At 57.9% G+C, this 110,432-nt stretch carries 118 protein-coding genes and 2 tRNA genes (2 of these 120 cut by a window edge); 35 read left to right on the top strand and 85 right to left on the bottom strand.

Annotated features, from left to right (window positions below; genetic code table 11):
• The 32 genes from clpX to ACNSPV_RS09750 form a co-directional block, all read right to left on the bottom strand.
• On the bottom strand, window positions 1-213 hold the 5' portion of the coding sequence (gene clpX, locus ACNSPV_RS09905; protein WP_249238680.1) for an ATP-dependent Clp protease ATP-binding subunit ClpX. 1,113 nt of this gene lie to the left of the window's left edge; the window shows 213 of its 1,326 coding nt (coding positions 1-213); the start codon lies at window positions 211-213; the stop codon falls past the left edge of the window.
• 41 nt (window positions 214-254) lie between these two features.
• Window positions 255-854: an ATP-dependent Clp endopeptidase proteolytic subunit ClpP gene (clpP, locus tag ACNSPV_RS09900; RefSeq protein WP_249238679.1), complete on the bottom strand. Its 600-nt coding sequence runs from the start codon at window positions 852-854 to the stop codon at window positions 255-257.
• Between the two features lie 147 nt (window positions 855-1,001).
• The gene (gene tig, locus ACNSPV_RS09895) at window positions 1,002-2,318 is read right to left on the bottom strand and encodes a trigger factor (RefSeq protein ID WP_348583544.1); all 1,317 of its coding nucleotides are present in this window, start codon (window positions 2,316-2,318) and stop codon (window positions 1,002-1,004) included.
• A gap of 251 nt (window positions 2,319-2,569) precedes the next feature.
• Complete coding sequence (locus tag ACNSPV_RS09890) at window positions 2,570-3,253, bottom strand: metallophosphoesterase (protein ID WP_348583545.1); 684 nt, start codon at window positions 3,251-3,253, stop codon at window positions 2,570-2,572.
• A 35-nt stretch (window positions 3,254-3,288) separates the two neighbouring features.
• Window positions 3,289-4,749: a threonine synthase gene (gene thrC / locus ACNSPV_RS09885; RefSeq protein WP_348583546.1), complete on the bottom strand. Its 1,461-nt coding sequence runs from the start codon at window positions 4,747-4,749 to the stop codon at window positions 3,289-3,291.
• 99 nt (window positions 4,750-4,848) lie between these two features.
• Complete coding sequence (locus ACNSPV_RS09880; RefSeq protein WP_348583547.1) at window positions 4,849-5,211, bottom strand: YraN family protein; 363 nt, start codon at window positions 5,209-5,211, stop codon at window positions 4,849-4,851.
• Window positions 5,208-5,855 (bottom strand): ribonuclease HII, encoded by a 648-nt coding sequence (locus ACNSPV_RS09875; protein ID WP_348583548.1) that lies wholly within the window; start codon window positions 5,853-5,855, stop codon window positions 5,208-5,210. The genes ACNSPV_RS09880 and ACNSPV_RS09875 overlap by 4 nt, the downstream gene beginning before the upstream one ends.
• Complete coding sequence (gene ylqF, locus ACNSPV_RS09870; protein WP_348583549.1) at window positions 5,852-6,775, bottom strand: ribosome biogenesis GTPase YlqF; 924 nt, start codon at window positions 6,773-6,775, stop codon at window positions 5,852-5,854. Before ylqF ends, ACNSPV_RS09875 begins: the two co-directional genes overlap by 4 nt.
• A complete protein-coding gene (lepB, locus tag ACNSPV_RS09865) occupies window positions 6,772-7,320 on the bottom strand; it encodes a signal peptidase I (RefSeq protein WP_249238672.1) in 549 nt (182 codons plus the stop codon). The genes ylqF and lepB overlap by 4 nt, the downstream gene beginning before the upstream one ends.
• A 42-nt stretch (window positions 7,321-7,362) precedes the next feature.
• Window positions 7,363-7,494, bottom strand: coding sequence for a hypothetical protein (locus tag ACNSPV_RS09860; RefSeq protein WP_348583550.1), 132 nt, complete (start codon window positions 7,492-7,494; stop codon window positions 7,363-7,365).
• Window positions 7,491-7,832, bottom strand: coding sequence for a 50S ribosomal protein L19 (rplS, locus tag ACNSPV_RS09855; RefSeq protein ID WP_022257134.1), 342 nt, complete (start codon window positions 7,830-7,832; stop codon window positions 7,491-7,493). Before rplS ends, ACNSPV_RS09860 begins: the two co-directional genes overlap by 4 nt.
• 215 nt (window positions 7,833-8,047) lie before the next feature.
• On the bottom strand, window positions 8,048-8,692 hold the full coding sequence (locus ACNSPV_RS09850; RefSeq protein WP_348583551.1) for a TIGR03936 family radical SAM-associated protein: 645 nt from the start codon (window positions 8,690-8,692) through the stop codon (window positions 8,048-8,050).
• Window positions 8,667-10,529, bottom strand: coding sequence for a TIGR03960 family B12-binding radical SAM protein (locus ACNSPV_RS09845; RefSeq protein ID WP_348583552.1), 1,863 nt, complete (start codon window positions 10,527-10,529; stop codon window positions 8,667-8,669). Before ACNSPV_RS09845 ends, ACNSPV_RS09850 begins: the two co-directional genes overlap by 26 nt.
• Window positions 10,530-10,594: 65 nt before the next feature.
• Window positions 10,595-11,080 (bottom strand): peptidase, encoded by a 486-nt coding sequence (locus tag ACNSPV_RS09840; protein ID WP_348583553.1) that lies wholly within the window; start codon window positions 11,078-11,080, stop codon window positions 10,595-10,597.
• Entirely contained in the window at window positions 11,067-11,627 is a 561-nt protein-coding gene (locus ACNSPV_RS09835) for a M23 family metallopeptidase (protein WP_348583554.1), read from the bottom strand. The genes ACNSPV_RS09840 and ACNSPV_RS09835 overlap by 14 nt, the downstream gene beginning before the upstream one ends.
• Before the next feature lie 92 nt (window positions 11,628-11,719).
• Window positions 11,720-14,155 carry a polyphosphate kinase 1 gene (gene ppk1 / locus ACNSPV_RS09830; RefSeq protein ID WP_418268274.1) on the bottom strand — a complete coding sequence of 812 codons (2,436 nt, stop codon included), beginning with the start codon at window positions 14,153-14,155 and terminating at the stop codon, window positions 11,720-11,722.
• Window positions 14,156-14,185: 30 nt separating this feature from the next.
• Window positions 14,186-14,545: a ComEA family DNA-binding protein gene (locus ACNSPV_RS09825; RefSeq protein ID WP_348583555.1), complete on the bottom strand. Its 360-nt coding sequence runs from the start codon at window positions 14,543-14,545 to the stop codon at window positions 14,186-14,188.
• Window positions 14,546-14,611: 66 nt separating this feature from the next.
• Window positions 14,612-15,442 (bottom strand): HAD hydrolase family protein, encoded by an 831-nt coding sequence (locus tag ACNSPV_RS09820; RefSeq protein WP_348583556.1) that lies wholly within the window; start codon window positions 15,440-15,442, stop codon window positions 14,612-14,614.
• On the bottom strand, window positions 15,439-16,371 hold the full coding sequence (locus ACNSPV_RS09815; RefSeq protein WP_348583557.1) for an RluA family pseudouridine synthase: 933 nt from the start codon (window positions 16,369-16,371) through the stop codon (window positions 15,439-15,441). Before ACNSPV_RS09815 ends, ACNSPV_RS09820 begins: the two co-directional genes overlap by 4 nt.
• A gap of 3 nt (window positions 16,372-16,374) precedes the next feature.
• On the bottom strand, window positions 16,375-16,848 hold the full coding sequence (gene lspA / locus ACNSPV_RS09810) for a signal peptidase II (protein WP_348583558.1): 474 nt from the start codon (window positions 16,846-16,848) through the stop codon (window positions 16,375-16,377).
• Window positions 16,849-16,938: 90 nt separating this feature from the next.
• Window positions 16,939-19,734, bottom strand: a complete 2,796-nt coding sequence (gene ileS, locus ACNSPV_RS09805; RefSeq protein WP_097775650.1) for an isoleucine--tRNA ligase — start codon at window positions 19,732-19,734, stop codon at window positions 16,939-16,941.
• A 39-nt stretch (window positions 19,735-19,773) separates the two neighbouring features.
• On the bottom strand, window positions 19,774-20,601 hold the full coding sequence (locus ACNSPV_RS09800; protein ID WP_418268273.1) for a DivIVA domain-containing protein: 828 nt from the start codon (window positions 20,599-20,601) through the stop codon (window positions 19,774-19,776).
• A gap of 21 nt (window positions 20,602-20,622) precedes the next feature.
• Complete coding sequence (locus ACNSPV_RS09795; RefSeq protein ID WP_249238661.1) at window positions 20,623-21,450, bottom strand: RNA-binding protein; 828 nt, start codon at window positions 21,448-21,450, stop codon at window positions 20,623-20,625.
• On the bottom strand, window positions 21,434-21,901 hold the full coding sequence (locus ACNSPV_RS09790; RefSeq protein ID WP_348583560.1) for a cell division protein SepF: 468 nt from the start codon (window positions 21,899-21,901) through the stop codon (window positions 21,434-21,436). Before ACNSPV_RS09790 ends, ACNSPV_RS09795 begins: the two co-directional genes overlap by 17 nt.
• 110 nt (window positions 21,902-22,011) lie before the next feature.
• A complete protein-coding gene (locus ACNSPV_RS09785; RefSeq protein ID WP_348583561.1) occupies window positions 22,012-23,325 on the bottom strand; it encodes an HlyD family efflux transporter periplasmic adaptor subunit in 1,314 nt (437 codons plus the stop codon).
• Between the two features lie 5 nt (window positions 23,326-23,330).
• Complete coding sequence (gene miaA / locus ACNSPV_RS09780) at window positions 23,331-24,275, bottom strand: tRNA (adenosine(37)-N6)-dimethylallyltransferase MiaA (protein ID WP_348583562.1); 945 nt, start codon at window positions 24,273-24,275, stop codon at window positions 23,331-23,333.
• A complete protein-coding gene (mutL, locus tag ACNSPV_RS09775) occupies window positions 24,259-26,418 on the bottom strand; it encodes a DNA mismatch repair endonuclease MutL (RefSeq protein WP_348583563.1) in 2,160 nt (719 codons plus the stop codon). Before mutL ends, miaA begins: the two co-directional genes overlap by 17 nt.
• Before the next feature lie 35 nt (window positions 26,419-26,453).
• Complete coding sequence (gene mutS / locus ACNSPV_RS09770) at window positions 26,454-29,069, bottom strand: DNA mismatch repair protein MutS (RefSeq protein WP_348583564.1); 2,616 nt, start codon at window positions 29,067-29,069, stop codon at window positions 26,454-26,456.
• Between the two features lie 219 nt (window positions 29,070-29,288).
• A complete protein-coding gene (locus tag ACNSPV_RS09765) occupies window positions 29,289-29,696 on the bottom strand; it encodes a YlbF family regulator (RefSeq protein WP_348583565.1) in 408 nt (135 codons plus the stop codon).
• Between the two features lie 52 nt (window positions 29,697-29,748).
• Complete coding sequence (gene miaB / locus ACNSPV_RS09760) at window positions 29,749-31,128, bottom strand: tRNA (N6-isopentenyl adenosine(37)-C2)-methylthiotransferase MiaB (RefSeq protein WP_348583566.1); 1,380 nt, start codon at window positions 31,126-31,128, stop codon at window positions 29,749-29,751.
• A 134-nt stretch (window positions 31,129-31,262) separates the two neighbouring features.
• The gene (locus tag ACNSPV_RS09755; protein WP_249238654.1) at window positions 31,263-31,655 is read right to left on the bottom strand and encodes a Fur family transcriptional regulator; all 393 of its coding nucleotides are present in this window, start codon (window positions 31,653-31,655) and stop codon (window positions 31,263-31,265) included.
• A gap of 39 nt (window positions 31,656-31,694) precedes the next feature.
• A complete protein-coding gene (locus ACNSPV_RS09750; RefSeq protein WP_348583567.1) occupies window positions 31,695-32,969 on the bottom strand; it encodes a replication-associated recombination protein A in 1,275 nt (424 codons plus the stop codon).
• Window positions 32,970-33,147: 178 nt separating this feature from the next.
• Here ACNSPV_RS09750 and ACNSPV_RS09745 point away from each other — a divergent pair, with 178 nt between their 5' ends.
• From ACNSPV_RS09745 to ACNSPV_RS09735, 3 genes are all read left to right on the top strand, one after another.
• The gene (locus ACNSPV_RS09745; protein ID WP_348583568.1) at window positions 33,148-33,840 is read left to right on the top strand and encodes an endonuclease III; all 693 of its coding nucleotides are present in this window, start codon (window positions 33,148-33,150) and stop codon (window positions 33,838-33,840) included.
• A gap of 18 nt (window positions 33,841-33,858) precedes the next feature.
• Window positions 33,859-34,098 carry a GlsB/YeaQ/YmgE family stress response membrane protein gene (locus ACNSPV_RS09740; protein WP_249238651.1) on the top strand — a complete coding sequence of 80 codons (240 nt, stop codon included), beginning with the start codon at window positions 33,859-33,861 and terminating at the stop codon, window positions 34,096-34,098.
• Window positions 34,099-34,252: 154 nt separating this feature from the next.
• A tRNA-Thr gene (locus tag ACNSPV_RS09735) sits at window positions 34,253-34,328 on the top strand.
• Window positions 34,329-34,491: 163 nt separating this feature from the next.
• Here the strand turns inward: ACNSPV_RS09735 and ACNSPV_RS09730 are convergent.
• Window positions 34,492-34,573, bottom strand: a tRNA-Leu gene (locus tag ACNSPV_RS09730).
• Window positions 34,574-34,725: 152 nt separating this feature from the next.
• On the opposite strand from ACNSPV_RS09730, the gene spoIVB reads away from it, so the two are divergent.
• The 3 genes from spoIVB to ACNSPV_RS09715 all read left to right on the top strand — a co-directional run bounded on the left by spoIVB (window position 34,726) and on the right by ACNSPV_RS09715 (window position 37,868).
• A complete protein-coding gene (gene spoIVB / locus ACNSPV_RS09725) occupies window positions 34,726-35,955 on the top strand; it encodes a SpoIVB peptidase (RefSeq protein ID WP_348583569.1) in 1,230 nt (409 codons plus the stop codon).
• 134 nt (window positions 35,956-36,089) lie between these two features.
• Window positions 36,090-36,848, top strand: coding sequence for a sporulation transcription factor Spo0A (spo0A, locus tag ACNSPV_RS09720; RefSeq protein WP_249238640.1), 759 nt, complete (start codon window positions 36,090-36,092; stop codon window positions 36,846-36,848).
• 183 nt (window positions 36,849-37,031) lie between these two features.
• Window positions 37,032-37,868 carry a polysaccharide deacetylase family protein gene (locus tag ACNSPV_RS09715; protein WP_348583570.1) on the top strand — a complete coding sequence of 279 codons (837 nt, stop codon included), beginning with the start codon at window positions 37,032-37,034 and terminating at the stop codon, window positions 37,866-37,868.
• Between the two features lie 14 nt (window positions 37,869-37,882).
• Here the strand turns inward: ACNSPV_RS09715 and ACNSPV_RS09710 are convergent, their stop codons facing one another.
• The 7 genes from ACNSPV_RS09710 to ACNSPV_RS09680 all read right to left on the bottom strand — a co-directional run bounded on the left by ACNSPV_RS09710 (window position 37,883) and on the right by ACNSPV_RS09680 (window position 44,054).
• Window positions 37,883-38,728, bottom strand: a complete 846-nt coding sequence (locus ACNSPV_RS09710) for a MerR family transcriptional regulator (protein ID WP_348583571.1) — start codon at window positions 38,726-38,728, stop codon at window positions 37,883-37,885.
• 110 nt (window positions 38,729-38,838) lie between these two features.
• Window positions 38,839-40,242 carry an aminopeptidase gene (locus tag ACNSPV_RS09705; RefSeq protein ID WP_348583572.1) on the bottom strand — a complete coding sequence of 468 codons (1,404 nt, stop codon included), beginning with the start codon at window positions 40,240-40,242 and terminating at the stop codon, window positions 38,839-38,841.
• 15 nt (window positions 40,243-40,257) lie between these two features.
• Window positions 40,258-40,926 (bottom strand): lytic transglycosylase domain-containing protein, encoded by a 669-nt coding sequence (locus ACNSPV_RS09700; RefSeq protein ID WP_348583573.1) that lies wholly within the window; start codon window positions 40,924-40,926, stop codon window positions 40,258-40,260.
• Window positions 40,923-41,540 carry a dephospho-CoA kinase gene (gene coaE, locus ACNSPV_RS09695; RefSeq protein WP_348583574.1) on the bottom strand — a complete coding sequence of 206 codons (618 nt, stop codon included), beginning with the start codon at window positions 41,538-41,540 and terminating at the stop codon, window positions 40,923-40,925. Before coaE ends, ACNSPV_RS09700 begins: the two co-directional genes overlap by 4 nt.
• Entirely contained in the window at window positions 41,537-42,565 is a 1,029-nt protein-coding gene (locus tag ACNSPV_RS09690; protein WP_348583575.1) for an L-threonylcarbamoyladenylate synthase, read from the bottom strand. The genes coaE and ACNSPV_RS09690 overlap by 4 nt, the downstream gene beginning before the upstream one ends.
• Window positions 42,566-42,650: 85 nt before the next feature.
• A complete protein-coding gene (prfA, locus tag ACNSPV_RS09685) occupies window positions 42,651-43,742 on the bottom strand; it encodes a peptide chain release factor 1 (RefSeq protein WP_249238634.1) in 1,092 nt (363 codons plus the stop codon).
• A 123-nt stretch (window positions 43,743-43,865) separates the two neighbouring features.
• Window positions 43,866-44,054 (bottom strand): DUF951 domain-containing protein, encoded by a 189-nt coding sequence (locus ACNSPV_RS09680; RefSeq protein WP_339394797.1) that lies wholly within the window; start codon window positions 44,052-44,054, stop codon window positions 43,866-43,868.
• Window positions 44,055-44,282: 228 nt separating this feature from the next.
• Here ACNSPV_RS09680 and ACNSPV_RS09675 point away from each other — a divergent pair, with 228 nt between their 5' ends.
• Complete coding sequence (locus ACNSPV_RS09675) at window positions 44,283-45,218, top strand: S1 RNA-binding domain-containing protein (RefSeq protein ID WP_348583576.1); 936 nt, start codon at window positions 44,283-44,285, stop codon at window positions 45,216-45,218.
• Between the two features lie 50 nt (window positions 45,219-45,268).
• On the top strand, window positions 45,269-45,820 hold the full coding sequence (locus ACNSPV_RS09670; RefSeq protein WP_316543760.1) for a DUF4364 family protein: 552 nt from the start codon (window positions 45,269-45,271) through the stop codon (window positions 45,818-45,820).
• 272 nt (window positions 45,821-46,092) lie between these two features.
• Here ACNSPV_RS09670 and spoIVA read toward each other — a convergent pair whose 3' ends face one another.
• The 4 genes from spoIVA to ACNSPV_RS09650 all read right to left on the bottom strand — a co-directional run bounded on the left by spoIVA (window position 46,093) and on the right by ACNSPV_RS09650 (window position 50,535).
• On the bottom strand, window positions 46,093-47,583 hold the full coding sequence (gene spoIVA, locus ACNSPV_RS09665) for a stage IV sporulation protein A (RefSeq protein WP_348583577.1): 1,491 nt from the start codon (window positions 47,581-47,583) through the stop codon (window positions 46,093-46,095).
• Window positions 47,584-47,665: 82 nt separating this feature from the next.
• Window positions 47,666-48,124, bottom strand: a complete 459-nt coding sequence (locus tag ACNSPV_RS09660; RefSeq protein WP_348583578.1) for a hypothetical protein — start codon at window positions 48,122-48,124, stop codon at window positions 47,666-47,668.
• Window positions 48,125-48,316: 192 nt separating this feature from the next.
• Window positions 48,317-49,651, bottom strand: a complete 1,335-nt coding sequence (gene aspS / locus ACNSPV_RS09655; protein WP_348583579.1) for an aspartate--tRNA(Asn) ligase — start codon at window positions 49,649-49,651, stop codon at window positions 48,317-48,319.
• 260 nt (window positions 49,652-49,911) lie between these two features.
• Window positions 49,912-50,535 (bottom strand): sugar transferase, encoded by a 624-nt coding sequence (locus ACNSPV_RS09650; protein WP_249238628.1) that lies wholly within the window; start codon window positions 50,533-50,535, stop codon window positions 49,912-49,914.
• Between the two features lie 421 nt (window positions 50,536-50,956).
• Between ACNSPV_RS09650 and ACNSPV_RS09645 the strand changes: the two genes are divergently transcribed.
• Together ACNSPV_RS09645 and ACNSPV_RS09640 are read left to right on the top strand one after the other, a co-directional pair.
• Entirely contained in the window at window positions 50,957-52,972 is a 2,016-nt protein-coding gene (locus ACNSPV_RS09645) for a TIM-barrel domain-containing protein (protein ID WP_348583580.1), read from the top strand.
• Window positions 52,973-53,178: 206 nt separating this feature from the next.
• On the top strand, window positions 53,179-54,543 hold the full coding sequence (locus ACNSPV_RS09640; RefSeq protein ID WP_348583581.1) for an MATE family efflux transporter: 1,365 nt from the start codon (window positions 53,179-53,181) through the stop codon (window positions 54,541-54,543).
• Between the two features lie 41 nt (window positions 54,544-54,584).
• Here the strand turns inward: ACNSPV_RS09640 and ACNSPV_RS09635 are convergent, their stop codons facing one another.
• Window positions 54,585-55,133 carry a GNAT family N-acetyltransferase gene (locus ACNSPV_RS09635; RefSeq protein ID WP_348583582.1) on the bottom strand — a complete coding sequence of 183 codons (549 nt, stop codon included), beginning with the start codon at window positions 55,131-55,133 and terminating at the stop codon, window positions 54,585-54,587.
• A gap of 201 nt (window positions 55,134-55,334) precedes the next feature.
• Here ACNSPV_RS09635 and ACNSPV_RS09630 point away from each other — a divergent pair, with 201 nt between their 5' ends.
• Genes ACNSPV_RS09630 through ACNSPV_RS09620 form a run of 3 tightly spaced genes read left to right on the top strand, consistent with a single transcriptional unit; the run spans window position 55,335 to window position 57,487 of the window.
• A complete protein-coding gene (locus tag ACNSPV_RS09630) occupies window positions 55,335-56,090 on the top strand; it encodes a GntR family transcriptional regulator (protein WP_339394788.1) in 756 nt (251 codons plus the stop codon).
• 16 nt (window positions 56,091-56,106) lie between these two features.
• Entirely contained in the window at window positions 56,107-57,048 is a 942-nt protein-coding gene (gene pyrB, locus ACNSPV_RS09625) for an aspartate carbamoyltransferase (RefSeq protein WP_348583583.1), read from the top strand.
• 1 nt (window position 57,049) lies between these two features.
• A complete protein-coding gene (locus ACNSPV_RS09620; protein ID WP_339394786.1) occupies window positions 57,050-57,487 on the top strand; it encodes an aspartate carbamoyltransferase regulatory subunit in 438 nt (145 codons plus the stop codon).
• A gap of 453 nt (window positions 57,488-57,940) precedes the next feature.
• Here the strand turns inward: ACNSPV_RS09620 and ACNSPV_RS09615 are convergent, their stop codons facing one another.
• The 10 genes from ACNSPV_RS09615 to ACNSPV_RS09570 all read right to left on the bottom strand — a co-directional run bounded on the left by ACNSPV_RS09615 (window position 57,941) and on the right by ACNSPV_RS09570 (window position 66,165).
• The gene (locus tag ACNSPV_RS09615; protein WP_348583584.1) at window positions 57,941-59,227 is read right to left on the bottom strand and encodes a sensor histidine kinase; all 1,287 of its coding nucleotides are present in this window, start codon (window positions 59,225-59,227) and stop codon (window positions 57,941-57,943) included.
• On the bottom strand, window positions 59,220-59,942 hold the full coding sequence (locus tag ACNSPV_RS09610; RefSeq protein WP_348583585.1) for a LytTR family DNA-binding domain-containing protein: 723 nt from the start codon (window positions 59,940-59,942) through the stop codon (window positions 59,220-59,222). Before ACNSPV_RS09610 ends, ACNSPV_RS09615 begins: the two co-directional genes overlap by 8 nt.
• A gap of 219 nt (window positions 59,943-60,161) precedes the next feature.
• A complete protein-coding gene (locus tag ACNSPV_RS09605; RefSeq protein ID WP_348583586.1) occupies window positions 60,162-61,532 on the bottom strand; it encodes a sodium-dependent transporter in 1,371 nt (456 codons plus the stop codon).
• Window positions 61,514-61,846 (bottom strand): hypothetical protein, encoded by a 333-nt coding sequence (locus tag ACNSPV_RS09600; RefSeq protein WP_348583587.1) that lies wholly within the window; start codon window positions 61,844-61,846, stop codon window positions 61,514-61,516. Before ACNSPV_RS09600 ends, ACNSPV_RS09605 begins: the two co-directional genes overlap by 19 nt.
• 31 nt (window positions 61,847-61,877) lie before the next feature.
• Window positions 61,878-62,708, bottom strand: coding sequence for a pseudouridine synthase (locus ACNSPV_RS09595; RefSeq protein ID WP_348583588.1), 831 nt, complete (start codon window positions 62,706-62,708; stop codon window positions 61,878-61,880).
• A gap of 248 nt (window positions 62,709-62,956) precedes the next feature.
• The gene (ytfJ, locus tag ACNSPV_RS09590; protein WP_249238615.1) at window positions 62,957-63,361 is read right to left on the bottom strand and encodes a GerW family sporulation protein; all 405 of its coding nucleotides are present in this window, start codon (window positions 63,359-63,361) and stop codon (window positions 62,957-62,959) included.
• 118 nt (window positions 63,362-63,479) lie between these two features.
• Entirely contained in the window at window positions 63,480-64,214 is a 735-nt protein-coding gene (locus ACNSPV_RS09585) for a DUF2953 domain-containing protein (protein WP_348583589.1), read from the bottom strand.
• A 3-nt stretch (window positions 64,215-64,217) separates the two neighbouring features.
• Window positions 64,218-64,769: an SMC-Scp complex subunit ScpB gene (gene scpB, locus ACNSPV_RS09580; RefSeq protein WP_348583590.1), complete on the bottom strand. Its 552-nt coding sequence runs from the start codon at window positions 64,767-64,769 to the stop codon at window positions 64,218-64,220.
• Window positions 64,766-65,488 carry a segregation and condensation protein A gene (locus tag ACNSPV_RS09575; protein WP_249238612.1) on the bottom strand — a complete coding sequence of 241 codons (723 nt, stop codon included), beginning with the start codon at window positions 65,486-65,488 and terminating at the stop codon, window positions 64,766-64,768. The genes scpB and ACNSPV_RS09575 overlap by 4 nt, the downstream gene beginning before the upstream one ends.
• 2 nt (window positions 65,489-65,490) lie before the next feature.
• Window positions 65,491-66,165, bottom strand: a complete 675-nt coding sequence (locus ACNSPV_RS09570) for a site-2 protease family protein (RefSeq protein WP_249238611.1) — start codon at window positions 66,163-66,165, stop codon at window positions 65,491-65,493.
• 182 nt (window positions 66,166-66,347) lie between these two features.
• On the opposite strand from ACNSPV_RS09570, the gene rpmB reads away from it, so the two are divergent.
• The 5 genes from rpmB to ACNSPV_RS09545 all read left to right on the top strand — a co-directional run bounded on the left by rpmB (window position 66,348) and on the right by ACNSPV_RS09545 (window position 70,827).
• Window positions 66,348-66,536: a 50S ribosomal protein L28 gene (gene rpmB, locus ACNSPV_RS09565; RefSeq protein ID WP_080545321.1), complete on the top strand. Its 189-nt coding sequence runs from the start codon at window positions 66,348-66,350 to the stop codon at window positions 66,534-66,536.
• A 69-nt stretch (window positions 66,537-66,605) separates the two neighbouring features.
• On the top strand, window positions 66,606-66,782 hold the full coding sequence (locus tag ACNSPV_RS09560; RefSeq protein WP_348583591.1) for a DUF4250 domain-containing protein: 177 nt from the start codon (window positions 66,606-66,608) through the stop codon (window positions 66,780-66,782).
• Between the two features lie 98 nt (window positions 66,783-66,880).
• A complete protein-coding gene (locus ACNSPV_RS09555; RefSeq protein WP_348583592.1) occupies window positions 66,881-67,636 on the top strand; it encodes an esterase family protein in 756 nt (251 codons plus the stop codon).
• Between the two features lie 187 nt (window positions 67,637-67,823).
• A complete protein-coding gene (locus ACNSPV_RS09550; RefSeq protein WP_348583593.1) occupies window positions 67,824-68,213 on the top strand; it encodes a metal-sensing transcriptional repressor in 390 nt (129 codons plus the stop codon).
• 43 nt (window positions 68,214-68,256) lie between these two features.
• Window positions 68,257-70,827, top strand: a complete 2,571-nt coding sequence (locus ACNSPV_RS09545; RefSeq protein WP_348583594.1) for a heavy metal translocating P-type ATPase — start codon at window positions 68,257-68,259, stop codon at window positions 70,825-70,827.
• 43 nt (window positions 70,828-70,870) lie between these two features.
• Here ACNSPV_RS09545 and ACNSPV_RS09540 read toward each other — a convergent pair whose 3' ends face one another.
• Window positions 70,871-71,965 (bottom strand): hypothetical protein, encoded by a 1,095-nt coding sequence (locus ACNSPV_RS09540; protein WP_348583595.1) that lies wholly within the window; start codon window positions 71,963-71,965, stop codon window positions 70,871-70,873.
• Between the two features lie 72 nt (window positions 71,966-72,037).
• Here ACNSPV_RS09540 and ACNSPV_RS09535 point away from each other — a divergent pair, with 72 nt between their 5' ends.
• Both ACNSPV_RS09535 and ACNSPV_RS09530 read left to right on the top strand, forming a co-directional pair.
• Window positions 72,038-72,322, top strand: a complete 285-nt coding sequence (locus ACNSPV_RS09535) for a YabP/YqfC family sporulation protein (protein ID WP_348583596.1) — start codon at window positions 72,038-72,040, stop codon at window positions 72,320-72,322.
• Between the two features lie 11 nt (window positions 72,323-72,333).
• The gene (locus tag ACNSPV_RS09530; RefSeq protein ID WP_348583597.1) at window positions 72,334-73,476 is read left to right on the top strand and encodes a sporulation protein YqfD; all 1,143 of its coding nucleotides are present in this window, start codon (window positions 72,334-72,336) and stop codon (window positions 73,474-73,476) included.
• A 52-nt stretch (window positions 73,477-73,528) separates the two neighbouring features.
• Here ACNSPV_RS09530 and hslO read toward each other — a convergent pair whose 3' ends face one another.
• From hslO to ACNSPV_RS09470, 12 genes are all read right to left on the bottom strand, one after another.
• A complete protein-coding gene (gene hslO / locus ACNSPV_RS09525; protein WP_348583598.1) occupies window positions 73,529-74,422 on the bottom strand; it encodes an Hsp33 family molecular chaperone HslO in 894 nt (297 codons plus the stop codon).
• Window positions 74,423-74,425: 3 nt separating this feature from the next.
• Entirely contained in the window at window positions 74,426-75,175 is a 750-nt protein-coding gene (locus ACNSPV_RS09520; RefSeq protein ID WP_339394769.1) for a class I SAM-dependent methyltransferase, read from the bottom strand.
• 3 nt (window positions 75,176-75,178) lie between these two features.
• Entirely contained in the window at window positions 75,179-75,781 is a 603-nt protein-coding gene (yihA, locus tag ACNSPV_RS09515; protein WP_348583599.1) for a ribosome biogenesis GTP-binding protein YihA/YsxC, read from the bottom strand.
• Window positions 75,782-75,958: 177 nt separating this feature from the next.
• Entirely contained in the window at window positions 75,959-78,418 is a 2,460-nt protein-coding gene (lon, locus tag ACNSPV_RS09510; protein WP_348583600.1) for an endopeptidase La, read from the bottom strand.
• A gap of 138 nt (window positions 78,419-78,556) precedes the next feature.
• On the bottom strand, window positions 78,557-79,102 hold the full coding sequence (locus ACNSPV_RS09505) for a Gx transporter family protein (RefSeq protein WP_348583601.1): 546 nt from the start codon (window positions 79,100-79,102) through the stop codon (window positions 78,557-78,559).
• A gap of 13 nt (window positions 79,103-79,115) precedes the next feature.
• On the bottom strand, window positions 79,116-81,008 hold the full coding sequence (locus ACNSPV_RS09500; RefSeq protein ID WP_348583602.1) for an ABC-F family ATP-binding cassette domain-containing protein: 1,893 nt from the start codon (window positions 81,006-81,008) through the stop codon (window positions 79,116-79,118).
• 34 nt (window positions 81,009-81,042) lie between these two features.
• A complete protein-coding gene (locus tag ACNSPV_RS09495) occupies window positions 81,043-81,783 on the bottom strand; it encodes a YjjG family noncanonical pyrimidine nucleotidase (RefSeq protein WP_339394764.1) in 741 nt (246 codons plus the stop codon).
• Window positions 81,784-81,929: 146 nt separating this feature from the next.
• Complete coding sequence (locus tag ACNSPV_RS09490) at window positions 81,930-82,151, bottom strand: hypothetical protein (RefSeq protein ID WP_348583603.1); 222 nt, start codon at window positions 82,149-82,151, stop codon at window positions 81,930-81,932.
• A 55-nt stretch (window positions 82,152-82,206) separates the two neighbouring features.
• Window positions 82,207-84,063 carry an SGNH/GDSL hydrolase family protein gene (locus ACNSPV_RS09485; protein ID WP_348583604.1) on the bottom strand — a complete coding sequence of 619 codons (1,857 nt, stop codon included), beginning with the start codon at window positions 84,061-84,063 and terminating at the stop codon, window positions 82,207-82,209.
• A 121-nt stretch (window positions 84,064-84,184) separates the two neighbouring features.
• Complete coding sequence (locus tag ACNSPV_RS09480) at window positions 84,185-84,829, bottom strand: HAD-IA family hydrolase (RefSeq protein ID WP_348583605.1); 645 nt, start codon at window positions 84,827-84,829, stop codon at window positions 84,185-84,187.
• 152 nt (window positions 84,830-84,981) lie between these two features.
• Window positions 84,982-85,305 (bottom strand): hypothetical protein, encoded by a 324-nt coding sequence (locus ACNSPV_RS09475; protein WP_005940334.1) that lies wholly within the window; start codon window positions 85,303-85,305, stop codon window positions 84,982-84,984.
• Window positions 85,306-85,379: 74 nt separating this feature from the next.
• Window positions 85,380-85,697, bottom strand: a complete 318-nt coding sequence (locus ACNSPV_RS09470) for a YerC/YecD family TrpR-related protein (RefSeq protein WP_249238594.1) — start codon at window positions 85,695-85,697, stop codon at window positions 85,380-85,382.
• Window positions 85,698-86,378: 681 nt separating this feature from the next.
• On the opposite strand from ACNSPV_RS09470, the gene ACNSPV_RS09465 reads away from it, so the two are divergent.
• Window positions 86,379-88,106, top strand: coding sequence for a carbon starvation protein A (locus ACNSPV_RS09465; protein ID WP_348583606.1), 1,728 nt, complete (start codon window positions 86,379-86,381; stop codon window positions 88,104-88,106).
• 308 nt (window positions 88,107-88,414) lie between these two features.
• Here ACNSPV_RS09465 and ACNSPV_RS09460 read toward each other — a convergent pair whose 3' ends face one another.
• The 5 genes from ACNSPV_RS09460 to ACNSPV_RS09440 all read right to left on the bottom strand — a co-directional run bounded on the left by ACNSPV_RS09460 (window position 88,415) and on the right by ACNSPV_RS09440 (window position 93,568).
• Complete coding sequence (locus ACNSPV_RS09460; protein WP_348583607.1) at window positions 88,415-89,107, bottom strand: alpha/beta hydrolase; 693 nt, start codon at window positions 89,105-89,107, stop codon at window positions 88,415-88,417.
• 191 nt (window positions 89,108-89,298) lie between these two features.
• Window positions 89,299-90,222 carry a translation elongation factor Ts gene (tsf, locus tag ACNSPV_RS09455; protein ID WP_348583608.1) on the bottom strand — a complete coding sequence of 308 codons (924 nt, stop codon included), beginning with the start codon at window positions 90,220-90,222 and terminating at the stop codon, window positions 89,299-89,301.
• Window positions 90,223-90,270: 48 nt separating this feature from the next.
• Complete coding sequence (rpsB, locus tag ACNSPV_RS09450) at window positions 90,271-90,993, bottom strand: 30S ribosomal protein S2 (RefSeq protein WP_022257112.1); 723 nt, start codon at window positions 90,991-90,993, stop codon at window positions 90,271-90,273.
• Between the two features lie 202 nt (window positions 90,994-91,195).
• Window positions 91,196-93,133: an LTA synthase family protein gene (locus tag ACNSPV_RS09445; protein ID WP_348583609.1), complete on the bottom strand. Its 1,938-nt coding sequence runs from the start codon at window positions 93,131-93,133 to the stop codon at window positions 91,196-91,198.
• A 135-nt stretch (window positions 93,134-93,268) separates the two neighbouring features.
• Window positions 93,269-93,568: a PRC-barrel domain-containing protein gene (locus tag ACNSPV_RS09440; protein WP_348583610.1), complete on the bottom strand. Its 300-nt coding sequence runs from the start codon at window positions 93,566-93,568 to the stop codon at window positions 93,269-93,271.
• A 130-nt stretch (window positions 93,569-93,698) separates the two neighbouring features.
• Here ACNSPV_RS09440 and ACNSPV_RS09435 point away from each other — a divergent pair, with 130 nt between their 5' ends.
• Window positions 93,699-94,313 carry an HAD family phosphatase gene (locus ACNSPV_RS09435; RefSeq protein ID WP_339394754.1) on the top strand — a complete coding sequence of 205 codons (615 nt, stop codon included), beginning with the start codon at window positions 93,699-93,701 and terminating at the stop codon, window positions 94,311-94,313.
• 67 nt (window positions 94,314-94,380) lie between these two features.
• On the opposite strand, the gene ACNSPV_RS09430 is transcribed toward ACNSPV_RS09435, so the two are convergent.
• The 6 genes from ACNSPV_RS09430 to ACNSPV_RS09405 all read right to left on the bottom strand — a co-directional run bounded on the left by ACNSPV_RS09430 (window position 94,381) and on the right by ACNSPV_RS09405 (window position 98,950).
• Entirely contained in the window at window positions 94,381-94,539 is a 159-nt protein-coding gene (locus ACNSPV_RS09430) for a DUF1540 domain-containing protein (RefSeq protein ID WP_249238587.1), read from the bottom strand.
• A gap of 58 nt (window positions 94,540-94,597) precedes the next feature.
• Window positions 94,598-94,954 carry a nitrous oxide-stimulated promoter family protein gene (locus ACNSPV_RS09425; protein WP_348583611.1) on the bottom strand — a complete coding sequence of 119 codons (357 nt, stop codon included), beginning with the start codon at window positions 94,952-94,954 and terminating at the stop codon, window positions 94,598-94,600.
• Between the two features lie 331 nt (window positions 94,955-95,285).
• Window positions 95,286-95,702, bottom strand: a complete 417-nt coding sequence (locus ACNSPV_RS09420) for a flavodoxin (RefSeq protein WP_005940293.1) — start codon at window positions 95,700-95,702, stop codon at window positions 95,286-95,288.
• 152 nt (window positions 95,703-95,854) lie between these two features.
• Complete coding sequence (locus tag ACNSPV_RS09415) at window positions 95,855-96,625, bottom strand: heparan-alpha-glucosaminide N-acetyltransferase (protein WP_348583612.1); 771 nt, start codon at window positions 96,623-96,625, stop codon at window positions 95,855-95,857.
• A gap of 156 nt (window positions 96,626-96,781) precedes the next feature.
• The gene (locus tag ACNSPV_RS09410) at window positions 96,782-97,333 is read right to left on the bottom strand and encodes an NADH peroxidase (protein WP_005926148.1); all 552 of its coding nucleotides are present in this window, start codon (window positions 97,331-97,333) and stop codon (window positions 96,782-96,784) included.
• A 255-nt stretch (window positions 97,334-97,588) separates the two neighbouring features.
• Complete coding sequence (locus ACNSPV_RS09405; RefSeq protein WP_348583613.1) at window positions 97,589-98,950, bottom strand: uracil-xanthine permease family protein; 1,362 nt, start codon at window positions 98,948-98,950, stop codon at window positions 97,589-97,591.
• A gap of 392 nt (window positions 98,951-99,342) precedes the next feature.
• Between ACNSPV_RS09405 and ACNSPV_RS09400 the strand changes: the two genes are divergently transcribed.
• Both ACNSPV_RS09400 and ACNSPV_RS09395 read left to right on the top strand, forming a co-directional pair.
• Window positions 99,343-100,464 (top strand): cysteine desulfurase family protein, encoded by a 1,122-nt coding sequence (locus ACNSPV_RS09400; protein ID WP_348583614.1) that lies wholly within the window; start codon window positions 99,343-99,345, stop codon window positions 100,462-100,464.
• Between the two features lie 17 nt (window positions 100,465-100,481).
• On the top strand, window positions 100,482-101,351 hold the full coding sequence (locus ACNSPV_RS09395) for a tRNA 2-thiocytidine biosynthesis TtcA family protein (protein WP_348583615.1): 870 nt from the start codon (window positions 100,482-100,484) through the stop codon (window positions 101,349-101,351).
• A 319-nt stretch (window positions 101,352-101,670) separates the two neighbouring features.
• On the opposite strand, the gene ACNSPV_RS09390 is transcribed toward ACNSPV_RS09395, so the two are convergent.
• From ACNSPV_RS09390 to ACNSPV_RS09365, 6 genes are all read right to left on the bottom strand, one after another.
• Complete coding sequence (locus ACNSPV_RS09390; RefSeq protein WP_348583616.1) at window positions 101,671-102,744, bottom strand: tyrosine-type recombinase/integrase; 1,074 nt, start codon at window positions 102,742-102,744, stop codon at window positions 101,671-101,673.
• On the bottom strand, window positions 102,737-103,126 hold the full coding sequence (locus tag ACNSPV_RS09385) for a nucleotidyltransferase substrate binding protein (RefSeq protein ID WP_348583617.1): 390 nt from the start codon (window positions 103,124-103,126) through the stop codon (window positions 102,737-102,739). Before ACNSPV_RS09385 ends, ACNSPV_RS09390 begins: the two co-directional genes overlap by 8 nt.
• The gene (locus ACNSPV_RS09380; protein ID WP_348583618.1) at window positions 103,110-103,394 is read right to left on the bottom strand and encodes a nucleotidyltransferase domain-containing protein; all 285 of its coding nucleotides are present in this window, start codon (window positions 103,392-103,394) and stop codon (window positions 103,110-103,112) included. Before ACNSPV_RS09380 ends, ACNSPV_RS09385 begins: the two co-directional genes overlap by 17 nt.
• A gap of 203 nt (window positions 103,395-103,597) precedes the next feature.
• On the bottom strand, window positions 103,598-103,798 hold the full coding sequence (locus ACNSPV_RS09375; RefSeq protein WP_348583619.1) for a hypothetical protein: 201 nt from the start codon (window positions 103,796-103,798) through the stop codon (window positions 103,598-103,600).
• Window positions 103,799-103,900: 102 nt separating this feature from the next.
• A complete protein-coding gene (locus tag ACNSPV_RS09370) occupies window positions 103,901-104,371 on the bottom strand; it encodes a hypothetical protein (RefSeq protein ID WP_348583620.1) in 471 nt (156 codons plus the stop codon).
• Window positions 104,372-104,419: 48 nt separating this feature from the next.
• Entirely contained in the window at window positions 104,420-104,854 is a 435-nt protein-coding gene (locus ACNSPV_RS09365) for a helix-turn-helix transcriptional regulator (RefSeq protein ID WP_348583621.1), read from the bottom strand.
• A gap of 139 nt (window positions 104,855-104,993) precedes the next feature.
• Here ACNSPV_RS09365 and ACNSPV_RS09360 point away from each other — a divergent pair, with 139 nt between their 5' ends.
• The 11 genes from ACNSPV_RS09360 to ACNSPV_RS09310 form a co-directional block, all read left to right on the top strand.
• Entirely contained in the window at window positions 104,994-105,194 is a 201-nt protein-coding gene (locus ACNSPV_RS09360; protein ID WP_348583622.1) for a helix-turn-helix domain-containing protein, read from the top strand.
• Between the two features lies 1 nt (window position 105,195).
• The gene (locus tag ACNSPV_RS09355) at window positions 105,196-105,426 is read left to right on the top strand and encodes a DUF739 family protein (protein ID WP_348583623.1); all 231 of its coding nucleotides are present in this window, start codon (window positions 105,196-105,198) and stop codon (window positions 105,424-105,426) included.
• Window positions 105,423-106,109: a DUF6291 domain-containing protein gene (locus ACNSPV_RS09350; protein WP_348583624.1), complete on the top strand. Its 687-nt coding sequence runs from the start codon at window positions 105,423-105,425 to the stop codon at window positions 106,107-106,109. The genes ACNSPV_RS09355 and ACNSPV_RS09350 overlap by 4 nt, the downstream gene beginning before the upstream one ends.
• A gap of 1 nt (window position 106,110) precedes the next feature.
• Entirely contained in the window at window positions 106,111-106,707 is a 597-nt protein-coding gene (locus ACNSPV_RS09345; RefSeq protein ID WP_348583625.1) for a hypothetical protein, read from the top strand.
• Window positions 106,708-106,937: 230 nt separating this feature from the next.
• Window positions 106,938-107,141, top strand: coding sequence for a hypothetical protein (locus ACNSPV_RS09340; protein ID WP_348583626.1), 204 nt, complete (start codon window positions 106,938-106,940; stop codon window positions 107,139-107,141).
• The gene (locus tag ACNSPV_RS09335; protein WP_348583627.1) at window positions 107,138-107,320 is read left to right on the top strand and encodes a hypothetical protein; all 183 of its coding nucleotides are present in this window, start codon (window positions 107,138-107,140) and stop codon (window positions 107,318-107,320) included. Before ACNSPV_RS09340 ends, ACNSPV_RS09335 begins: the two co-directional genes overlap by 4 nt.
• 157 nt (window positions 107,321-107,477) lie before the next feature.
• Window positions 107,478-108,188 carry a hypothetical protein gene (locus ACNSPV_RS09330; RefSeq protein ID WP_348583628.1) on the top strand — a complete coding sequence of 237 codons (711 nt, stop codon included), beginning with the start codon at window positions 107,478-107,480 and terminating at the stop codon, window positions 108,186-108,188.
• 8 nt (window positions 108,189-108,196) lie between these two features.
• Window positions 108,197-109,033 carry a hypothetical protein gene (locus ACNSPV_RS09325; protein WP_348583629.1) on the top strand — a complete coding sequence of 279 codons (837 nt, stop codon included), beginning with the start codon at window positions 108,197-108,199 and terminating at the stop codon, window positions 109,031-109,033.
• A gap of 65 nt (window positions 109,034-109,098) precedes the next feature.
• Entirely contained in the window at window positions 109,099-109,332 is a 234-nt protein-coding gene (locus tag ACNSPV_RS09320; protein ID WP_348583630.1) for a hypothetical protein, read from the top strand.
• The gene (locus ACNSPV_RS09315) at window positions 109,319-109,699 is read left to right on the top strand and encodes a hypothetical protein (protein WP_348583631.1); all 381 of its coding nucleotides are present in this window, start codon (window positions 109,319-109,321) and stop codon (window positions 109,697-109,699) included. Before ACNSPV_RS09320 ends, ACNSPV_RS09315 begins: the two co-directional genes overlap by 14 nt.
• Window positions 109,700-109,722: 23 nt before the next feature.
• Window positions 109,723-110,432, top strand: partial view of a sigma-70 family RNA polymerase sigma factor gene (locus ACNSPV_RS09310; RefSeq protein ID WP_348583632.1) — the 5' portion only. The gene runs 244 nt beyond the window's last position; the window shows 710 of its 954 coding nt (coding positions 1-710); its start codon is at window positions 109,723-109,725; the stop codon falls past the right edge of the window.

Below are 110,432 nucleotides of genomic sequence, written 5' to 3'. Positions count from 1 at the left end.
GTGTGCGCGGTTTGCACCGCCCCGTGCCGGGCGTGCGCTTTTGGGCTGATCCGGCTTATCGGAAAGCAGATCGTGGCACAGGCCGATGCATTCGCTGCAGATGTTGACGCCGGGGCCGATGATCATGCGCTCCACTTCGTCCTGATGCTTTCCGCAGAAGCTGCAGACCAGATCCTTTTCATTTTTGTCTCTGCCGGAATTGTTATTTGCCATAGCTGTTTTTCCTTATCCTGGGTAAATTAAATGTCAGCGGCTCAGCGATGGGCAATGACCTCATCGATCAGGCCGTATTCTTTTGCCTGCTGTGCGGACATATAGTTATCGCGCTCGGTATCCAGCTGGATCTTTTCCAGCGGCTGACCCGTGTACTCGCTGAGCATCCGGTTCATCTTATCGCGGATATACACCATGTGTTCAGCGTGGATCTTGATATCAGTGGTCTGGCCGGACAGGCCGCCGCCCTGACCGCCTGCGATCAGCGGCTGATGGATCATGATCTCCGCATTGGGCAGTGCAAAGCGCTTGCCCTTGGTACCGCTTGCCAGCAGGAAAGCGCCCATGGAAGCAGCCATGCCCATGCAGATGGTGGAAACATCGCACTTGATATACTGCATGGTATCGTGGATGGCCATACCGGCGCTGATGGAACCGCCGGGGCTGTTGATATACAGGCTGATATCCTTATCCGGGTCCTGCCCTTCCAGATACAGCAGCTGTGCCACAACAAGGCTGGCCGTGGTATCGTTGACATCCTCACTCAGAACGATGATACGATCGTTCAGCAGACGGGAGAAAATATCGTAGGAACGCTCGCCGTGGGACGACTGCTCTACAACGTAAGGAACAAAACTCATAAAGTTCGCCTCCTGAAATGGAATATAGTATTTGCAAAATTGACCGATACGGTTTCCCTGCCGGTTCTGCCGTATCGGTCAATTTTTACAACCTTTGATTGAAACCGTGCAGCGCGCTGCCAGCTTCAAAGGAGTGCAGCCGACTGATTACTCAGCGTCTGCTGCCTTCTCTTCCTCAGCAGCCTTCTCCACGATGTTTGCGTGGCTCTTGATGAAGTCGATGGCCTTGTTGATGGCCAGATCCTTCTTCAGGTCGTCAACATTGACCAGCTCACGGACCTTGTCCTCTTCCATCTTATACTGGTCAGCGATGCGCTTGATCTCAGCGGAAACTTCCTCCTCGGAAGCCTCGATGTTCTCAGCAGCGGCAACAGCCTCCAGAGCCAGACGGATCTTGACCTGCTTCTCAGCCTGCGGCATGAAGGAAGCGCGGAACTGCTCCATAGTCTGGCCCATATACTTCAGGTAGTCCTCGAGACGCAGACCCTGCTGCTCCACGCGGAATGCAAAGTCGTTGACCATCTCGTCCATGCGCTCATCGTACATTGCCTGAGGGATCTCGCCCTCCATGCTGTCGATGACCTGATCGACCAGAGCATTCTCAACAGCCAGGTCGTCCTGCTTGTCCAGCTGCTCCTGATTGTTCTTGCGGATGGAAGCCTTGAACTCGTCCAGAGTGTCGTACTCGGAGCAGTCCTTTGCCAGCTCGTCATCCAGAGCAGGCAGCTCCTTGTACTTGACCTCGTGCAGCTTGATCTTGAACACAGCAGCCTTGCCAGCCAGCTCAGCAGCCTGATACTCGGTGGGGAAGGTGACGTTCACGTCGAACTCTTCGCCAGCGGAGTGGCCCACGATCTGATCCTCAAAGCCGGGGATGAAGCTGCCGCTGCCCAGAGTCAGGCTGTAGTGCTCAGCCTTGCCGCCCTCGAATGCGACGCCGTCCACAAAGCCCTCGAAGTCGATATCAGCGATATCGCCATTCTCAGCAGCACCCTCACGGGTCAGCTCACGGGCGTTGCGCTCCTGCACACGCTTCAGCTCTGCCTCAACAGCCTCGTCAGAGACAGTATGGACAGTCTTTTCCACCGTCAGACCGTTGTAGCTGCCGATCTTGACTTCGGGCTTGACAGCGACCTTGACGGTCAGGGTGACACCGTTGGTCTCGTCAGCAGAGTCAACAGTGACCTCCGGACGGCCGACCGGCTCCACGTTTGCTTCCTTGACAGCAGCCTCGAAAGCCTCGGGGAACAGCTCGTTGATGGCGTCGTAGGTAAAGACGTCGGCACCGTACATCTGCTCGATCAGCTTGCGGGGAGCCTTGCCCTTGCGGAAGCCGGGAACAGCGTACTTCTTGCCTTCCTTCTTGAAAACATCGGCAGTGGCCTTCTTAAAAGCCTCTGCATCGATGGAGAACTGCAGCTCTGCCATGCTCTTCTCGAGCTTTTCACACTTGATGAGATTCATTTGTTTTTCCTCCACTCAAAAAATCTATTGCTCGGGGCAGGAAATTTTTGCCCTTTGCAACCGCGCACTGCGTCCTGAATGAACTTGCTTTTGCAACATGCGGGGACGCGCGCGCTCAATTGGGTGCAACAATCGCGTCAAAACTTATTATAGCACGCTTTGGACACAATTGCCAGTCCAAATTGTGAATTTTTATCATTTCTGCCCTTGCTGCAGCTTCTGCCCGGTCAGAACGTCTCTGTCCCGGACGATCAGTTGATGCGGTATGGACAGAAACGCAGCCCATCCGCACTTACCAGCTTGTAGTGGATGCCGTCCACATCGCCCTGCACCGCATATCGGATCGCGTTGCCGTGCAGATGGCCATAAAAGCAGGTCCTGATGCCATATTCTTTTAAGGTGGCTACGATCTCCGGGGCACTGGTGCCGGTGTATACCGGCGGATAGTGCAGGAACACCAGCTTTTCCAGTCCCGGTTCGGCGGCATCCAGACTCATGCGCAGCCGTCCGATCTCGCGGTTCATCACCTTTTCATCATGGGCCTCGCCTACATCAAACAGCCAGCCCCGGGTGCCGCAGATGGCATAGCCCTCTACGCTGTAGGAATTGTTGTGCAGGATGTGCAGGGTGTCGAACCCCTCTGCTTTGAGGTAGGCGTTCATCTTATTGGCAGTGGACCACCAGTAATCGTGGTTGCCCTTCATGATGATCTTCTGTCCGGGCAGGCTCTGCAAAAATTCAAAGTCCCTGCGGGTATCGGTCAGGCGCATGGCCCAGCTGATATCTCCTGCCAGCACGATGGTGTCTTCCGGTTTGATGAGCTTCCGCCAGTTTTTTTCCAGACGCTCCACATAATCGTTCCAGCCGGGAAAAATATCCATCGGCTTGGAAGCGCCCAGAGAAAGATGGGGATCGCCAAGCACAAAAAGTGCCATGTTTTTACTCCTGTTCTAAAATGCAGCAGGATGTATTATTCCTGATAGCCCAGCGCAACTTCGGCGATCTGAGCAGGCTCGATCACAGTGCTGAAGCGCTCCGGCTTCTGGCGCAGCGCAGCAAGACTTGCCGGTGCGGTATGCGCGGTAGCTGCTTCCAGCTGCTGCATTGCTTCAAAATCATTTTCCGGTGCAGACTGTCCCAGAGCCGTCAGCACGCTGCGCGGGAACTTGAAGGGAGACGCAGTGGACAGCACCACCATGGGCACCCCTTCGCGCTTTTTCTGTGCAGCCACATGGAAGGCCACTGCGGTGTGCGTATCGCACAGGTAGTTGTCCTTCTCATAGCGGGCACGGATCTCCCCTGCCACTTCTTCCTCGCTGCTCCAGCCGCAGGAGAAGCTCTCCTGAATGGCGGCCAGCGTCTCCGGACGCACCGTGTAGCTGCCGGTCTCAGCCAGACTCTTCATCAGGCCCGCCACCTCGGCATCACTGCCGGTGACATGGTACAGCAAGCGTTCCAGATTGGAGGACACCAGAATGTCCATGCTGGGCGAGGTGGTCTTGAAGAACTCCCGCTTTGCGGTGTAGGTGCCGGTGGTGAGGAAATCGGTGAGGACGTTGTTCTCGTTGGAGGCGCAGACCAGCTTACCCACGGGCAGGCCCATGCGCTTTGCATAGTAGCCTGCCAGAATGTCACCGAAGTTGCCGGTGGGCACGCAGAAATCCACTTCATCGCCGAAGGCGATGCTGCCCGCCTTGAGCAGCTGGGCATAGGCGGCAAAGTAGTAGACGATCTGCGGGACCAGACGGCCCCAGTTGATGGAATTGGCGCTGGACAGGCGGATATCCCGTTTTGCCAGCTCGGCCGCGATGGCCTTATCGCCAAAGACCTTCTTCACACCGGTCTGGGCATCGTCAAAGTTGCCGCGCACCGCGTAGACTGCCACGTTGGCACCCTCCTGCGTTGCCATCTGCAGACGCTGGATCTCGCTGGTGCCGCCCGTGGGATAGAACACCGCGATCTCCACACCCGGGATATCATGGTAGCCGTCCAGAGCTGCCTTGCCGGTATCGCCGCTGGTCGCCACAAGGATCAGGGTCTTTTCCGTGCGGCCCAGATTCTTTTTGGCTTCCACCAGAAGCTTCGGCATCAGCTGCAGAGCGTAATCCTTGAATGCACAGGTAGGGCCATGCCACAGCTCCAGCGCATAGGTGTCCCCTTCCACCGGAGCAAGGTATCCGGCCTTGCCTCCGAAAGCATCGCCGTAGGTCTTGCGGGCCGCTTCCGTCAGAAAATCCTGCGAATAGTCGGTCAGATATTCCTTGATGACAGCAGCTGCCATAGCCGGGTAATCCAGCTCACACAGCGCCTTCACATCCACCTGCGGAAAGCTTTCAGGGACAAACAGACCGCCCTCGTTGGACAGGCCCTGTGCGATCGCTTCCGAGGAAGTCACTTTGCGGTTTTGGTCTCTGGTACTGAAAAACTGCATTGTTGTCGCTCCTTTTTCGCCGTGGAACGCTGAAAACACGTTCCTGCTGCTACGGCAGAGAAGATCCCTGCCCGTACATTTCCCACCGGGGTACTTGCTTTACGCAAGAAAAGCGCCCCTTATAATATGTACCATCCAGCGCCCGCTGTCAAGAGGGAACACTTCCGCCACATCAAATCGCACCGGTGCATCGCTCTGTCCGGTACACTGCAGATAGTGCTGTGCTGCAAGGATCAGCCGCTTCTGTTTGGCGGCATTCACCGCAGCAGCCGGGCGCGAAACGGCGTTGGAGCTGCGGGTCTTTACCTCGCAGATGACAATGGTCCCGTCCGGTTCCTGTACCACCACGTCCAGCTCCCCCATCCGGGTGTGGAAGTTGTGTGCCAGCAGCCTGCAGCCCTGCTTCTGATACCAGCGGGCCGCAGCGGCTTCTCCCCTGTGCCCCGTCTCAGCGCGGTTCACTTTCCGTTCTCCGGCCAGTAGCCCTGTTTTTTCAGGAAGCTGCGGCGGTAGAATGGCTGGATGCCGTACTGCGCAATGAGCTCATAGTGGAGCTTGGTCGGGTAGCCCTTGTGTTTTGCCAGCTGATACTGCGGGTACTGTCTGTCCAGTTCCAGCATATAGCGGTCACGACTGACCTTGGCAAGGACGGATGCCGCGCCGATGCTGGCACTGGTGGCGTCGCCCTTGACCACCGGCTGTGCCGGGATCTGCAAACCCGCCGGGGTGCGGTTGCCGTCCACCAGCACGAGGTTCGGCACGATGTCCAGCTCTTCCACGGCCTGCTTCATGCCGCCCATGGTGGCGTTGAGGATGTTTTCCCGGTCGATGATTTCCGGCCCCACAAAAATAATTTTGTAGGCCAGCGCCTTTGCAACGATCTCGTCAAACAGGGCTTCCCGTTTTTTCTCGGTGAGCTTTTTTGAGTCGTTGATGCCAAAGACCGGATTCTCCGGGTCCAGAATACAGGCCGCTACGCACACCGGGCCGCACAGAGGGCCGCGCCCGGCTTCGTCCACGCCCGCAAAGCAGCCATACTGACTGCGTACAGCGGCATCGTACTCATACAGCGGAGCCGAGATCTCCTCGTCGGAATGGCGCTTCATTCCTCTTCCTCCTCGGCAAAATCCGTCAGGTCATCCCGCTGCGGCGGGCGCTCCAGCGAAATGCGGCCCCACTTGCAGGCGCGGAATTCATCCACCAGCATAATGGCACAGCGCTCGGTGTTCACCTCGCCGCCGCGCACCAGCAGGCCGCGCTTGCGGCCGATGGCTTCCATCAGCTCATAGGGCGGCAGTGCCAGCGTTTCGGCGTCCAGCTTGTAGCGCTGGGCCACAAGGTCGGGATAGTTGCGGCGCACCTCATCCAGCAGGTTCATGGCCAGTTCTTCCACGTCCAGAATATCGTCCTTGATGGAGCCGATGAAGGCCAGATTGGATGCAATGGTCTTGGAATCAAACTTCTTCCACAGTACGCCGGGCATATCCAGCAGATCAAATTTGTCGGTGCTGACCCACTGCTTGCCCTTAGTCACACCCGGGCGGTCTGCCGCCTTGGCGCGGGCAGAGCCTGCAAAGGTGTTGATAAAGGTGGACTTGCCCACATTGGGGATGCCGCACAGCATCACCTGCGTCTTGGCACCGCCCATGCCGCGGTTCTGGCGGCGTTCCAGCAGGCCGGCCAGTTCTTTTTCGATCGCAGTCTTAACGGCATTAGCGCCGCCCTTCTGCTTGGCGCTGATCGCCACACAGCCGGCGTCTGCTGCACGGAAATACTTGATCCATTCTTCCGTTACAGCCGGGTCGGCCAGATCTGCCTTGTTCAGCGCATAGAGCTTCGGCTTGCGGGCCGTGATGCGCTCGATCTCCGGGTTCAGGCTGGAGAGCGGGATGCGGGCATCCAGCAGCACAAGGCTTGCATCCACATGCTGGATCTCCTGCTCCATCATGCGCAGGGTCTTGGTCATGTGGCCCGGGAACCACTGAATATTGTACTGGTTTGCAAAGCGGGTATCCATTTCGTTCATTTTACCACCCCAAAATCTGTAAAGGGCATAAAGCACACAAGCACCTTGCCCAGAATATCCCGTTCGTCGATGCAGCCGACATAGGTGGAGCGGCTGTCCAGCGACTGGTTGCGGTTGTCGCCCATCACGAACACCGTGCCCTCCGGCACTGTGTACGGGAACTGCACATCGTAGCCAAGATAGGTAGGCTCTGCAATGTAGTCCTCCTGCAAGACCTCACCGTTCACCGCCACGGTGCCGGTCGCATAATCGATGGAGACCGTATCGCCGCCTTTGGCGATGACACGCTTGACCAGCGGCTTGCCGTAGGAGGTATAGCTGTCCACAATGACCACATCACCGCGCTGAGGCTCGTAGCCCGCCCCCCACACGATGAGCTTGTCGCCGTTGACCAGCGTAGGCACCATGGAGCTGCCGTCCACCTGAATGATGCGGAAGAAAAACGAAAAGATCAGCACCAGCACCAGCGCTGCCGAGATCAAGGCCTCGTACCATTCCAGCAGATTCTGCCCGCGCACGGGCTTTGTCTGTTCCTGTTTTTCCATATCCGGTACACCTCACCTTCTGGTTTTACACTGCTGACCCGATTATACCGCAGCCGACAGGCTTTCTGCAAGCCAGATCACCTGCCGGCCGCACAGTTTTTTCAAATTTTTGATAAAGAAAAAAGGGACAACGAGGTTGTCCCTTTTCTCCCGTTTCAAATCGGGGATGATCAAATATCGCTCTTGACCTTGGCAGCCTTGCCGGTACGGCCACGCAGGTAGAACAGCTTTGCGCGGCGGACCTTGCCCTTGCGGACAACGGTGACCTTCTCAACGAAGGGGCTGTTGATGGGGAAGACACGCTCGATGCCGACACCGTAAGCAACGCGGCGAACGGTAAAGGTCTCAGCAACGCCGCCGTGCTTCTTTGCGATCACAGTGCCCTCAAAGGCCTGGATGCGCTCACGGTCGCCTTCCTTGATACGAACATCAACGCGGACGGTGTCGCCAACGTTGAACTGGGGCTTTTCAGCCTTGATGCTGCCTTCAGAAATAATCTTCAGTGCGTCCATTTTTGAATCCTCCATTTGTTTTTAGACGTTCATGCACGGCACCTTGCCGTCAGAGGACCGCCCGTTTAATGATATTGTCATTAACCCCGCTGTGGTCTCAGCGGACACTAACGCCTAAATAGGATATCACAAAACCTGCGTGAATGCAAGCGTTCTGACCAAAATAAATGCAAAAATTTTCTGTTTTGCCCAACAGACGGTCTTTCACGCTCCGATCAGACAAACAGCTGTTTGTCTGCCGTCAAAAACTTTTTGCGCAGGATGTTGGCGCTGACGGCAGGCAGACCGAATTTTTCTTCCAGAAAACCGGTGAGCAGCGAGGGGTTCAGGTTCAGTTCCTGTGCGGCCGGCATGCACAGATCAATGTGCAGGCTGTCCCCCTCCGTGGTGTACTCCACCTGCGGGATGTGATCCTTCAGCTCAATGATCTTGTTGCCTTTTTTGCCGTGCTTTTCCACCGGAGCGCTTTCCAGCGCATTGTACTGATCCAGCGCCGCAGCCGCTGCCGCCGGGTAGGTGATGCGATAGCATGCGTAGGCAATGAGGTCCGCCTTCATCTGCACCGGGCCAACATGCGTGATCACGATGCCTGCAGGCATGATGGCATTGAGGGCCGCTTTCCACTGCTCAAAATCCGGGGCTTCCGCTTCGGTCTTGACGTCCACGCACTCGCACTCGCTCTCCTGCCCCAGCGAAAGCGGGCAGGCAAAGGTCATATAGATGTGGGGATTGAAGCCCAGCGTATGCCACACCGGCAGGCCGCTGCGCTTGAGCACACGCTGCATCACCCGCTGCAGGTCCAGCAGGGAGATGTAGGAGGCCTCATTCTTTTTCTCAAACGAGATTCTGACTGTAATCAAAGCAGGGACCTCCTAACAGATGATTTGCGCCGCAGCCGTGGCAGGCACGGTTGCAGGGCTGGGTGGTCTGGGCAGCAAGCGCCTTTTTGTACTCCCGCACCAGATATTCGTGGGTGACGCCGTAATCCATGTGGGACCAGGGCGTTACCTCGTCCAGACCGATGGGACGCTGGCAGTAGAACGCCGGGTCGATGCCCAGATCTGCAAAGGTCTGCAGCCATGTGTCGTATTTGAAGCACTCTTCCCAGCCGTCAAAGTAGCAGCCGCGCTTGTAGGCTTCCACAATGACCGGGGCAAGGCGGCGGTCGCCCTTGGCAAACACGCCCTCCAGAAAGCTGGTGGTGCTGTCGTGATAGTTGACCTTGATCTTGCGGCTGCGCACGCTTTCCAGCAGATGCTTCTGCTTGGCCTGCAGGGTCTCGGCCGTGTCCATGGGCACAAACTCAAAGGGAGTATGGGGCTTGGGCACAAAGCAGGCACAGCTGATCGTCACCTGAACGCCCTTTCCCTTGCCGCGCTTGGGCAGAGAATAGTAAAGATCGACCACCTTCTGCGCCGTCTCTGCGATGCCCTCAATGTCCTCCATGGTCTCGGTGGGCAGGCCCATCATGAAGTAGAGCTTGACCGAAGTATAGCCCGCGTTGAATGCAATGGTGCAGGTCTTTTCGATCTCATCCCATGTGACATTCTTGTTGATGACGTTGCGCAGGCGCTGGGTGCCGGCTTCAGCGGCGAAGGTCAGGCCGCTCTTGCGCACCTTGGTGGTTTTTTCAATGAGGCTCTGGGAGAAGTTGTCCACACGCAGGCTCGGCAGCGACAGGCTGACATGCTCCTTGGGTGCCCATTCGTTCAGATCATCCAGCAGTTCTTCCAGCTGTCCGTGGTCAGAGGTGGACAGGCTGGAAAGGCTCAGCTCCTCATAGCCGGTGTTAGCGCACAGCTCCTGCGCCGCCCTGTTCAGAAGGCCCGCGTCACGCTGGCGCATGGGGCGGTACAGAAAGCCCGCCTGACAGAAGCGGCAGCCGCGCACACAGCCGCGCAGCACCTCGATGCTGGCGCGATCCTGAATGGCACCCACCATGGGCACCACGAAATTCGTGGGCGGGGCAAACTCGTTCAGGTCCTTGATGATGGCCTTGGTGATGCGCGCCGGGATGCCCGGCTCGTTGGGGGTGATGGCCTTGACCCGGCCATCCTCGTAATACTCCACATCGTAGAATGCTGGGATATAGACGCCGGGGATCTTTGCGATGCGCAGCAGCAGCTCCTTTTTGGAGACGCCGCCCTCTTTTTTGGCCTTTTCGATCTCGGCGCAGATGCCGGGCAGTTGGTTTTCGCCCTCGCCCAGCTGGATCACATCAAAAAAGTCCGCGATCGGCTCCGCATTGCAGGCACAGGGGCCGCCCGCCACGATCAGCGGCCAGCGTTCGTCACGGTCTTTGGAATAGAATGGGATGCCTGCCAGATCCAGCATGGCCAGAATGTTGGTATAGGACAGCTCGTACTGCAGGGTGAAGCCCACTGCATCAAAGGCGGTGAGCGGGTCCTTGCTCTCCATGGTGTAGAGCGGCAGGCCAAGGCGTTCCATTTCAGCCTTCATGTCCAGCCATGGCATGAAAGCGCGCTCACACCACCAGTTTTCACGGCGGTTGAGCAGCTCATAGAGAATCTTTTCGCCAAGGAAGGACATGCCTACCTCATAGGTGTCCGGAAAGCAGAACGCAAAGCGGACATCCACTTTTTCTTTGTCCTTATATACACTGCCGGGTTCTCCGCCGGTATAACGGCCGGGCTTCTGTACCCGTCCCAGCGCTTCTTTCAGTTTTGGATCAAACATCGAGTCCTCCAATAAACAGTCCATTTTTACACGTCATTTTATTGTACCCGAAATGAGCTGTTTTTTCAATCATTTCCCTTAAACTTTTTGCCTGCACGCCGCATTTCGCGCAGGCAGGACGCCAGCTGCGCCCCATCCAGCGGAGGAACGGGCAGCAGGTTGAATCCCCCGGTCAGCAGATTTGCCGCCCAGAAGGCACTGCCGCGGATGGTCAGTTCCTGTTCCAGCCGCAGCGCCCAGATGCCCGCCAGCATGAAATTGACCGCCGGGCCTGCAGCAGCCAGCCAGAAGAGCCGCCCCGGTGAAAGGCCCCGGGCCGGAGCGTCCATCCGCATACAAAAGCCGGTCATGGTCACCTCAATGACCGGAAAGCGGCGCAGCAGCGCACAATACACCAGAATGTGCCCGCACTCGTGCAGGAATGCCGCCAGCAGGCCCAGCCGCAGAAAGCCGCTGGCATCGAAGTACAGCAGAAAATACAGGGAACCGCACAGCAGCACCGGGTCCCGGAACACCAGAGGCCCCAGCCGCAGGGCATCAGGATGCTTCATGCGAAAGGCCCAGTGCATCTGCCGGGTCACAGGCTTTTCCCTGACGATACAGCTCAAAATGCAGATGTGCCCCGGTGGCCCGGCCGCTCTGCCCTGCTGTGCCGAGGGTCTGCCCTGCCTCTACGGCTTCGCCCGGACGGACATAGATATACTGCAGATGGGCATACACCGCCGCTGTTCCATCCGCAAGCAGAAGCTCCATGCAGCTGCCATAGCTGGCACTTCGCTTTGTGCGGAGCACGGTTCCGCCCTGCACCGCAAGGATGCCGGTGCCCTCGGCGCAGGCAAGGTCGATTCCCTTGTGAAATGCCCGTTTACCCGTAAAGGGGTCCTCCCGCCAGCCGTATCCGTCCGAAACGCGCCACTGTGTGGTTTCCAGCGGAAAGCAAAAGGCATCCTCTGTTTTCGACTGTGCCCGTGCCGGGAGCACCAGTCTGACGCAAAGCAGCGCTCCCAGCAGGACCGCCGCCCGGAAAAGGGCCAATTTCTTCCCATATTTTGCGTGTTTTATGCGCTGTCCTGCTCGTCCGCTCCGCTTCGTCTGCATACCGTTTCCCCTTTCCGCTGTAGTCCACTGTATGCAGGCGGCGGTTCAAAAAGACCCGGCAGGGCTTTTCCCTGCCGGGTCTTGCAGTGCTGTTATCTGCGGAATTTGAAGAGGTTCAGGAACTGCTTCAGGCGGCTCTTCTGCGCAGGCGTTTCGGAAACGGCCGGTTTTGCCGGTTTTGGCACAGAAGCAGGCCGGGGTGCCGGTTTTTTGCGGTTCACCATCTGTTCCAATTCGTCAAAGTGATCGTGTTCCTCCGGCTTCGGGGCCGCATCCAGATGGATGGGTGCCGACGGTTCGAGAGCCTTTTGCGGTTCTTGCTTCTGTACGGGGAACTCCACCGCCTTTGCCTCCGGTTCCGCTGCAGGCTGTTCTGCAGCGGGAGCTTCTGCAGTCAACGGTGCCGTCGGAGCCTCCACAGCCGCCGGTGCCGTTTTTTCACAGGCAGGAACTTTTCCAGTCCAGTCATCCCGAAGCAGCTCATACATATCCATCTGGCCGTTGATCAGTGCTTCGCCCTCGGCAGGCTTCACCTTCTGGTAGCTGCCATCCGGGCGCATCTCGCGGGCATTGACGTTATCCCGCAGCTGCAGCTGCAGAATATCGGTGAGCTTCTGCACCAGCACCGGGTCTTCCACCCGGACGCCTACCTCCACGCGGCACTCCGTGTTGCGGGTGAGGAAGTCGCCGGAAGCAATATAAACGCGGGTGTGCACTCCATCAAAGAAGCTGTAAATGCGGCCATGCTCCAGATAACGGCCCACAAGGCTGCGGATGTGCAGGTTTTCGGTCTTGCCGGGCACCTCTGCACGCACACAGCAGATGCCGCGCACGATCATGTCGATGCGCACACCGGCACAGCTGGCTTCCTGCAGCTTCAGGATGATGTCGCGGTCGCTGATGGAGTTGTTCTTCAGGATCATGGACGCCGGGCGGCCCATGCGGGCGGCAGCGATCAGGTGATCCATTTCTTCCAGAAGCACGCTCTTGAACCGCAGCGGTGCCACCAGCATCTTGCTGCTGTCCTCGGTCAGGCGCTGTACGGCAAGGTTCTGGAATACGTTGGATGCTTCCTCGCCAATGACGGGATCGGCCGTGATAAAGGAATAATCGGTGTACAGCTCACTGGTTTTTTCGTTGTAGTTGCCGGTGCCGATCTGGGTGATGTAGGAGTAGCCCTGTGCGCCCTTGCGGGTGATGAGGGTCAGCTTGGAGTGCACCTTGTAATCATCAAAGCCATAGATAACGGTGCAGCCTGCTCCTTCCAGCTGCTTGGACCAGTCAATGTTGTTCTGTTCATCAAAGCGGGCGCGCAGCTCCACCAGAGCCACCACTTCCTTGCCGTTTTCGGCCGCTTCCATCAGCGCCTGCACGATCTGGGATTCCCGCGCCATACGGTAGAGGGTCATCTTGATGGAAATGACCTCCGGGTCATGTGCCGCCTTTTTGAGCATGGCAATGAAGGGCCGGATAGACTGGTACGGGTAGCTGAGCAGCACATCATGCTTCTGCACCTCGGCGGCAAGATCGTACTGCGGCGGCGGCAGCATGGGCCGTGCCGCCGGGTAGAACAGCTCCGGATGTCCGTCTGCCTCGATCCTGCCGGTGAGCTTATAGAAGAAGCTCAGATCCAGCGGGCTTTTCTGCACGAACACCCGCTTATGGGTCAGCACAAGGCGGTTGCACAGCAGGCGTTCCACCTCCGGGGCAGATGCCGTTGTGATCTGCAAACGCACAGCCGCCAGCTTGCGGCGGCGCTTGAGCAGATCGGACATGATCTCACGGTAATCGATATCGTGATCCATCATGCCCTCTTTCACGTCGATGTCCGCATTGCGGGTCACGCGGAACAGGCACTTTTCCTGAATGGCATCCTTGCCAAAAATGCTGGCCGCAAAATGCAGCACCAGCTCCTCGGTGAGGGCAAACAGCGTCTCGCCATCTTTTTTTACAATGTGCATCCGTTCCATCTGGCTGGAAATGGGGATGATGCCCAGACTCTGCCCTGCAGGGTGCTTTTCCCTGAGCAGTACGCCCAGATAGATCTCCTGGTTGCGCAGGAACGGGAACGGATGGCGGTTATCCACGATCTGCGGGCTGAGGATGGGGAACAGCTCGGTCTGAAAATATTTTTTCCAGAAATGCTCTTCTTCCTTGGTCAGATGGTTAAAGTCCACCTTGCGATAACCGCATTCCGCCAGCGCTTCCAGCGCCTTTGCGTAGTATTTGTCGCATTCTTCCTGCAGCTGCGCCGTTTTGGGCATGATGGCAGTCAGCTGTTCCGCCGCGGACATGTTGGTCTTGTTTTCCCTCTTGACCTTTTTGCCCTGTTCCTGTTCCAGATTGGCGCGCTCCTGCAGAGAACCCACGCGCACCATGAAAAATTCGTCCAGATTCGAGCCATAGATCGCAAGAAACTTGACCCGTTCTGCAAGCGGAACATTTTTATCTTTGCCCAATGCAAGAACGCGCTGATTAAAATCCAGCCAGCTCAGTTCCCGGTTGATAAAAATGGTATCATCACTCATAGTATTCCCCTTTTCCAGCTGCCTTGCGGCTCAGCTCACGGTTGCCTGCCCTTTCCAGGAATCCACCACAGCCTGCGTCAGGCCCGGAACGCAGGCTGCATCCTCTACCCGTGCAAACGGGCCGTTCTGCTCCCGGTATTCCAGAATGGCTCTGGCCCGGCTTTCTCCTACGCCCGGCAGGGTGCACAGCGCAGAAAGCCCGGCTGTGTTCAGATCCACCAGTATGTGCTGTTCCAGCCCCGCTGTATCCGGCAGCGGCTGGACCGCAGTGTCCTGCAGCGGCACGGCAAAATAAAACGCCAGCGCTGCGCACAGGATCACTGCAGCCACCGAGAGGCAGATAAAAACTGCCTCCCGTTTTTGGGACTCCGGCAGATGTGTTTCTTTCATTGTACCTGACTTTCCCCCAAAAAGAAAGGCTTCTGCGAAAGAATATGCAGAAGCCTTGCACAAATTTTACGCTAAATTTTCAGCATCCCGTACCATACGGTACAGCACTTCCACCGCAGAGCCTGCCGCAGCATCGGTCAGGGTGACCTTCTGCGCAGCAAGACGCAGCTCTGGCGGAGCATCTGCCGCCGCCACGCTCTGGCTGGCATTGCGCACCAGCTCCAGCATGGACATGCCGCCCGACAGCACCAGAACATCCTCCGGATTGATGCCCACCGGCATACACACAGCATCCAGCATTTCGTGGCCGGAAACGGTTCTGGGCGTCAGGATCAGGGTATCTGCTGCGGCACGCTCGCCCAGCAGCACCGCTGTGCGATCCCCCAGCGATTTTTCCAGCAGCGAGATCATGGGCACGGCCTTGCTGTCCTGATACAGCAGCACCCGCAGCACTTCTTCTCCCTTGATATCCGCTGCATTCGCCAGCAGATAGGGGGTCCATTCCTGCCGCAGATGGCGTTCCAGCGCCTCACTCATGCGCAACACCCGGGTGGTGCCATCGGTCATCTGCAAAGCGACGCCCACGCCTGCCGCGTCCGGCAGGCGGGTAAACAGATCGGCGTCCTGCCCGGCAAAGCTGCACAGCGTCCGGCTGGTGCCATCGGCAAAATGGTAGGCCATCGCGCCGCCGCACACCAGCGCAGGGGCATTGAGCCGCACACTGCCCAGAATGGAACGCACTGCCCGGGGCGTGCGCTGCGAGAACACCGTAAAACGGCCGCCGCGGCGGACGAACAGCTGCAGCACGTCCCGCACAACCTGAGTCAGGTTTCCATCCGCTCCCAGCAGCAGGTGATCCAGATCACACAATACAAGCCTTTGGTCCAGCTGGTTCATAGGGTTCCCCTCCTGAGCGTTGCAAGAAAATGAGTGAAGTATTCCGGCAGCTCCGAATCAAAGCGCAGCTGTTCGCCGGTAATGGGGTGGATAAACCCCAGTGTTTTTGCGTGCAGGCACTGCCCGTGCAGGCTGGTGATGCAGTTGTGCGGGCCGTAGACCGGGTCGCCTGCCACCGGGTGCTGGATGGACGCCATGTGCACTCGGATCTGGTGGGTGCGGCCGGTCTTCAGGCGGCATTCCAGCATGGTGAAGTTGTTCAGCCGTTCCAGCACCTGATAACCGGTGTAGGCATATTTGGTGTGGGGCTCGCCGGCCGGGTAGACTGCCATTTTTTTGCGGTCGGTTTTGCTGCGGCCAAGATTGGACTCCACAAAGCCTTCATCTTGTGCAAAGCCGCCGTACACGATGGTGCGATACGCGCGCTCCACACTGTGCACCGCCATCTGCTGGGAAAGACCGATGTGGGTTGCATCGTCCTTTGCCACCACCAGCAAGCCGCTGGTGTCCTTATCGATGCGGTGCACGATGCCGGGGCGGATCTTGCCGCCGATGCCGGACAGGCTTCCCTTGCAGTGCCACAGCAGCGCATTCACCAGCGTGCCGTCCGGGTTGCCGGGAGCCGGGTGCACCACCATGCCCTTGGGCTTGTTGACCACCAGCAGATGCTCGTCCTCATAGACGATCTCCAGCGGGATATCCTGCGGCACAGCCTCGATGGGCTTGGCGTCCGGGATCTCCAGCAGAATGGTGTCGCCTGCCTTGAGCTTCAGGCTCTTGGCCACCTGCCTGCCGTTGCACAGCACATGGCCATCCGCCACGAGGGCCTGCAGGGCAGAACGGGAAAGGCCGGTATCCTCGCCGCTGAGAAAACGGTCGATGCGCTGGCCGGCCGTTTCCTGCTCCACCACAAATTCACGCTGCTCCATGGCTCACTGCTCCTTTGCGCCGCCGTGCAGCTCTTCCAGAAAGATCTCCAGCACCCAGAGACCCACACCCACGCACACGCAGATATCCGCAAAATTGAACACCGCAAACTGCATGAACAGCAGATTGATGTAGTCCACCACCACGCCGTTGAGCACACGGTCGATCAGGTTGCCGATACCGCCGGCAAGGATCAGCAGCAGTGCGGCCTGCTGCAGGTATCTGCCGCGGCTGCGGAAGAACAGCCCGTAGGCCACAAGGATCAGCGCTATGCTGGTAGCGATGATGAGGAACATCTGCTTGCCGCTGAGCAGGCTGAACGCCATGCCCGGGTTGAGCACGAACCGCAGCTCCACCACATGGGGGATCAGCGGCATGGCTCCCACCGGCTGCAGCACATTTGTGGCCCACAGCTTGATGGCCTGATCGATGCCAATGAGTGCCGCAGCCGCGAGCAGATTAAAAACAACATATGCCATAGGATACTCCCAAAATCATTCAGTATAAAAAACGGCGCTCCCCGGTATAAGGGAGCGCCGCCCTTTAAAACATTGTTTTATGCGGAACGCTTAGGCTTCCACAACGCTGGCGCAGCGTGCGCACAGGGTGGGATGTGCAGCATGGCTGCCGATGGAAGAAGAATACTTCCAGCAGCGCTCGCACTTTTCGCCGGTGGCATGTGCAGCAGCAACGCCCAGACCTTCAACAGCGCTTGCAGCGCCGCCTTCGCCCTTGACCAGCTCTACCTGAGAGACGATCATCAGGTCGGCCAGCTCGTCCATGGGGATGCTGTTCAGCAGATCATACACCGCGTCATTGCAGTACAGGGTGACGGCAGCCTCCAGAGAAGCACCGATGACCTTTTCGGCACGGGCCTGCTCCAGAACCTTCTTCACCTCGTCACGGACAGCGATCAGCTGAGCCCACTTTGCCTTGAAGGCCTCATCGGCGGCATACTGGCCAGCCTTGGGCATCTCCTCAAAGACAACGTACTTGTTCATGCCCTCGGTCTTGGGCATGAAGTCCCAGATCTCCTGGCTGGTGAAGCACAGGATGGGCGCAATGATCTTGTCCAGAGCCACCAGGATCTTGTACATGGTGGTCTGAGCAGCCTTGCGGCCTGCGCCGTTGGTGCAGTACAGACGGTCCTTGGTCACATCCAGATAGAAGTTGGACATTGCAACAACGCAGAAGTTGTATACTGCATGATAGACCTTGTTGAAGTCGTACACAGCGTAGCCTGCGCTGGTGTTGACCATCAGGTCATCCAGAGCAGCCAGTGCCCAGCGGTCGATCTCCTGCAGCTGGTCGTCAGCCACACAGTCGGTGTTGGGATCAAAGCCGTCCAGATTGCCCAGAATGAAGCGGGCGGTGTTGCGGATCTTGCGGTAAGCCTCGCTCAGCTGCTTGAAGATGTTCTTGCCGGCACGCACATCCACGGTGTAGTCGGAAGAAGCCACCCACAGGCGGATGATATCAGCGCCGTAGTCCTTGATGATCTCGCTGGGCTCCACGCCGTTGCCGGCGCTCTTGTGCATCTGCTTGCCCTGCTCGTCCACGACCCAGCCGTGGCACAGAACAGACTTATAGGGTGCGCAGCCCTTGCTTGCAACGCTGGTCAGCAGGCTGGACTGGAACCAGCCGCGGAACTGGTCGCCGCCCTCCATATACATATCGGCGGGGAAACGCAGTTCCGGACGCTCCTCCAGCACAGCGGCATGGGTGGAGCCGGAGTCGAACCAGACGTCCATGATGTCGGTGTCCTTGGTCCACTCGGAAGCACCGCACTTTTCGCACACTTCGCCTGCGGGGATGATCTGCTCGGCTTCGTACTTATACCATGCATCGGAGCCTTCCTTGCGGAACAGGTCGCTGACAGCCTTGATGGTGGCATCGGTGATGTGGTAGGTGCCGCACTTCTTGCAGTAGAATGCGGGAATGGGCACGCCCCAGGTGCGCTGGCGGCTGATGCACCAGTCGTTGCGGTCGCGCACCATGCCCTTCATACGGTCATGGCCCCAGTCCGGCATCCAGGTAACGGTGTCGATGGCCTTGTAGACGTCCTCACGGAACTTTGCGATGGAGCAGAACCACTGTTCCGTTGCACGGAAGATGATGGGGTGATGGCAGCGCCAGCAGTGCGGGTACTGATGCTTGATGTGCACCTGACCCATGACAGCGCCGGACTCGGTCAGGTCGGCCAGAATGGTCTTATTGGCAGCCCACACGCGCTGACCTGCATACTTGCCGGCCAGCTCGGTCAGATAGCCGCCATCGTCCACGGGGACGGTGATGGGAACCTGCGGATACTTCTGGCAGACGTTGAAGTCGTCCACGCCGTGGCCGCCTGCGGTATGGACGCAGCCGGAACCGCTTTCCAGCGTGACGTGGTCGCCCAGAATGACCCAGCCTTCCTTGGGCAGGTAGACGTGGTTGTAACGCATCAGCTCGAACTCGGTACCGGGGACCGGCTCGCCCACGATCTCGTAGTTCTCGATGTGGCAGGCGTCCATGACGCTCTTGACCAGCTCGGTGGCCATGATGTGGAACTCATCACCGATCTTGACGAAGGAGTACTCGAACTGGCCGTTCAGGCAGATCGCCTCGTTAGCGGGCAGAGTCCAAGTGGTAGTAGTCCAGATGACGAAGTAGGTCTTGTCCATCGGGATGCCGTGCTTTGCCAGCACACCGTTGGGGTCCTGAGAGACGTGGAAACGCACGAAGATGGAATCGCAGTCGTCCTCGCCGTACTCGATCTCGGCCTCTGCCAGAGCCGTGCGGCAGTCCGGGCACCAGTACACAGGCTTCAGGCCCTTGTAGATGTAGCCCTTTTTGGCCATCTCGCCAAAGATCTCGATCTGGCGTGCCTCGAACTCAGGCTTCAGGGTCAGATACGGATGCTCGAAATCGCCGATAACGCCCAGACGCTTGAACTGGTCGCTCATGATGTCGATGTGCTCGGTAGCAAACTTTTCGCAGATCTGGCGCAGCTCCAGCTTGGAAATGTCCTTCTTCTTATCACCGACGGAGGACAGAGCCTTCAGCTCGATGGGCAGGCCGTGGGTATCAAAGCCGGGCACATAGGGAGCCTGGAAGCCCTCCATGTTCTTGTCGCGGATAATGATATCCTTGATGATCTTGTTCAGGGCAGTACCCATGTGGATATTGCCGTTTGCGTACGGAGGGCCGTCGTGCAGGATGAACTGCGGCTTGCCCTCGTTGTGCTTCATGAGCTGATTGTACAGGTCGTTGTCGTCCCAATCCTTGAGCATGACCGGCTCCTTCTTAGGCAGGCCGGCACGCATTTCAAACAGGGTCTTGGGCAGGTTCAGAGTACTATCGTACTGCGATTTGTTCTTAGCCAATGGTTTACACTCTCCTCTATATTTCCTTATGGGGTCGCCTTACTCGCTGAACTTGACGCCCTGAAAAGCATCGTAGTCCGGCTCGTCCGGCTTAAAATCAGCAGGAGGCGCGGGCGGAGGGTCCAGCTTGAGCTGGCTTTCGTCCTTTGCCCAGAAATCCTCGCTGCTGTCAGCCGTCTCGCTGTCATCTTCAGCAGAGGCGGCAGGTTCTGCATCTTCTTCTGCAGCCGGAACAGGCTCTGCCTCAGGCTGCACATCTGCGGCCTGCAGCTGAGCGGCAGCCGCAGGTTCGGCTTCGTCGGCAGCAGGCTCTGTGTCGGCAGCTTCCTGTGCGGGCGTTTCCTTCTGGAACTCCGGCAGGCGGCTCAGCGACTCCACATGGCTGCGGTACAGATTGAGCACATCGGACTTGAAGCGGGTCACTTCCAGACGCACACGGTCATACTCGCGCTCTTCTGCAAGGCGCTTCTCGTTTGCCTCGTTCTCGATCTCATCTGCACGGTCGTTGGCCTTCTGCAGCAGTTCGTTGGCATCGCGGATGATATCATCACCGCGCAGATTTGCACGATGGATGATCTCTTCCGCCTTCTGGTTTGCTTCACGGATGACGTTCTCACCCATGCGCTGCGCATTGATCAATGCACTCTTGAGCATTTCACCGTCTGCCTCAAAGCTCTTCAGCTCCTCGTGCAGCTTCTGGTTTTCAGCAGTCAGATCCGCAATCTGCTTGCGAAGCTGTTCCGCCTGTGCATCGTCCTCCTGCAGCTGTTCTTCCACCTTGTCCAGAAAACGATCCACGTCCTCTGTGCGGTAGCCGCGGAGGTTTTTTTCAAATTGCACAGAACGGACATCCTGCGGAGTCAGCATAGTCATTTCCTCCCGTTGCTTTTAATATTGAAAAAATTCGATGATCGACCGGTCTTTTTTGCTTTTTCCGGGCAGTGCCGTCAGGCCAAAGCGGCCCTTGCCCCGCACGGTAAAAACATCACCCTCATACACCGGCGCATGGGGTTTTTCGGCAGGCAGATGGTTGATCTCCACCCTGCCGGCCGCGATCAGCTCACACGCCTGCCCCCGGCTGCACCGCAGCATGGCCGCAAGCACAGCGTCCAGCCGCAGAGACGACACGGTAGCGCTGCGCAGCTCGCGCCGGGCCTGCGGGAAGGACGGTATCTCGTCCGGTTCCAGCAGCTCAGTGGTCAGCTCGGTGTGCCCGGCCTGAAACAGTTCCCGGCAGATCAGCTGTGCTGCCGGTTCCAGCGCAAACACATACGCTGTGCCCGGCTGATCCTCCGGCAGAACGATGTCTCCCAGTGCTTCGCGCTTCAGCTCCAGACCCATCAGGCTGCCCAGATAGTCCTTGTGCGCGGGCAGCGCGGCCCCGGGCAGAGCCCGGCATTGCAGCCGCACGCAGCGGATGGGGTTTTCCCCATAGCTGTACTCGGGCTCCAGACAGAGGATCCGGCGTTCCGCCTGCGGCCAGCCGCCCTCAAAGCGGAAGCCTTCCTCTATGTCCGCACGCCCCAGCGCTGCACGGGCAAGATCCTGCTCACGGTCGCTCAGAAAACCGGAGTACCGTGCGATCTCCCGGGAAAAGGCCGTGCGGGCCAGATCCTCGATATGCCGCATGAGATAGCGTTCTTCATCCGTGCGTGCGGGAATGAACCCGCGCACGGCTTTGGGCTGTGGATCATGCAGATCAATAGAACGCGCCATTGTTCTCCAGCTCGTCCAGCAGATCGCCCATGATGTCTACATTATATGGTGTGATGATAAAGGTGCTGTTGGCCACCCGCTTGATCTGGCCGTTGTTGGCATAGGCAACACCGGACAAAAAGTCCACCAGACGGCGGGAGACTTCCTTGTTGGTAGACTCCAGATTGAGCACGACCGTGCGCTTGTTGTTCAGATGGTCGGCAATGGTGCTTGCATCCTCAAAGCGCTCCGGCTTTACCAGCACCACCTTGAGCTGAGTGGTGGCATTGATGTTGACCACCTTGCCGTTCTTCTTGTTGGTGCCCTCGGTATGTTCCTCAGCTTCGTTGTCCGCACCGAGGCCGACGCCGTTGTTATTGTTCACCATCTGGGGACCATCATCGATGTACTGGTCCTCATAATCGTCTTCCTGGTCAAACAGACCCTTCTTGATGCTGTCAAGAAAAGACATACAATCTGCTCCTTTCATTCGGGCAGCTTGGTGCTGCCTGGCGTTCTCTGCAAAAGAATGCAAAGAATAGCTTTATCTATTATCGGATTTTTTGCCTCAGATGTCAATAACTACAAAAGCTTTCCGTCATACAAATTTTGTCCGGAGACGATTATTTCGTCATAAAGCCTCACCTTGCTGACCGAACCCTCGGTCCCTTCGGGCAAAACAAGGATGTAATCGCCGTCTGTGATCAGCGGATGGTCTGCATCCACCGGGTCGATCCGGCAGAAGCGCGCGATGTTGCCAAGCTTGACGTAAACGCCGGGAACATAGTTCTCGCCCTGTGTCTCGGCCTCGGTCCCGTCCTCCTTCAGATAGTGCACCGCTGCTGCAGGCACCCGCAGGCCGCTGTGCTCCCCTACCGAGATCCGTGCGGCAGCCCGGTTCAGGCACAGCACATCCCCGTTGATGGAGTTGCAGGTGAGCACAAAGCGTGCAAGGCCGCTGTCCGCATCAATGCTCACTTCGGCAACGGTCGCCTTCAGGCCGTTTTCCATCCGCCCCGGAAAGCTGATCTCCACCGCAGAGCGCAGCGGCTTGCCGTCCTGACCCAGCAGCTTTTCTCCCTGCTTTGCGCTGCACACGCCCACATAGCGCCAGGTAAAACCGGCTACGATCTTACCGGCGCAGCCATCCAGTGCCATCACCGGGTCGGAATCCAGATAGCCCTGCAGCTCCTGCGCACTCAGTGCAAGGATGTCGTCCGCGCCGGCATTGAGCCTGCCGCTGCCGGAAGCCCGTACAAAGTAACCGGTCTGCGGCGCAGCGATCTGGGTAGGACTGCCCAGCTGAGCCTGCACGCTCTGGGCCTGCTGGACCAGAGCCGTGATCTGATCGGTAAAGTTTGCAGCATCACCGGTGACGACCCAGAGCTTGTTCTGTGCAAGCTGATAGGCATTGGAATCATCATCCACTGCCTCGTAGTCGCCGTCATCCAATGTATCCAGCAGATCATACAGTGCGCCAGCGCGTTCTTTTAAAAGGCTGTCCAGCTGCAGGGCTGCCGTGTTCTGGGATCTCTGCAGCAGATCGATCTGGTCATTCAGCTGGGTCAGCTGCTGGCGCAGCGTGGCCTGCGATGCATTGCTGTAGATCTCTGCCACCGCAGTACCTGCGGAAACGCGCTCACCGTCCGCCGCAAGATATCCAAGGTTTCCGCTGCCTGCCACATAGCTTTCGTCAAACAGCAGCACGCCGTCTGCATCCACGGTATCCGAAATGACCGCAGGCAGTGCCGTTTCATAGACATTCTGCGGGAACAGGACGTGCATGGCCTGATAGAGCACATACCCTGCAGCCAGCAGCAGAAATGCGATCAGCACCCCTGCCAGCGTGGCAAATCCATGGGATGCACGGCCCTCCTTCCGGGTCTCGTCCGGCATATCGATCACCTCTTCGATAAAAATTCACTCACTTGATGGATGGCAGTTTCTGCCGCATCCGGTGCACCGGCATCCAGCCAGACCACACCGTCCATATGGCGGAACCATGTCAGCTGGCGCTTGGCATAGTTGCGGGACGCCTGCTTGAGTTTATCTGTACAGGCTTCCAGCGGAGCCGTACCTTCAAAATACGGGAAGAATTCCTTATAACCAATGGCCTGCGCCGCCGTGCGGAAGCGTTCGCGGCTGCGCCAGACGTACTCTGCCTCTGCCAGAAGGCCCGCTTCCAGCATCTTGTCCACCCGCAGATCGATGCGGCGGTAAAGGGCCGCACGGTCCGGGAAATCCAGTCCCAGGATCAGGCTGCGGTAGGGCCGTTCCTGCGGAAGGGAGTCTGCCTTCTGTTCGCTGAGACGCCTGCCCGTAGCGCGGTAATGTTCCAGTGCGCGCAGCACGCGCACCTGATTGTTCGGGTGGATGGCCGCTGCGGCCTCCGGGTCGGCCCGGCGCAGCTCTTCGTACATGGCCGCGCCGCCTTTTTCGGCAAGCTCTGCCGCCAGCTGCTCCCGCAGGCCGACAGGCGTTTTTTCCTCGGCAAAGCGCACCCCGTACAGAAAGCTCTGGACATACAGGCCTGTGCCGCCCACGAGGATGGGCAGATTTCCCCGTGCCGTGATTTCCTGTTCCAGCGCTGCGGCCATAGCCGTAAAATCTGCCACACTGAAAGTTTTGTCCGGCGGCAGGATGTCCACGCCGTGGTGCGGGATGCCGCAGGTCTCCTCCGGCGTCACCTTTGCGGTACCGACGTCCAGACCCTGATAGATCTGCATGGAATCGCAGCTGATGACCTCGCCGGAAAAGCGCCTTGCCAGCGCCACGCCGAGAGCGGTTTTGCCTGTGGCCGTCGGGCCCACAACGGCTACGACCGGATGTTTATACGATGCGTCCAAACTGCTTTTCCAGCTCCTTTCGGGTCAATTTCAGTACGCAGGGGCGTCCGTGCGGGCAGAAGGGCGGCACCTCGCCGGAAAGGATCTTTTCGGCCAGCGCCAGCAGCTCCTGCGGCGAGGACTTATCCCCCGCTTTGATGGCTGCACGGCAGGAGATGGAATGCAGCACCCACTCGGTGTGCTCATTCAGCGCATCATGGCCGCCCTTGAGCAGCTTATTTGCGATCTCTACCAGCAGACTTTCTGCATTCTGCGGCTCCACATCTGCAGGCACTGCCCGCAGCACGACCGTGTTCCCGCCAAAATCTGCAATTTCCAGTCCTGCATTTTCCAGCAGCGGAATGTTGTCCAGCAGCGCCTGCTTTTCCTCTGCCGACAGATCGATGGCAGCAGGCTCCAGCAGCAGCTGGCCGGGCACATTGCCGTAGCTGGCCGCCAGCTTCTCGTAGAGCTGGCGTTCATGGGCAGCATGCTTATCGATCAGGCACAGCTCGTCTCCGCGCTCTGCAAGGATGTAGGTCTTAAACACCTCACCCACATAGTGCAGCGGTTCCGGCTGACCGGCTGTCGGGTCAAAGTTCAGCTGCTCCGGCTCTGCTGCTTCCACTGGCAGTTCTTCTGCCGGACATGCAGCAGCGGTATGCTTTTGCTCTGCCGGTTCATCCGGGCTCTCCGGCGCGGAAGGCACCGACTTGTTTTCCTGTACCGCAGGCGCTGCATCCCATGCCGCCATGTGATCCTGCGCCGCATGGATTTTTGCATCCTCTTGTCCAGCCAGTTCCGGCTCTACGTCCAGCTGTGCCTCGCTGGCTGCAGCACGGAAGGGTTCTGCCGTCCGGTGGCTTTCTGTTTCCGGACTGTGCAGCGTCACGAAGGGGTCCAGCATGGGAGCATTCTGCGTGCCGCTCGGCCAGCGGGGCACAGCGGTCGGCGCGGCTTTTCCTACCGGCTCCGGCCGCAGAGCGGGCCGTTCCTCCGTTTTTGCCGGTTCCCGGCGCTGCTGGGGCAGGGTGCCCGGGTCCGCCTGCCCGGGAATGATGGCAGAAAGTCCTGTAAAGTTGTCATGCTTTACATCATTTTCAATCTTTTTATCGATTGTTTTTTCACTCTCAGGCTTTTCATCTGCATCAAAGATGAAAAGCCGTTCGCCGGTGCCGGGCTGAGCCAGTGCCAGCTTGACGGCGTGGTAGACCACATCAAAAATATCATTTTCCCGGGCAAAACGCACTTCCACCTTTGCCGGATGGACGTTGACATCCACAAGGTCTGCCGGCATTTCCAGCAGAAGGATGCCGCCCGGGAACTTGCCCTGCATCATGGTGCCCTTGAAGGCCATTTCCATGCCAGCCATCATGGTGCGGTTGCGCACATAGCGGCCATTGATGTAAAAATGCTGCATACTCCGGCTGGCGCGGCAGCTTTTGGGCGGGGTGATCAGGCCGGTGATGCGGTACACGCCCTCCTGATTTTTCAGCTCGATGAGGTCCCGGCTGAACTCCCGGCCCAGAACCGCATAGGCCGCGCTGCGCAGCTGACCATCGCCGGGGGTGACATACTGCAGCTTGCCCTCCCGGATGAATTTGACACTGACCTCCGGGTGGCTGAGGGCCACATGGGCGATCGTATCCGCCACAAAGGTGCCCTCGGAAGAGTCCTTTTTGAGGAACTTCATGCGGGCGGGGGTGTTGTAGAACAGGTCCCTCACCCGGATGGTAGTGCCCACCGCACGGGCACCCGGCTCCCGGGAGATCTCTTCCCCGCCCTCGATGCGGTAGACGGTGGCAAACTCGTCTGCCTCGGTGCGGGTGGTCAGCTCCACACGCGCCACGCTGGCAATGGATGCCAGTGCTTCGCCGCGGAAGCCCAGCGTATGGATGCTGTTCAGGTCATCCGGCTTTTCGATCTTGCTGGTGGCATGGCGGATAAACGCCGTGGAAATGTATTCCGCCTCAATGCCGGTGCCGTTGTCGCTGATCTCGATCAGCTTGACGCCGCCGGATTCAATGCTGACCGTCACCTGCGCAGCTCCGGCATCGATGGAGTTTTCCAGCAGCTCCTTGACCACTGACGCAGGCCGCTCGACCACCTCGCCAGCGGCAATCAGCTCGGCGGTGTGCTTATCCAGAACATGGATCACTGCCATGGTGTTCCCTCCTTATGGTTTTTTCGGGCAGGCTATCAGCTGTTCAGGCTGCCCTTCAGGGTCTTTTTCAGCTCGTAGAGGAAGTTCAGTGCTTCAATGGGGGTCAGCGTTTCCACATCCAGTGCTTCCAGCTTCTCCATCATCTCACTGGGAACCGCCGGAGAGTTGTACTCCTGCAATGCGTCAAAATCCATCTGCTCCACCTTGTTTTTGGGAGCGGAAGCTTCCAGTGCACGCAGCACCTCGTGGGCGCGGCGGGTCACGCTGCCGGGCAGGCCTGCCAGCTTTGCCACCTCAATGCCGTAGCTGTCATCCGCAGGGCCGCGCACGATGCGGCGCAGGAAGGTGATGTCCTCGCCGCGTTTTTTCACTGCAATATTGTAGTTTTTCACGCCGTCCACGCTGCCTTCCAGCTCGGTCAGCTCGTGGTAGTGGGTGGCAAACAGGGTCTTGCAGCCAAGCCCCTTGGCCGGGTCCGAAATATGCTCCACCACCGCACGGGCGATGCTCATGCCGTCAAAGGTGGAGGTGCCGCGGCCGATCTCGTCCAGCACCACAAGGCTTCTGGAGGTGGCATTTTTCAGGATCTCTGCCACCTCGGTCATCTCCACCATAAAGGTGGACTGACCGGCAGACAGGTCGTCCGACGCGCCGATGCGGGTGAAGATGGCATCCACCACGCCCACATGACAGCTGGATGCCGGCACGAAGGAACCGATCTGCGCCATCAGTGCAATCAGTGCATTCTGACGCATATACGTAGATTTACCCGCCATATTGGGGCCGGTGATGATCAGGCAGCGGTCGGTGGTGCAGTTGAGGGTGGTGTCGTTGGGCACAAACAGGCTGCCCTTGAGCATCTGCTCTACCACAGGGTGACGTCCCTCCGTGATGGTCAGCTCGTCGCTGTCGTCCACAACGGGGCGGCAATAGTTGTTTTCTGCCGCTGCCTGCGCCAGCGCAGTGAGAACATCCAGCTCTGCAACCGCGTTTGCCGTGCGCTGGATGCGGTCCAGCTGAGCGCTGATGCTTTCCAGCAATTCGCTGAACAGGCGGTGTTCCAGCGTGATCAGCCGCTCGTGCGCACCTAAGATCTTGCTTTCCAGCTCCTTGAGCTCCTGCGTGATGTAGCGCTCGCCGCTGGTCAGGGTCTGCTTGCGGATGTAGGTCTCCGGCACCTGTGCCTTGTAGGAATTGCTGACCTCGATATAGTAGCCAAACACATGGTTATAGCCGATCTTCAGCTTGGGGATGCCGGTCTCCTGCCGCAGACGGGCTTCCAGCTGTGCCAGAACGCCCTTGGTGTTATCGCGGATGGAGCGTAGCTCGTCCACCTCGGCATGGTAGCCTTTGGCAATGACACCTCCATCCTTGAGGGTGGAAGGTGCTTCCGGGTCCACCGCTGCGTAGATGCGGGCCTTGATATCCTCCAACGGGTCGATCTGTGCTGCCAGCTCGGAAAGCTCCGGGCAGCTGCAGGCTTCAGCCTGCCTGCGCAGGCCGGGCAGACGGTCGCAGGTCTGGGCCAGCGTATAGATTTCCTTGGGTGTGGCAGAGCCATAGACCGTTCGGGTCATCAGGCGTTCCATGTCCGCAATGTAGTGCAGCTCTTCCACAAGATCGCCCCGGGCCATGGTCTGCTTTACCAGACTTTCCACAGCGTTCAGGCGGTGGTTGATGAGTGCGCTGGAAACAAGCGGCTGCTCGATCCAGCTGCGCAGCATACGCTTGCCCATGGAGGTGCTGGTCTTATCCAGCACCCAGAGCAGCGTTCCCCGCTTTTCGCGGCCGCGCAGGGTCTCGGTCAGTTCCAGATTGGCGCGTGTCACCGGCGAGAGCCGCATGAACTGTGCCTTGTTGTAGCTGATGACCGTTTTCAGACGCTCGACGCCCTTGATCTGGGTATCGTGGAGGTATTCCAGAAGCGCTGCCATGGCAAAGCGCACAAGGCCGTCGGCGGCAATGCCGGTGGTCTGCGTCCAGTCGCGGCCAAACTGATTTTCCAGCGATGCCGCCACAAGGCCCGGCGCATAGCGTTCCTCTTCGATCAGCTCCACCGAACAGGTCATGTTCTTTTTGATGTACGCCGTCACCTCGCGGCAGTCCAGAAGGCCCGGATTCATCAGAACCTCGCTGGGATGATAGCGGCACAGCTCTGTGATCACAGCCGGTGCCGTTTTATCCGCGTTCAGCTCGGTGATATGCGCCGTGCCGGTGGAGACATCTGCAAAGCACAAACCGGCTTTTTTCCCCTTGAGGAAGATGCTGGCAATGTAGTTATTGCGGTCGTCCTGCAGCATGCTGCTCTCAATGACCGTGCCGGGCGTGACCACACGGATGATGTCCCGCTTGACAAGGCCCTTGGCTTTGGCCGGGTCCTCCACCTGCTCACAGATAGCCACCTTGTAACCCTTGGCGATCAGCCGGGCCACATAGCCTTCGTAGCTGTGGAAGGGCACACCGCACATGGGCGCACGCTCGGCCTGACCGCACTGCTTGCCGGTCAGGGTCAGATCCAGCTCTTTGGATGCCGTGAGGGCATCATCGTAGAACATCTCGTAAAAGTCACCGATGCGGTAAAAGAGAATTTCGTCTTTATGCTGTTTTTTGATCTCAAGATATTGCTGCATCATGGGCGACAGCTCTGCCATGTTATTTCCCTCTCCCGTTCTGTGCATAGTTTGCGGCTTGTAACCGCTGCGGCAAACAAAACGCGGTCTGTTTTGCACAGCCGCGTTCTGTCGAAGTTTTTGGCTCGAAAGTCGTTTTCATCCCGCATCTCTCGTCAGCCTGCCAAAAATCAGGCTGCGGCTGTTTTGCCGGAAGAAAGCACCGGCACACCGGTGTTCATGCGTTATGAAATGAACTTCTCAGTGGCAGCCGCCGCAGGTGGAACAGCTGCCGGTGCAGGAAGCAGAAGGCTCCTGTACCGTCATGGGGTCGCCGCCATTCATGGCAGTGTTGATGATGGCATCAATATAGTTCACAAGGTTCTCGCAGTCGCGCTTGGCCTCGTTGTAAGCCACCATGCCCTCGTTGCCCATGATCTGGCCGTACAGGTTGTTCACCTTCTCGTTCAGCTCGGCGATGCGGGCATCGTTGCGCTCGCTCTTGCCGATCTCGTTGTTCAGATCCATGCGGGCGAGGTTGAATTCGCCGATCATGTTCTGCAGCTCTTCGTCCTTATCGTTTGCCTTGCGGGTCTGATCCAGAACGAGGTAGCGGCTATCGGTCTGCAGCGCAACGGCTGCGCGCTTGAAAAGATCAATGCAATCCATTTGAATGGTCTCCTTCTTATTTATATGTTCAGGGGCACTGCCCCGGAATCACTCAGGCAAGCTCACCCAGCAGCACAGTCGCCCGTGCGCCCGTGAGATGTACATTGGCATAGCTGCCCATCAGGGAAGCGTCTGCGGCAAATTCTACGGTCAGGTTGTTATCCAGCCGGCCGGAAAGGCTTCCCTCACTGCGTCCGAAGCCCTCTACCAGCACCTTCACGGTCTGGCCCACCTGCGCCTTGACCAGCGCCATGGCGATCTCGTCCTGCAGCTTGAGCAGGCGGGTCATGCGATCGGTCTTTTCCTTGCGGGGAGTGGGATCGGGCATTTCGGCAGCCTTGGTGCCGGTGCGCTTGGAATAGATAAAGGTGAACAGCTGCATATAGCCCACCTTCTGCACCAGCTCCAGCGTCTTGACAAAATCCTCCTCCGTCTCGCCGGGGAAGCCAACGATGATGTCACTGGAAAAGGTGATGCCGGGCACCGTTTTGCGGGCGTATTCGATGAGCTCAAGATACTGCTCCACGGTGTAGTGGCGGTTCATCTTCTTCAGCAGTTCATCCGAGCCGCACTGCACCGGCAGGTGCAGGTGCCTGCACAGCTTCGGCTGAGCGGCAATGGTGTCGATCAGCTTGTGGCTGGCGTCCTTGGGGTGGCTGGTCATAAAGCGGATGTGGTAATCGCCGGGCACCGTGCACAGCAGGTTGAGCAGATCGGAAAAGTCCACCTTTTCTTCCAGTCCCTTGCCGTAGCTGTTGACGTTCTGCCCCAGCAATGTGATCTCCTTATAGCCTGCCTCCACAAGACCGCGGAACTCGGCAAGGATATCGCCGGGCTTGCGGCTCTTTTCGCGGCCGCGCACATAGGGCACGATGCAGTAGGTGCAGAAGTTGTCGCAGCCGTACATGATGGGCAGCCATGCGCGGAACTCACTCTCACGCCGGATGGGGATATTCTCCACGATGACCGGGCGCTGGGCGGGCTCCATCAGCACACGCTTGTGCTTCTGCAGCTTCTGGGCAATGAGCTGCGGCAGGGTGTCGATGCCATCCACGCCAAACACAAGGTCTACATAGGGGTAACTCTTACGCAGCTTTTCCACCACATGCTTCTGATTCGCCATGCAGCCGCACAGGCCGATGATGAGGTCATGCTTTTTTTCCTTGAGTCCCTTCAGGGCACCTACGTTGCCGAACACACGCTGCTCGGCATGCTCACGCACGGCGCAGGTGTTGAAGAGGATCAGGTCGGCGTCCTCGGGCTTATCGCACAGGCCATAGCCGATGTCCATCAGCACGCCCTTGATCCGCTCGCCGTCGTTCACGTTCTGCTGACAGCCATAGCTGTGCACAAAGGCCAGCGGCGGCGTATCATAGGCCTGCTTTACCAGCTCAGCGGCGATGTTATTATGTTCAAAACTAATGTATTCCAATCAAACCATCCTTCTCCGCCGGGAAGCTTCTCCCCGCACGGCGAAACTCTTTTTTCTGCCTTTGCAGAAAGCTCTCTTTAGTATACGCTCTTTGCGCGTTTCGGGCAAGGGGTAGTGCGCAATTTTCCCAAAGGTCACTGCATATTTTCCTGCATCTGTGCCTCACAGCAGGCTTCGCACACGCCAATGAGCACCACAGCGCAGTCCTGCACGCAGCCCTTCTGGTTCCTGACCAGCTTCATCACCTGTTCTTCGTCCACCTCGGCGTCGGTCACGCTGCCGCATACCGTGCAGTACAGGTGGCTGTGCCAGGGCAGCGTGTGGTCAAAGCGGTCTGCCTTGCCCGGGATGGAGACCCGGCGTACCCGGCCCGCATCCACAAGACTGTTCAGGTTGCGGTACACGGTGCCAAGGCTCAGGCCCGGGCACTCCTTGACCGCAGCATCATAAATCTCCTCGGCGGTGGGGTGGTCGCACAGGGCCTGTACGGTCTGCATGACCAGCTCGCGCTGTTTGGAATATCGCATAACTTCTCCTTTGCTTTCTCCTCATACAAAAGGTCTTGTTCAGACGTTTTCTTCGCCCTTGATCTTTGCCCAGTAGGCCCGGGCAGCCTGCTCATTTTTGTTGTCGCCAAAGGTGTAGTATTTCACATCTTTGATCGCATCCGGCAGGTATTGCTGTGCCACCCAGTGATGATCGTAGTCGTGGGCGTATTTGTAATTCTGGCCCTTCACCAGTGCATCCTCACCATCATAGTGTTTGTTCTGCAGCTGCCGCGGGATAGGCCCGGTGCGGCCCGCCTGCACATCCGCAATGGCTGCATTGATGGCATCGTGAGCACTGTTGGATTTGGGACTGGTGGCCACCAGAACAACGGCGTCTGCCAGCGGAAGCCGCGCCTCCGGCAGGCCCACCATGTTGGCGGCATCCACCGCTGCCTTCACGATGGGGATGATCTGCGGGTAGGCAAGGCCCACATCCTCACAGGCGCACACCATCAAACGGCGGCAGGCCGAGGGCAGGTCGCCTGCTTCCAGCAGACGGGCCAGATAGTGCAGAGCCGCATCCGGATCAGAGCCGCGCATGGACTTCTGGTAGGCTGACACGATATCATAGTGGTCGTCGCCCTCCCGGTCATAGCGCATGGCTGTGCGGCGGGTGACCTGGCGGATCATTTCCAGTGTGATGTGCTTTTTTCCGTCCTCGATGGGCGCCGCCGTTACCGCAAAATCCAGACAGCCCAGTGCTTTGCGCAGATCGCCGCCTGCGCTCTCTGCAAGGTAGGCACAGGCATCCTCGTCCATATCAAGCTCCGGTTCCCCGTCTCCCGAGAGCTTCTGCACCGCATTGTGCAGACCGCGCTCCACATCCGCTGCAGACAGGGCCTTGAACTCGAACACCGTGCACCGGGACAGCAGCGCATTATAAATGTAGAAGTACGGATTTTCGGTGGTGGATGCAATCAGCGTCACCGAGCCGTCCTCAATGCATTCCAGCAGGCTCTGCTGCTGCTTTTTGTTCAGATACTGGATCTCGTCCAGATACAGCAGGATGCCGCCCGCTCCCGCCAGCGTACCGATGTCCTTGAGCACCGCCTTGATGTCCCCTGTGCCGCAGGATGTGCCGTTCAGCTTGTGCAGCGTCATACCGCTGTTTTCTGCAATGATGCGGGCCACGGTGGTCTTGCCCGTGCCGGATGGGCCATAGAAGATCATATTGGGGATACGCCCGCTCTCGATGGTACGGCGGAACACCCTGTCCGGTGCCAGCAGATGCTGCTGGCCGCAGACGTCTGCCAGAGTTTTGGGCCGCAGGCGCTGCGCCAATGGTTCGTTCATCGTGTTCCCTCCTCCCATACCGGGCAAAGAACCCGGTTTTTTCTATAGTATATCGCATTTATGCGGCGAGAGCAATACTTTATCTGAAAATCATTCTCAGATAATCCCCGGCTGCAGTTTACAAAAAATGCAAAACATGGTATTATCATCTTAGCTTTTTGTCAAAGGAGGTGGAACAATGTCTGTTCGCCAAAAAGCGCCGGAGGATCTTACCGCCAAGAAGGCTCTGGCATTGGAGGTCATTGACCGGCTGAAAAAAGAGTATCCGGATGCCGGATGCACCTTGGACTACGCCCATGCATGGCAGCTGCTTGTCAGTGTCCGGCTGGCCGCGCAGTGTACGGATGCCCGCGTGAATATCGTGGTCGAGGACCTGTTCGCCAAGTACCCCAGTGTAGCCGCACTGGCTGCCGCAGAACCGGAGGACATCGAAGCCATTGTGAAGCCCTGCGGCCTTGGGCACTCCAAAGCGCGGGATATCTCCGCCTGTATGCGGATGCTGCGGGACAAATACGATTGTCAGGTCCCCGCCACTTTTGAAGAACTGCTGGCTCTGCCCGGCGTGGGCCGCAAGAGCGCAAACCTCATTATGGGCGATGTGTTCGGCAAGCCAGCCATCGTGACAGATACCCACTGCATCCGGCTGTGCAACAGGATCGGCCTTGTGGACGGCATCAAGGAACCGCAGAAAGTAGAAATGGCCCTGTGGAAGATCATCCCGCCCGAGGAAGGCAGCGATCTGTGTCATCGTTTTGTGATGCATGGCCGGGCTGTGTGCAATGCGCGCAAACCGGAATGCGAACACTGTTGTTTGAAGGCCATCTGCCGCTATGCGCAGGAGCAATCCGGTACGCAGACGGCAGGATCATAAATTTCAGGAGGTATTGATATGTTAGGTTTCATCTTCAGTCTGCTGGTCGGTGCACTGGCCGGTTACATTGCGGGCCGCATCATGGGCAGCGAAACTTCCACCCTGCGCAACATTGTGCTGGGCATTCTGGGCGGCTTTGTGGGCAGCATCCTGTTCGGCCTGATCGGCCTGAGTGCTACCGGCATCGTGGGCGAGATCCTCGTGTCCGTTGTGGGTGCCTGCGTCTGCATCTGGATCGGCCGCAAGCTGTTCAAGTAATTTTTCACTTTATGTCATAGCTGCTCTTTGAGTTTTTCTCGAAGGGCAGTTTTATTTTATCAAATGCATCTTTCGCGCCATTCCAGGCGCAAAAATCCGGCCTTGACAGTATTCCGGAAGTATGATAAAATATTTTCCGTTATCAGGCCTGTGTGCTACTGTGGCTCAGCTGGTAGAGCAGCTCACTCGTAATGAGCAGGTCGCCTGTTCGAATCAGGTCAGTAGCTCCAAAAATCCTACGGATTTGCGTTGAAAATCGCAATGTCCGTAGGATTTTTTGTTTATATTTTGGTGTTTTCAAAAAAAACACAGCGCAAAACCCAACGCTGCCTGCAAAATGGTGCAAAGAAAAAGCACGCCAGTTCCGAACGAACCAACGTGCTTTTTCTCTTATGCGGGTAGTGGGGGTCGAACCCACACGCCTTGCGGCACAGGAACCTAAATCCTGCGCGTCTGCCAATTCCACCATACCCGCAAATGTGTATTTGTGTAGCTTTAAAGAAACTGCTCTAATATAGTATCAGTTCCATGCACAAAAGTCAATCACTGCACTGATATTTTCACCCGCTCCCGCGCATACTATCGCCGGGCAGTCGTATCATTCTGCGACGCCGGAAGGGGGTCCCCATGCGCAGAGCAAAACTCCGCCGCTTTTTCCGCATTGCGGCAGCTTATCTTCTGGTTGCCATTCTGGCTGCGCTGGGATGGCTCTGGCACAGTCTGCCCTCTGAGATCCTGCTGGAGCCCGGGCAGTCCCTTTCCCTGCCCCGCTTTTCCTTCATCGAGCCTCTGCGCAGCACCGGCTCCCGCAATGCAGCCAGCACGCAGGCTGTTGGCAGCTATCAGGTCACTTTGTCGCTGGGCGGCTGGCTGCCCATCAAAACCGTGCGCGCCCTTGTGGAGACCCGGCCTGCTGTCACAGTCTGCGGCACACCTTTCGGAGTCAAAATGTTCTCAGAAGGCGCACTCATCGTGGGCTTTTCCGATCTGAACACGGCCAAAGGCACCATAAACCCCGCCAAGAAAGCCGGGCTCCGGCTGGGTGACCGCGTGGTGCGCATGGACGGCGTTCTGACCGAGACCAACGATGCGGTGCACGATGCACTGGAAGCCGCAGCAGGCGCCCCGGTGCGGCTGATCTATATCCGCGAGGGTGAACAGTTCCAGACTCAGCTCACGCCCGCATGGGACAGCACCGCCGGGCAGTGGCGTGCCGGGATGTGGGTGCGTGATTCCTCCGCAGGCGTAGGCACCATGACCTTTGTGGACAACGATGCCGGGGTGTTTGCCGGTCTGGGGCATCCCATCAGCGACAGTGATACCGGCGAAAGCGTTGCGCTGCGCAGCGGCGAGATCGTCCCCTGCCAGATCGTGGGGTGTACCGGCGGCACCGTAGGCAGCCCGGGTGAGCTGAAGGGCCGCTTTCTGAGCACCCATGCGCTGGGCAGTATCTGCATCAACGGCGAGACCGGGGTCTATGGCCGGACACGCACTGTATTTTCCGGCCCGGAAGCAGAGATTGCTTTTGCGCAGGAGATCGTGCCCGGCGATGCAGAGATCTGGACCACAGTGGACGGAGAAGCGCCCCAGCATTACCAGATCCGCATTGAAAAGGTAAACGATGCCGACCCGCACCGCAACATGATCCTGCATGTGACGGACCGGAGGCTTCTGACAAAGACCGGCGGCATCGTGCAGGGCATGAGCGGAAGCCCCATCCTGCAGAACGGCAGGCTGGTGGGTGCCGTGACCCACGTACTGGTAAATGACCCGACACGCGGCTACGGCATTTTTGCGCAGACCATGCTGAAACAGGCGCATTCCATTGAAAAAACAGACGATGACGCGCAGACATAAAGCTGATTTGCAAAAAAATTTGCGCATTTCGATTTTCTTTGCCAAAATTTACCAATATAAACCGTTGAAAGTTCTGGAAAATTATGGTAAAATCCATGGTGTTAAGGGAACTGCACACATTGGAGGAAACAACCATGGACAAAGTGAGATTTTTGATGTCAGACACTGGTGCACAAATTACTGCCGCCTGCCGTGAGGCACTGGAGCAGAAGGGTGTGGATGTGACCGTCGTGGAAAAGGACGGCAACAAGGTGCTGCAGAAAATGCTGGCTGTGCGTCCGCAGGTAGTGCTGCTGGATGCCTTTATGCCCGGGCTGGATGCCCTGGCAGTCAAGCAGCGCTACAATGCCGCCGGGGAACGGCACACTTCCTTCTTCGTGACAGGCGCTTTCCAGAGCGAGGAAATGGTTCAGGAACTGCTGGATGAGGGCTTCTCCTACTATTTTGTAAAGCCCTTTGATGAGACCGTGCTTGCTGCCCGGGTCCTCAAGGCTGCGCTCGGGACGGAAAACCGCATCCTGCACACCAGCGTGGACAGCGATGAACTGACCGTGACCGAGATCCTGCACCAGATCGGCGTGCCTGCCCATATCAAGGGCTACCAGTTCCTGCGGGATGCCATCCTGCTCACCATGAACGAGCCGGAGTATATCAACGCTGTGACCAAGCGCCTGTACCCGGAAATCGCCAAGAAAAACGGCACCACCGCCAGCCGGGTGGAGCGCGCCATCCGCCACGCCATCGAGGTGGCATGGGACCGGGGAGACGTGGACACCCTCAACAGCTACTTCGGCTACACCATCCATAACCTGCGCGGAAAACCCACCAACAGCGAGTTCATTGCAATGATAGCTGATAAGATGCGGCTGGATAAGCGGCAGCGGGTGGGGTGAGTGTCGTTCCCGCACAATTCAGCGTTCCACCGTTTTTATTGATACAAGTTGTTCTATAATCTTCCTGCTTAAAAGCCGATGCTGCACGCACCGGCTTTTTCTTTGGGTTCCTGTCTTTCATAGAATCTGCTGCCGCTCATATTCTGATAAGAGCAAGCCATGCAGGCAAAGGAGGTTTTGCCCTTGAAACGATCAGAATACCTTGCCCGGCGCAGGCGGGCCAGAGTGGCAGTGACGATGTTGTTTGCCCTTATCATGGGGTTTGTATCTGCTGCGCCGCCGGTTGTCACCGGCTGTCAGGCGCAGGATCTGACCCCGGTACCGGACACCTCGGTGCTCTCCCCTGCCATCTCTGTTCCGGTGCAGGCAGAGCCCGCTGCCCCTGTCCTTCCGGAAAAGTGGGTCTGCCTGACCTTTGATGACGGCCCCAGCAAGACCACGCCGGATGTGCTCAATACCCTGAACGCCGCAGGGGTGCACGCCACCTTTTTTGTGGTGGCTACCGGCCACAACGAAAAGTATCTGCCCTTGCTCACCGAAGCGGTCAGCGCCGGGCATCAGATCGCACTGCACTCTGCTTCCCACGAGTACAGCGATATTTACCGCAGCAGCGAAGCCTACTGGGCGGACATTGCACTGCTGAAGGAGCGCATTGCTCCCTATGTGGACGCAGAAAGCATCCGGTATCTGCGGTTCCCCGGCGGCAGCACCAACACGGTGAGCCGACGCTACGGCGGGAAAGGCCTGATGAAGCAGTTGAAAGCCGAAGTAGAGCAGAAGGGCTGGCAGTGGGTGGACTGGAACGTCTGCGCCGAGGACGCCGTAGGCGGGCATCCAAGCGCGGACACCATTTACCGCAATGTGGTGCGGGAGACCGGGCAGCAGACGAACTGCATCGTTCTGATGCACGATTCCGCCACCACCCGCACCACCGCCGAGGCGCTGCCCGACATCATCCGGTGGTATGCAGACAACGGTTACACTTTTTTGACCGTTGCTGAGGCTCTGCCGCTGAACTGAGCAGACCAGCCCGGTTACAGGCGGTGTTCAAAGCATCGGCCCAGCAGGACCCCCACTGCTGCCAGTGCCGCCAGCCAGAGCCAGTCTGTCCCTCCGGTCGCGATCCAGCCTGCCGTCAGGATGGCGGCAAAGGTGCATGCCGCAGGCAGAAGGACCCGCAGGACCCGCAGCTGCCGTTCCCGGCGGGACGGCAGTCCAGTGTTCAGCTGTTCCGGATGGACGGCGTCGCAGCAGACCTCGTCACGGTACTTGCCCGGGTTGCGGTAGGCTTTGTACGAGATCCCGTCCAACGAAAACTCCGGGTACATTCCCTCTTTGGTCAGGCTGAGTTGCATCCCGCGTTCCTCTGCATACGCCTGCAGGGCTGCCGTAAACTCCTGCGGCGTGTTGATGCTGCCCTGCGGGATAAAGAAAAAGTGCTTCTGATGCTGCACCTGTGCCAGCGTGCGGTAATCCTGCACCCAGCCGGAGAAAAACGTCTGCGGCTGCGCGGGATCTTCCATCCGGGACAGGCAGGCGTCCACATCCAGCGACGCCGCAGACGGGTCCTGCCGGGCCAGTTCGGCGCAAAACCGCGCCGCCCCTTCCAGCTGCTTTGCGCGCAGTTCCAGTGCGGTCTGCTGCTCCCGCAGAATATTCCCCAGCGGTGCATCGCCCGCCAGCACGGACCGGATGACCGGAAGCGGCACATCCAGCATCCGCAGCATTCGGATGAACCGGAGAGTGCGGATGTCCTGTTCTGTGTAGTCGCGGTAATCGTTGCCGGGCAGCCGGGCAGGGTTCAAAAGCCCCTCTTTTTCATAGAAGCGGATATTGGGGGCGGACACCCCGCTTTGTTTCGAAGCCTGTTTGATGTTCATTTGCTTCACCTCCGCACTCACATTACACCTTAAAGACACTTGAAGGTCAAGCATTTTTTTGAAAAAAGCCCCGGAATGCGCGCGGCTGCGGGCGATCCGGGGCTAAATCTTTATTCGGCGTTCTGGCAGAACAGCGAGAAGGTACAGTAGGCCATGTACAGGTCGGTCTTGTGGATGACCTCGAAGGGCGAGTGCATGGACAGCACCGGCACACCGATGTCCAGCACGGAAATACCCCGGTTTGCCACATACTTGGCAATGGTGCCGCCGCCGCCAAGATCCAGACGGCCCAGCTCACCGATCTGCCACGCCACATCGTTGGCGTCCAGCAGGCGGGTGATGTCCCCTACCAGCTCGGCGTTGGCATCGCTGGCAGAGCTCTTGCCGCGGCTGCCGGTATACTTGAAGAATGCCACACCGCGGCCGGCGTAGGTGCCGTTCTGCTTTTCAAAGGCACCTGCCCAAGACGGGTCGTAGGCAGCGGTCACGTCCGCAGACAGGCAGACGCTGTTGCGGAAGGCAAGGATATCGTCCTGACCGGCAGCGCGGCACAGCAGCTGCATGAAGTGGAACACATACATGCTCTGCATGCCGGTGACGCCGTCGGAGCCGATCTCTTCCTTATCGGTCAGCACGCAGACGGTGGTGTGCACCGGGTCTTTGGTCTCGATCTCTGCCATCAGTGCGGGATAGGCGTCCACCCGGTCATCGTGACCGTAGCCGCCCACCATGGCGCGGTCAAAGCCCACGTCCCGGGCCTTGTAGGCGGGCACCACCTCGATCTCGGCACGGGTGAAGTCCCGCTCGGTGATGCCGTACTTTTCGTGCAGCAGCATCAGGGTGTTGAGCTTGACGGCTTCCTTGATGTCGGCGTCCTCCACGGCATCGGAGCCGATGAGGACGTTCAGTTCTTCTGCCTTGATGCCCTCGCTGAGCTTGCGGTCGTTCTGCTCGGCACCCAGATGGGGCAGCAGGTCGGTGATGCAGAACACGGGGTCGCTCTCATCCTCACCCACGCACACCGAAACGCTGGAGCCGTCTGCACGGGTGAACACGCCGTGGATGGCCAGCGGCATGGTGCCCCACTGATACTTGCGGATGCCGCCGTAGTAGTGGGTCTTGAAATAGCTGAAATGGTCGGCCTCGTACAGCGGATTCGGGCGCAGGTCCAGCCGGGGGCTGTCGATGTGGGCAATGACCAGACGGAAACCCTCCTCAAAAGATTTCTGGCCGATGGTAGCGGCCACCACCGCCTTGTGCTCCTGCACAAAGTAGATCTTCTGGCCGGGGGCATAGGTCTTTTTCGGCTCAAATTTTTCGTAGCCGGCTTCCAGCAGCATTTTTTCGCTGACGGCAGCCGCCTCGCGCTCGGTTTTGGCGGCGTTCAGAAACGCCTTGTAGCCCTCGGCAAAGGCTGCGGTTTCCTTCTTCACGCCGGTGTTCTTGTCGGCAGCATACTCCGGCTTATAAAGCAGCTGTTCGGCAGCCTGCTTTGCGGTAAGTTTTTCGCTCATTTTTCTTATCTCCTCTCAGCTTCCTGCATAGATGCGCTGATATTCCGCATAGCAGAAAGTGATCTTTTTTACGTAGTGATTCATCTGGTTATAGGGAAAGCCCTGCAGGGTCTCGCCGTCTGCGGAGTGCTCTTCCATCTGCAAAAGAGCATCCACCGTGCCCCACCCGCTGTGATAAGCGGCAGCGGCAGTGGCAACATCGCCGTTGTAGCGCTCCATACACAGGTGCAGGTAATAGCATCCGAACCGGATGCTGGTCTCCGGGTCGTAGAGATTTGCAAAGAGCAGGCCTTCGTCCGGTGCGATCTTGCTGCGCAGCCAGATAAAGGTCTCCTCGGTCATCTGCATCAGGCCCCGGGCATCCACAGTGGAGGTGGCCTGCGGGTCAAAGCCGCTTTCGGTGCGGATGAAGGCATCCACCAGAAGCGGGTCAAGGTCGTAGGTGTCGGCCCACTGCTCCACCAGCGCTTCGTACTTACGGGGGTATAAAAGCCGTTCTGCCCTGCCCCACAAGTTGGGCACCAGCACAAACAGCAGGATCAGCGCCATGCCCAGCAGGAACAGCCTGCGGCTGCGCATTTTTTTGCGGCGGCGTGCCTTCTGGGCGCGGAGAGCGCGGCGAATGCGGGCCGCCTCCGGGTCGTACTGCGGTGCAGGATCTTGTTCGTTATATCGTTCGTTCAAAGCTCTTTTCCCGCACCTCCTTCTGCCAGAAGCTTCCCACACAGCTCCTCAGCCGCAGCCTGCAGATGTGCAAGGTCTGCGTCGTTGCGCAGAACGTAGTCTGCCTGTGCGGTGAGCACGGTTTCCGGCGTCTGTGCGTTCAAACGGCGGGCAGCCATTTCAGCCAAAATGCCGTCCCGGGCCACGATGCGGGCCACACTGGTCTCAAAAGGTGCCGTGACCACGCACAGGCGGTCGCACTCGGCCTGTGCCGCAGTCCCCACGATGACCGCACCATCCAGCACGAACAGCGGTGCTCCGGCATCCAGTGCCGCCTGCTTTGCCGCACGGATGCGGCGGACGATCTCCGGATGGGTCAGGCTGTCCAGCGCCGCTTTGCCCTCAGGGGTGGCAAAAGCGCGGTCGGCCAGCAGGCGGCGGTTCAATGTGCCGTCCTGTTTTAAAATGTCCGCGCCGAACCGCTGCGCCAGCTTTGGCAGCAGCGGCGAGCCGGGCAGCAATATTTCGCGGCTGATCTGGTCGGCGTCGGCCAGCGGCACACCGTGGGCCGAAAACACCGCCGTGACCGTAGATTTTCCGCAGCCGCTGCGGCCGGTGATCCCCAAACAGATCATAGCTCGATCACCCGGAAAGCCGCAGCGCGGATCAGGCGGTTGTACACCGCCATGGAAAGGCCGTCTTTTCTGGGACAGCGGGCGTAGACCACCGCATCGCCCTGCTCATCCAGCGCACGCAGAGAGCGGAAGATGTGCTTTGCCTGATCGGCACCGTCCCCCTCGCGGCCATACTCCACGCAGGGCACACCCAGCTTTTCTGCCTCGCCGGTGAAGCACAGGCAGCTGGGATTCTGGTCAGCGTGGGCGTCCACATATGCCTTGAACTGCTCAAAGGTGCCGTCCAGCAGGGTCACATCTGCCTTGGGCGCATAGTGCTTGTACTTCATGCCGGGGCTGCGCACCACAGCACCCTCCGGCAGCTTTTCGAGAATGGCTTTGGACACCTCCACCTCTTCACCGAGGGCACGTTCCAGATCTTCCAGCGTGATGTGGCCCGGGCGGAACAGGGTGGGCTTTTCGCCTACCACCGACACCACGGTGCTTTCCACGCCCACATCGCACTCGCCGCCGTCCAAAATCAGCGGCAGGCGGCCGTCCATATCGGTGAACACATCCTGCGCGTTGGTGGGGCTGGGCTTGCCGGAAAGATTGGCGCTGGGGGCGGCAAAGGCGCAGCCGCTCTTTTCAATGACTGCACGGGCCACCGGGTGGCTGGGCATCCGGATGCCCACGGTGTCCAGACCTGCACAGCACTCCGCTGCCACCTCCGGGCCGCGGGGCATGATGATGGTGAGCGGGCCGGGGCAGAACGCCGCCATCAGCAGCTGGGCGCGCTCCGGCACCTCGCTGACAAGGCCGGGCAGCATTTCCGGGCCGGTGACATGGACGATGAGGGGATTGTCCTGCGGACGTCCCTTCGCCACAAAGATCTTTTTGACCGCCTCGCCGTTGCGTGCATCGGCGGCAATGCCGTAAACCGTCTCGGTGGGCAGCGCCACCAGCTCGCCTTTCTGCAGCAGGGCGGCCGCTTTTTCAATGCTTTTTTCTTCTGCAGCGGATAAAACTTCAGTCTTAAATTCCATACGGATCATCGTTCTTTCTATCTGTAAAGTGTTTTTGCTTTTCAGCATATTTCAGCAGTACAACGTATTATTTTGAAATTGTATTTCAGTGCTGTTCGTTGAGCTTCTGCAGCTTTTCGGTCTGTTCCCGGGTGGCAAGCGCATCGATCACATCGTCCAGATTGCCGTCCATGATCTTATCCAGATTGTGCACGGTCAGGCCGATGCGGTGGTCGGTGCAGCGGTCCTGCGGAAAGTTATAGGTACGGATCTTCTCGCTGCGGTCACCGGTGCCCACCTGCCCCTGCCGCTCCGAATTGATGGCGTCCTGCTGCTGTTTCTGTTTCTGTGCCAGCAGGCGGCTGCGCAGGATCTCCAGTGCCTTATCCTTGTTTTGGAACTGGCTGCGCTCGTTCTGGCATTCTACCACCGTGCCGGTGGGGATATGTGTCACACGGATGGCACTGGAGGTTTTGTTGATGTGCTGACCGCCCGCGCCGGAGGAACGGAAGGTGTCGATGCGCAGGTCTTTCAGATCCAGTGCAAAGTCCACTTCCTCGGCCTGCGGCATAACGGCCACCGTGGCGGTGGAGGTGTGGATGCGGCCCTGGGTCTCGGTCTCCGGCACGCGCTGCACCCGGTGCACACCGCTCTCGTACTTGAGGCGGTTGTAGGCCCCGGCACCATCCACCGAGAAGATGGCTTCCTTCACGCCGCCAAGCTCGGTCTCGTTCAGGTTGAGCATTTCCAGCTTCCATCCCCTGCTTTGCACATACATGGTGTACATGCGCAGCAGGCTGTGGGCAAACAGGGCCGCTTCCTCGCCGCCTGCGCCGCTGCGGATCTCCACAATGACATTTTTGCCATCGTTCACATCTTTGGGCAGCAGCATAATTTTGAGATTATTTTCCAGTTTTTCCACATCTTGACTTTTTTCGCTGATTTCCTGCTGTATCATCTGTTTAAAGTCCGGGTCAAGAGCACCAGACTCTTCCAGCAGGGCTTTTGCCTGTTCCAGATGATCCTGTGCAGTCTGCCACTCCCGGTAGGCCTGCACAACAGGCTCTGCGTCGTGATACTCCCGCATCAGCTTGCGGAACAGCGCAGGGTCGGCAGCGGCATCCGGCTGGTTCAGGCGGACGGAAAGCTCCTCAAAGCGATGGCAGACAGCATCCATTTGGGTAAACATGTTCGGCATAATTCCGGCAGTTCTCCTAACAACTCAAATCTGCATCTGCAGCGCAGCAGGACGCCCCGGCAGGGCACGTCTCAGACCCGCACATGCAAAGGCATACGTTTCCCATGCGAGCTGTGCCGGACGCTAGACCTGCCCGGGCTTTATCACCTTTTTGATGTTCTTTTCAATTTTAGCACGCGGCAGCATCACCTCATGCCCGCAGCCAGTGCACCGGATCTTGAAATCCATGCCGACGCGCAGCACTTCAAAGCTCTGCGCACCGCAGGGGTGCTTTTTGCGGGTGAGGATGGTATCGCCTACAGCAATGTCCATAACCTTGGCTTCTCCCTTCTGCCTGCCTTTTTCAGTCGTCTGTGGGCAGGCGGCGCGTGTGCGCGCCCCCGGTGTGCCGGGCACAGCGCATACAAATATAGTATAATGCAAAGCCACATAAAATGCAAATATCCGCAATAGCAGATGCATAAGTTTTAATGAAATGGAGCTGGCTTTCCCAGACGGCACCTGTCCAGCTCCCAAAAACAACAGAAAGAGGAATGAAAGATGATGCATGCATATCGTACCGAAGGCAGCTACCGTTCTGCTGCCCGCATGACCGCCGCCGAGCTGCGTGCCGCCATGGCCAGCCGCGAGATCCTGCAATCCACCGCTCTGGCCTTTGATACCCAGCGTCAGCTGCGGTTTGAGCTGGGCGGAGTGAAGGCCGTGATGCCCTTTGCCCAGTGCGCCGACGGCGCCGAGAACGGCACCGTGCGGGACATTGCCGTACTGACCCGGGTAGGCCGTCCCACCTGCTTTGTCATTGAGTCGCTGGACTCCGACGAGACCGGGCAGCCGGTGTACCGGCTTTCCCGTGCTGAGGCACAGCGGATGTGCAAGGCCGACTATCTGGACGCCCTGCAGCCCGGCGATATCCTGCCCTGCACGGTGACCCACATTGAACCTTTTGGTGCCTTTTGTGACGTAGGCTGCGGCATCAGCGCCCTGCTGCCCATCGACTGCATGTCGGTGAGCCGCATCTCCTCCCCTGCCGACCGGGTGAGCGTGGGGCAGCAGATCCTATGCGCCATCAAGAGCCGGGACCTGCAGGGCCGCTTTGTGCTGACCATCCGGGAGCTGCTGGGCACCTGGGAGGAAAACGCCGCCGGGTTCACCGTGGGCGAGACCGTGGTGGGCATCGTGCGCAGCGTGGAAGAATACGGCACCTTCATCGAGATCGCACCCAATCTGGCCGGCCTTGCGGAGAGCTGTGCCGACCTGACCCCCGGGCAGGCTGTCAGCGTCTACATCAAGAACATCCTGCCGGAAAAGATGAAGATCAAGCTGGTGATCGTGAACCATTCCCTGAACCAGCGCCACCGGTTCGAGCTGAAATACTTCATCACCGAGGGCCGTCTTGACCGGTGGGTCTACTCCACACCGGAAAGCCCGAAGCGGATCGAGACAGATTTTGCCGCTGCGGCTTGCAATCCGGCGTGAAACCCTTTATACTATAAAAGAAAAGGAATGCAAGGGGGATGTATGGAACGATGGCCGCTAATGATGCTTTTACCGCCGGTGTACGTCCCGGCGGGCTGACCAGCAGCACCGAGATCCGGCTGCTGCTGTGCTATCTGGTCAAAAATGCCGGACCCATTGCCCGGCAGGAGATTGAAAACGCCCTGATGGAAGAAGCTCTGGTGAATTATTTTGAGATCGGCTCGTGTCTGGACGATATCACCAAGCAGCAACTCGTCACCCTGACAAAGGGCAGCTACACCATTACCGATAAGGGCCGCAAGGTGGCGCAGGAGCTTGCCTACGACCTGCCCCGCAGTGTGCGGGAACGCGCTGTGGCCGCTGTGCTGCGCTGCCAGACCTGGGCCCGCAAGGAGGCCAAGTACAGCGCCAGCATCACCGAAAAGGCAGACGGTCACTGCACCGTACGCTGCACCGTGAAGGGGCTGGATGCGGAGCTGTTCTGTCTGGAGCTGGGGGCTCCCGACCGTCTTTCGGCTGACCTGATCAAAAAGCAGTTCATCCTCAAGGGCAACGAGATCTATCAGATGCTGATCAATAAGCTGACCGAAGAAGAGAAGTAACGATTTGGAATGGCCGCCGCGCACGCTTTAGCCATAAACAGCGGAAATTTCATGATTTTATTTGCGGTTTGGAAGTGTCTGCGGACACCTCCAAACCGCTTTTTTCACGAGAAGAGTCCAAACCCGCCTAGACGGGAAAAGCAGCTTTCCTCCACGACCCCATTCTGTGAAAAAGGGTTCTGGAAAAATCCGCAGATTTTTCCAGAACCCTATAAAAATATTTTTCCTCTGAAGATGGCCAGAGTGAAACGGAGGCCATTCAAAATATAGAATCAAATCAGGATGCAGATGAGCCCGGTGCAGCCCTCATTGATGACCCGTTCCAGCGTTTCCTGCAGCCGGGTGCGAGCCTCCTGCGGCATATGCAGCAGCTTGCTCTGCAGGCCCTCGTTCACCAGCTCGTGCAGGCTCTTGCCAAAGATGTTGGACTCCCACAGTTTCTCCGGGTCGTCCTCAAAACCGGCCAGCAGGCTGCGGGCAAGCTCCTCGCTCTGCTTTTCGGTGCCCACGATGGGGCTGAGTTCGGTGTGGATAGTCGCCTTCAGCATCTGGATGGATGGCGCGCAGGCTTCCAGACGGACCCCATAGCTTGCCCCCTGCCGCACGATCTGGGGCTGTTCCAGCTTCAGCTCGCTGACCGAAGGCATCACAATGCCGTAGCCGGTGGCTTCCACCTGCTCAAGGGCACTGCGCACCTTCTCGTACTCACGCTTCGCCCGCGCCAGCTCCATGATGCAGGGCATCAGGCCCGCTTCGTCGCCAATGGCAAGGCCGGTCTGCTCGCTCAGCACCTGATAGAAAATTTCCGGCTTCAGCTCCACCGTGATGCGCACACTGCCGTTTGCAAGGTCGATGCCGCTGATGGCCGAGCGCTGCACTGCGTCACATTCCAGCGCAGGTGCGTCTGTTCCGGCCGGAACATCCTTCATGCGGGAGACCTTCTCTGCCAGCTGCATGGCGGCTTCATACACCTGCGTCTGCAGCCAGTGGCCGTTTTCCAGCATCGTGACCCAGCGCGGCAGGGCAAAATCCAGCTCCCTCACCGGAAATTCGTACAGGACCTGCCGCAGAATGCTGCCAAGTGCCTCCGCGTCCAGATCCACGCAGCTCACCGGCAGAACGGTGTGGTCGTAGTCCCGGGCCATGCCCTCGGCCAGCTGCTTCGTCTCCGGGGCTTCCGGGTGGGTGCTGTTGAGCAGGATGATGTAGGGCTTGCCCAGAGCATCCAGTTCTTCCACGATGCGCTTCTCGGTTCTGGCATAGTCCTCCCGCGGGATGTCGCTCACCGAACCGTCGGTTGTGACCACGATGCCGATGGTGGAATGTTCGCAGATCACCTTGCGGGTGCCCGTCTCGGCGGCAAGATCGAAGGGGACCTCGTGGTCGAACCATGGGCTCTTGACCATGCGGGGCCTGTCGTTTTCCTCGTGTCCCATGGCCCCCTCCACCATGTAGCCCACACAGTCGATGAGCCGCACCCTGCACTCGCCGCCGCCCTCCAATTGCAGGGACACGGCTGTTTCCGGGATAAATTTCGGCTCGGTGGTCATGATGGTACGGCCCGCGGCCGACTGCGGCAGCTCGTCCCGGGCACGTTCCCGGGCTGCCGCCGGGCCGATGGCCGGCAGCACCAGCTGCTCCATGAAACGCTTGATGAAGGTGGATTTGCCGCTGCGCACCGGGCCCACCACCCCAATGTAGATATCTCCGCCGGTGCGTGCGCCGATCTCACGGCAGATGCCATTCTGTTCCTGATTTGCCAAATTGCTCTCCCCTTCCCGTTTGCGCTGTGCACCGGACAGGTTTCCGGTCCGCTTGTTGTATCGTATGAAACAGGGCGGGGCATTATGCCGGAACGATTTTGGATGCCCTCCGCTTTGCTCTGGGCATATTCAGCGGAAAATTTATTTTATAATTGCAATTCAGGAAAATCTGCGGATTATCCTGAATTGCTTTTTCACAGATGGGGTCGTAGAGGGAAACAGCATTTACAGCGCCGCTTTCTGCGAAAGCGCGGCGCTGTGAAGGGGCCACCTGTTTGCTTTCAGCATGCTGAACCCTCTCAGGCTCACATTCGTTCGCCAGCTCCCCCGAAGGGGGAGCTTTTTGCAGTAACGGCGCAGTTTCCGGATAAAATGCAAGCCTTGCGGATGCGTCAGAAGCTCCCCCTTTCGGGGGAGCTGGCAAATCCGAAGGATTTGACTGAGAGGGTGAGGATGCTTTCCCTTCTCCCAAGGGGACGGCTGAACTCCCTCTGGCAAAGCCGGACACCTTCTTATTGCAATCGATACTGATGCCATGCAAAAGCCGTTTTCCGTCACAGCCCCATCTGTGAAAATGGTCTAGCGGAATGCCCGCAGGCATTCCGCTAGACCAAAATCTAAAAATCATTTTCCGCTAAGAATGGCAGAGCGAAGCGGAGCCATTTTAAATCGTCCAACAAAAAAGAGCTGCCACGCAAAATGCACAGCAGCTCTCGGTATGGTTCCTATGAAATTACGGAGTCAGGCGGTTGGGGCCGCGGAACAGGAACTCGGCGTCCTTGATGGTCAGGCCGCACAGCAGCATGGTCAGGCGGTCGATGCCCAGACCAAAACCGCCGTGGGGCGGGCAGCCGTACTGGAAGAACTCCAGATAGAACTTGACATCTTCGGCCAGACCCTTTTCCTCAGCCTGCTTCTTCAGCACTTCGTAGCGGTGCTCACGCTGGGCACCGGTGGTGATCTCCACGCCGCGCCAGATCAGGTCGTAGCCCTGCGGCACGCCGTTCTCATCCCGCATGTGGTAGAACGCACGCTTCTCGGCGGAATAATCGGTGATGAAGAGGAACTCGTGACCGTAGTGCTTCTTCACCCACTCATAGCTCAGACGCTCGGCCTCAGTGGTCAGGTCGCCCTTCTCGCTCTCATCGACGGTATAGCCGAACTCTTCTTCCAAGCCCTTGTACAGGTCTGCCAGTTTGACCACCGGGAACGGAGTGGTGGGCACGATGACTTCCTGACCGAACATCTCCTTGATCTGATCGCCGTAGTTGTCCTTGACGGCCTGCAGACCGGCAGTCAGCAGCTCCTCTTCCATCTTCATCACGTCTTTATAGGAAGTAATGTAGCTGAACTCCAGATCGAAGCCGGAGAACTCGGTGGAGTGCTTGTTGGTGTAGCTCTTCTCTGCGCGGAACACGGGGCCGGTCTCGAAGATGCGCTCAAAGCCGGCAGCCATGGCCATCTGCTTGTAGAACTGGGGGCTCTGTGCCAGATAGGCATTGCGGTCGAAGTAATCTACCTTGAACACCTCAGAGCCGCTCTCGCTGGCAGCAGCGATCAGCTTGGGGGTGTGGATCTCGATGAAGTTACGGTCCAGCAGGAACTTGCGCATGGCGTTGACGAAGCAGCTCTGTGCCTTGAACATCAGCTGGTTCTCGTCGGTGCGCAGGTCGATCCAGCGGTAGTCGATGCGCTGGTCGATGCTGGAGCGCTCCACAGCCTTCTTTTTCTTGGTGGCTGCGATCTCCTTGCGGACGATGGGCAGTGCATCGGCAATGCTCTCGATCTCGATGGACTCGGGGATCATCTCCACGCCGCCCATCTTGACGTAGTCGTTCTCCATCACCTTGCCGGTGACGGTAATGACGGAATCCGGGGTGAGCTTATCGATGGTATCCACCAGATCGGGGTGATCTTCCTTTTCCACCGTGATCTGCAGCTTGCCGGTAATATCCTTCAGCACGATGAAGGCCATATACTTGCTGTTGCGCAGGTTCTCGATAAAGCCCTGCACCTTGACCGTGCCGCCGATGGCCTTCTGGGCCTCGTTGATATAGGTGCGTTCCATAATACAGGAATCCTCCTTTGACGTCTTGTGTACTGTTTTATTATACGCTTTTCCGGGGATAAATCAAGAGATATGGTGATTTCGAGTTCACGAGGCAAAATACAGTTTCTGCTCACGACCCTTTCTGTGAAAAAGCAGTTCTGGAAAATCCGCAGATTTTTCAGAACTGCAAATAAAAAAATATTTTTCCGCTGAAAATATTCGGGTTTCGGCCACTGGCCGCGGTCGTCGCCGTTGCAAAGCGCACGCGGCGGCTATTCTTAATGGTTCTCTTTGCCTGTTTCTTCGTGCAGAGTGCCCGTGCCGCCCTCCACCACGCCGTCGTGCCTGAGCACAGCCGCAATGGTGCCGAAGAAGCATTTCACATCCAGCCCAAAGCTCAGATGCTCCACATACCAGCCGTCCAGCTTTGCTTTCTCCGCGATCTCCAGCTCATCGCGGCCATGGATCTGTGCCCAGCCGGTCAGGCCCGGGCGCACATCGTTGGCATGGTACTTGTCGCGCTCTGCCAGCAGATCATACTGGTTCCACAACGCAGGCCGCGGGCCGATGACCGCCATATCCCCCACAAAGATGTTCCACAGCTGGGGCAGTTCGTCCAGACTGGTCTTGCGCAGGAAATGCCCCATCCGGGTGATATACTGATCCGGGTCGTGGAGCAGGTGGGTGGGCATATCGTGGGGCGTGTCGATGCGCATGGTGCGGAACTTTAAAATGTAAAAGTGCTTTTTGCCAATGCCCACACGTTTCTGTTTGAAGAACACCGGGCCGGGCGAATCCAGCTTGATGGCCACGGCCAGGATCAGAAAGAGCCATGACAGGCAGACCATGCCGCACAGGGACAGCACGATCGCCAGCAGGCGCTTGATACCGTTACGATACATGAGCTTCCTCCATTTTTTGCCATTGTTCTGCCAAGGTGTCCCTGAAAAGTCGAAAAGATCGTCTATTTCTTTGTTTTCAGATACACCTTGGAACAGCGTTACCAGTATACCAGCATCCCTCTCCATTTGCAATCGTATACCGTAACAGATGCCGGTATTTTGATAATTCGGCTGCATTCTGCCGGTTTTATTGCAGAAAAACGCCGGTTTTGTCTCTTGTTTTGTGCGGCAGAAGGACGTAAGATAAAGAAAATGAGAAGTCAACTCCCCCAGTCTCGCTTTCGCTCAACAGCCCCCTCGGAGATGGGGCCTTTGGCAAAACCGGAAAGTTTACCGTACTGCCAAGGCCTCTCACTTTAGGAGAGGTGGCACGCCGAAAGGCGTGACGGAGAGGGCAAGGATACTACAAGGAGGTTCCCCTATGATCCAGCATTTCCGTTTTGGCGCTCCCCTGCCCACCGATAGTGTGGTGCAGGACATTCCCGTTTCCGCCGGGCCGGTGCCCTTTCTCACCGCTGAGAAAGGCGGCTGGGAATACCGGATGGCTCCGGATGCCATCGTGTACGGTCTGGGCGAAATGCCGCGCGGCATCAACAAGCGCGGCTGGCACTACGTGACTAACAACACCGATGAAGCCCGCCACAGCGAGGACAAGCTTTCCTACTATGGTGCGCACAATTTTCTGCTCATTGACGGCGGTGCGGGCCGTGAATGCTTTGGCGTGTTCATCGATTTCCCGGGCAAAGTGCGTTACGATATCGGTTACACCGAATACGACACCCTGCGCTTTTCTACCGAAGAGCCGGACTACGAGCTTTACATCATTACCGGCGGAGACCTGAACGATATCAGCCGCCAGTTCCGGCAGCTCATCGGCCGCAGCTATATCCCGCCCAAGTGGGCCTTTGGTCTGGCACAGAGCCGCTTTGGCTACAAAACCGCTGAGGACGTGCGAGAGGTGGCCCGTCAGTACAAAGAGAACGATCTGCCGCTGGATATGATCTGCATGGACATCGATTATATGCAGGACTACGCGGATTTTACCGTAAACAAACAGCGTTTCCCGGACCTTGCCGCCCTGAGCGCCGAACTGAAGGCACAGGGCATCCGGCTGGTGCCCATCATCGATGCAGGTGTGCGCATCGACCCGGCAAACCCCGTCTGTGCCGAGGGCCTTGCAAACGGTTACTTCTGCACCAAAGCCGACGGCACCCCCTTCATAGCGGCGGTGTGGCCCGGCAAGGCTTACTTTGCGGACTTCCTGCGTCCGGAGGTTCGGGAGTGGTTCGGCCGGCAGTACAAGGCACTGACCGACTGCGGCATCGAGGGCTTCTGGAACGACATGAACGAACCTGCGCTGTTTTATTCGCCGGAGCGGCTCAAGGCTTTCTTTGAGAGCATGGACGAACTGAGCCGGAAGGACAACATCGTGCAGGATGAATTCTTCGGCAAGGTGGTAGGCGGCGCGCTGGGCCTGATGAACGCCCCCGCGGACTATGCCAGCTTCTACCACGACGTGGATGGCCGACGGGTGCGCCATGACAGGGTGCACAACCTCTACGGCGGCAATATGACCCGCGCGGCAGGCGAAGCCTTTACCAGCCTGCGCCCCGGCAGACGCACTTTGCTGTACAGCCGCTCCAGCTTCATCGGCAGCCACCGCTACGGCGGTATCTGGCTGGGCGACAACGCTTCCACATGGGCACAGCTTCTGGCCAACATCCAGATGATGCCCAATGTGCAGCTCTGCGGCTTTTTGTACACTGGCGCGGATCTGTGCGGTTTTTCCTACGATACCACGCCCGATCTTGCCCTGCGCTGGCTGGAGTTCGGCCTGTTCACGCCGCTGATGCGCAATCACTCTACCGATGGTTCCCGGATGCAGGAATACTACCGTTTTGCGGACATGCTGCCCGCCCTGCGGAAGATGCTCCGGCTGCGGTATGCCCTGCTGCCCTACCTTTATAGTGAATTCATGAAGGCGGCACTGGAAAATACCAGCTACTTCCGGCCATTGGGCTTTGACTTCCCCGCCGACCCGGAAGCCCGTGAGGTACAGGACCAGCTGCTGCTGGGCGAAGGTGTGATGGTAGCACCCGTCTACACCCAGAACGCCAGTGGACGCCATGTCTACCTGCCCGAGCCCATGAAGCTCTACCGCGTCCGCAGTGTGGACGACTACGACACCGAGCTTCTGCCCGCCGGGCACCATTATGTCCGCTGTGCACTGGACGAGGTCCTGCTGTTCATCCGCCCGGGCCATGCCGTGCCGGTGGCAAGACCCGCCAGCTGCACCGCCCAGCTGGACGAGACCAGCCTGACCCTGTGGGCCTGCCCGGACGAAAACGGCAGCGCCCGCTGCCGGATGTACACCGATGACGGCGAGACGAGCGATTTTGCCGCACCGGAGCACTGGAAGGTGCTTGAATCGAACTGAAAAGCCGTTTTCCTGTGACATTGCCGGAAAAAGCCGTCTTTTTTCGGCGGTGCCACTTGTATTTTTCTGCGCCGCGCGGTATAATATGCCTTCGGTTCCCTTTATTTACGAAAAATTTACATTTCAGATGCCGTCCTCCTAAGCAGTGTGCAACGCTTAGGGAAACGGCTTCTCCGCGTAAACGATAAAAAGGAGGCACTCTTCTCATGGCTCAGACAAGCCGCTCCGCTGACCTGACCAGCGGCCCGATGCTCCAAAAGATCATCCTGTTTTCCATCCCGCTGGCAGCTTCCAGCATCCTGCAGCTGCTGTTCAACGCAGCGGACGTGGTGGTCGTGGGCCGCTTTGCGGGCAGCACCGCACTGGCGGCAGTGGGCTCCAACGGCTCCCTCATCAATCTGCTGGTGAATCTGTTCGTGGGGCTTTCGCTGGGCGCAAACGTGGTGGCCGCACGCTGTTTTGGTGCAAAGGACGAGCGCGGTGTTCAGAACACGGTGCAGACCTCGGTGACGCTGGGTCTTGTCAGCGGCGTGCTGCTGGCTGTGGTGGGGTTCTTTGCGGCCCGTGGCCTGCTGGAGCTGATGAGCTGCCCGGAGGATGTGATCGATCTCTCTGCGCTGTATCTTAAAATCTATTTTATCGGAATGCCCATGACCATGCTGTACAACTTCAGCTCGGCACTGTTGCGCGCCGTGGGCGACACCAAGCGTCCCCTGTACTGTCTGGCGGCGGCAGGCATCATCAATGTGGTGCTGAATCTGGTGTTCGTCATTGGCTTTTCCATGAGCGTGGCAGGCGTGGCACTGGCTACCATCATCAGTCAGACCGTCTCTGCCTGCATGGTGACGCGGATGCTGATGAAGGAGGAGGGTGCTCTGCATCTGGATCTGCATCATCTGGGCTTCCACACGGGTGCCCTGAAGCAGATTTTGCTCATCGGCCTGCCTGCCGGTCTGCAGAGCACCGTGTTCAGCCTGTCCAATGTGGTCATCCAGTCGGCCATCAACTCCTTCGGCTCCACGGTGGTGGCAGGCAGTTCGGCCTCCGCCAATCTGGAGGGCTTCGTCTATACCGCCATGAACGCCTTTTCGCAGGCAGCGGTGACCTTTACCAGCCAGAACATGGGCGCACGCAAGTACCAGAACCTGAACCGCGTTGTCCTCAACTGCCTGCTGTGCGCCATCGTCACCGGCGTGGTGCTGGGCGGCGGCGCAGTGCTGGCAGGCACCCAGCTGCTGCACTTCTACTCCTCGGATGCGGCGGTCATTGCCGCCGGATATGAGCGCCTGCGGGTGATCTGCGGTACCTACCTGCTGTGTGGCATTATGGACACGCTGGCCAGCAGCCTGCGCGGCCTTGGCTACAGCGTGCTGCCCATGGTGGTGAGCCTTGTGGGCAGCTGCCTGCTGCGTCTGGTGTGGATCGCCACCATCTTCCAGCTGAACCGCACACCGTTCATGCTGTACATCAGCTACCCCATCAGCTGGGTGCTGACCGCCGCCGTGCATCTGGCCTGTCTGCTTGTGGTGCGGCACAAGATGAAAAACAAACTTAAACTTTCCATCGACTGAAGAACAGGGCTGCATCCGTTTGGGGACGCAGCCCTGTTTTTTTACAAGTCTTTTTTCAGCAGATACCGGTCGTATCCGCCATACATTTCCCGCCTGGAGACGATGGCAAAGCCCGATGCAAGGGCGTTGTTCAGGCTGTACTGGTTTTCCGGGCTGACGGTGGCCCCGATGTGGGTGATCCTGCCCGGGAAGAGCGGCAGGGCTGCTCCCAGCATGAGCCTTTGCAGGCCGTTGCCGCGAAAGTCTGCGTGGACGATGGCACTGTCGGCATTGGCCCAGTGCTCCCACTCGGTACGCGGGACGTCCATGAAGGCCGCGTAGTTGTGCTCGCTCTGCCCGCAGAAACGCACGATGAGATACCCGCCCAGCCTGCTGCCCTGCCATGCACCAATGCACAGGTCCTTGCGGACATAGGTCGTGATATTTTCCAGCGTGTCCGGCACGAACTGCTCGGGGTGCGGCATGGCGGCGCGCACCTCATTCTGCAAAGCGTACACTGCCGGGGCTTCCTCTGCCGTACAGCGGCGCAGCAGCATGGGCACCGGCGGCTCTGCGGTTTTGCCGCATATCCTGTGCAGAAAAATTTCCATCTTGCAATCCCCTCCAAAATAAAATCGTACTTTTTGGCCGATTCCAGTATAAATGCCGCTTTTATAAATGTCAATTTATGCTATAATAAAGTATGAAGGGGTTTTGCGGTGCATGGCCGTGGTCACAAAGCGGGGCCGTGCGCCGCAGGGCTCCAAGTCCCGGCAGTGCCCTGCGCTGCCTGTGAACGGAGGAACCAAACCATGAAGGAATCTGCACTTGCATCTTCCAGCCGGTTGGGCGGCGCTGTCATCAGCGACCGCATCGTTGCCAGTCTGCTGGAAGAGCTGCGCACCGGGCGCTATGCCCGGGCCGACCGTCTGCCTGCCGAGGTGGACCTTGCCGCCGAGCTGGGCGTGAGCCGCACCGTCATCCGTGATGCGCTGAGCGAAATGGAACGCGCTGGTTACGTGGAGCGTGTGCGCGGCATTGGCACGGTGGTGAACCGTACAGTGCTGAGCCTGCGCAGCCGTCTGGACCAGAAGCTGGAATACTACCCGCTGATCCGCAGCTTTGGCAGCTATCCCCACGCCGACGGCATTCAGGTCTTTCCCATCCGTGCCGGGGAGGAGCTGGCCCACAATCTGGACATCGCACCCGGCGATGATGTGATCTGCATCAAAAAGCGCATTCTGGCCGACACCACCCCGGTGATCTATTCCATCGACTACCTGCCCAGAGCATTGTTCGGTGCCCGGGATTATACCCGCATCGACCTGACCGGCGGGGTGTTCGATATTCTGGAACGGGAATGCCACCAGCAGATCTCCTCCAACGTTGCCCACCTGAAGGCAAGCTGCGGCGATGACGCCATCCGCTCGGCCATGCGCCTTGCTCCCGGCGAAGCCATGCTGCTGCTGGACGAAGTGTGTTTCAATCGTTTGTGCCGCCCGGTGATGCGTTCGCTGAGCTACTACACAAACTTCTTTGATTTTTCTATCCTACGCAAACTGCTTTAAACGGAGGTATGTACCCATGCGACATCTGATCGACCCGTTGGATTTTACCCAGCAGGAAATCTCCACGCTGCTTGATCTGGCCGACCGCATCCACGATGACCCGGCAGCCTATCAGGACGCAGCCAGCCACAAAAAGCTTGCCACCCTGTTTTATGAGCCCTCCACCCGCACCCGCCTTTCCTTCGAGGCTGCCATGCTGAATCTGGGCGGCCATGTGCTGGGCTTCCCCAGTGAGACCGTATCCAGTGCAAGCAAGGGCGAGAGCGTAGCCGACACCATCCGCGTGGTGTCCTGCTATGCGGACATCGTGGCCATGCGGCACCCGAAAGAGGGCGCACCGCTGCGTGCAAGCCGCTACTCCCGCATTCCGGTGATCAACGCGGGCGACGGCGGACACCAGCACCCCACCCAGACCCTGACCGACCTGATGACCATTCGCCGCCGCATGGGACGGCTGGATGATCTGACGATCGGCTTGTGCGGCGATCTGAAGTTCGGCCGCACCGTGCACTCCCTCATCAAGACCATGGCACGCTGCAAGAACATCCGCTTCGTGCTCATCAGCCCGGAAGAGCTGCGGGTGCCGGACTACATCGTGAAGGACGTGCTGGAGGCCAACGGCATCCCCTACAAGGAGACCCGCAGTCTGGAGGAATCCATGCCGGAGCTGGATATTCTGTACATGACCCGCGTGCAGAAGGAGCGTTTCTTCAACGAGGAGGACTACATCCGCCTGAAGAACAGCTACATCCTCACCAAGGAAAAGATGAACCTTGCAAAGCCGGATATGGCGGTGCTGCATCCCCTGCCCCGTGTTAACGAGATCGCGCTGGATGTGGACGATGACCCCCGCGCCGCTTATTTTGAGCAGGTGCAGAACGGTGTGTACGTCCGCATGGCACTGATCATGACCCTGCTGGGCCTGCGCGACCCCAAGGCACCTAAGGAGGAAAACTGATATGCTGAACATTGACGAGATCCAGAATGGCATCGTGATCGACCACATCAAGGCAGGCACTGCTGTCGGCCTGATGGACCTGCTGGGCATTGCGGGCAACCGCACCGCCAGCGTGGCACTGATCCAGAATGCACGCAGCAACAAGAGCGAGAATGGCCGCAAGGACATCCTCAAGGTGGAGGGCGATGCTTCCTGGCTGAATCTGGATGTGCTGGCCTACCTTGACCCGAACATCAGTGTGACCATCATCGAAAACGGCAAGGCTGTGCGCAAGGAAAAACCCAAGCCTCCCAAGCGCCTGGTGAACATCGTGCGGTGCAAGAACCCCCGCTGCATCTCCTCCATTGAGGAAGAGTGCGATCAGATCTTTGAGCTGAGCTCCAACGGCAAGTATCGCTGCATCTACTGTGAGCAGGAACTGCAGGTAAAGCCGGAGTAAGGCCAGGCTTTTCCGTCATCTCAAAACGTTAAAAAAGAGCTGCTGTACCCGGTTTTTCGCCGTACAGCAGCTCTTTTTTGCAATAAAAAATCTGACGGAACTCTCACCGACGCAGATGCTCTGTGCAGCAGATGCTCCATTCCCACAAGCAGCACCTGCCGGACAGAAATGCGACGTACCGAGTGACTTTATCAGCAGCAAACCCCAAAGCTCGCCGTTGAAAGCCCCGCCAGATGAACCGCACGGCATCTGCCATGCGGTACAATGAGCAAAGGGAAAGCGGACAGCTTAACACGCACCGCTGTCCGAAGCACCGCACCGTATGTAAAGTGTTTCCCGAGTTGCCTCAGCCGCAATCCACTCTGCCCGTGCAGGCATCACCTTTACCGTTTTCAGTATAGCACGGTTGCAGTCCTGTTGCAGAAAACTTGTCATAAACTGTCGGTGCCCATGTCATGAATTGCACACCGGGATGGCACAGGTGAAGCGGAACCAGCGGTCGCGGCAGCTGACCGTATACTCTGCGCCGTACTTGCGCAGCACCTCCTGCACATTGGCAAAGCCCATGCCGTGGCCGCTCTCCTTTTTGGTGGTGCCGGGCAGCTTGTTGTCCTCCAGATCCAGATCATCCTGCACGCGGTTGCGCACCGAGAGCAGGTACTCCTCCGGTGTTTTGCGGATGCGCACATGCACCTCCGGCGGCAGGGCCTGCGCTGCGGCACGGATGGCATTGTCCAGCAGATTGGACAGCACGATGACCATGTCCATGCCATCAAAGGGGATCTCCTTGAGGTCACACAGGTCAAAATAGACTGTCACGCCCTTTTGGGCCGCTTCTTCGTACTTTTTGCTCAGGATGGAATCCAGCAGCGGGTTGTGGGTATCCATGATGGTGGTGCCCGCCGCCACCGTTTTGCTCACGCTGGCAATGTAGGCCTGTGCGCCTTTCAGATCTCCCTGATCCAGCAGGGCGGTAAGGGCTGTCATGTGGTTGGTGAACTCGTGGGTCAGGCGGCGCTGTTCCGTGTAGGAATCCAGCAGTGCTTCTGCACGCTGCTGCTCCAGCTGAGCACGGTAGTGGGAGTTCTGCCGCTGCACCACCTGTTCATTGAACATCTGCACGATGGCGATATGCACCAGCACCGCCACGCTCATGCCAAAGGTCAGCAGCATGGTCACCAGGGTGGCGGGCTGCCGGGTCCCTGTGACCATCAGCACAATGTTCAGCACCACAGCCACCCCGGGGAAAAAGGACATCACCAGCGCCTGCAGCGGCTGCAGAGCGCACTTCTGGTTCCAGCTATACAGGAAATGCGCAACCGCTGCGCCCACGATGAAGTTTGCGGCGCACAGCGCGATCAGGCAGCCGGGGTGCTGCCATGCTTCGCCGGTGCGCACTCCTGTGAACCAGGAGTAGGTATAGTTGACCGTGTTCTCCACCAGCAGGCACATGGTGCCGTTGATCAGGCAGGCCGTGAGCTTATCCGTCATCGTCCCGCCAAACAGCTGCGCGGTAACGAACAGATACAATACATTGAGCAGAATGGCCTGCACATTGAAAAAGGGCATTTCTGTCACGAATGACAGGCAGAGCTGCCCCATACACAGCAGCTCTGCCCACAGCACCGGCCAGCGCAGTTTCCCCCTGCCAAGGTAGGCCCATTCTACCATAATAAAAGCATTCGCCTGAACCAGACAGACCAGATGCCCGAGCAGCGCCTCTGTGAACACCTCACTCATCGACGTATTGCCCCTTCCATTCCAGATATGCGCTGCGGATAGCGGCATAGCCCGCGCGGCTGATGCTGAGTTCCACCCCGTTTTTCAGCGTCATCTTATAACTGCGGATGCCGCACACATATTTCATGTTGACCACATCGCTGCGGCTCACCTGCAAAAAGCCGTTCTCATACAGCATCTGCGGCAGGTCGGCAATTTTGCCGTAGTAGGTGCAGATGGGCTGGCGGGGGATGTCGCCATAAACGTTGATCTGGCGCAGGTCACTTTCCAGATAATAGATCTGATCCAGCGGGATCTCTGTGGCAGCGCGGTTGTGATGCACCGTCAGGGTCTTGCGCTGGTCGGTCAGTTCGGCCAGCAGGTCGTCCAGACAGCTGGGCAGGGTGTGCACAATGTCCCGCTTGAGCAGGTAGCGGTATGCGTTGACCGTATAGCCCTCCAATGCAAATTCCAGATAGGCCGATACGTATACCAGCTTCAGCCCGGGGCATCTCTGCTTGAGCTGGCGCCCCAGCACCATACCGTTCACGCCGGGCATGTCCACATCCAGAAACGCCAGCTGGTACAGCTCCAGCTCCGGCGTTTCCAGCGCCTGCCCCGCGCTGGTGCAGACGGCAGTCTGTACCAGAATGCTGCGGGCCGCAAAGTAAGCGGCCACATATTCTGCCATGCGGGTTCCAAAGGCCGCATCGTCATCACAGATCAGAATGTGCATTCCGGAGAGCTCCTTTCTTCTGCAAAAAGCCCCTCTTATTTATAGAATAAGAGGAGCCTTTCGTTGACCCGCTTGCCCTCTCAGCCAGACCCTTTCGGGTTTGCCAGCTTTCCCAAAGTGGGAGCCTTTGGCAATCCATGCAAAGTGCATCTTTCTGTCCGGTTTTCTCCCTTTGGAAGAGGTGTCACCGAAGGTGGCGGAGAGGTCGAAGTCATTTATTTACGCAAAAAATTTATCGTAGATGCCAAAAGCAAAGATGAACAGCACAATGACCGGCAGCACATAGGTCAGGTAGCCGCGCATCCAGTCGTGCATCTTGAGGCCCTTGCCGGTGTTGACTTCCTTTTTATAGTTGTCCCAGCCCCAGCCGTAACGGGTAACGCAGAACAGCAGGTACACCAGACTGCCCAGCGGCAGGAACAGGTTGCTGACGAGGAAGTCTTCAAAGTCCAGCACAGCGCCGCCGAACACGGCAAAGCCGTCCCATGCCCAGAGGTTGTATCCCAGCACGCAGGGCAGCGAAAGCGCCGTGATGAGCACAAGGTTCACCAGACTGGATTTTTTGCGGCTGCAGCCGGTGAGCTCCATGCCGCAGCAGATGATGTTCTCGAACACAGCCAGCACCGTAGACAGGGCCGCGAATGCCATGAAAAGGAAGAACAGGGAGCCCCACAACCGGCCCATGGCCATGTTGGCAAAGATGTTGGGCAGGGTAATGAAGATCAGGCTGGGGCCGCTGGTCTGGTCCACACCGTAGGTGAAGCAGGCCGGGAAGATGATAAGACCGGCGGTGATGGCCACAAAGGTATCCAGAATGACGATGCGGACGGACTCACCCAGCAGGGAGTGCTCCTTGTCGATGTAGCTGCCAAAGATGGACATTGCGCCGATGCCAAGGCTCAGGGTGAAGAAGGCCTGATTCATGGCGGACACCAGTGTGTTGACCACGCCCACCTCTTCCATCCGCTTGAAGTCAGGCACAAGGAAGAAGCTCAGCCCCTCCTTTGCACCGGGCATGAACAGGCTGTTGACGGCCAGCACCACCATGATCACCAGCAGAGCGATCATCATGACCTTGGTCACGCGCTCAAGGCCATTCTGCAGGCCCTTGGCACACACAAAAACGCCCAGCGCCACAACAAAGACCATCCAGAAGGTCATAACACCGGGGTCTGCCAGCATTTCGGTGAACTTACCGGCCACCTGATCGGCATCCAGACCCGCCAGCTTGCCGACTGCGGTCATGTAGAAATAGTGCAGCATCCAGCCTGCAACGGTGGTGTAGAACATCATGAGCAGGTAGCAGCCCACGAGGGTAAGATAGCCGTGGATGTGCCACTTCTGGCCCGGTTTTTCCAGTGCCTGATAGGCCCGCACCGGGCTCTTGCGGGAAGCACGCCCCACCGCAAACTCCATCGTCATGATGGGCAGGCCCAGAATGACCAGAAAGAGCAGGTAGAACAGCACAAATGCGCCGCCGCCGCCCTGACCGGCAATATAAGGGAACTTCCACACGTTGCCGATGCCGATGGCACAGCCTGCCGAAAGCAGAATGAAGCCCAACCGGGACTTCAGTTTTTCTCTTTCCATGATTCCAAAACTCCTTGTTTTCCGATCTGCTCCGCCCCGCCTTCATCAGGCCGGACAAAGCGTTGCTTTTGTATTATAGCACAAATTCTGTCGATGAACAGGTCTGCTTCAGAAAGATGAACTTTTGTTGTCAAAAGTATTTTTTGTATTTCTCGCATGCACAGCCCGTCCTGCCGCAGGGTCACGCAGCAATTTTCGTTGCAGGTGCGTCTGTTTTCGGTGCATTTGCGGCGGGCTGCAATTTTTCTCACCTGAAAGGTGAAGAGCTGACAGTTATTCATCTTTCCACCCAGCAGCAAAAAAGGGAGAAGCATCTTTGGACGCTTCTCCCCTTTACAGGTGTATTTACTTCCGCTTTTTGGGGGCATTACCCTTGCCCACCGGGCCGCGGGGGCGGCGCTCGGCAGCCTTGGACTGCACTGCGGCGCTACGGGTCTGGGCGCGGCCCTTGGCGGCAGCGGCACGCAGACCGTTGATCTCCGCCTTGGTCAGCTCACGGTAGGTGCCGGGCTTGAGCATTCCCAGCTTCACGACACCCTCGGCGTTGCGCTTCAGACGTACCACCTCAAGTCCTACGGTCTCGCACATACGGCGGATCTCGCGGTTCTTGCCCTCTTTCAGGGTCATTTCCATCACGGTGCGGCCCGGCTCATCCGTAACAACGTTGATAGCACAGGGCATGGTCTTGGTCCCATCATCCAGCACGACGCCGCTGCTCAGCTTCAGGATCTGGCTTTCATCGGCGCGGGGCTGCACGGTGACGCGGTACAGCTTGGAGATGCCGCCGGACGGATGGGTGACAGCCTGTGCAAAAGCGCCGTCGTTGGTCATGAGCAGCAGGCCTTCGCTGTCCTTATCCAGACGGCCCACCGGGTACAGGCGGGCAGGGACATCGCTCACCAGCTCCATCACGGTCTTGCGGCCCAGCTCATCGCTGGCGGTGGTCACATAGCCGCGGGGCTTATACAGTGCCAGATAGTACATCTGCTGATCCTTGCGGATATAGATGCGCTCATCGTCCACATGCAGCACGTCACGGTTGGGGTCCATCTTGTCGCCCACCTTGACGGGATGGCCGTTGACCTTGACGCGGCCCTCGGCGATGATCTGTTCGGCGGCACGGCGGGAGCAAAGCCCCTGCTCGGCCATGATCTTCTGAATACGTTCTTCTGCCATAATTCAAACTCCTTGTGCGCCTCCCGGCGCTCAAAATGCGCACCTCTCCCCTGCTTTGGGGTGCGGGTGCGTCTGTATCAAAACTGTGAGTTGGAAGCTCACAGTTACGGCGATGGTGATCGGCAGGCCAGCAGGGAGCTTTCTCCGCGAACAGCCCGGGACTCCAGTCCCGCCCCAACGCTTGCGCGCCGGGGCCCCACCCCCAGGACATTCGCTGGAGAAACTCCCTGCCGTCCTGCTGGTATATTTTACTTTTCAGCAGGTGCGGCTTCCGGGGTCTTATCGTCCTTCTTCACCATGGCGGCAAGCTTGTCCACCAGCTCGGGCAGCATGGTCAGCGCACGGTCGATGGTGTTGGAGGTATCGGACAGCTGGATGGTGCGCACGCAGCCATCCTTGATGACCAGAAATGCCACGGGCTGGATGTTCACGCCCGCGCCGGAACCGCCGCCGAACAGATCCTTGTTGGCAGCATTTTTGCCGTCAAAGTCGGTGCCGCCGGAGGCAAAGCCAAAGGAAACCTTGGACACCGGCAGGATGGTGATGCCGTCCTCGGTGGTAATGGGCTTGCCGATGATGGTGTTGGAGTCCACCATCTGGTGGATCTTCTCCATGGTAACGTTCATCAGGCCCTGAATGGGATGTTCAGCCATAAAACAGTGCTCCTTTTTCATTCAATTCGGGCAGTGCGCCCGTGTCAGCACGCTTCTCTGCCTTGCGGCAGACAGAGCGGAAAACTTGCATTGATATTTTTATATAGTGTACCACATTTTACAGGAAGATGTCCAACACTTTTTTGCGCCAGAATTCGTACAAAACGCGCAGAGCCGCGATCACAATGAACAATGCCTGCGTGCTCACCCGGCAGGACACCCGGTCTTCTACCGTGGGCTGCCCGCTGCCAAAGTCCGGCAGGATGCGCAGCTCGTCAAATTGCAGCCAGAGGAACCGATCCAGGACGCCCAGCACCGGATACAGCCACGCCTGCAGCTTGCCGTAATCGCGGGCCGCTGCAGCAGGGTCCTCCCCGCGCACGCCAAGGCGCACCTGTATTTTTGTGATGCGCAGGGCTCCGAACACCGCCTTCATCAACCTGCCCGCACCCCGGAGCATGGTGCAGATGATCTCCAGCGTGATCTTTGCCTTTTTGCGGGGCCGGGCGGGCTTGTCGGCGGCGGCTTTTTTCCGGGCCTTTTCTTCGGCTTTTTTCCGCTTGCGCTCAGCGCGCCATGCAGCAAATTTTGCCTTCACTTTGCCAAAGCCCTTGGGCGGCTCCGGGTTTTCCGGCGCGGGCGGCGGCTCCGGCTTCGGGTACTGGAACACCGGGAAGGTGATCCCCAGTGCGCCGGCTCTTACGGTGAGCACACCGTGCTCCCAGCACAGATCCGCACAGAAGGGGCACAAAAGCAGCAGCACCACAAGCACCAGCACCACCAAAAGCAGGATGCCGACGGCTTTCAGCACAAACAGCAGCACCGCGCCCAGTGCGGCGAGGAATGCTCCCATGCGTTACCCCTCACTTTCCTTCGATGCCGTGTCATTCTTTGCTTCCGCGCCGTGCACCGGCGGCAGATCCGCCAGACTGGAAAGGCCGAACACCCGCAAAAAGGTATCCGTGGTGCGGAAGCTCACCGGCCTGCCCGGCAGGTCAAGACGTCCGGCTTCCTCAATGAGGCCCTTTTCCAGCAGACCGGATACACTGGACGAAGAGTCCACGCCGCGCACCTGCTCAATAAAGGCACGGGACACCGGCTGATTGTAGGCGATGACGGTCAGGGTCTCCATGGCGGCAGGCCCCAGCGGCACCGAGCGGCGGCTGTCCAGCAGGCGGCGGATGCAGTCGGCCCACTCCGTTTTAGTGGCAAGCTGCCAGCGGGTGTTCAGATGCAGCAGACACAGGCCGCTGTCCTCTCTGGTGTAATGTTCCCGCAAGGCTTCCAGCGCGGCTTCCACGCTGACCTGCGGCAGCTGTACCGCCTGAGCCAGCTTGTCTGCGCCAATGGGGTCCCCACAGGCAAACAGCATAGCCTCCACGGCTGCACGGATCTGTTTCTGGTTCATTCTTTCTCCTTGTCACGTTGGATGCGACCCCGCTGCATGGTCAGCTGGCCCTGTTCGTCCAACTTTACGCGGCCGCCGCGCACCAGCTCCAAAAGGGCCAGAAAGGTGGCCACGTTGGTGCTGCGGGTCTGCTGGCGGCTGAACAGCTGGCTCATTTTTGCCGCTGTACCGCTGATCAGGTGTCGCAAAATGTACACCACCCGGCTCGTCACCGACACCATGGGTGCCGTTACCAGCGGCTCAAACTGCTGCTGTGTGGGCTCCCTGCGCAGTTTGGTGCGGCCCGAAAGTGCGGCCCAGTAGTCTGCCAGCACCTGCGGCGCATGGTGCAGGTCATAGGCGGTATCGAACTCCATTTCTGCAGGCGGGCGCACAAACACTGGCGCGGCCTCCGCTTTTTCGCGCAGCAGCGCAGCCATACGGCGGCACTGGTCGTACTCGATGAGCTGACCGGTAAACTCCTGCTTGAGCCGCTCGCCCTCTTCGCTGCGGGGCAAAAGCAGGTAGCTCTTCATTTCCACAAGCCGCGCAGCCATTTCAATAAAAGCGCTGGCGGCTTCCGGGTCGGGGTCTGCCTGCTCCACCGTGCGGGTATACTGATCGATCAGCTCCAGAATGGGGATGTTGTGCAGATCCATCTTATGTTTGGCCACAAGTGCCAGCAATAATTCCAGCGGGCCGTCAAAATCTTCCAGATGGAAGGTCAGTTCCTCTGCCACGCTCACACCACCGTCCCAAGGCCTGCATAGTAGATGGAATACGCGATCTTATCGATGTATCCGGTGCCCTTGCCCAGCAGATCCCACACAATGTTGTTCAGATAGTACAGCGGCGTATCCAGCGCACCGAACCACACGGCGGCCAGCAGTGCGATCATGATGTAGCGCTCGTACCGCATCAGGCCAAAATACATCTGCCGGGGCAGCACCACCAGCAGGATGCGGCTGCCGTCCAGCGGCGGCACCGGGATGAAGTTGAACACGGCAAGGCTCACATTCATCAGCACAAGGTACTGCAGGAACATGGCAACATACAGGGTGGCATCGTTTACCGGGGCCCAGTAGTACATGAGCTTCCACGCCACCATGCCCACATAGGCAAGGATCATGTTTGCCGCAGGGCCTGCCAGCGCGGTAAGGGCCATGCCCCACTTCGGGTTTTTGAAGTTGCGGGGATCGGTGGAGACCGGCTTTGCCCAGCCCACGCCCGCAAACACCATGCACAGCGTACCCAGCAGGTCAAAGTGTACAAAAGGGTTCAGCGAAAGACGACCCTGCCGCTTTGCGGTGTCGTCGCCCAGCAGCCACGCGGCCAGCGCATGGCCCGCTTCGTGGAAGGGGATGGCCACCAGTGCCACCAGTGCGCGGATGAGATAATAGATGCCCTGAGAGGTCATTCGATATTCCTGCCTTTTTTCATTATACCATATATAATACTATCTTTTTGCCCTGTACACAAGTCCCCGGCAAAAAACACGGATATTTTTTGAAAAAAGGCTTGCAATTTGCAGGTCAATCTGTTACAATAGTCAAGCTGATTATTTTGATTCCTTACTTCACTGCAGGAGGTGCAAGTACCATGGCTAAATGTGAATGCTGCGGCAAGGGTGTTACCTTTGGTATCAAGGTTTCTCACTCTCATCGTCGTTCCAACCGTACCTGGAAGCCGAATGTCCGTCGTGTCAAGGCGGTCGTTGAGGGTTCTCCCAAGTACGTCTACGCATGCTCCCGTTGCCTGCGCGCTGGCAAAGTTACCCGCGCTGTCTAATTTGGTGTATGTGGCCGGTCACTTTGTCGAGTGGCCGGCTTTTTTTGTTGCTGTAAGGAGGCAAAACAAATGGCTCTGCCCAATGACCCCATCATGCTGCTGAGCGTGGTGAACCTGAAGCTGCGGGATTTTTACAAAAATCTCGATGCTCTGTGCGAAGATCTGGATGCCGACAAGACAGATCTGTGCACAAAGCTCAAAGCTGTGGGCTACGAGTACGACGCTCAGCGCAACCAGTTTGTGTGATTTTGCCAGAAAGCTTTCTTTTGATCGCTAACGATCAGTGCCGGTGCGCAGCGACTGTGCCCGGGCTGGTGAATATAGAAACAAGGAGTGCTTGATTTATGATCCAGGGTACCTATTACAAAGAGTGGAGCAGTGTGCTGAACCGCGAAATGGAGTTCAAGGTGTATGGCAGTGCCGGTGTTCCGGTGCTGGCTCTGCCCGCCCGCGGCGGCCGCTTTTACGATTGGGAGAACAACGGTATGCCGGACGCCATCGCCCAGCTGCTGAACGAAGGCAAGGTGCAGCTGTTCTGCGCTGACAGCATCGATGGTGAGGCCGTGCTGAACGGCGATGCCCCGGTGCGCCGCCGGGCCGAGATGGAAGAAAAGTATTTTGTCTACCTTACCGCTGAGCTGGCTCCCCGTGTGCTGGCCCTGAACGGTGCTGCAAAGGGCACCCGGCTGTGGTGTGTGGGCATTGATCTGGGCGCTGTGCACGCAGTGAACTGCCGCCTGCGCCGCCCGCAGCAGTTTGCGGGGGCCATCGGCCTTTCCGGCATCTATGATCTGGCCCGCTTCTGGGGCAGCGAGAAGGATGATCTGGTACTGCGCTCCTCTCCCCTGCTGTATCTGGGCGAAAAGGGCATTGCCAACAAGCTGACTCTGGCAAAGGCCGAAGAAAACAGCCTGATGCTCTGTGCCGGTCAGGGTGCCTACGAGGACGATGCCAAAGCCGACACGCAGGCGCTGGCCGACCTGCTGCAGGCAGAAGGCCTGCCTGCACATCTGGAACTGTGGGGCGGCGATGTCTCCCACGAGTGGTACTGGTGGGGCAAGATGCTGGGCCTGTTCGTGCCGCGGATTCTGGAACAGTAAAATAGCATTTTAACCCTCTCCGTCATTGCTGCGCAACGTCAGCAAGGCTGAGAGGGTTCTTTTTTGTTTTGCGGTATACCCTGCTACCCTATTTGTGAAAATTTCAAATTCCTACTTGATTTATCGGATATGCCGTGCTATACTCACATTGTAAGCTATATACCCCATTAGGGTAAAGGAGATCTTTATGGATAACGAAAAAAAATCCTGCTGCTGCGGCACACCCGCCCAACCGGCCCCCGAAGCAGCTGCCGAAAGCTGCTGTCCCGCCGCAGCCGACACTGAAGGTGCAGCCTGCTGCCGCCACAAAGACCGCACCCCTGAGGAGCACAGGGCCCTGCTCAACCGGCTCAGCCGTATCGAGGGTCAGGTGCGCGGCATTCGCGGGATGCTGGAAAAAGACGCCTACTGTGTGGACATCCTTGTGCAGGTGGCGGCAGCAAACTCCGCGCTGAACAGCTTTTCCAAAGAGCTGCTGGCACAGCACATTTCCACCTGCGTCGCTGACGACCTGCGCGCGGGCAGCGAGGAAAAGCTGGACGAACTGATAAAGCTTCTGCCAAAGCTCATGAAATAAAAAGCTCCTTTTACAAGCATACTGAACGCAGGAGTGAGATTTTATGGAACAATTCAATGTTACCGGCATGAGCTGCGCGGCCTGCTCTGCCCGGGTGGAAAAGGCCGTGAAGAAGGTGCCCGGCGTTACCAGCTGCTCGGTGAGCCTGCTGACCAACTCCATGGGTGTGGAAGGCACAGCATCCGACGCCGCTATCATCCGGGCCGTGCAGGATGCAGGCTACGGTGCCAGCCCCAAAAAGGCGGGGACGGCTTCGGCTGCGCCCGGCACCGGTGCCGACCTTGACGCCCTGACCGACCGCGAGACCCCTAAGCTCAAGCGCCGCCTGATCGCATCACTGGGCTTTCTGCTGGTGCTGATGTACTTTTCCATGGGGCACATGATGTGGGGCTGGCCCCTGCCTCACTGGTTTGATGGCAACCACATTGCCATGGGCCTTGTGCAGCTCCTGCTGGCAGGCATCGTAATGGTCATCAACCAGAAATTCTTCATCAGTGGCTTCAAAGGGCTACTCCACGGCGCTCCCAACATGGATACGCTGGTGGCCATGGGCTCCATGGCAAGCTTTGTGTGGAGCGTCTACGCCCTGTTCGCCATGACCCGCGCTCAGGTGGACGGCAACAATGAGCTGGTCATGCACTATATGATGGAGTTCTACTTCGAGTCGGCTGCCATGATCCTGACCCTCATCACGGTGGGCAAAATGCTGGAAGCCCGTTCCAAGGGCAAGACCACCGATGCCCTCAAGAGCCTGATGAAGCTGGCCCCCAAGACCGCCAACCTGCTGCGGGACGGTACCGAAGTGACCGTGCCCATCGAGCAGGTGCAGAAGGGAGACATCTTTGTGGTGCGCCCGGGCGAGAATGTGCCCGTGGACGGCATTGTGCTGGAAGGCAGCAGCGCCGTAAATGAGAGCGCCCTGACCGGCGAGAGCATCCCCGTAGACAAGGCCGAGGGCGATAAGGTAAGCGCCGCCACCACCAACCAGTCCGGCTTCCTCCGGTGTCAGGCCACCCGCGTGGGCGAGGACACCACCCTGTCCCAGATCATCAAGATGGTCAGCGATGCCGCTGCCACCAAGGCCCCCATTGCAAAGATTGCCGACACCGTGTCCGGTTTCTTCGTGCCTGCGGTCATTTCCATTGCAGTGATCACCACCATCGTGTGGCTGCTGCTGGGCCGTGAGCTGGGTTATGCACTGGCTCGCGGCATTTCCGTGCTGGTCATCAGCTGTCCCTGTGCGCTGGGTCTGGCTACGCCCGTTGCCATCATGGTAGGCAACGGGTTGGGTGCCAAAAATGGTATCCTGTTCAAGACCGCCGCTTCGCTGGAAGCTGCAGGCCGCACCCAGATCGTGGCTCTGGACAAGACCGGCACCATCACCAGCGGCGAACCCAAAGTCACCGACATTCTGCCCGCCGGTGGCGTTTCCGAGACCGAGCTGCTCACCCTTGCCGCCGCGCTGGAACGCAAGAGCGAGCACCCGCTGGCCAAGGCTGTGCTGGCCTGCACCGACGAGCAGAAGCTCGCCGCCCCCGAGGTATCCGACTTTACCGCACTGCCGGGCAACGGTCTGGCCGCAAAAATGGACGGCGTGGAGATCTTTGGCGGAAGCGCGTCCTTTATTGGTACCAAAGTCACCGTGCCTGCACAGCTGCAGGAGAAGGCCGCAGCCCTCTCCGCACAGGGCAAGACTCCCCTGTTCTTCGGCGGGGCGGGCCGTCTGCTGGGCATCATTGCAGTGGCCGACACCCTCAAGGAGGACAGTCCCCGTGCCATCCGGGAGCTGCAGGCTATGGGCATCCGCGTGGTGATGCTCACCGGCGACAACCAGCGCACTGCCGACGCCATTGGCAGACAGGCCGGTGTGGACGAGGTCATTGCAGGCGTGCTGCCTGACGGCAAGGAAGCGGTCATCCGCCAGCTGCAGGCCTACGGCAAGGTGACGATGGTGGGCGATGGCATCAACGACGCCCCGGCTCTGACCCGTGCCGACACCGGCATTGCCATCGGCGCAGGCACCGATGTTGCCATTGACGCGGCAGACGTGGTGCTGATGAACTCCCGTCTTTCGGATGTACCTGCTGCCATCCGCCTGAGCCGCGCTGCCCTGCGCAACATCCACGAAAATCTGTTCTGGGCCTTCATCTACAACATCATCGGCATCCCGCTGGCAGCCGGTGTGTTCATTCCCTTCGGCCTGACCCTGAACCCGATGTTCGGTGCCGCCGCCATGAGCCTTTCCAGCTTCTGCGTGGTGAGCAATGCCCTGCGTCTGAATCTGTTCGATGTGCACAGCACCAAGCACGACCGTGCACCCAAAAACGCCGCTTCCCTGCCTGCTGCCCTCACGCAGCCCGCAGTGGATGAGAATAAAGAGAGTTCCATCAAGGAGGATATTGCTATGAAAAAGACCCTGAAGGTTGAAGGCATGATGTGCGGCCACTGCGAGGCCCGGGTAAAGAAGGCTCTGGAAGCCCTGCCCGAAGTGACCGAGGCCGTGGTGAGCCACGAGGCCGGCACCGCCATCGTCACCCTGAACGCCGATGTCGCCGATGACGTGCTGAAAAAGGCCGTTGAGGATCAGGACTATCCTGTGACCGGCATCCAGTGACCCAAACAGCCTGACCGCAAGCGAAAGACCGCTGCACGAAACATCAACGTGCAGCGGTCTTTTTGTGTTGGTCATGGAGCGCCCCGCACTGTCCGCTGCACCTCTTCTGCAGCTCTGCCACGGTAATGCAGCACACGGCAAAGGCCAGCAGGGCGCAGTCCAGCGGCACGCGGTGCATGACCGCCACCCGCCCGGACAGGGTGCTGAACGCCTGCACAGCCTGCTCTGTCCCCGGCATCACCAGCCAGAACAGTGCCAGTGACAGGGGCAGATGCAGCACCCGCGCGGCCAGCAATGGCCCCAGTGACACCTCCGGCGGGCAGATGGTACGCACCTGCAAAAGCACCGAAGCTCCCTGCATGCTGAGGGCCGCACAGCAAAGGGTGCTGGCCCACAGTCCGGTGTGGGATGCGCAGTCACAGCCGGAGCAAACCTCCAGCAGCATCGCGGGCAGCACCGACCACGGTTTTGGCAGCAAAGCCTCCGCTCCCGCCGCCAGCAGCCGGAAATACAGCACAAAACCGCACAGTTTCAGGTACGTGACCGCTGCCTGCGCCACCACGGCATCCAGAGTGGGCAGCGGGATATCCTCTGCCTTTGCGGGCAGGCACTGCCCGGCACCGCCCTGCATCCGGCAGAGCACCGCCGCCGTAAGATATCCCGCCAGCAGCTGGGCCGCAAACAACCGCACCCCCAGCGCCCGGCTGCCCAGCATCTGCTCCCCTACCGTGAGAATGACAAAGGACGGCCCGCTGCACACACAGGCGGGCAGCAGCGCCGATGCCTGCCGGGGCGTCAGCTGATCGGTGCGCACCGCCTGTGCCGCTGCGGCCGCTGCCGGTGCAAACCCGCCCAGAAAGCCTATGAGCAGCACACTGCCTGCGGCCTTTGCCCGCACCCCAATGACCCGGGCTGCCGGCTGGAACGCAAAGCCCAGCAGCGGCCCGGCCCCGCAGCCCATGAGCAGCGCCGAAACGATGAGAAACGGAAACAGCGATACCAGCAGCCGCCCGCCGCAGAGCACAAGGCCTGCATGCAGGGCATCCGCGCAGCGCTGCGGTGCTGCAAACACCAAAACTGCCGTGAACATTGCCAGCGACAGCAGCATTCCCTGCCGGAATTTGTGGGTTCGATTCATAAGCAAGCCCTCCGCATCCATATATATGTAGCAGCGCGCCGCGGGCAGAACTGCGGGATGGGAGGGAGTGGCATGTGGGCCAAGCACAAAACGCAGCCGCCGCACCGCTGGCTTGCAGCACTGTTCCGTCAGCCACCCAAGGGGTTTTACCGCACACCCGCCGTCTACCTGAGCGGCGGACAGATGGAGATCGAGCATTTCCGGTGCATCCTGACCTACAGCCCGGACTGCCTTTGCCTGCAGATGCCCCATGGCCGTTTCACCGTTCACGGCGATGAGCTGAAGATCATCACCCTCACCGCCACCCGCCTGACCCTGCGGGGCCACTTTCTGCGGACGGACTTCGCAAATGAATAGGAGGTGCCTCCATGGAACCGGTAAGGCTTTGGGCCGCAGTGGAGTTCACTGCACGCAGCGGCAGCACCGAGGCCCTGCTCACCGCTGCCGCCCGGGCCGGGCTGCATCTCTATGGCGTGACGGCACTGCCCGGGGGCTTCTGCGGCCACTGTGCCGCCCGGCAGTATCCGCGCCTTGCTGCTCTGGCCCGCAGATACCGGGTACGGCTGCGGGTGCGCAAAAAGCAGGGGCTGTACTTCCGGGTGCGCCCGTTGCTGCGCCGGGCCGGGCTCTGGGCCGGGCTGGCGGTGTTCCTGCCGCTTTTGCTCTGGACGCAGCAGTTCGTCTGGTTTTCTGACGTCTCCACCCTCACCGCCGGACAGGCTGCGCGGGCGTCTGCCGTTCTGCGAGAGGCGGGCCTGCAGCCCGGCTCTGCCGTGACCGAAGCAAAGCTCGCCGCCGGGGAATACGCCCTGCTGCACAGTGGTGAGTTCTCATGGGCCAGCCTGAATTTTGCCAAAGGACGGCTGGAAGTGGAAGCCGCCGCCGCAAAGCCCAAGCCCGACATTGCCGCCGGAACGCTGCACGGCATCCGGGCCCGATGCAGCGGCACTGTGGTGCGCACGAACCTTGTCAGCGGCACCATGCTGGTGGTGCCCGGGCAGCAGGTGGAAGCCGGACAGGGCCTCATTGGCACGGCGCGCAGTGAGCGCGACGGTACGCTGATCTTTGCCCCCGCCGCCGGGACGGTGCTTGCCCAGTTTGAATGGAACGACACCTGCACCGTGCCGCTGGAAGAGAATGTCTTTCAGTACACCGGAGGCTGTACCCGCAGCATAGAGCTTTTGGTGTTCGGGCAGGCATTTGCCCTGCCTGCCGCGGCTGCGCCGGAAAACGCCGTTCTCACCACCCGGCATTATCAGCCGGAACTGCCTTTGCTGGGCCTTGTGCTCCCCTGCTCCATCCGGGAGACCTGCCGGTACGGGCAGCAGCCGGAAACGCTCTGCCGCACCGGGGAGCAGGCGGCGGCACTGGCCCGGCTGCAGAGCCTGCAGGCTTTGTACGCCGCATGGCCGGATGCGGAGCGCATTGCCCGCAAAGAGGACTGCACTGTGAACGACGGCAGGCTGAATTACACCGTGACGTATACGATCATTGCGGATATCTGCGGGTGAGATGCAAAAAGGGCCTTCCCATTTCCGGGAAAGCCCTTTTGCATTTTGCGTCTTATTTGTTTTCCGCTGCCTGCGCGTCATACTCCGCGAGCAGGTCGTTCAGGTCGTACTGGTACTTGCTGTGACAGAAGTGGCATACCACCTCACAGTTCGGGTCCTCGTCACGCATTTTCACCAGCTCCTTGCGGCCAAGGCTGAACAGCATTTCCTTCGTACGTTCCGCACTGCAGTCGCACTGGTAGTGCACATCGCGCTCGTCCAGCACGTTGGGTTCAAAACCCGCCAGCGCCAGCTGCATCATATCCTCGGGGGTCTTGCCCTCGTGCAGCATGGTGGTGACGGAAGGCATGGCTGCAATATTTTTTTCCAGCTGATCGATCTCTGCATCGGTGGCACCGGGCAGCAGCTGCACCATAAAGCCGCCTGCACACAGGATGGACAGGTCCTTGTCCACCAGCACGCCCAGTGCCATGACGGTGGGCACCTGCTCGCTGTAGGCGTAGTAGGCGGTCAGATCCTCGGCGATCTCGCCGGAGACCAGCGGTACCTGACCCACGGTAGGCTCCTTTTGCAGGCTGTTATCCCGGATGACGGTGAGCACACCGTCTTTGCCCACAGCGCCGCCCACATCCAGATGGCCGTTCGGCTTTGCAGGCAGCTCCACCAGCGGGTTATCGATGCAGCCTTTCACGTTGCCGGTACCGTCGGTGCAGGCAATGACCACGCCGGCGGGGCCGCCGCCGGACACACGCAGGGTGATCTTATCGCGGTCGTCCTTGAGCATGGAGCCCATCAGGGCTGCGCCGGTGAGCAGGCGGCCCAGTGCCGCGCTGCAGGTGGCGCTGGTGGTGTGCAGCTTTTCGGCCTTGCGGACGATCTGAGTGGAGTCCACGCCGCAGAACACGACGCCGCCGTTCTCCGACAGGCCGCGGATCAGATTTGCCATAGGTTATTCCTCCAATTGTGTATACTGCTTGACTGCGCAGAAGAAATAGCGCTGGCTGTCCTCGGTCAGCGGGCCGAAGGTCTCGCCGTCGCAGACGCTTTCCAGCGCAAAGCCGTGCTTTTCCAGCGCGGTGCGGATGGTGTCAAGGTCGTAGGTGTACTCGTAGAACTGCTCGTGGAAGTGCTCGCCGGTCTCGTGGTAGTCGATGTCCACGGTGATCTCCACACGGCGGTTCACGGCATCGTAGTGGTTGCGCCACACGCAGGCGGCATCCTCTTCCTCAAAGGTAAATTCGTTGTCGCCCAGCACGTTCCGGTGCTTGTAGGGCGTGTTCATATCAAAGAGGAACACGCCGCCTTTTTCCATAAAGAAGCCTGCGTTGGCAATGGCCGTGTCCAGATCCGGGATGTGGTTGAAGGTGTCAAAGGTTGACACTGCGCCCCGGATGGTGCCGTACAGATCCAGCTTGAGCAGATCCTGCCGCAAAAGCAGCAGCCTGCCGGAAAGGCCCAGCTGTTCGGCCTTGTCCCGCACAACGCAGAGCATTTCCTCTGACTGGTCAATGCCGATCATGTCATAGCCCGCCTGCGTGAGCATCAGGGTCAGCTCACCGGTGCCGCAGCCAAGGTCGGCAAGGATGCCGTCCTGGATGCCATGGGCTTGCAGTTCGGCACGGATGTGCGCATACAGCGCGTCATAATCGGCCTCGCCGTTGAATTCATCGTAGAAATAGGCAAATTCGTTGTAGGCCATGGTTTACTCCGCTTCCTGTTCCCCGGCAGCAACCGCGGCATTGAGCACCGCCTGCAGCTCCGGGATGCCGTAGCCGTTCTCGCCGCTGGTCAGCACCACCTTCTGGCAGCCATAGGGGCGGCAGAGGTTTTCAAAGTCCTCCTGCGTCTTGGCCAGCTGGCTCTTTTTGAGCTTATCAGCCTTGGTCAGGGCCACCACGTAGGGGATCTGGTGATAGTGCAGGTAGCGCAGCATCTGCTCATCGTCAGCGCTGGGCGCATGGCGGCAGTCCAGCAGCTGCACCAGCAGGGTGTGGTGGCGCGGGGCCTCGAAGTAGCTGTTGATCAGGTCGTCCCAGCGCTCACGGTCAGCGTTGCTCACCTTGGCGTAGCCATAGCCGGGCAGGTCCACAAAATAGCAGTCGTCCACCGAATAGAAATTGATGGTGGCCGTTTTGCCCGGCGTGCTGGACACGCGGGCGAGGTTTTTGCGGCTGCACAGCTTATTGATCAGGCTGGATTTTCCCACATTGGACCGCCCTGAAAAGCTCAGTTCCGGGCGGTCGCTCTCGGGCAGCTGGCTGGAAATGCCGTAGCTGGCAATGAAATCAGCTTTGTTGTAATTCATGGAGCTTTCCTTTCTTTGATAAATGCCATCTATCCCAACTCCTTCAGTCATCGCTTACGCGATGCCAGCTCCCTCAGTGAGGGAGCCTCTGGCGAAGAGGGAAAGCTTTCCGGTATGCCAAAGCCTCCCTCCTTGAGGGAGGGGGACCGCGTCAGCGGTGGAAGGAGTGCTTTCCCCTCAGCACACCGCGCCGGGCTGGGGCTTTTCTGCGGTGGGCGGCACAATGGCGGCGTCTGCCGCCTTTTTCTTTGCATGGGTGCGGCTGGGAGCCTTGGCCTTCTTTGCGTTCTGGGGCTTGAGCAGAGCTGCGTTCAGCACCTGCGTCAGGCTCTGCATGGGCAGGAAGGTAAGGCTCTTCTTCACCTCGTCGTCCACCTCATACAGGTCGGGCTCGTTGTCCTTGGGAATGAGCACGGTCTTCATGCCCTCGCGGTAGGCCGCCATGCTCTTTTCCCGCAGGCCGCCGATGGGCAGCACATTGCCGTGCAGGGTGATCTCGCCGGTCATGGCAACATCGCCGCGCACCGGGATGCCGGACAGGCAGGATACCAGCGCCGTGGTCAGGGTGACGCCTGCACTGGGGCCATCCTTGGGCACTGCGCCCTCGGGGGCATGGATATGCAGATCACATTTCTTGAGCTTTTCCGGGTCGATGCCATACTCGTCGGCATGCACCCGCACCCATGTGATGGCCAGCTGGGCGCTCTCCTTCATCACGTCGCCCAGCGAACCGGTGACGGTAACCTTGCCGCTGCCCTCCGGAATGACCTGCACCTCAATGGGCAGGGTCTCGCCGCCCACGCTGGTCCATGCCAGACCGTTGGCAACGCCCACCATATTGGTACGGTTGAGGAAATCGGGCTTGACGAAGCGGGGGCCCAGCAGCTCTTCCAGCATGGTGCCGGTGACAGACACGCTCTCCACCTCACCGGAGGCGATCTTACGGGCGCACTTGCGCAGTACACTGGTGATGGTGCGTTCCAGATTGCGCACACCGGCCTCGCGGGTGTAGCCGTCGATGATGCCGTAGAGCGCGCTCTGGCTCAGAGTGACCTTGCCGGTCAGGCCGCAGGCCTTGAGCTGCTTGGGCAGCAGATGCTTGCGGGCAATGTTATATTTCTCCACACGGGTATAGCTGGGCAGTTCGATGACGTCCATGCGGTCACGCAGCGGGCCGGGGATGCTGCCCAGATCGTTGGCCGTGGTGATGAAGAATACATGGCTCAGATCAAACGGGATATCGATGAAATGGTCGTTGAAGGTACTGTTCTGCTCCGGGTCCAGCGCTTCCAGCAGGGCTGCGGCCGGGTCTCCCCGGAAGTCACCTGCCAGCTTGTCGATCTCGTCCAGCAGCATCAGGGGGTTCGCGCTCTTGGCGGTGATCATGGCATTGATGATCTTGCCGGGCATGGCACCAATGTAGGTGCGGCGGTGGCCGCGGATCTCAGCTTCATCCCGCACGCCGCCCAGACTGATGCGCACATACTTGCGGCCAAGGCTTTCAGCGATGGAGCGTGCAATACTGGTTTTGCCGACGCCCGGAGGGCCCACCAGACAGATGATCTGGGCTTTGACGTCCGGTGCCAGCTTGCGCACGGCCAGCGTTTCCAGAATGCGGTCCTTCACCTTTTTCAGGCCATAGTGGTCACGGTCCAAAATCTGCTGCGCACGGCCGATATCAAGGTCATCCACCGTGAAAGTGTTCCACGGCAGATCCAGACAGGTGTCCAGATAGGTGCGGATGACCGTTGCCTCCTGATTGGAGCCCTGCATCTTGGAAAGACGGTCTACCTCCTTGAGCAGCTTTTTCTCGCTGTCCTCCGCAAGGTGCAGTTCCGTGATCCTGCGGCGGTACTCGTCCGCCTCAGCGTGGGTGTCGTCGCCCTCGCCCAGTTCATCGCTGATGATGTGCAGCTGTTCGTGCAGGTAATAATCGCGCTGGTTCTTGTCCATGGAGTCGTTGACCTTTTCCGCGATCTCCTTTTCAATTTTCATCACCTGACACTCGCGGCGCAGCATCTCGACCAGCTTTTTCAGCCGCCCGTTCAGGGTGCCCTCATCCATGACAGCCTGCTTGTCCTCGTAGCGGAACAGCAGGTTCGCGGGCATATACTCGCTGAGGAAGGCAGGGTCATCGCTGGAAACGATGGCAAACACCACGTCCTTGCCAAGGCGCGGGTTCATGCCGAGATACTCGTCAAACCCGGTCTTGAGGGCGCGCAGCAGCGCTTCGGTCTCCACGGCTTCCTCGGGCTTGCCGGGGCGCACCGGGGCCGGGCGCACTTCCGACAGCAGAAAATCACCGCTGGCATCCAGCTCCGTGAGCTTTGCGCGGTACTTACCCTCCACCAGAACCTTTACAAGGTCCTCGGAGACCCGCAGCACCTGCTTCACCTCGGCCACCACGCCGTAGGTGAACAGGTCGGCCTGAGCGGGGTCCGTGGTATCCATGGACTTCTGCGCCACCAGAAAAACATTGGAATTATTTGCCATTGCCCACTCCACGGCGGCAATGCTTTTTTCGCGGCCCACCTCAAAGTGGACAAGATTGTTGGGGAACACCACCAGACCCCGCAGGGCGATGGTGGGCAGGTGCAGCGTTTTGCGCTCCACCTTGATGGTAACTTTTTCACTCATTGTGCAAACACCTCCCGGCTGCCGCGTACTTTCCCACGGCGGCAGCGCCGTATGCAAGAGTTCCTATCTATAAAGTATGTTGTTTCCTTATTATACTGATTTCCGGCCAAAATGCAACCATGCCGGGCCGGGCGTTGGTTATTCGCCGCGCTTTTCCTGCGTGGAAAAACCCATTTTGCCCAGAGCAGGCAGCAGGGCCCTGAGGGTGATGGAGGTCAGTGCGCCCATCACAAGGCCCAGCACCAGCATGACCGGCGCATAGTAGAAGGACAGCGAGGACGAAATGATCACACCTGCACCCAGCAGCTGGCCGATGTTGTGGGCCAGTGCGCCGCATACGGACAGGATGAACCATGTGGGCCGCACCGGCAGCAGATAGTAGAGCACCCACATCACCAGCAGGGACAAAAGGCCGCCACACAGCGAGAGGAAGCCCGCCGTGAAGCCGGACACCAGAAACACGAACAGCGCCTTGAGCACATCCAGCACCAGTGCCTGCTTTGGCCCCATGAAAAACAGCGCGTACATCACTACGATGTTGGCAAGGCCCAGCTTCATGCCCGGCAGCAGGCCCGGGATGGTGAGTGTGCCCTCAATAAAGGACAGCGCCATGGCCAGCGCAAACAGCAGACCGGAAAGCGCAATGTGCCGTGTTTTTTCATAGCTGCGTCGATTCCCTGGCATTCTGTCCCCTCCTTTATTCTTCGGTCTGGCTCTGCTCGTAGCTTTCCTGCTCTTCCATGGCAGCTTCCCATGCGGCAAACAGCTCCTCCTGATGGAAGCGCAGATCGCTCAGCTCGTCGCTCTTCTGGCGCAGCAGGTCGGGGTCGTTGTACACCTCGGGGGAATTGATCTCGTTGTCCAGTTCCACCTCGCGGGCACCGCAGGCCTCCATCTCATCCTCACAGGCTTTGATCTTGGCCCGCAGCTCGGCGCGGCGGCGGCGCTGTTCCTTGCCATACCCGGTCTTGGCGGACTCGGCGGCCTTCTGCACGGCAGGGGCCGGGGCGTTGCGGCCCATCAGGGCGTCGTAGCTGGGGTAGATGGTGGCCTTGCCGTCCTCAAGGTAAAGGATGGGACAGGCCAGACTGTTCATCAGATGGCGGTCATGGGTGACCAGCAGCAGCGTGCCGGTGTAGGCCATGAGGGCCTCGGTGAGATTTTCGCGGGTGTAAATGTCCAGATGGTTGGTGGGCTCGTCCAGAAACAGCAGATTGGGCCGTTCCAGCACGATCTCCGCAAAGCGCAGGCGTGCCAGCTCGCCGCCGGAAAGCGCCTCGCAGGGCTTGAACACCGTCTCCCCCCGGAAGCCCAGCTTTGCCAGATGGTTGCGCACTTCCAGCTCAGTCATGCGGGGGTACTTGTTCCAGATCACATCGATGACCCGGCCCTGACCCAGACGGTTCTGCTGCTGGGCAAAAATGCTGGGCCGTGCACCGGTGCCCAGCCGCACCATACCGCCGGAGGGACGGCGCTTGCCGTCCAGCACCTGCATCAGGGTGGATTTGCCTGCGCCGTTGGGACCTGCGATCACCAGTCTCTGGCCGCGGCACACCGTGTAGGTGAAGGGCTCCAGCAGGGTGCGCTCCCCGATCCGGATGGTCAGGTTCTTGAGCAGCACCAGCTCATTCCACGGTTCTACGTCATATTCAAACCGGAACTTGAGCTGATTGGTCTCGTCCTTGGGGGCTTCGGTGATCTCCAGCTTTTCCAGCTGCTTGCGGCGGCTCTGGGCCATTTTGGTGGTGGAGGCGCGCACAAGGTTGCGGTCCACGTAGTCCTGCAGCTTTTCGGCCAGCGCCACGTCCGCATCGTGCTGCTTCTGGCGCAGGGCATCGGCAGCTTCCTTCTGGGGCAGGTAGGTCGAGAAGTTGCCCTTGTAGGCGGTCATGGTCTGGAACGAGACTTCCCAGATCTTTGTACACACGTTATCCAGAAAATAGCGGTCATGGCTGACCACCAGCACCGCGCCGGAATAGCCCTTGAGGTAGTTTTCCAGCCATTCCATAGTGGCAAAGTCCAAGTGGTTAGTGGGCTCGTCCAGAATGAGCACATCCGGCTTTTTCAAAAGCAGCTTGGCCAGCCGCAGTCTCGTCAGCTCGCCGCCGGAGAGCACCGCAATGTTCTTCTGCCATGTATCCTGCGGAAAGCCCATGCCGGACAGCACCTTTTTGATGTTCACATCCATGTTGTAGCCGTCGGCGGCATCCACGATGTTCTGCAGCTGGTCATGCTGGGCCAGCAGGGATGCGTCCTCCGGGTTTGCAGCCATCCGGCGTTCCAGCACCTGCATCTGAGCCATGGCGTCCAGCACCGGCGCAAAGGTGGAGCGCATTTCGCCGTAGATATCCAGCGTGGCATCCAGCTTTGCGTTCTGTTCCAGATAGCCCAGCGTCACGCCGTGGGTCACGCTGAATTCCCCGTCGTAGTCCTGATATTCGCCGGTAAGGATCTTGAGCAGGGTGGTCTTGCCCGCGCCGTTCTGGCCCACGATGCCAATGCGGTCCTCCCGCTCGACGCTGGCGGTCACATCATGCAGGACGATCTTTTCGCCAAAGCTTTTGCCTAGTTTTTCCAAATGTATCAGCATAGTTTTATGATCCGTTCTCTATCCATTTGTTGGCTCAGCACTGGTGGCGGCGGTTTTTCAGGCCCACATTGGCCAGCTCTTCCTGCTCCATCACCAGAGGATACAGCTCCTTCAGGTCTGCGATCTCGTAGGTAGGCACCACCTTGCCGGGATTCTCAGCGTGATTGGGATTATACCAGCAGGTGTCCAGACCTGCATTCGCGCCGCCCTGAATGTCGCTGCTCAGGCCGTCGCCCACCATCAGCACATGCTCCCGGTTCTCCACGCCAAGGGCGCGCAGGGCTGCGTCAAAGATCTTCCGGTTGGGCTTTTCGGCGTCCATCTTCTCGGAAACGAATACATCCTCCATAAAGTTCAGGATGCCGCTTTCTGCCAGACGGCGGGTCTGCACCTTCTGGAAGCCGTTGGTCACAACGGCCAGCGTTGCCACCTCGGAGAGCTCCCGCAGCACGTCCAGCACTTCCGGCCCCATCAGATCCGGGTGGGTGGAGAGCTGCTCCAGATAGAAGCGGTTCATTTCCACGCCGTCACCGGCAGCATCAACGGCCTTGAGGAAGCGAGTGAACCGCTCTGCCATAAGCTTTTCCCGCTTGATCTGCCCCTTTTCCAGCTGACGCCACAGCTCCTCGTTGATGGTGCGGTAGGTCTGCACGGTCTCAGCGTCCGGCTCAATGCCGTAGTTCACCAGCGTTTCGGCCAGTGCCTTGCTTTCTGCTGCGTCAAAATTCAGCAGCGTGTTGTCTGCATCGAACAGGATGCAATAGTATTTTGCCATAAATCTTCCCTCTTTTCCTTCTGCCATGGCCTCAAATGCCATGCGCTCAACAACAGGGAGAAGCCAGCCCTGCCCCCGCAGAGCTGGCTTCCGGAAGCTGCTTTCATCGTCAGGCGCTCTGCACTGACTGCAAAAACAGCTTCATATTATTCTGAGATCATTTCGTACATCTGTGCATCGGTTTGCTCCGGGTCGTTATCCGGGCAGGTGGTTTTTGCATCGCAGGGAGTGGCGGCGCACTTTGCCATTTCCTCTTCCAGCGCGCCGTTGTCCACATTTTCCCAATCGGTGCCGTAATCGTCCACACTGCCGTCGGTCACGTTCTCTTCGCCCGGCAGAGCCGGGGTGCGGGGCTCCTCGTAGTACATCAAAACGCCTCCCTTCCTGCCAGCCTATGCGGCACGGCAGGCCGGGGTGACAGCCTCAGGACGCAGAGTCCGTGGGTGCTGCCTGCTCGTTGGTAGTTTCCTTGCTGGCATTTGCTTCCGAAGGCTCTGTGTGAGAACCGCTTTCCGTCGCAGAACTGCTATGGGAGGACGAGGTGCTCTCACCGGAAGAAACGCTGCTGCCCGTACTATGAGAAGAGCCGGAAGAGGTGTTGCTGCTCGTACTGTGGGAGGAGCTGGACTCACCGTTGGAGCTGGACGTGCTTGCCGAGGGAGCCGTGCTCTCGCTGCTGGAAGTGCTGTGCGAGGTGCTGTCGGAAGCGGATGTAGCTCCGGAGGAAGCTCCGGACGAAGCAGCGGAAGAGCTGCCAGAACTGCTGGTGCTGCCGCTGGAAGAGCTGGACGTGCTGCCGGAAGAGCTGGCAGAGCCAGCGCTCACGCCGCTGACCGTCACGTTCAGGGTGTTGCTGGCAATGGTGCAGCCGTTGTAGCTTGCCACTGCATAGACCTTGAAGGTCGCATTGAGCATGGAAGGATCGATCTCCACCTTCACAGTGGTCTTGCCCGCAGCCTGCGGCACTTCCGCACCGTTGGCGTACCAGCGGATGCTGTCGGCAGTAAGATGCTTACCGCCCAGCTTTGCGGTAAAGGTGTAGTAATCGCCCAAAACCGCCTTGCCGGTGCTGCTGATGCTGATGGATGCCTGTGCAAACATGGCGGTCACATCCACATTCTGCTTGAAATTGGTATCTGTGCGGGTCTTCTGGGTGACGCCGTCGCTCCAGCGGACGAACACATGACCCTCCTGCGGCACGGCAGTCACGCTGACAGACTGAGCTGTGCTGGTCACATCGTAGGTCAGTGCCGTCTTGCCGCTGTCGCTGCCGCTGGACAGGGTGCCGCCGCCGTTCTTATCCACACGATAGGCGGCCTGATACAGCACGCTCTGCCCTTCGGAAGAGCTTGCAGCCTCCGAGCTGCTGGGTGCTGCCACCGCAGAACTGGGATTTGCCGTGTATTCCGCGCGTTTAGGAATGTTGGCGGTATCCGGGCGGCGGTCGTCGGTCTGGTAAGCATGGGTGCGCAGGTAGCTCAGCAATGCCTTGAGGCCGGCGGGCTTCAGGTGGATGTCCCCGCTCTGATAATAGTCCTCACGGCCATAGCCGTTGGCATCCTTCAGCACCTCGGCCGTATTGAGGAACTTCAGGCCCATCTGCTCACACATGGACAGCAGCGCCATATTGAAGTCGTCGATCTTGGTCTGATCCATATTGGGATAGTTAGAGTGGTTTGCAGGCACCGGCGGCACCGTGTTCACGATGATATCGGTATAGGGGTAGCTTTCCTGAATGGCCTGCACCAGCGCGGTGTAATTATTGATGAACTCCTCCACCGCCATGCCGTTGTCGTTGGTGCCAAGCATGATGACCACGCGGCGGGGCTTCATTTTGGCCACTGCCTGCGCGATGGTGTAGCTGTTGTTGTCCTTTTTAAAGGTGACGATGCCCTCGGTCAGGGCCGCGTGGGTGCCAATGCCCTCCTTGGCGCAGAACTGCTGCAGGCTGACAAGGCCGTTTGCATACAGGCGCACCGTGTTGGAATCACCGATGAACAGGGTCTCTTTCTGATAGTCCTCGCCCGCATCGGCGGTCTCCGGCAGCAGGGCGCTGGAGGTCTCGTTGATCTGATAGTGATCCGAGATATCCTCTTCACCCGGCACCAGCACCTCGCTGGAGGGCTGCTCCACTGGGGCGGAGGGGTTCTTGCCGCGCTTGAGCAGGGTCAGCGTAATGCCGATGGTCAAAACAGCGGCCAGCGCGCACACCGCGCACACCAGCACCGCCTGCTTCTGCATGGGGGTAAGTGATTGCTTTTCCGGTTGTGTTTTTTTCATATCTCTCACCATTCACCTGAAAACCGTTTTTCCGGAGCATCGTACCGTTTACGCGGTTCCTTCTGCTCCCGGAGCGGCTTCTTATTTTCCGGCGTAAACACTGGGTCTATGCGTTTCCACTTCAGTCCAGGATCTGCGCTGCAAGGTCGGCACAGCTTTCTGCCAGCAGCACGGGGTGGAAGGGGGCCAGCTCCTCCCTGCTGCCGTAACCGTACAGCGCACCGGCGGCGTCCAGACCGCAGTCTGCCGCGCCGCGCATATCGTCGTTGCGGTCGCCCACCATCAGCACCCGCTTGCCCTGCATCATGGGCTGGGCAAGCACATGGCGCACCACATCGGTCTTGGTATCGCGGCTCTCGTCCATGGACGCGCCGCCGATAAAATCAAAAAAGTCTGCAAGGCCCTTTTCTTTCAGGATCGGCGTAACGACCTGCGTGGGCTTGGAGGTAGCCGTGCACAGGATCAGGCCCGCAGCCTTCAGGTGCTGCAGCATCTCTGCTGCGCCCGGATAGGCGGCACACTCGTGGCTGCCCTTGACGGCGTAGCTGTCACGGTAAAGGTTCGTGGCCTTCTCAATGAGGGCCGGGTCCGTGAAATGTTCGCCAAAGCTTTTGCGCAGCGGCGGCCCGAGATAGCGGCGCAGGTTGACGTGCGTGGTGTCCACGCCCATCTTATCAAAGACTTCTTTTAATGTATTTATAATACCCGGGGCAGAATCGATCAGGGTTCCGTCCACATCGAACAGGATCGCATCGTAATTCAGCAATGTTCAACTTTCCTCACTTTCATGGTGATACATCCTATAGTATAGCACAGAATCCCGTTATCAGCAATTCCAACAAATGGTTTTTACAAAAATTATGCATTCAAGCAGAGAAAAGGCCCGCCCGGCATCCGGACAGGCCTTTCAGCATCTTCTTACTTCGCTGCGGCATCCGCAGGCGGATAGTACAGGTTGTTGGAGACGAACTCCAGCTTATCCTTGAGCACCAGTTCCAGATTTGCCACGGCGTGCACCATGTTGGTGGCCGAATCGTTTACTTCCAGCAGTTTGCACAGGTCCAGACCGTCCAGTTTCATGGCGGCGTCCATCTTCCGGCTTTCGGCGCAGAGGATGTGGCTCAGGGCATTTTCCTGCAGCGCGATGCTCTCTACCAGATCAACGACCGCCTGCTCCAGCGTCACCTTGGGCAGGCAGGGGCAGGGGCAGCGGGTGGTATCGATACAGTTTTCAGCAGACATGATAAAACCTTCCTTTCGTTCATCAGGTCAGGGGCGGTGTACGCCCCATTCTATGTCTGCCGGGTGTGCCGGTGTTACTCCTGCTTTTGGGGATTCTGGGTGCCGCGCACCTTTTCAATGGTCGCGCGGTAGCCGCCGGAGCCGTACTGGATGCAGCGGTTGATGCGGCTGATGGTAGCCGTGCTGATCTCCACCGCCTTCACGATCTGGTCGTAGGTACTGCCGTCCAGCAGCATTTTGGCCGCTTCCAGCCGCTGCGCCATATCGGAGATCTCCTTTACCGTGCACAGATCCTCAAAAAAATTGTAGCATTCTTCCCGTGTTCTCAGGCTGAGGATCGCATCAAACAGTGCATCGGTGGTCTGGTTTCTTCTGGAATTTTTTTCTGCCATAAATGTTCTCCTTGCCGCTGCAGCGGACTGTCCGGTTTTGGGGCGTTCCCTATCTTAAATGTTTCGGAAATGTTCAGATTCTTTCTTGCATCACCACTTTAGCACATCAAAGTGTGAAAGTCAAGCCCTGAGCGTGAACTCTTTTCATTCGTGGAGGTGTATAGTTTTTTTCGTTTCACGCATGAACAAAAATCACCTAAAAATTTTTGCAGAACGCTTTTCTGAATTAGTGCATCCTCCGAACTTGTGCCAAAGATATTGACAATTTGTGAATTCCGCACTAAAATACGGACAATCATTCGGCAAATGCGATGAACAGGACATGATTCTTTGCAGCACCCTCTCCCAGAGAGCCGCCCATCTGATGCAAAGGCGGTAGTCAGGAGCAAAGCGTTCTCCCCTGCGAGCAGCCTGTGTGAACCGGACGCCGACCCCGTCCGCAGTAATGTATGGCCGTTTTGCCCACGTTACGGGGCTGCGTATGTATGTACGCTGGGAGTGGCTGCCTGTGCAGCAAACGAAGTGGTACCGCGGAGTATTCCATACACGATGTGCAGTGTATGTGAAGGCCTTCGTCTTCGATGGTTCGTCCCAAATGGAACGAACCCGGGAGGACGGGGCCTTTTTTACACCCTGCCGTTGACATTTGCCGGATGCCAAGAAAGGAAAGAGGTAAAAACAATGAATACGCTGGTCATCGTATTGATCGCAGCCGTGTGTCTGTTTGGCGCTTATATGCTTTACGGCCGCTGGCTGGCTAACAAGTGGGGCATCGACCCCTCTGCCAAGACCCCGGCAGTTGTCCATGAGGACGGCCGGGACTATGTTCCCACCGACGGCTGGACCGTGTTTGCACACCAGTTCAGCTCCATTGCCGGTGCAGGCCCTGTCACCGGTGCGATCCAGGCCGCTGCTTTCGGCTGGCTGCCGGTGCTGCTGTGGGTGCTGCTGGGCGGCATCTTCTTCGGTGCCGTCACCGACTTCGGTGCTCTGTACGCTTCCGTTAAGAATGACGGCAAGAGCATGGGCATGCTGATCGAAAAGTACATCGGCAAGACCGGCCGCAAGCTGTTCCTGCTGTTCTGCTGGCTGTTCTGCGGCATTGTGATTGCCGCCTTTGCCGACATGGTTGCCGGCACCTTCAATGCCTACGGTGCTGACGGTGCTCTGGTGGAGGCTGCCCAGACCAACGGTGCTGCCGGCATGGTCTCCATCATGTTCATGGTGTTCGCCGTGGTCTTTGGCCTGCTGCAGAAGAACCTGCACTTCACCGGCTGGAAAGAGAATGTGATCAGCATCGTATTCATCGTGCTGTCCTTCGTGGTGGGTGCAAACTTCCCCATCATTCTGGGTAAGGCTGCATGGAGCTACATCACCTTTGTGTACATCTTCTTTGCCGCTGTCCTGCCCATGTGGCTGCTGAAGCAGCCCCGTGACCACATGACCACCTTTATGTTTGTGGCCATGATCGTGGGCGCTGTTCTGGGCCTGATCGTCAACCATCCCGTCATGAACCTGCCGGTGTTCACCGGCTTTACCAACGCCAAGCTGGGCACCATGTTCCCCATCCTGTTCGTTACGGTTGCCTGCGGCGCTGTTTCCGGTTTCCACAGTCTGGTGTCTTCCGGCACCTCCTCCAAGACCGTTACCAATGAGAAGGATATGCTGAAGGTCGGCTACGGTGCCATGGTGCTGGAAAGCCTGCTGGCTGTCATCGCTCTGTGTGTTGCCGGTGCTTCTGCTGCTGCAGACGGCACCCCCGCAGACGGCACTCCGTTCCAGGTCTTCAGCCGTGGCGTTGCCAGCTTCTTCGTGGGCTTCGGCCTGAACCAGCACTTTGCCTCTGTGTTTATGACCATGTGCGTTTCCGCACTGGCTCTGACCAGTCTGGATGCTGTGGCCCGTATCGGCCGCATGAGCTTCCAGGAGCTGTTCAGCGTGGATGACATGGAGCATGCTGAGGGCTGGCGCAAGCTGCTGTGCAACGTGTACTTCTCCACCTTCCTGACTCTGGCTTTCGGCTTCCTGCTGACCAAGATCGGCTACGCCAACATCTGGCCCCTGTTCGGTTCTGCAAACCAGCTGCTGAGCGCTCTGGTTCTGGCCACTCTGTGCGTGTTCCTGAAGGTCACCGGCCGCAGCAACAAGATGATCTTCCCTCCGCTGGTCATCATGCTGTGCGTCACCTTCACCGCTCTGGTGCAGCGCCTGATCGCTATGGTCAAGGCCATCAGCAATGCCGCTGCTGTCACCATCCCCGCTGGCGAGACCACTTGGGGTGCTGTGTTCATTGCAAACGGCCTGCAGCTGATCCTGGCCGTGCTGCTGATCGTTCTGGGCCTGAACATCGTGTTCCACTCCTTCAAGGCCTATAAAAACGCTGAGCATAACAGCGAGGCAAAGGTCTGATCTCTCAGGTTTGAGCATCGCTTAACAGAATAGGCAAAATGCCGCTGACGGAATAAAAGCCGTCGGCGGCATTTTTATTTTATATGATTCGTGTTCGTGGCGTCCTGCGGGCCGCTCCAAACACTTTTTCACCAGAAAAGCCCCATCGAAACAGTGCATTTTGACAGTAAATGCCATGGATCATCGCGGCCCCTCTTGTGAAAAGCGAAGCCCGGAGAATCCGCAGATTCTCCGGGCTTCTTTCATAACAAATAATTTTTCCGCTAAAAATAGCCATAGCGCACGCGGCGGCTATTCTAAATCAAAAATCAAACGTTCGTTTCTTCCCACGTTTGAAGGACCGCCATCTGCACCGGGGTGTGGAACCAGTGCTCCCCGCCCTCCATGATCGTCAGATGCGCTCCGCTTTCCTGACGGAAGCGCTCGATCATGGTGCGGCTGGTCAGGGCATCCTGATCTCCGTAGAGCACCTGCGTGCGGCCATGCCAGTTCAGCGGATGTTCCCGCACCCAGCACAGATACGGCCATGAGAGGGTCTCACCAAGATCCGTGGGGATCTCCCCTGTCCGCCGCAGCTGTTCCTCGGTCACATGGGCATATTGCATCATATTCGTGATGAGAGCTTCCATATCCACCACCGGAGAGACCAGCAGGGTCTTTTCCGGGGCGTCGGCCTGCAGTGCCTGCATGGCAAGCCACGCGCCGATGCTCACGCCATACAGCCGGATACGCGCCCACACCGGCTTCATGCGGGCATAGACAGCCTGCAGTTCCGGGATCACCACCCATGGCAGTAGCCGCTCCGGGCTGTTTTTCCGTGCGCCATGCTCGGGCAGGTCGATAGCCAGCACCTGCCAGCCTGCTTCACAGGCTGTAGCAGCAAAACGTTCTGCCTCTTCCTTGCAGCCGTTCTTACCATGGAGATAGAGATAGACCTTGCGGCTCCGTTCGCCGTACAGGACGGCAGGGACACCCGCAAGAGTCACAGTTTGTCTTTTCATAAGGGATTCTCCTTATCCGATCATGCTCTCCATTCGGAGAGACGTTTTGTTTACACTGCGCATTGCTTTTCGTCCTCCCTTCTTTCTGTTTTCTCTATGATAGCACATCCACCCGGCAAACACAAACAAAAAAGGAGCCGCAGCGCCCTGTTACGGGTACTGCAGCTCCCAGATTCAACCCAAAGGTTAAATTACTTCACCATGCTTGCAACTTCAGCAGCGAAGTCGTCAGCACGCTTCTCCAGGCCTTCGCCCTTCTGGAAGCGGGTGAACTTGACGATCTTGATGTCGCCGCCCAGATCCTTAGCGACCTTAGCGGTGTACTGAGCAACGGTCAGGTCGCCGTCCTTGACGAACTCCTGATCGACCAGGCAGTTCTCCTTGAAGAACTTCTTGATCTTGCCCTCGATCATCTTCTGCTTCACAGCCTCGGGCTTGTTAGCGGTCTTGGGATCGCCAGCCATCTGAGCCAGCATGATCTCCTTCTCCTTGGCCACGACCTCAGCGGGGACAGATGCCTCATCGACATAGCCGGGGTTTGCAGCTGCGACCTGCATAGCGATGTCCTTGCCGTAAGCAGCGAACTCGTCCTTAGTCTCGATGCCGTTGGTGGTCTCGAAGTTGACCAGAATGCCGTGGGTGCCGCCGCCGTGGACGTATGCAGAGCAGACGCCCTCGTAACGGACGAAACGGCGAACCTTGATGTTCTCCTTGATAACCAGGATCAGGTTCTTCAGAGCCTCGTCAACGGTCTCGCCAGACTCGGTCTTGCAAGCCATCAGAGCCTCAACATCAGCAGGGTTCTGCTTCATGATGACCTGAGTTGCCTCCTTGACGAAAGCAACAAACTTGTCGTTCTTGGCAACGAAGTCGGTCTCAGCGTTGACCTCGATGACAACACCCACCTTGCACTTGGGGCAGTAGTCAGCGTAGACCATACCCTCGGCAGCGGTGCGGCTTGCCTTCTTGGCAGCGGTAGCCAGACCACGCTCACGCAGGATCTCGATTGCCTTCTCGAAGTTGCCGTCAGCCTCGGTCAGAGCCTTCTTGCACTCCATCATGCCGCAGTCGGTCTGCTTGCGCAGTTCCATAACGTCCTTTGCAGAAATAGCCATTTTCGTATTCTCCCTTACACGTTATTTTGTTGTTTGTGGGATGGGAAATCAGGCGTTTGCTGCATCCTCAGCGGGAGCGGCCTCCTGGTTGCCCTGCTTGCCTTCCAGCGCAGCGTCAGCCATAGCGCCAGCGATCAGCTTGACAGCACGGATTGCGTCGTCGTTGCCGGGGATCACGTAATCGATCTCGTCGGGGTTGCAGTTGGTATCAACGATAGCAACGATGGGGATGTTCAGCTTGCGGGCCTCAGCAACAGCGATGCGCTCCTTGTGAGGATCAACGATGAACATAGCCTTCGGCAGGGTCTTCATGTTCTTGACGCCGCCCAGGTACTTGTCCAGCTTCTCCATCTCCAGCTCCAGCTTGGCAACTTCCTTCTTGGGCAGCAGCTCGAAGGTGCCGTTTTCCTTCATCTTAGCCAGCTGATCCATACGGTCGATGCGCTTGCGGATGGTGCGGAAGTTGGTCAGCATACCGCCCAGCCAGCGAGCATTGACATAGTGCATGCCGCAGCGCAGAGCCTCGTCACGGATGGACTCCTGAGCCTGCTTCTTGGTGCCGACGAACAGGATGTCGCCGCCCTCAGCTGCAACTTCCTTCACGTAGTTGTAAGCCTCGTCCAGCTTCTTCACGGTCTTCTGCAGATCGATGATATAGATGCCGTTGCGCTCGGTGAAGATGTACTTAGCCATCTTGGGGTTCCAACGGCGGGTCTGGTGACCGAAGTGCACGCCTGCCTCGAGAAGCTGCTTCATAGAAACGACTGCCATAATAAAAATACCTCCAGATATTGTTTTGCCTCCGCACACCGTGATCTGCACAGTACATCGGGTACCGGCAGACTGCCCTCCACTCGTAAGAGCACAAAAGGGCATAGTGATGCGTGTGTAATGCTTTGTTATAGTACCACAAAAAGAATGCGGTTGCAAGTGTTTTTCTCTGTTTTTTACAAAGAAAAACGTTATTTTTCTCTTATTTGCCCTTTGCCGGTGCGCTGAAGGCCGAAAGGCCCATGCGATCCAGCGCATATCCTTTGCCGAACATCAGGTCGTACTGCAGCAGCCAGTGCTCCGCGCGCCACCGCTGCTGGAACTCTGTGGGCTCCTGCGTGGTGGTGCCGTCCAGATTCATGGTGGTTCCGCGGGTGTTGGTGCGGCTGGCCACACGCAGCTGACGGTTCAGGAACTGGAAGTAGAGCGGCTCTTCCAGACCGTAGATATCCATCATCACCGGCGAGATATCGTAGGCGGCAACGGTGCCAAGGTCTACCTGCTGGTCGGAGTAGTTGGACCACATCAGCAGGGTGGTCTGGTGCAGGCGGGGGTCTGCGCTGGAATCGCTGGCATAGCCGGTGGCGGTATAGACGTCATAGTTGGAATCGATGGGGTTGTAGTGGTCGCCCCAGAACACCAGAATGACCGGCTCGTCCACCTGAGAGAAGTATTCGGTCAGCCTGCCCAGCATGGCGTCCGCGTCCCGGATACCGGTGGCAAAGTCCTCCAGTGCACCCACGGTGCTGGGCTTGAGGCCCGTGGGATGGGACACCACCTTTACGCGCTCGTCGTCCGGATAGTTGTCCTTATTATAATTGGTATGGTTCTGCATGGTGACAGCGTGCAGGAACACCGGCTTATCCGAGGAGGCCTTCATGCTCTCGTACTGCTGGATGATCTGGTCTGCCATGGAATCATCGGTAACAAGGCCGCTCGTCCAGTAGTGTTTCCGAACCTTGGTCACGCCATGCATATCCTCAAGGCTGATAAAATCGTCAAAGCCAAGATTGGGGTAAGCCTTGTCGCGGCTCCAGTATTTTGCCCAGAAGCAGTGCACGGCAGCGGTCTGATAGCCCCGGCTCTTGAGATAATTGGGCATGGCAAACATGGGCTTGGTCACATGCTGCTGGTAGGGCTTGCTGCCGCTGGGCAGGAAGGACACCGAATAGCCGGTCAATGCTTCAAACTCCACATCGCAGGTGCCGCCGCCAAAGCTGGGACTGTAGGCCCGGCCGTAGGCGCTGGTCTGCTGCAATGCATGCAGGTTTTGGGAGACATCCGTATCAAAGGTGATGCCGTACTGTTCCAGCTCCGAGACATCCCAATAGGACTCGTCCATCACATAGATGATGGTAGGGTCCTTCACCTGCTCGTCCTTGGGAGTGACGGCACTGTAGCTGGTGGAATACAGCGGACTGGTGTTGAACTTCTGGCTCTCGTCCACATTGTCCAGCAGAGCATCCACTGCTTCCTGCGAGTATTCCTCCGGCTTATCGATCTCCAGATTGGTAAGGTTCGTCATAAAGCCGGTGATCACGCCATAGTAGCGGTAGTAACGATCCTGCATCCATGCGTCCGGCACAATGCCGACGGCCCGGGTGACGGCAGGCTGTAAGTACACGCCGAACACCAGCAGGCAGAGGGCTGCAGCCGTGGCGGCAGAGCCCGCCAGCCGGGGCAGCCAGCGCTGTTTGTGACGGCCGCGGAACAGGAAGAAGCTGCCCACCGTCAGTGCCAGCACCACGATGATGGTGACGACCATGCTGGTCTGGATCTTGAGGCCTGCAGCGGACGCCACACCGGCAGCTTCCGACACCTGTGCCAGATCCCACGGCAGAAAGGGCTCGCCGCGCAGCTGCAGGGTATAGAAGTTCACCGCACAGGGCGCACAGCCCAGCACCGCCATGCCCAGCGTGGACAGCGGCGGGCAGCGGAATACCCAGTCCAGCAGCAGCCACACCAGAAACAGCAGCAGCCATGCCAGCAGGTAGGCCCCGATATGCGGAAAGATAAATTCTGCAAATACATCTGCGCTCAGGCTTCCGCGGGCGATCCATTCGCCCAGCAGCAGCGCGATCAGCGATGCCGCCAGCGGAAACACCATCCGCAGCGTCAAAAGCGGTTTTGGAGTTTTCATAGTTCCTGTTCCTTTCCTCATCCCGATGGTTTCATTCAACGCAAAAGCAACGTTTCCTACGCTTTTTGCACAAAGCTCCTGCGATTATTATAGTCACTTTACCGAAAAAGTCTACCCCCGATTTTACAAAAATTTTCATGTTCCCCATTTTGCCAGCAGCTTTCGCCAGAACGCGGGCTTTTCCGGCTGCGGCGGTGCTTTCGGCAGGGCCGTGTGCACCAGTATGGCATCCGCGCCAATGGTCTCGATCTCCTGCCATGGGATGGTCAGGCTCTCATCCCGGCCCAGCAGCCCGAACAGCCGGGGCCTGCCCAGCAGGATCAGGTTTTGCAGCTGGGCGGTGGCGGGGTCAAAGGCCAGATCATCGGCCCGGCCAAGGCAGACGCCCTGCTCCAGCTGCACCACTTCCTTTTCACACAATTCCCGGATGGTCAATGCTGCTCTCCCCTTTCTGCCACAGCTTATGCGGCCGCCGGGCCGCTCATGCAAAAAGCAGTGGAAACCGCATGGCAGATTGTGGTATACTGAGGGAAAGCATTCCATCAGAAAATCGAGGATATTATAAATGTATAAAAGCATCATTTTTGATCTGGGCGGCGTCATGGTGGATTTTGACCCCAAAGCCTATCTGGTAGACCGCCTGTGCAATGCCGCCATCGAAGAGCAGGTCTACGATCTGACCTTTGGCAGTGAAGAATGGCAGCAGCTGGACGCCGGGCTGGTCTCCCGCTTTAACGGCAACAGCTCCATGCTCAAAAAAGCAAAGGCCGCCGGGCGCGAGTTCGAGGTGCAGGGCGTGCTGGACGACTGGCTGCACATCCTGCGTCCGCGCCGCCGGATGCAGGAGCTGGTACAGCGCCTGAAGAGCCATGGCTACAGCGTGTATTACCTGAGCAACATTCCGCAGGACGTGCTGGAACTGTTCCAGACGCGGGGCGTTCTGGACAACTTCGACGGCGGCGTGGCCTCCTGCGAGGTGCACATCAACAAGCCAGACCCCCGCATCTATCAGGCATTGCTGGACAAATACAGCCTCCGGGCCAGCGAGTGCGTTTTCATCGATGACAATCTGGCCAACGTGCAGGCCGCCTTTGCGCTGGGCTTTGCCGGCATCCAGATGAAGGAGAATGTGGGCACTCTGGTGCGCAGCCTTGCCACCTGTAATGTGACCCTGCGGTGATCCCCATAGAACCAGCAGCAGCCCCCGCCGGGATGGATCATCCGGCGGGGGCTGCTGTGCGCTGGGGTTACTTTTTCTCGTAGTTCTGGCAGTAGTGCGGGGTCTCCACCTGCTGCGTATTGCAGGTGCACTGCTCTGTCACTTTGATCTGGGGCAGCTCGCACTTGCAGCCGCTCACATTGTGGCTGCACTCGCAGACATCACAGGTAACGCCGATGTTTTCCATATTTATCACCTCACTGCCCTTAGCATGGCCCGCAGGCAGCGGGTTTATACTGGAAATATCATCCAGCCTTTTTTGCTTCGCGCTTAGACCGGAGTGTGACTGCCACATGCCGGATGGACAGCACCGGGTGCACCGGCAGCATCCGGGGGCCTGCCCAGCGCATCACCGTGCGGATCTTCTCCCGCATGGCGGGCTGGTAGCAGTGCACCCTGCAGGCTGAGCAGAAGGTCTTGGTCTCCATGAATGGGCACTTATCAATGCGCATCAGGGCATAATCGTGCAGCTGCCTGCACTCCGGGCACAGGGTTCCTTTGGGTGTTTTGTGCTGCCTGCGGCAGTAAAGAGCGATCATCTCGCTGACCAGCAGCTTTTCGTCTGCGCGTTTTTTGTCCAGATCCTTTGGGGTATCCTGCATGGGGCGGGCCTCCTGTAGTTTTATTCCTTTTTACAGCGGCCCGACCGGATCGCAGCGCGGCGCACCGCACGGCGCAAAAATGCAAAGCCTACCGTAACACCAATTGCTGCAGCCACTGCCATATACACCGCCTTCTGAAATCAAAGCGGCAGGAGCACAGACCTTTCCGTCTGCCGTCCCCTGCCGCAGTTTTGATACATCCTGTACAGAGGCTGCTGTTTTTGCGTGAAAGTTATCGTTCACTAACTTTCAGCTCTGCAAAAACACCGTTTTGCGGTGCTCTCATAGTTTATCGCAGCAGTCTCTGTTTGTCAAGAGAAGCTTCTCCGGCTTACCATGCAGCCAGATCCGCGCCCAGCTTGCGGCATGCAGCCTGAACATCATCGTCCGGAGCCTCGTTGCAGATCAGGCCCTCGCCGTTCAGCACCTGTGCGCCGTCGCCCTGAGCACGCTCCACCCAATCGCGCATCCATTGGCCGTCGCCCCAGCCGTAGGAGCCGAACAGGGCGATCTTCTTGCCGTTCAGAGAACCCTCCAGATCAGAGAACATCGGCTCGAACTCGCTCTCCTCCAGCTGCTCAGCACCCATTGCGGGGCAGCCAAAAGCCACTGCATCAAACTCAGCCAGCTTTGCGGCGTTCATCTCGCTGCAGGGCACGATGGTGCCGTTTGCACCCTCTGCCACGCAGTTTGCCATGGTCTCAGTGTTGCCGGTTGCGCTCCAGAATACGACTGCTACTTTGCTCATAAAAGATCGTCCTCTCTCAAATCAATATTAGTTAGATATATCTAACTTTATGTTCCATGAAAATGCGTCCAACCACGCAGACGCGTTTTCATTTGGTTAGTATCTTCTAACCACCGATAGAATACCACAGCTTCCAAGCTGTGTCAAGCCTTTTATGCAAAAAGAACTGCCGCGGCCGAAAGTACGCCATAGATCACCGGCTGGTGCAGCAGATACAGCAAAAGCGAGTGCCGGCCCATCCAGCCCAGCGCCGGGCACACCGGGCGGCGCAGCGGTTCCATGCGTCTGCGGCCCACCGCCTTGTGCAGGTAGTACCCCGCCCAGAACAAAAACAGCCACGGCAGCAGGCCAAAGTAATCGGCGGAGTAGAACCAGTCCGGGTAAAAGCCAAAAAATGCAGTAAAGTAGTTGGCATACAGGCTCTGCGGCAGCATCAGCTTCCAGCCGCCAAGGCCCACCCAGCCCAAGCCGACCGGGTAGCACACCGCAAACAGCACCGCCGACACCGCAAGGCCCACAGCGGGCATCACTTTTTTCAGCAGCGGTTCCAGCACACCGGTCAGCAGCATGGCCGTACCCAGAAAGGTCAGCACGCCAAAAACGACCCGGCCTCCCGGCATGAACACCAGCGTCACCGCCGTTACCAGCGCTCCGGCGGCAAACACGGTAACACCGCGCCGCAGCATGTGCCGCCCAAAGGGCGCACAGAAGCCGGACAGCAGAATGAACACCCAGCAGATGGTCTGCTGCCACAGACGCCCCGGCATTCCCGCGTACCAGTCCATCCAGATGCCGAACAGGAACATCATGTCCCAGCAGGCATGGTACAGTATCATGCTGACCAGATCCAGCCCGCGCAGCTCGTCCAGCAGGGCGTAGCGGCCCGCCGGGGTCTTTTCCCGGGTGGTGTGTCCGTTTTTCATTCCCCCGTCTCCCCTTTCGCAGTTCATTTAACACGAGATAAATTATAACCCGCCGCCGCTGTGCCTGTCAACGGAACAGTTCCGTAGGTTGAACAAAAAACCGCTGCACAGCGGCAAAGCCATGCAGCGGTCAAATGGATAACCGGGGAAACCTTATCAGACTTCGGTGTTGAAGTAGCGCTTCAGCAGGCCCTCAAAGCCGCGGCCATGACGGGCCTCGTCCTTTGCCATCTCGTGAACGGTGTCGTGGATGGCATCCAGATTCAGGGCCTTTGCCTTCTTGGCCAGATCCATCTTGCCTGCACATGCGCCGCACTCAGCCTCGGCACGCATCATCAGGTTCTTCTTGGTGCTGTCGGTGACAACTTCGCCCAGCAGCTCTGCAAAGCGGGATGCGTGGTCTGCTTCCTCGTAGGCATAGCGCTTGTAAGCCTCAGCGATCTCGGGGTAGCCCTCGCGCTCAGCCACACGAGCCATTGCCAGATACATGCCGACCTCGCTGCACTCACCCTCAAAGTTTGCGCGCAGGCCATCCACGATCTCCTGAGGCACGCCCTCAGCCTTGCCGATGCCCACAACATGCTCGGTCACATAGGTGTTGCCGGTCTTTTCCACAAAAGCGGAAGCAGGAGCCTTGCAGACGGGGCACTGAGCGGGGATCTCGCCCTCAGCAATATAACCACAGACGGTGCAAACATATTTCTTCATAAGAATTGACCTCCATCATTTTCTTTTTATCATTCACTGGTTTTTGAAGTGCGGGTGTTGGTACTCACCGGCCCTTCTCATGGCTCTATTATAGCGAATGATTCCTAGTTAGTCAAGGATAATTTTAAGAATTATTCCTACTTTTTAAAAATAAACCCGTCCACACCCCAAAAAGGGCACGCCCTCCCCGGCCCCGCCAAAGCGGAACCGGGAAAGCGTGCCCAGAAAGAACTGCTGTATTTCAGTCAGATCCGATCACACCTGCAGGTTGCTGCTGGTAGCGGCTTCGGAGCCGTCGGCAGCATCAAACTCGTAGTCGTTGCCGGGCAGGATAGCGTTCAGCAGGATGCCGGCGATCGCGGCCACAGCCAGACCGGACAGGTTGATGGTGACGCCTGCAACGGCAAAGCTGACGCCGCCCACAGAGTTGAAGCCCAGAGCGCACACCAGAATGACAGCGGCCACGATCAGGTTGCGGCTGTTGGTAAAGTCCACGCGATTCTCCACCACATTGCGCACACCGATGGCGGAGATCATGCCGTACAACACAAAGCTGATACCGCCGATGATGCCGGTGGGGATGGTGTTGATGACAGCCTCAAACTTGGGGCTGAAGCTCAGAATGATTGCCAGCACGGCAGCAATGCGGATGACCAGCGGATCGTAGATCTTGCTCAGAGCCAGCACGCCGGTGTTCTCGCCGTAGGTGGTGTTGGCCGGGCCGCCCAGCAGGCCGGCCATGGTGGTTGCCAGACCGTCACCCAGCAGGGTACGGTTCAGGCCGGGGTCGTTGATATAGTTGTGGCCAACAGTAGCGCTGATGGCGGCGATATCACCCACATGCTCCATCATGGTTGCCAGTGCAATGGGGATGATGGTGAACAGGGCGCTGATAAACTCCGGGCTGCCGTCGATGGCAAACAGACCCATGGCCTCCCTATGCAGAGGGATGCCCACCCATGCTGCCTCAGAAATGCGCTGGAAGTCCACCGCACCGGTGACCAGCGCCACTGCGTAGGACACCAGCACGCCGATGAGGATGGGCAGGATCTTGACCATGCCCTTGCCCCAGATATTGCATGCAATGACGGTACCCAGCGCCACAAAGGCCAGGATCCAGTTGGACTGGCAGTTGTTGATAGCAGAGGGGGCCAGGATCAGGCCGATGGAAATGATAATGGGGCCAGTGACCACCGGCGGGAAGAATTTCATGATGCGGCGGATGCCAAAGGTGGAGATCAGCACGCTGGCTACCAGATACACCAAACCGGAGAATGCGATGGCCGCACAGGCATAAGGCAGCATCTTGGTATTGGCCACGGTCAGGTTGCCGTCCGCATCAGCCAGCATGGGGGCCACGATGGAGAAGCCGCCCAGATACGCAAAGGAAGAGCCCAGAAAAGCAGGCACCTTCTTTTTGGTGATGAGGTGGAACAGCAGGGTGCCCAGACCTGCGCACAGCAGGGTGGTGGAAACGCTCAGGCCGGTGAGCAGCGGCACCAGCACCGTTGCACCGAACATGGCAAACATGTGCTGCACGCCCAGAATGAACATACGGCCTGCGCCCAGCTGGCGCGCGTCGTAAACGCCTTTGGAGTAATCGATCTTTTCACTCATGAAGTTTTTCTGCCTCCTACAGAACTCGCAGCCCAAAAAAAGAGGCACCGCCGTCAGCAAAACGGCAATGCCCTTGAAATTTGGGAACAATGATTCCGCCCGGAAATGAGAAGTGCAATGCAGCGCAGTCGATGATTCTTGTGCAGCATGGTGCGCTCCCCCTTTCATTCAGGCTCTTTCCAAACCGCCGCCCAAGCCCCGCAAAAGGCCGCAACGGGCAGTCCTTCAAGAGATTATAGCAGACTTTTGGCCGGTGTGCAACCATTTTGCACAATTCTCCTGTATTTCCAGCCCGGAAGATCGCGCCTGCTCTCTTGCAATCCAACCCAAATCGCACTATAATATAACCTACCATTGCAATCTGTATTATAAGAGAATTATCAGGAGAGTTTATGATCTATCTGGATTATTCCGCCAATACCCCGGTAGACGAAGCGGTTTTGCAGCGCTTTTGCGAAGTAGAGCGCAATTGCCCGGGCAATGCAAATTCCCGCCATGCAGCAGGCACTGCCGCAAAGGCTGCCATCGATGCCGCCACCCAGAGCATTGCCCGCAGTCTGAATGTGCAGCCCGCCGAGATCATCTATACATCCGGTGCCAGTGAAGCTAACAACTTTGCTATCAAGAGCATCGCCCGGCTGGAGCGCCACCATGGCAAACACATTATTTCCACACCGCTGGAGCATTCCTCGGTGAGCGGCAGCCTGACCGCTTTGCAGGAGCAGGGTTACGAGATCGATCTCTTGGACATCCGGCAGGACGGCACGGTGGACCTTGCCCACCTGAAAGAACTGCTGTGCCCGGACACCATTCTGGTGGCCGTCACTGCCGTGGACAGTGAGCTGGGCGTGGTGCAACCGGTGGCCGAGATCGCAGAGATCTTAAAGGCCTATCCTCACTGCCATTTCCATGTGGATGCCACGCAGGCCATCGGAAAGCTTCCGGTCAGCTTTGAAGGCATCGACACCATGAGCCTGACCGCCCACAAGTTCTACGGGCTGAACGGCATTGGTGTGCTGGTCAAGCGGCGCGGCCTTGCGTTGGAGCCGCTCATCCATGGCGGCGAGAGCACCACCATTTACCGCAGCGGCACCCCCACCGTGGCGCTGGCCTGTTCGCTGGCGCTGGCGCTGGATAAGGCCGTCACCGAGCTGCCCGCCCGGGTGGAGCACATCCGCGCCCTGAACGCCCGCCTGCGCACCGTCCTTGCAAAATACCCCAAGGTGCGCATCAACAGCCCGAAAGGCGCTGTGCCGCAGATCCTGAACCTGAGCGTGCAGAATGTAAAGGGTACCGTGTTCCAGCGGGAGCTGGACGCCAGAGGCGTCTGCGTCTCGGTCAAATCTGCCTGTTCTTCGGACGGCCTGCCCTCCCGGGCGGTATTTGCCGTGAGCCATGACCGGCGCAACGCACTGTCCTCGTGGCGCATCAGCCTGAGCCACCTGACCACCGAACAGGAACTCGACGATTTCATGCAGGCCTTCGATGCCTGTTACAGCACTCTGACCCAGTGAGATATATGAGGTGACCCATGAAAAAGACTTTAGAGCCCTATCAGCTGATCGAACGCAGCATCATCAAAAAATACCGCAAAGAGCTGTGGACACCCTTCATCGTGGCGGTAAAGCGCTACGAACTGGTGCAGGCCGGTGACCGCATTGCCGTGTGCATTTCCGGCGGCAAGGATTCCATGCTTATGGCAAAGCTCATGCAGGAGCTGCAGCGCCACAGCGATGTGCCCTTTGAACTGGTATTTCTGGTCATGGACCCCGGCTATAACGAGATCAACCGCCAGAAGATCGAGAGCAATGCCGAACTGCTGCACATCCCGGTAACGATTTTTGAGAGCAACATCTTTGCCGTAGCCAACAACACCGACAAAAATCCCTGCTACCTCTGCGCCCGGATGCGCCGCGGCCACCTGTACAGCAAGGCCCGGGAGCTGGGCTGCAATAAAATCGCGCTGGGCCATCACTTCAATGATGTGATCGAGACTACCGTGATGAGCATATTCTACGGTTCCCAGCTGCAGGCCATGCCGCCCAAACTCCACAGCACCAGTTTCCCCGGCATGACCCTCATCCGCCCAATGTACTGCATCCGTGAAGAGGACATTCTGGCCTGGAAGCGCTACAACGAACTGGAATTCATCCAGTGCGCCTGCCGCTTTACGGAGAACTGCACCATGTGCGACAACGGCGGCGGCGGTTCCAAACGGCAGGAGGTCAAGACTCTGCTGCGCCGCCTGAAGCGTGAGAATCCCAACATCGAAAACAGCATTTTCCGCAGCATCCATGCTGTGGCGCTGGACACCATGCCGGGCTATAAGTCCGAAGGTGTAGAGCACAGCTTTCTGGAACGCTTCAACGAAAAAGAGCAGGAACTTCATGCCGAAGATTGATCTCTTTTAGAGGCGTTCTGTCAAAACTATGCAAGCAAAAAATAAGCACCCGGCAATGAAAGCCGAGTGCTTATTTTTTACCGCTCGGAGAGCGGCATGGTCAGGACGAAGAACGTACCCACGAAGCAGATCGTGGCGGGGTTCGCCTGATTCACATTTGGTGGAGGCGATGGGAGTCGAACCAATTTCCGCCGTTTCACCATGAAAAATCTTCAATTTCAGCTCCAAAATTGTGCCATTGATGCGGCCTAAAATTCCACTTACAGAATAATACTCCCTTCCCTAAAATCGGGAAGTGTGGTAAAAAGTGTGGTATTTTTCAGACCTTCAGCAGCTTCATGAATGCCGCGTTGACGGCCCGCGCGGTATTCTCCGCGTCGCCCGTCAGAGCGTGGCTGTACTGGCCAAAGGTGTCCATATCCTGCGAGTGACCAACAAGCGGCTTCACCTCGCCAGCCGGAAGCGTTTTGACCACCGAAACAAAGGTATGCCGTAGCTCGTACAGGCTCACCGGCTCCATCTCATTGGCCGCGCAGAACACTTTCCAGCGCTTATAATACCGGCGTTCGGTTTCCAGACAAAACACGCTTTCACAATGCCCTGTGATGGCCCTCTGAGCTTCCAGAACGGCCCGCGCCACGTCGGACAGGACGAAGGCCCGCACCGCGTTTTCGTTCTTCCCGCGCGTCTCCCGACCCTTCACGTTGATGGAGCGAGAGAGGTTCACCGTGTCGCCTTTGATATCCGCCCAGCGCAGCCCCAGCAGCTCACCCGGCCGCAGCCCCGTCAAGACCTCAAAGCGGTATGCTTGGATATAATCATCGTGCACCCGCTTGCCCCTGTAAAGCGTTGTGTCCGTGCTGAAGAGCTTCACAAGATCGTCCGGCTGCAAGACCTTCTTGCCCTTCAGGCGCGCGCCCGCTGGTATCTGCACATCTTCCGGCAGGAAGGTGGACAGCTTTGCTTTTCGGCAGTATTTGCAGAAGGCGCGGAGATCACCGGCCAGCAGTTGCAGCGTTTTCCGGCTTCGCCCCGCCGCGTGGGCCTTGTTGACGATAGCTTGTAAATCTGCATCCGTCAGGGCGTTCACCCGCTTCTTCCCGATTGCTGGCAGCACCCAGACCCGCCACCGGCTCTCGATCGGCTCATAGTTGCCCGCGCTGGTGGTCTGTTTCAGACCGTCGAACCAGAGCTTGTACACATCCTCTACCCTGCCCACCTTCACGCCGATACCGTCTTCTAACCACGCATCGGCCTTTCGGTTTGCTTCCCGCTGGCCGGTCCGGCCCGGAGTGCTGCTGTAAAAATACCGGCGCTGGCCGTCCTTCTGCACCGCCACCCGCCACCGACTGAACTTCTCTTGCCAAACGGCCGTATTGGTTCGTTTACTCATCGCGGTAGAATGCCCTCAGTGCCTGCAACGGCGGCAAGAACTCGTTGCAAATCTGGTCTGCCACTCCAATGGCGGTCTTTTCATCATAGACGTGAGAGGTTATATTTCGGGCTGTAAGAACATCGTTCCAGCCCTTTGCATCCACGATCATGCCAGCCGCAAAGGCTTCTTTCAAAATCGCGCGGGGAGAGGAAAACGGAATGGTGCTTCCCTGATCTTCCAAGTATTCCTTGATGGACTTCCACGCCAGCTCTACGGTAAATTCAAAGCGCTGGATCAGGCCGTCCCGATAAAGCGCATCCTGTTGGCTCTTCTGGTAAATGGCTACCGCCTGTTCCAGCTGGGCCAGAGCGCTGATATAATGTTCAACTTTTTGCAGCATAAAGTTCTACACCGTCCTTTTTTATATTTTCCAAAAATACCGGGTTCATCCCGTCTTTGATATGCACGATATCAAATTTCAGCAGCGTGGGCAGTTCTTCGCATTCCAGCCAGAACTCCGACCGGTTATTCTCTGGCATTCCATACACCGCTAGATCAATATCGCTGTTGTATCGGTTATCCCCTCTGGCACGGGAGCCAAACAACACAAGCCGCTTTGCGCCGTACCGCTTTGCCAGCGCGGCAATCCGGCTATAAAGTTCTTCCATTATACTGTCTCCTTTTAGGCAACGCAGTTTCATCGAAGGAACGAATTTTTCAGTTTTGCTCAAAAATGAGCAGAACCCTCTCGGTGGTCGCCCCAGCATCAACCACATTATAACACTGGACATGGCGACGTACGTAACGAACTCGTTCCCCCTCCCTATGGTGAATCACCGCACCTACAACCATAACATAACAAAACGTTAGGTTATGGGCATAACGTTTCACTGTCGAATGGGAGTTTGCCAATTTCTTTCAGCACACTATACGCAGCACGAGAGGCAAGCTGGGCCGGAGGCGCAGGGCTGTCCAACATATCGCACATCTCGTCGTATTCGTGGTCAATCGGATGTTCAAGAAGCCATTTCTGCATTTCGGCAATACGTTCCGGTGTAAGCCAACTACTCATAGAATTTCACTCCATTCTTTTCTCACGGTAACGGATTTATATACCATCTTTCGACATAGTCACCATAGCTCTCAATCTCCCATTGCTTCGATTCTTCCATCGTCATAAGTTCTGCGCTTCAGACTGTTCTTTCAGTCTGCTGTAAAGTTCATAAGATTCAATAAATAGCCGCCGCTGAAACTCTTCTTCCTCTATAATCTCCGGCGTTACGATTCTACAACGACTTGGAATATAGTGGGTGTGTTTATATTCAATTACAAACGCGTCCCGACGGCGAACACTCTCCGAATGAAGTCTCTGATTCTCTTCAAGTGCCTGTTTTATTTCATCTGCATCCATTTTGGCGGTCATGCTTCGACAGCATTCTTTATACTCTTTTTCATCCCTACGATATGCTTCCTTATATTCGTGAAACAAACGGTTTTGCTCAACTTCTTCGGCTATAATCTCAGGTGTGGAAACAGACACGCTCAGAGTAAGGCCATGTGCCTTCCTGTATTCAGCTTCAAGCGCATCTTGCCGCTTTACGCTCTCTTTCCAGCGCTGCTGTATCTGTTCTTTCGTGTATTCCATAGCTTTCACCATGCGCTCAGGCCTGCATATAAGCGGCTGTGAGCGCTTTTATTTTTTGTCCGAGTCTTTATCAGCCGCGTTATCTAGAACACTCTGGACGGTCGCTGTGGGGCGCTGTTGATATTCTGGTATCTTCGCTAAATCCTCAATAACTCCAAACGCCTTTTCTTGTCCCCGATCATTCATAGAGTGATAAACCGCAAGAAGTTTATTATCTTTTTCCGCGTTGTCCTTAATCATTTCTACTGCTTTATTAAGCGAATTTGAAAAGTTTTCTGACATCAATTCAAGCGGCAACATAAGATCGCCTGTGGTGATGTTTAATGCCGTTGCAATTCTTTTTCTTGTTTCAATTTTAGGAATAACTTTTCCTGATTCATATTTTCTAATCGCAGAATCCGCCATTCCACATTTTTCAGCAAGCTCTTTTTGCGTCATTCCTGCATCAAGACGAGCTTTTTTCAGAAGTTCACCTATTGTCATAAAATCACCCCTTTTACTATATCAGCTAACGTACAAAAAGTCCAGACCAAAAAGAATCTATTTCTCGCAGTTGACAGACCAATACTTATCTGTTATAATTCATGGTAGACCACATTTGGTCTATTTGGAGGTGATAGTCATGAAGATATCCAAAAGCAAGCTAACCCTTGCCCTTGCTCGCAAATGCTGGAATCAGCGCGATCTCCGCGACAACGCGGTTGTGTCAGCACAGACCACAGTGAGCATCAACAAAGGCAAAGATGTCATGCCCGCCACTGTGGGCAAAATTGCCCGTGCACTGGGCGTGGATGTGACCGATATCATCGAACAGGAGGAATAATGTGTATAGACCATTCAAACGGCTTCGTGTCCGTTTTGTCGAATGCGACATGAAGCAATCCGAAGTAGCAAAAGCGGCCGGTATGGCTTCTTCCACGCTCTGCGCCCGGATGCAAGGCAAGCAGCCATTCACCACATGGGAGATCTCCCGTGTAGCCGAAGTGCTGGACATTCCCCGCGACCAAATCGGGGCATTTTTCTTTGATGAAGAGCCAAGAAAGCGGGGTGCATGATGGCAAAAAGTTTCAAGTTCTTCGAGTCCTATCTTGAGGCAACCCGCACACTCAGCGTCAAAGATCGAGGAGATTTTCTCTTCGCAATCGCTCAGTATGGAATAAACGGCGAAGAAGTTTCTCTCAAAAAGTCGCTTCAACCCCTCTGGCTTTTAGTCAAACCCAACCTCGACAAGAGCCGAAAATATCAGGAGAGCGGCGAAAAAGGTGGAAGACCTAAAAAGCCCCCTTTGCAAAAATCGGAAACCCCTCTTTCTGAAAACGAAAAACCGGATATGGACATGGATAAGGATAAGGAAATGGAGGTGGAAGAGGATAAGGATAGGGAGATTTCCGCTGACGCGGCGAGCGCTTCTGCTCTTCCGACCTTCGATATCTTCGCCGACTTTTCCAACGGTGACAGCGAGCTGTTGCAAGCCCTTCGGGCCTATGACCAAATGCGCAGGGAAAAGCGCAAGACCTTAACTGACACCATGCGGCGCAGCCTGTGCCAGCAATTGGATGACGAGTTTCAGCCGTGCGAATGGGTGGAAATCGTCAAACAGGCCACCCGGCAAGGCTGGCTGAAGTTCTATCCACTAGATAAGGACAAGCCGACCACCACGCCACCGCTGGAGGAAAGCTCCAGCGACCAGTTGACCCGCATTCTGAACAATCTGAAAAACATGAACGGAGGTATCTGAAATGACCATTGAAAAACTGAAAGAACTGATGCAGACCCGCATGGACTACTTCGAGCAGCACCTTTCCGACGAAACTGCAACGGCTCAGCTGAAAGCCTACACGGCCAATCTGGGCACTGTGCCGGACGAGATTGCGGAAGCCGCGTTTTATGTAGCACTGGGCAAGTGCCGTTATCAGAAGCAGTTTCTCGCCGACTGGCAGGACGCTATCCGGGATATTCTGCGCAAGCGCCTTCCCTCTGATGCAGCCATGTGGAGCGAAGCTCTGAGCGCTGCTCACCGGATTTCCGACTGCTATGAAGTTCATGCAAACGGCGGCTATGCCGGAGAAGACAAGAGCGAGCGTTTGGAAGCCGCACAGCAGATTTTCGAGAGTCTGCCCGCTGTGGTTCAGCGCTGGGCAGGTTCGCCCCGTGAGCTGTGCAATCTGGTAAACCACAACACCAAAAGCGAACTGAACAAGTTCATTCGTCCCGGATTCAACAAGATGCTGGCAAATGCTTCATTGCAGGAGTTTCGGCAGCCTGAAGCGGTTCCTCAGCTGAAGCAGAACATCGCACCCGCCGCCCAGATCAGACCGGGAAGCAAGACCTCCTGACCCCTACATGACCGCGTAAAGAAAGCCGCTCTCACTGTTCCAGCAGCGAGGGCGGCAAATAGGCGGTATTTCGATTATCAGAGCCGATATACCGCCTCTAGTTTATCAAAAACGGAGGATTTTCGCAATGACTTTGTATCATTTTCAGTGTATCGCCCCGCTTCTGCTGTGGTGCCTGATCGGCGCTGTGGCCTGTTGGAAAAATGGCCTGATGTAAGGAGGATTCTATCATGTTGACTACTCTGAAATTCGCAAATCGCCCCATTCACCTGTTCTGCATCGCTAGCCGCAAGTATTATGTGACCCGCAGCAATGCGTTTTCCCAGTGTGGTGGTTTTGGGTTCGTAGACTCTCAAAAAGTGGCCGTCTTCGCGCCCACCGGAATGAGCTACCAGCAAGCGGCGCAGAAAGCCGCGCAGGAGATCGGCAAATGAAAATCAAGATCACTTTCACGACGGAAGAAAACGCCACAGCAGTGGCCACGCTGGACGCTCTGAGGCGGATGCACCCCACCGCTAGAGCACACGAAAACATTAACAACACCGGTGTTTCTGCCGCGTTTTTGACCGTTACAAATCCGAAAAAGCCGCATCACACCAAAGAAAACCGTTGACAATCCCCCCTCAGACGTTCTATAATGGAGCATAAGGCATAGAGTACCGCCGGAGAAAGTCCGGAGGCCATAAGGCACAGGGAAAACGCTTCGAGCGGTTCTCTGTGCTTTTTTATTTCACTGTACGGCTCAGGTATAGCCGGGAAAGGACGCAACCATGACCGAAACCACCACTGTGAACACCAACCAGCAGGAAACCACCACTCAGCCGGAGGGAAACGGCAGCACTGGCAAGGTGTTCACCCAAGAAGAAGTAAACAACATCGTCCGCGAACGATTGAATAGAGTAAAAGCAGGCGCAGCCGAACAGGACGAGCGTGCAACCGCTCTGGATGAGCGGGAAGCCGCCGTGCAGCAGCGTGAACAGGCCATGCAGCAGAAAGAGAGCCGCGCAGCCTGTGAAGATCATTGCAAGGCCAAAGGCTATGACACAGCTTTCCTTGACCTGCTGGACACGTCCGACCCGGAGAGGTTCACCGTGCTGTTGGACAAGCTGCACGAGACGGCAGCGGCAGATCTGAAAGCCCAGCAGGAAGCCGAACAGGCCACACAGGCAGAGCAGAGCGCCGCCCAGCGCCTTGAGCACATGGAGCTTGATAACGCCCTTGCACAGCAGGCCGCAGGACTGAAGTTTTCCAGCGAGAGCGCCCGCAAGGCATTTCTGACAGATGCCAAGGCCCAGAATTTTGCTATGAAGGACGGCGAGATTCTGGGCTTTGATGATTATGTCAAGGCTTTCAAAGAGAGTGATCCCAGCGCCATTCTGCCGGACGGCGGCATGGCACGTTTTTCCGCATCGGCTCCCGGTGCCCCGCTTTCCTCTGGCTTTCATGACGCGATCGCGGACGCATTCAAACCGAAAGGATGATTTGAATTATGGCAACCGTAGATTTGACTACTAAATTTCTGCCCAAGGTAGACGAACAGTTTACCGCTGAGAGCAAACGCAGCCTTGTAACCAATCAGGATTTCAAATGGGACGGCGCTGCAACTGTGCGCGTGTACAAGGTCAGCACCGGCAAGATGAACGACTATGCCCGCAATGGCGATTCCGCCACCGGCAGCCGCTTTGGTGAGGTGGAACAGCTCAACGCCACCACCTACCCGCTGACCATCGAGAAAGACCGCTCTTTCACCTTTGTCATTGATAAGCTGGACGAGGACGAAACGCAGCAGCAGCTTTCCGGTGCAACCGCTCTGGCCCGCCAGAACCGCGAGGTGGTTATCCCCGAAGTGGACGCGTACACCTACGGTGTTATGTGCACCAACGCAGGCACCAAGCCCGCAGCCGTGGAGCTGACTGCAGAAAACATCTATGATGAGATCTGCAAGGCCGGTGCCCTGATGGATGAAGCAGGCGTGCCCGAAACTGGCCGCGTGCTGGTCGTCACCCCGGAGATTTACCGTATCATGAAGAAGTGCAAGGAAATCGTCCTTGATACCGAGGTGGGCGAGGATATGCGCTTGCGTGGTGTGGTATCCAATTTGGACGGCGCAGCGGTGCAGAAGGTGCCCGCCAGCCGCCTGCCCTCTAAGTTTGGATTTATGCTGTGCCACCCCTGCGCAACCGTGGCCCCGCTGAAGCTGAAGGATTACCGCATCCACTCCGACCCGCCGGGCATTTCTGGCAGTCTGGTGGAGGGCCGCGTGGTGTATGACGCTTTCGTGCTTCAGAACAAGGCAAAGGCAATTTACTATCAGGCTACCACCTGATAAAGCATCATCCGGGCGCATGGGGCAACCTGTGCGCCCTTTTTGACAGGAGGCGAACCGAACCCATGACCGCAAAGAAACACCTGAAAATGACCAATCCGGGCGAGGTGCGCAGAGCCATGACCCGCGTTTCCAACATGGTCTTGAATGGCGAGATTGCCCCACAACAGGCAAACACCATCATATACGCCGGAAATGCCGTGTTAAGCTCCATCCGCGCCGATGAACAGGAACGGCGCTTGACGGAACTGGAAGCCAAATTGAACGAGCTGGAAGGTACAGGAAATGAAACGAATTGACGCTATCCAAAAACGTATCCTAGCGCTGATAGCCCAACGGGAAGCTGTCAAGGGTGCTCCGTTTTCCCGCTTCCTTCTTCATCTGGACGATGGCAGCACTGTGAAAACAGCCCCGCGATTCATCGAGGCATTGAGCAAGCTTGTTGAGCTTCTGGTTCATGAAAAGCACAGGGTTCTTTCGGTTGAACTGTCTGAAGGTTTTTGCAGTCCGAAAGAATCCGCCCTCTTTGAAAGTATCGCTCTGGGAGGTGTGCCGGTTTCTCCCGAACGGGCCGCACTGCTCCGGGAAGGTGATTCTTTCCCTTCTCCGCCGCAAAAGCCCTCAGAGAAGGCCGAAGAACCAGTGACGAACCACAATCTCATCTGAACCACAAAAAGGGGAGTATCACAATGGATGAACCACGCACAAATCACACTGATCAGCAATCCACAAACGCAGCTCTTGCCGCTCTCGCTGCATCTGGTAACAGCTTCGCACTAGGCCAACTCTGGGAGATCAACAAAAGTCTACTCCATAGTCTGTTTTGGCAATGGTACAACAAAAACAAATCCGTTGCCGATTCAGCCGGACTAACAATGGAAGATTTCGATCAAGAAGCGTTCTTCGCTGTTCAGGCTGCCGCCAAAGCCTACGACTCGGAAAAAGGTTCCTTTACAACTCTTCTAAGCTACTATGTGCAGTCTCAGATAAACCGCGCTGTGCTGGGAGAACATAGCTGCATCGAGATCACAGAAGAGGGCAAACGGGTAAGAAAATCTGCAAATCTTCTGAACAGTTGCACAAGTCTTGATGTACATCTGGACATCGACGATGAAAATACCACAGTTAGAAGCGATCTCATCGAAGACCCCGCAGCCTCTCAGGCATTCCAAAACGTCGAAGACAATAACTATACCGAGAAGCTACACAACGACTTAGAAAAAGCAATCGACACGCTCCCCCGTAGACAAGCTGATATTATCCGTCGTCACTATTTCGCCGAAACACCGCTTGCTGACATCGCTCGCGAAGATGGAATCAGCAGCAGTGCCGTACACACCAGCGAACGCGCGGCACTTTACACCTTATCAAAAAACAGAACCCTTCTCCGCTGGCATGA

It is taken from the genome of Faecalibacterium sp. 3 (genome assembly GCF_048323735.1).
In the GTDB taxonomy this organism is placed as follows: Bacteria; Bacillota; Clostridia; order Oscillospirales; family Ruminococcaceae; genus Faecalibacterium; species Faecalibacterium wellingii.
This window is presented reverse-complemented; position numbering and strand designations above follow the sequence as displayed.

Excerpts from the sequence above, each read along its gene's own strand:
- lepB (WP_249238672.1), bottom strand. The coding sequence starts at position 7,320 with ATGGAAAAACAGGAACAGACAAAGCCCGTGCGCGGGCAGAATCTGCTG.
- ACNSPV_RS09345 (WP_348583625.1), top strand. The coding sequence starts at position 106,111 with ATGACCATTGAAAAACTGAAAGAACTGATGCAGACCCGCATGGACTAC.
- ACNSPV_RS09375 (WP_348583619.1), bottom strand. The coding sequence starts at position 103,798 with ATGAGTAGTTGGCTTACACCGGAACGTATTGCCGAAATGCAGAAATGG.
- ACNSPV_RS09585 (WP_348583589.1), bottom strand. The coding sequence starts at position 64,214 with ATGGGAGCATTCCTCGCCGCACTGGGCGCGGTGCTGCTGTTTGTGCTG.
- ACNSPV_RS09550 (WP_348583593.1), top strand. The coding sequence starts at position 67,824 with ATGGATAACGAAAAAAAATCCTGCTGCTGCGGCACACCCGCCCAACCG.
- scpB (WP_348583590.1), bottom strand. The coding sequence starts at position 64,769 with ATGAACCAGAAACAGATCCGTGCAGCCGTGGAGGCTATGCTGTTTGCC.
- ACNSPV_RS09790 (WP_348583560.1), bottom strand. The coding sequence starts at position 21,901 with ATGTCTTTTCTTGACAGCATCAAGAAGGGTCTGTTTGACCAGGAAGAC.
- ACNSPV_RS09500 (WP_348583602.1), bottom strand. The coding sequence starts at position 81,008 with ATGCTGATACATTTGGAAAAACTAGGCAAAAGCTTTGGCGAAAAGATC.
- ACNSPV_RS09360 (WP_348583622.1), top strand. The coding sequence starts at position 104,994 with ATGAAGATATCCAAAAGCAAGCTAACCCTTGCCCTTGCTCGCAAATGC.
- lspA (WP_348583558.1), bottom strand. The coding sequence starts at position 16,848 with ATGGCATATGTTGTTTTTAATCTGCTCGCGGCTGCGGCACTCATTGGC.
- ACNSPV_RS09745 (WP_348583568.1), top strand. The coding sequence starts at position 33,148 with ATGTCTGTTCGCCAAAAAGCGCCGGAGGATCTTACCGCCAAGAAGGCT.
- coaE (WP_348583574.1), bottom strand. The coding sequence starts at position 41,540 with ATGATCTGTTTGGGGATCACCGGCCGCAGCGGCTGCGGAAAATCTACG.
- ACNSPV_RS09405 (WP_348583613.1), bottom strand. The coding sequence starts at position 98,950 with ATGAGTGAAAAGATCGATTACTCCAAAGGCGTTTACGACGCGCGCCAG.
- ACNSPV_RS09595 (WP_348583588.1), bottom strand. The coding sequence starts at position 62,708 with ATGGCAGAAGAACGTATTCAGAAGATCATGGCCGAGCAGGGGCTTTGC.
- pyrB (WP_348583583.1), top strand. The coding sequence starts at position 56,107 with ATGCGACATCTGATCGACCCGTTGGATTTTACCCAGCAGGAAATCTCC.
- rpmB (WP_080545321.1), top strand. The coding sequence starts at position 66,348 with ATGGCTAAATGTGAATGCTGCGGCAAGGGTGTTACCTTTGGTATCAAG.
- ACNSPV_RS09600 (WP_348583587.1), bottom strand. The coding sequence starts at position 61,846 with ATGCTTCTCCCTTTTTTGCTGCTGGGTGGAAAGATGAATAACTGTCAG.
- ACNSPV_RS09505 (WP_348583601.1), bottom strand. The coding sequence starts at position 79,102 with ATGCCAGGGAATCGACGCAGCTATGAAAAAACACGGCACATTGCGCTT.
- ACNSPV_RS09680 (WP_339394797.1), bottom strand. The coding sequence starts at position 44,054 with ATGGACATTGCTGTAGGCGATACCATCCTCACCCGCAAAAAGCACCCC.
- ACNSPV_RS09335 (WP_348583627.1), top strand. The coding sequence starts at position 107,138 with ATGAAAATCAAGATCACTTTCACGACGGAAGAAAACGCCACAGCAGTG.
- ACNSPV_RS09465 (WP_348583606.1), top strand. The coding sequence starts at position 86,379 with ATGAATACGCTGGTCATCGTATTGATCGCAGCCGTGTGTCTGTTTGGC.
- ACNSPV_RS09495 (WP_339394764.1), bottom strand. The coding sequence starts at position 81,783 with ATGGCAAAATACTATTGCATCCTGTTCGATGCAGACAACACGCTGCTG.
- ACNSPV_RS09415 (WP_348583612.1), bottom strand. The coding sequence starts at position 96,625 with ATGAAAAACGGACACACCACCCGGGAAAAGACCCCGGCGGGCCGCTAC.
- ACNSPV_RS09330 (WP_348583628.1), top strand. The coding sequence starts at position 107,478 with ATGACCGAAACCACCACTGTGAACACCAACCAGCAGGAAACCACCACT.
- ACNSPV_RS09610 (WP_348583585.1), bottom strand. The coding sequence starts at position 59,942 with ATGCACATTCTGATCTGTGATGACGATGCGGCCTTTGGAACCCGCATG.
- ACNSPV_RS09800 (WP_418268273.1), bottom strand. The coding sequence starts at position 20,601 with ATGCTGACTCCGCAGGATGTCCGTTCTGTGCAATTTGAAAAAAACCTC.
- tig (WP_348583544.1), bottom strand. The coding sequence starts at position 2,318 with ATGAATCTCATCAAGTGTGAAAAGCTCGAGAAGAGCATGGCAGAGCTG.
- ACNSPV_RS09635 (WP_348583582.1), bottom strand. The coding sequence starts at position 55,133 with ATGGAAATTTTTCTGCACAGGATATGCGGCAAAACCGCAGAGCCGCCG.
- ACNSPV_RS09320 (WP_348583630.1), top strand. The coding sequence starts at position 109,099 with ATGACCGCAAAGAAACACCTGAAAATGACCAATCCGGGCGAGGTGCGC.
- lon (WP_348583600.1), bottom strand. The coding sequence starts at position 78,418 with ATGAGTGAAAAAGTTACCATCAAGGTGGAGCGCAAAACGCTGCACCTG.
- ACNSPV_RS09385 (WP_348583617.1), bottom strand. The coding sequence starts at position 103,126 with ATGCTGCAAAAAGTTGAACATTATATCAGCGCTCTGGCCCAGCTGGAA.
- ACNSPV_RS09835 (WP_348583554.1), bottom strand. The coding sequence starts at position 11,627 with ATGCAGACGAAGCGGAGCGGACGAGCAGGACAGCGCATAAAACACGCA.
- ACNSPV_RS09560 (WP_348583591.1), top strand. The coding sequence starts at position 66,606 with ATGGCTCTGCCCAATGACCCCATCATGCTGCTGAGCGTGGTGAACCTG.
- ACNSPV_RS09390 (WP_348583616.1), bottom strand. The coding sequence starts at position 102,744 with ATGAGTAAACGAACCAATACGGCCGTTTGGCAAGAGAAGTTCAGTCGG.
- ACNSPV_RS09520 (WP_339394769.1), bottom strand. The coding sequence starts at position 75,175 with ATGGCCTACAACGAATTTGCCTATTTCTACGATGAATTCAACGGCGAG.
- ACNSPV_RS09750 (WP_348583567.1), bottom strand. The coding sequence starts at position 32,969 with ATGAACGAACCATTGGCGCAGCGCCTGCGGCCCAAAACTCTGGCAGAC.
- ACNSPV_RS09530 (WP_348583597.1), top strand. The coding sequence starts at position 72,334 with ATGGAACCGGTAAGGCTTTGGGCCGCAGTGGAGTTCACTGCACGCAGC.
- ACNSPV_RS09740 (WP_249238651.1), top strand. The coding sequence starts at position 33,859 with ATGTTAGGTTTCATCTTCAGTCTGCTGGTCGGTGCACTGGCCGGTTAC.
- yihA (WP_348583599.1), bottom strand. The coding sequence starts at position 75,781 with ATGAATTACAACAAAGCTGATTTCATTGCCAGCTACGGCATTTCCAGC.
- ACNSPV_RS09325 (WP_348583629.1), top strand. The coding sequence starts at position 108,197 with ATGGCAACCGTAGATTTGACTACTAAATTTCTGCCCAAGGTAGACGAA.
- ACNSPV_RS09460 (WP_348583607.1), bottom strand. The coding sequence starts at position 89,107 with ATGAAAAGACAAACTGTGACTCTTGCGGGTGTCCCTGCCGTCCTGTAC.
- spoIVB (WP_348583569.1), top strand. The coding sequence starts at position 34,726 with ATGCGCAGAGCAAAACTCCGCCGCTTTTTCCGCATTGCGGCAGCTTAT.
- ACNSPV_RS09645 (WP_348583580.1), top strand. The coding sequence starts at position 50,957 with ATGATCCAGCATTTCCGTTTTGGCGCTCCCCTGCCCACCGATAGTGTG.
- rpsB (WP_022257112.1), bottom strand. The coding sequence starts at position 90,993 with ATGGCAGTCGTTTCTATGAAGCAGCTTCTCGAGGCAGGCGTGCACTTC.
- ACNSPV_RS09535 (WP_348583596.1), top strand. The coding sequence starts at position 72,038 with ATGTGGGCCAAGCACAAAACGCAGCCGCCGCACCGCTGGCTTGCAGCA.
- ACNSPV_RS09350 (WP_348583624.1), top strand. The coding sequence starts at position 105,423 with ATGATGGCAAAAAGTTTCAAGTTCTTCGAGTCCTATCTTGAGGCAACC.
- ACNSPV_RS09540 (WP_348583595.1), bottom strand. The coding sequence starts at position 71,965 with ATGAATCGAACCCACAAATTCCGGCAGGGAATGCTGCTGTCGCTGGCA.
- ACNSPV_RS09410 (WP_005926148.1), bottom strand. The coding sequence starts at position 97,333 with ATGAAGAAATATGTTTGCACCGTCTGTGGTTATATTGCTGAGGGCGAG.
- ACNSPV_RS09490 (WP_348583603.1), bottom strand. The coding sequence starts at position 82,151 with ATGTACTACGAGGAGCCCCGCACCCCGGCTCTGCCGGGCGAAGAGAAC.
- ACNSPV_RS09630 (WP_339394788.1), top strand. The coding sequence starts at position 55,335 with ATGAAGGAATCTGCACTTGCATCTTCCAGCCGGTTGGGCGGCGCTGTC.
- ytfJ (WP_249238615.1), bottom strand. The coding sequence starts at position 63,361 with ATGGCTGAACATCCCATTCAGGGCCTGATGAACGTTACCATGGAGAAG.
- tsf (WP_348583608.1), bottom strand. The coding sequence starts at position 90,222 with ATGGCTATTTCTGCAAAGGACGTTATGGAACTGCGCAAGCAGACCGAC.
- ACNSPV_RS09825 (WP_348583555.1), bottom strand. The coding sequence starts at position 14,545 with ATGAAAGAAACACATCTGCCGGAGTCCCAAAAACGGGAGGCAGTTTTT.
- ACNSPV_RS09845 (WP_348583552.1), bottom strand. The coding sequence starts at position 10,529 with ATGTTTGATCCAAAACTGAAAGAAGCGCTGGGACGGGTACAGAAGCCC.
- ACNSPV_RS09650 (WP_249238628.1), bottom strand. The coding sequence starts at position 50,535 with ATGTATCGTAACGGTATCAAGCGCCTGCTGGCGATCGTGCTGTCCCTG.
- ACNSPV_RS09380 (WP_348583618.1), bottom strand. The coding sequence starts at position 103,394 with ATGGAAGAACTTTATAGCCGGATTGCCGCGCTGGCAAAGCGGTACGGC.
- ACNSPV_RS09485 (WP_348583604.1), bottom strand. The coding sequence starts at position 84,063 with ATGAAAAAAACACAACCGGAAAAGCAATCACTTACCCCCATGCAGAAG.
- hslO (WP_348583598.1), bottom strand. The coding sequence starts at position 74,422 with ATGGCAAATCTGATCCGCGGCCTGTCGGAGAACGGCGGCGTCGTGTTC.
- ACNSPV_RS09640 (WP_348583581.1), top strand. The coding sequence starts at position 53,179 with ATGGCTCAGACAAGCCGCTCCGCTGACCTGACCAGCGGCCCGATGCTC.
- spo0A (WP_249238640.1), top strand. The coding sequence starts at position 36,090 with ATGGACAAAGTGAGATTTTTGATGTCAGACACTGGTGCACAAATTACT.
- ACNSPV_RS09705 (WP_348583572.1), bottom strand. The coding sequence starts at position 40,242 with ATGAGCGAAAAACTTACCGCAAAGCAGGCTGCCGAACAGCTGCTTTAT.
- clpP (WP_249238679.1), bottom strand. The coding sequence starts at position 854 with ATGAGTTTTGTTCCTTACGTTGTAGAGCAGTCGTCCCACGGCGAGCGT.
- ACNSPV_RS09545 (WP_348583594.1), top strand. The coding sequence starts at position 68,257 with ATGGAACAATTCAATGTTACCGGCATGAGCTGCGCGGCCTGCTCTGCC.
- ACNSPV_RS09690 (WP_348583575.1), bottom strand. The coding sequence starts at position 42,565 with ATGGAATTTAAGACTGAAGTTTTATCCGCTGCAGAAGAAAAAAGCATT.
- ACNSPV_RS09570 (WP_249238611.1), bottom strand. The coding sequence starts at position 66,165 with ATGACCTCTCAGGGCATCTATTATCTCATCCGCGCACTGGTGGCACTG.
- ACNSPV_RS09670 (WP_316543760.1), top strand. The coding sequence starts at position 45,269 with ATGGCCGCTAATGATGCTTTTACCGCCGGTGTACGTCCCGGCGGGCTG.
- ACNSPV_RS09675 (WP_348583576.1), top strand. The coding sequence starts at position 44,283 with ATGATGCATGCATATCGTACCGAAGGCAGCTACCGTTCTGCTGCCCGC.
- prfA (WP_249238634.1), bottom strand. The coding sequence starts at position 43,742 with ATGCCGAACATGTTTACCCAAATGGATGCTGTCTGCCATCGCTTTGAG.
- ACNSPV_RS09365 (WP_348583621.1), bottom strand. The coding sequence starts at position 104,854 with ATGACAATAGGTGAACTTCTGAAAAAAGCTCGTCTTGATGCAGGAATG.
- mutL (WP_348583563.1), bottom strand. The coding sequence starts at position 26,418 with ATGGCAGTGATCCATGTTCTGGATAAGCACACCGCCGAGCTGATTGCC.
- ACNSPV_RS09755 (WP_249238654.1), bottom strand. The coding sequence starts at position 31,655 with ATGCGATATTCCAAACAGCGCGAGCTGGTCATGCAGACCGTACAGGCC.
- ACNSPV_RS09395 (WP_348583615.1), top strand. The coding sequence starts at position 100,482 with ATGAAAAAGACTTTAGAGCCCTATCAGCTGATCGAACGCAGCATCATC.
- ACNSPV_RS09710 (WP_348583571.1), bottom strand. The coding sequence starts at position 38,728 with ATGAACATCAAACAGGCTTCGAAACAAAGCGGGGTGTCCGCCCCCAAT.
- ACNSPV_RS09470 (WP_249238594.1), bottom strand. The coding sequence starts at position 85,697 with ATGGCAGAAAAAAATTCCAGAAGAAACCAGACCACCGATGCACTGTTT.
- rplS (WP_022257134.1), bottom strand. The coding sequence starts at position 7,832 with ATGGACGCACTGAAGATTATTTCTGAAGGCAGCATCAAGGCTGAAAAG.
- ppk1 (WP_418268274.1), bottom strand. The coding sequence starts at position 14,155 with ATGAGTGATGATACCATTTTTATCAACCGGGAACTGAGCTGGCTGGAT.
- ACNSPV_RS09420 (WP_005940293.1), bottom strand. The coding sequence starts at position 95,702 with ATGAGCAAAGTAGCAGTCGTATTCTGGAGCGCAACCGGCAACACTGAG.
- thrC (WP_348583546.1), bottom strand. The coding sequence starts at position 4,749 with ATGCAGTTTTTCAGTACCAGAGACCAAAACCGCAAAGTGACTTCCTCG.
- ACNSPV_RS09340 (WP_348583626.1), top strand. The coding sequence starts at position 106,938 with ATGTTGACTACTCTGAAATTCGCAAATCGCCCCATTCACCTGTTCTGC.
- ACNSPV_RS09820 (WP_348583556.1), bottom strand. The coding sequence starts at position 15,442 with ATGAACCAGCTGGACCAAAGGCTTGTATTGTGTGATCTGGATCACCTG.
- ACNSPV_RS09605 (WP_348583586.1), bottom strand. The coding sequence starts at position 61,532 with ATGGAAAGAGAAAAACTGAAGTCCCGGTTGGGCTTCATTCTGCTTTCG.
- ACNSPV_RS09815 (WP_348583557.1), bottom strand. The coding sequence starts at position 16,371 with ATGGAGCAGCGTGAATTTGTGGTGGAGCAGGAAACGGCCGGCCAGCGC.
- ACNSPV_RS09620 (WP_339394786.1), top strand. The coding sequence starts at position 57,050 with ATGCTGAACATTGACGAGATCCAGAATGGCATCGTGATCGACCACATC.
- ACNSPV_RS09875 (WP_348583548.1), bottom strand. The coding sequence starts at position 5,855 with ATGAAGCGCCATTCCGACGAGGAGATCTCGGCTCCGCTGTATGAGTAC.
- ACNSPV_RS09555 (WP_348583592.1), top strand. The coding sequence starts at position 66,881 with ATGATCCAGGGTACCTATTACAAAGAGTGGAGCAGTGTGCTGAACCGC.
- ACNSPV_RS09785 (WP_348583561.1), bottom strand. The coding sequence starts at position 23,325 with ATGCCGGACGAGACCCGGAAGGAGGGCCGTGCATCCCATGGATTTGCC.
- ACNSPV_RS09765 (WP_348583565.1), bottom strand. The coding sequence starts at position 29,696 with ATGGATTGCATTGATCTTTTCAAGCGCGCAGCCGTTGCGCTGCAGACC.
- ylqF (WP_348583549.1), bottom strand. The coding sequence starts at position 6,775 with ATGAACGAAATGGATACCCGCTTTGCAAACCAGTACAATATTCAGTGG.
- ACNSPV_RS09840 (WP_348583553.1), bottom strand. The coding sequence starts at position 11,080 with ATGAAGCATCCTGATGCCCTGCGGCTGGGGCCTCTGGTGTTCCGGGAC.
- ACNSPV_RS09890 (WP_348583545.1), bottom strand. The coding sequence starts at position 3,253 with ATGGCACTTTTTGTGCTTGGCGATCCCCATCTTTCTCTGGGCGCTTCC.
- ACNSPV_RS09425 (WP_348583611.1), bottom strand. The coding sequence starts at position 94,954 with ATGCAGGATACCCCAAAGGATCTGGACAAAAAACGCGCAGACGAAAAG.
- ACNSPV_RS09795 (WP_249238661.1), bottom strand. The coding sequence starts at position 21,450 with ATGGCGCGTTCTATTGATCTGCATGATCCACAGCCCAAAGCCGTGCGC.
- aspS (WP_348583579.1), bottom strand. The coding sequence starts at position 49,651 with ATGGAACGCACCTATATCAACGAGGCCCAGAAGGCCATCGGCGGCACG.
- ACNSPV_RS09435 (WP_339394754.1), top strand. The coding sequence starts at position 93,699 with ATGTATAAAAGCATCATTTTTGATCTGGGCGGCGTCATGGTGGATTTT.
- ACNSPV_RS09430 (WP_249238587.1), bottom strand. The coding sequence starts at position 94,539 with ATGGAAAACATCGGCGTTACCTGTGATGTCTGCGAGTGCAGCCACAAT.
- ACNSPV_RS09400 (WP_348583614.1), top strand. The coding sequence starts at position 99,343 with ATGATCTATCTGGATTATTCCGCCAATACCCCGGTAGACGAAGCGGTT.
- ACNSPV_RS09475 (WP_005940334.1), bottom strand. The coding sequence starts at position 85,305 with ATGTCTGCTGAAAACTGTATCGATACCACCCGCTGCCCCTGCCCCTGC.
- ACNSPV_RS09315 (WP_348583631.1), top strand. The coding sequence starts at position 109,319 with ATGAAACGAATTGACGCTATCCAAAAACGTATCCTAGCGCTGATAGCC.
- mutS (WP_348583564.1), bottom strand. The coding sequence starts at position 29,069 with ATGGCAGAGCTGTCGCCCATGATGCAGCAATATCTTGAGATCAAAAAA.
- ACNSPV_RS09370 (WP_348583620.1), bottom strand. The coding sequence starts at position 104,371 with ATGGAATACACGAAAGAACAGATACAGCAGCGCTGGAAAGAGAGCGTA.
- ACNSPV_RS09445 (WP_348583609.1), bottom strand. The coding sequence starts at position 93,133 with ATGAAAACTCCAAAACCGCTTTTGACGCTGCGGATGGTGTTTCCGCTG.
- ACNSPV_RS09615 (WP_348583584.1), bottom strand. The coding sequence starts at position 59,227 with ATGAGTGAGGTGTTCACAGAGGCGCTGCTCGGGCATCTGGTCTGTCTG.